This is a genomic window from Stenotrophomonas nitritireducens, assembly GCF_050984405.1.
Classification (GTDB): Bacteria; Pseudomonadota; Gammaproteobacteria; order Xanthomonadales; family Xanthomonadaceae; genus Stenotrophomonas; species Stenotrophomonas nitritireducens_B.
Genome location: NZ_CP158790.1, coordinates 393845 through 509187, shown reverse-complemented (window position 1 = coordinate 509187; position 115343 = coordinate 393845). Strand labels below are relative to the sequence as shown.

The 115343-nt window shown below is 70.6% G+C and carries 73 protein-coding genes (2 of these 73 running past the window's edge); 48 read left to right on the top strand and 25 right to left on the bottom strand.

The annotated features are described in order from the left end of the window. A protein-coding gene (locus ABTV91_RS02140) for a TonB-dependent receptor (RefSeq protein ID WP_433853002.1) crosses the window boundary here: on the bottom strand, positions 1 to 1596 show its 5' portion. Its footprint begins 1179 nt before the window's first position; the window shows 1596 of its 2775 coding nt (coding positions 1–1596); its start codon is at positions 1594 to 1596; its stop codon lies beyond the left edge, outside the window. A gap of 203 nt (positions 1597 to 1799) precedes the next feature. On the opposite strand from ABTV91_RS02140, the gene ABTV91_RS02135 reads away from it, so the two are divergent. The 8 genes from ABTV91_RS02135 to ABTV91_RS02100 all read left to right on the top strand — a co-directional run bounded on the left by ABTV91_RS02135 (position 1800) and on the right by ABTV91_RS02100 (position 25975). Beyond that, positions 1800 to 3584, top strand: a complete 1785-nt coding sequence (locus tag ABTV91_RS02135) for an autotransporter assembly complex protein TamA (RefSeq protein WP_433853001.1) — start codon at positions 1800 to 1802, stop codon at positions 3582 to 3584. A 92-nt stretch (positions 3585 to 3676) separates the two neighbouring features. Further along, on the top strand, positions 3677 to 7456 hold the full coding sequence (locus ABTV91_RS02130) for a translocation/assembly module TamB domain-containing protein (protein ID WP_433854097.1): 3780 nt from the start codon (positions 3677 to 3679) through the stop codon (positions 7454 to 7456). 1593 nt (positions 7457 to 9049) lie between these two features. Next, complete coding sequence (locus ABTV91_RS02125) at positions 9050 to 11194, top strand: S46 family peptidase (RefSeq protein WP_433853000.1); 2145 nt, start codon at positions 9050 to 9052, stop codon at positions 11192 to 11194. A 222-nt stretch (positions 11195 to 11416) separates the two neighbouring features. Then, positions 11417 to 12115 carry a response regulator transcription factor gene (locus ABTV91_RS02120; protein WP_433852999.1) on the top strand — a complete coding sequence of 233 codons (699 nt, stop codon included), beginning with the start codon at positions 11417 to 11419 and terminating at the stop codon, positions 12113 to 12115. 257 nt (positions 12116 to 12372) lie between these two features. Further along, a complete protein-coding gene (locus ABTV91_RS02115) occupies positions 12373 to 13146 on the top strand; it encodes a response regulator transcription factor (RefSeq protein WP_433852998.1) in 774 nt (257 codons plus the stop codon). A gap of 316 nt (positions 13147 to 13462) precedes the next feature. Further along, positions 13463 to 21568 (top strand): SdrD B-like domain-containing protein, encoded by an 8106-nt coding sequence (locus tag ABTV91_RS02110; RefSeq protein WP_433852997.1) that lies wholly within the window; start codon positions 13463 to 13465, stop codon positions 21566 to 21568. Further along, the gene (locus ABTV91_RS02105; protein WP_433852996.1) at positions 21565 to 24948 is read left to right on the top strand and encodes a hypothetical protein; all 3384 of its coding nucleotides are present in this window, start codon (positions 21565 to 21567) and stop codon (positions 24946 to 24948) included. The genes ABTV91_RS02110 and ABTV91_RS02105 overlap by 4 nt, the downstream gene beginning before the upstream one ends. Before the next feature lie 10 nt (positions 24949 to 24958). Continuing rightward, entirely contained in the window at positions 24959 to 25975 is a 1017-nt protein-coding gene (locus ABTV91_RS02100) for an OmpA family protein (protein WP_433852995.1), read from the top strand. 67 nt (positions 25976 to 26042) lie between these two features. Here the strand turns inward: ABTV91_RS02100 and ABTV91_RS02095 are convergent, their stop codons facing one another. Together ABTV91_RS02095 and ABTV91_RS02090 are read right to left on the bottom strand one after the other, a co-directional pair. Next, positions 26043 to 27992, bottom strand: coding sequence for a diguanylate cyclase domain-containing protein (locus tag ABTV91_RS02095; RefSeq protein ID WP_433852994.1), 1950 nt, complete (start codon positions 27990 to 27992; stop codon positions 26043 to 26045). Then, a complete protein-coding gene (locus tag ABTV91_RS02090; protein WP_433852993.1) occupies positions 27878 to 28747 on the bottom strand; it encodes a hypothetical protein in 870 nt (289 codons plus the stop codon). Before ABTV91_RS02090 ends, ABTV91_RS02095 begins: the two co-directional genes overlap by 115 nt. A gap of 126 nt (positions 28748 to 28873) precedes the next feature. Here ABTV91_RS02090 and ABTV91_RS02085 point away from each other — a divergent pair, with 126 nt between their 5' ends. Together ABTV91_RS02085 and ABTV91_RS02080 are read left to right on the top strand one after the other, a co-directional pair. Continuing rightward, positions 28874 to 30295, top strand: a complete 1422-nt coding sequence (locus ABTV91_RS02085) for a sensor histidine kinase (protein WP_433852992.1) — start codon at positions 28874 to 28876, stop codon at positions 30293 to 30295. An 84-nt stretch (positions 30296 to 30379) separates the two neighbouring features. After that, positions 30380 to 33799 (top strand): hybrid sensor histidine kinase/response regulator, encoded by a 3420-nt coding sequence (locus ABTV91_RS02080; protein ID WP_433852991.1) that lies wholly within the window; start codon positions 30380 to 30382, stop codon positions 33797 to 33799. A gap of 451 nt (positions 33800 to 34250) precedes the next feature. On the opposite strand, the gene mntP is transcribed toward ABTV91_RS02080, so the two are convergent. Then, positions 34251 to 34832, bottom strand: coding sequence for a manganese efflux pump MntP (mntP, locus tag ABTV91_RS02075; RefSeq protein ID WP_433852990.1), 582 nt, complete (start codon positions 34830 to 34832; stop codon positions 34251 to 34253). Between the two features lie 352 nt (positions 34833 to 35184). Between mntP and ABTV91_RS02070 the strand changes: the two genes are divergently transcribed. Beyond that, a complete protein-coding gene (locus ABTV91_RS02070) occupies positions 35185 to 37650 on the top strand; it encodes a methyl-accepting chemotaxis protein (RefSeq protein ID WP_433852989.1) in 2466 nt (821 codons plus the stop codon). A 54-nt stretch (positions 37651 to 37704) separates the two neighbouring features. Here the strand turns inward: ABTV91_RS02070 and ABTV91_RS02065 are convergent, their stop codons facing one another. Both ABTV91_RS02065 and acs read right to left on the bottom strand, forming a co-directional pair. Next, positions 37705 to 38370 (bottom strand): response regulator transcription factor, encoded by a 666-nt coding sequence (locus ABTV91_RS02065; protein WP_433852988.1) that lies wholly within the window; start codon positions 38368 to 38370, stop codon positions 37705 to 37707. Positions 38371 to 38562: 192 nt separating this feature from the next. After that, entirely contained in the window at positions 38563 to 40506 is a 1944-nt protein-coding gene (acs, locus tag ABTV91_RS02060; RefSeq protein WP_433852987.1) for an acetate--CoA ligase, read from the bottom strand. A gap of 295 nt (positions 40507 to 40801) precedes the next feature. Here acs and ABTV91_RS02055 point away from each other — a divergent pair, with 295 nt between their 5' ends. From ABTV91_RS02055 to bla, 4 genes are all read left to right on the top strand, one after another. Next, the gene (locus tag ABTV91_RS02055) at positions 40802 to 42169 is read left to right on the top strand and encodes a DcaP family trimeric outer membrane transporter (RefSeq protein ID WP_433854096.1); all 1368 of its coding nucleotides are present in this window, start codon (positions 40802 to 40804) and stop codon (positions 42167 to 42169) included. A gap of 147 nt (positions 42170 to 42316) precedes the next feature. Continuing rightward, the gene (locus ABTV91_RS02050) at positions 42317 to 42634 is read left to right on the top strand and encodes a DUF485 domain-containing protein (RefSeq protein WP_433852986.1); all 318 of its coding nucleotides are present in this window, start codon (positions 42317 to 42319) and stop codon (positions 42632 to 42634) included. After that, the gene (locus tag ABTV91_RS02045; protein WP_433852985.1) at positions 42631 to 44352 is read left to right on the top strand and encodes a cation acetate symporter; all 1722 of its coding nucleotides are present in this window, start codon (positions 42631 to 42633) and stop codon (positions 44350 to 44352) included. Before ABTV91_RS02050 ends, ABTV91_RS02045 begins: the two co-directional genes overlap by 4 nt. Before the next feature lie 137 nt (positions 44353 to 44489). Beyond that, positions 44490 to 45536, top strand: coding sequence for a class A beta-lactamase (gene bla, locus ABTV91_RS02040; protein ID WP_433852984.1), 1047 nt, complete (start codon positions 44490 to 44492; stop codon positions 45534 to 45536). A gap of 82 nt (positions 45537 to 45618) precedes the next feature. Here bla and ABTV91_RS02035 read toward each other — a convergent pair whose 3' ends face one another. Further along, on the bottom strand, positions 45619 to 46374 hold the full coding sequence (locus tag ABTV91_RS02035; protein WP_433852983.1) for a helix-turn-helix domain-containing protein: 756 nt from the start codon (positions 46372 to 46374) through the stop codon (positions 45619 to 45621). Positions 46375 to 46536: 162 nt separating this feature from the next. Between ABTV91_RS02035 and ABTV91_RS02030 the strand changes: the two genes are divergently transcribed. The 9 genes from ABTV91_RS02030 (at position 46537) to ABTV91_RS01990 (ending at position 62838) form a co-directional block, all read left to right on the top strand. Next, positions 46537 to 47481, top strand: a complete 945-nt coding sequence (locus ABTV91_RS02030; protein ID WP_433852982.1) for a proline racemase family protein — start codon at positions 46537 to 46539, stop codon at positions 47479 to 47481. Beyond that, positions 47478 to 48593 carry an NAD(P)/FAD-dependent oxidoreductase gene (locus ABTV91_RS02025; RefSeq protein ID WP_433852981.1) on the top strand — a complete coding sequence of 372 codons (1116 nt, stop codon included), beginning with the start codon at positions 47478 to 47480 and terminating at the stop codon, positions 48591 to 48593. The genes ABTV91_RS02030 and ABTV91_RS02025 overlap by 4 nt, the downstream gene beginning before the upstream one ends. Continuing rightward, positions 48590 to 48832 carry a (2Fe-2S)-binding protein gene (locus ABTV91_RS02020; protein WP_433852980.1) on the top strand — a complete coding sequence of 81 codons (243 nt, stop codon included), beginning with the start codon at positions 48590 to 48592 and terminating at the stop codon, positions 48830 to 48832. Before ABTV91_RS02025 ends, ABTV91_RS02020 begins: the two co-directional genes overlap by 4 nt. After that, on the top strand, positions 48829 to 50133 hold the full coding sequence (locus tag ABTV91_RS02015; RefSeq protein WP_433852979.1) for an FAD-dependent oxidoreductase: 1305 nt from the start codon (positions 48829 to 48831) through the stop codon (positions 50131 to 50133). The genes ABTV91_RS02020 and ABTV91_RS02015 overlap by 4 nt, the downstream gene beginning before the upstream one ends. Further along, a complete protein-coding gene (locus ABTV91_RS02010) occupies positions 50130 to 51032 on the top strand; it encodes a dihydrodipicolinate synthase family protein (RefSeq protein ID WP_433852978.1) in 903 nt (300 codons plus the stop codon). Before ABTV91_RS02015 ends, ABTV91_RS02010 begins: the two co-directional genes overlap by 4 nt. A 7-nt stretch (positions 51033 to 51039) precedes the next feature. Beyond that, a complete protein-coding gene (locus ABTV91_RS02005; protein ID WP_433852977.1) occupies positions 51040 to 52626 on the top strand; it encodes an aldehyde dehydrogenase family protein in 1587 nt (528 codons plus the stop codon). Continuing rightward, complete coding sequence (locus tag ABTV91_RS02000) at positions 52623 to 53828, top strand: M24 family metallopeptidase (protein ID WP_433852976.1); 1206 nt, start codon at positions 52623 to 52625, stop codon at positions 53826 to 53828. Before ABTV91_RS02005 ends, ABTV91_RS02000 begins: the two co-directional genes overlap by 4 nt. Before the next feature lie 173 nt (positions 53829 to 54001). Continuing rightward, positions 54002 to 56344 carry a DPP IV N-terminal domain-containing protein gene (locus tag ABTV91_RS01995; RefSeq protein WP_433852975.1) on the top strand — a complete coding sequence of 781 codons (2343 nt, stop codon included), beginning with the start codon at positions 54002 to 54004 and terminating at the stop codon, positions 56342 to 56344. A gap of 479 nt (positions 56345 to 56823) precedes the next feature. Beyond that, entirely contained in the window at positions 56824 to 62838 is a 6015-nt protein-coding gene (locus tag ABTV91_RS01990; protein ID WP_433852974.1) for a fibronectin type III domain-containing protein, read from the top strand. Between the two features lie 221 nt (positions 62839 to 63059). Here ABTV91_RS01990 and ABTV91_RS01985 read toward each other — a convergent pair whose 3' ends face one another. The 13 genes from ABTV91_RS01985 to ABTV91_RS01925 form a co-directional block, all read right to left on the bottom strand. Continuing rightward, complete coding sequence (locus ABTV91_RS01985) at positions 63060 to 65846, bottom strand: TonB-dependent receptor domain-containing protein (RefSeq protein ID WP_433852973.1); 2787 nt, start codon at positions 65844 to 65846, stop codon at positions 63060 to 63062. Positions 65847 to 66179: 333 nt separating this feature from the next. After that, a complete protein-coding gene (locus ABTV91_RS01980) occupies positions 66180 to 67016 on the bottom strand; it encodes an acid phosphatase (protein WP_433852972.1) in 837 nt (278 codons plus the stop codon). 8 nt (positions 67017 to 67024) lie between these two features. Continuing rightward, positions 67025 to 67981 (bottom strand): transaldolase, encoded by a 957-nt coding sequence (locus ABTV91_RS01975; RefSeq protein ID WP_433852971.1) that lies wholly within the window; start codon positions 67979 to 67981, stop codon positions 67025 to 67027. 13 nt (positions 67982 to 67994) lie between these two features. Continuing rightward, positions 67995 to 69188 carry a CaiB/BaiF CoA transferase family protein gene (locus ABTV91_RS01970; RefSeq protein WP_433852970.1) on the bottom strand — a complete coding sequence of 398 codons (1194 nt, stop codon included), beginning with the start codon at positions 69186 to 69188 and terminating at the stop codon, positions 67995 to 67997. A gap of 114 nt (positions 69189 to 69302) precedes the next feature. Continuing rightward, entirely contained in the window at positions 69303 to 71162 is a 1860-nt protein-coding gene (locus ABTV91_RS01965; protein ID WP_433852969.1) for a glycoside hydrolase family 127 protein, read from the bottom strand. Then, on the bottom strand, positions 71159 to 73348 hold the full coding sequence (locus tag ABTV91_RS01960) for a formylglycine-generating enzyme family protein (protein WP_433852968.1): 2190 nt from the start codon (positions 73346 to 73348) through the stop codon (positions 71159 to 71161). Before ABTV91_RS01960 ends, ABTV91_RS01965 begins: the two co-directional genes overlap by 4 nt. 27 nt (positions 73349 to 73375) lie before the next feature. Continuing rightward, a complete protein-coding gene (locus ABTV91_RS01955; RefSeq protein WP_433852967.1) occupies positions 73376 to 74317 on the bottom strand; it encodes a ribokinase in 942 nt (313 codons plus the stop codon). Next, positions 74314 to 75570 carry a serine hydrolase domain-containing protein gene (locus tag ABTV91_RS01950; protein WP_433852966.1) on the bottom strand — a complete coding sequence of 419 codons (1257 nt, stop codon included), beginning with the start codon at positions 75568 to 75570 and terminating at the stop codon, positions 74314 to 74316. The genes ABTV91_RS01955 and ABTV91_RS01950 overlap by 4 nt, the downstream gene beginning before the upstream one ends. A 20-nt stretch (positions 75571 to 75590) precedes the next feature. Next, complete coding sequence (locus ABTV91_RS01945) at positions 75591 to 77816, bottom strand: TonB-dependent receptor (protein WP_433852965.1); 2226 nt, start codon at positions 77814 to 77816, stop codon at positions 75591 to 75593. 382 nt (positions 77817 to 78198) lie between these two features. After that, positions 78199 to 80373 carry a TonB-dependent receptor gene (locus tag ABTV91_RS01940; RefSeq protein WP_433852964.1) on the bottom strand — a complete coding sequence of 725 codons (2175 nt, stop codon included), beginning with the start codon at positions 80371 to 80373 and terminating at the stop codon, positions 78199 to 78201. 247 nt (positions 80374 to 80620) lie between these two features. Then, entirely contained in the window at positions 80621 to 81502 is an 882-nt protein-coding gene (locus tag ABTV91_RS01935) for a LysR substrate-binding domain-containing protein (RefSeq protein WP_433852963.1), read from the bottom strand. 94 nt (positions 81503 to 81596) lie between these two features. Then, positions 81597 to 84014: a sodium:solute symporter gene (locus ABTV91_RS01930; protein ID WP_433852962.1), complete on the bottom strand. Its 2418-nt coding sequence runs from the start codon at positions 84012 to 84014 to the stop codon at positions 81597 to 81599. Between the two features lie 23 nt (positions 84015 to 84037). Next, positions 84038 to 84901 (bottom strand): HpcH/HpaI aldolase/citrate lyase family protein, encoded by an 864-nt coding sequence (locus ABTV91_RS01925; RefSeq protein ID WP_433852961.1) that lies wholly within the window; start codon positions 84899 to 84901, stop codon positions 84038 to 84040. A 143-nt stretch (positions 84902 to 85044) separates the two neighbouring features. Here ABTV91_RS01925 and xth point away from each other — a divergent pair, with 143 nt between their 5' ends. Next, a complete protein-coding gene (gene xth, locus ABTV91_RS01920; RefSeq protein ID WP_433852960.1) occupies positions 85045 to 85815 on the top strand; it encodes an exodeoxyribonuclease III in 771 nt (256 codons plus the stop codon). A gap of 87 nt (positions 85816 to 85902) precedes the next feature. On the opposite strand, the gene ABTV91_RS01915 is transcribed toward xth, so the two are convergent. Further along, the gene (locus ABTV91_RS01915) at positions 85903 to 86157 is read right to left on the bottom strand and encodes a GlsB/YeaQ/YmgE family stress response membrane protein (RefSeq protein ID WP_433852959.1); all 255 of its coding nucleotides are present in this window, start codon (positions 86155 to 86157) and stop codon (positions 85903 to 85905) included. 96 nt (positions 86158 to 86253) lie between these two features. Between ABTV91_RS01915 and ABTV91_RS01910 the strand changes: the two genes are divergently transcribed. The 15 genes from ABTV91_RS01910 to ABTV91_RS01840 all read left to right on the top strand — a co-directional run bounded on the left by ABTV91_RS01910 (position 86254) and on the right by ABTV91_RS01840 (position 101883). Continuing rightward, complete coding sequence (locus ABTV91_RS01910) at positions 86254 to 86841, top strand: 4'-phosphopantetheinyl transferase family protein (RefSeq protein ID WP_433854095.1); 588 nt, start codon at positions 86254 to 86256, stop codon at positions 86839 to 86841. 128 nt (positions 86842 to 86969) lie between these two features. Continuing rightward, positions 86970 to 87611 carry a 16S rRNA (guanine(527)-N(7))-methyltransferase RsmG gene (rsmG, locus tag ABTV91_RS01905; RefSeq protein WP_433852958.1) on the top strand — a complete coding sequence of 214 codons (642 nt, stop codon included), beginning with the start codon at positions 86970 to 86972 and terminating at the stop codon, positions 87609 to 87611. Positions 87612 to 87923: 312 nt separating this feature from the next. Further along, positions 87924 to 88721, top strand: coding sequence for a ParA family protein (locus tag ABTV91_RS01900; protein WP_433852957.1), 798 nt, complete (start codon positions 87924 to 87926; stop codon positions 88719 to 88721). Then, the gene (locus ABTV91_RS01895) at positions 88721 to 89635 is read left to right on the top strand and encodes a ParB/RepB/Spo0J family partition protein (protein ID WP_433852956.1); all 915 of its coding nucleotides are present in this window, start codon (positions 88721 to 88723) and stop codon (positions 89633 to 89635) included. Before ABTV91_RS01900 ends, ABTV91_RS01895 begins: the two co-directional genes overlap by 1 nt. A gap of 33 nt (positions 89636 to 89668) precedes the next feature. Further along, entirely contained in the window at positions 89669 to 89971 is a 303-nt protein-coding gene (locus ABTV91_RS01890; RefSeq protein ID WP_433852955.1) for a helix-hairpin-helix domain-containing protein, read from the top strand. A 232-nt stretch (positions 89972 to 90203) separates the two neighbouring features. Beyond that, positions 90204 to 91169 carry an SDR family NAD(P)-dependent oxidoreductase gene (locus ABTV91_RS01885; protein WP_433852954.1) on the top strand — a complete coding sequence of 322 codons (966 nt, stop codon included), beginning with the start codon at positions 90204 to 90206 and terminating at the stop codon, positions 91167 to 91169. A gap of 70 nt (positions 91170 to 91239) precedes the next feature. Next, positions 91240 to 91962: a glycosyltransferase family 2 protein gene (locus ABTV91_RS01880; RefSeq protein WP_433852953.1), complete on the top strand. Its 723-nt coding sequence runs from the start codon at positions 91240 to 91242 to the stop codon at positions 91960 to 91962. A gap of 2 nt (positions 91963 to 91964) precedes the next feature. Further along, on the top strand, positions 91965 to 92297 hold the full coding sequence (locus ABTV91_RS01875; RefSeq protein WP_433852952.1) for a lipid-A-disaccharide synthase N-terminal domain-containing protein: 333 nt from the start codon (positions 91965 to 91967) through the stop codon (positions 92295 to 92297). A gap of 106 nt (positions 92298 to 92403) precedes the next feature. Then, positions 92404 to 94191, top strand: coding sequence for a DUF885 domain-containing protein (locus tag ABTV91_RS01870; RefSeq protein WP_433852951.1), 1788 nt, complete (start codon positions 92404 to 92406; stop codon positions 94189 to 94191). Positions 94192 to 94432: 241 nt separating this feature from the next. Further along, positions 94433 to 94816, top strand: coding sequence for a hypothetical protein (locus ABTV91_RS01865; RefSeq protein ID WP_433852950.1), 384 nt, complete (start codon positions 94433 to 94435; stop codon positions 94814 to 94816). A gap of 53 nt (positions 94817 to 94869) precedes the next feature. Then, positions 94870 to 96141, top strand: coding sequence for a TolC family protein (locus ABTV91_RS01860; RefSeq protein WP_433852949.1), 1272 nt, complete (start codon positions 94870 to 94872; stop codon positions 96139 to 96141). Next, positions 96138 to 97124, top strand: a complete 987-nt coding sequence (locus ABTV91_RS01855) for an efflux RND transporter periplasmic adaptor subunit (protein ID WP_433852948.1) — start codon at positions 96138 to 96140, stop codon at positions 97122 to 97124. The genes ABTV91_RS01860 and ABTV91_RS01855 overlap by 4 nt, the downstream gene beginning before the upstream one ends. After that, positions 97114 to 100317, top strand: a complete 3204-nt coding sequence (locus tag ABTV91_RS01850; protein WP_433852947.1) for an efflux RND transporter permease subunit — start codon at positions 97114 to 97116, stop codon at positions 100315 to 100317. Before ABTV91_RS01855 ends, ABTV91_RS01850 begins: the two co-directional genes overlap by 11 nt. 186 nt (positions 100318 to 100503) lie before the next feature. Continuing rightward, positions 100504 to 101133 (top strand): cation transporter, encoded by a 630-nt coding sequence (locus tag ABTV91_RS01845; protein ID WP_433852946.1) that lies wholly within the window; start codon positions 100504 to 100506, stop codon positions 101131 to 101133. A 57-nt stretch (positions 101134 to 101190) separates the two neighbouring features. Beyond that, positions 101191 to 101883, top strand: coding sequence for a hypothetical protein (locus ABTV91_RS01840; protein WP_433852945.1), 693 nt, complete (start codon positions 101191 to 101193; stop codon positions 101881 to 101883). A gap of 37 nt (positions 101884 to 101920) precedes the next feature. Here the strand turns inward: ABTV91_RS01840 and ABTV91_RS01835 are convergent, their stop codons facing one another. Then, entirely contained in the window at positions 101921 to 103138 is a 1218-nt protein-coding gene (locus ABTV91_RS01835) for a glycosyltransferase (protein WP_433852944.1), read from the bottom strand. A 222-nt stretch (positions 103139 to 103360) separates the two neighbouring features. On the opposite strand from ABTV91_RS01835, the gene rpmB reads away from it, so the two are divergent. The 6 genes from rpmB to ABTV91_RS01805 all read left to right on the top strand — a co-directional run bounded on the left by rpmB (position 103361) and on the right by ABTV91_RS01805 (position 109503). Continuing rightward, complete coding sequence (rpmB, locus tag ABTV91_RS01830; protein WP_054668347.1) at positions 103361 to 103597, top strand: 50S ribosomal protein L28; 237 nt, start codon at positions 103361 to 103363, stop codon at positions 103595 to 103597. A gap of 10 nt (positions 103598 to 103607) precedes the next feature. Beyond that, positions 103608 to 103775, top strand: a complete 168-nt coding sequence (gene rpmG, locus ABTV91_RS01825; RefSeq protein ID WP_169411268.1) for a 50S ribosomal protein L33 — start codon at positions 103608 to 103610, stop codon at positions 103773 to 103775. 153 nt (positions 103776 to 103928) lie between these two features. After that, a complete protein-coding gene (locus ABTV91_RS01820) occupies positions 103929 to 105320 on the top strand; it encodes an FAD/NAD(P)-binding protein (RefSeq protein WP_433852943.1) in 1392 nt (463 codons plus the stop codon). A gap of 36 nt (positions 105321 to 105356) precedes the next feature. Beyond that, the gene (uvrD, locus tag ABTV91_RS01815) at positions 105357 to 107546 is read left to right on the top strand and encodes a DNA helicase II (protein ID WP_433852942.1); all 2190 of its coding nucleotides are present in this window, start codon (positions 105357 to 105359) and stop codon (positions 107544 to 107546) included. Between the two features lie 215 nt (positions 107547 to 107761). After that, a complete protein-coding gene (gene cml, locus ABTV91_RS01810; protein ID WP_433852941.1) occupies positions 107762 to 108949 on the top strand; it encodes a CmlA/FloR family chloramphenicol efflux MFS transporter in 1188 nt (395 codons plus the stop codon). A gap of 104 nt (positions 108950 to 109053) precedes the next feature. Then, the gene (locus ABTV91_RS01805; RefSeq protein WP_433852940.1) at positions 109054 to 109503 is read left to right on the top strand and encodes a universal stress protein; all 450 of its coding nucleotides are present in this window, start codon (positions 109054 to 109056) and stop codon (positions 109501 to 109503) included. A gap of 336 nt (positions 109504 to 109839) precedes the next feature. Here ABTV91_RS01805 and ABTV91_RS01800 read toward each other — a convergent pair whose 3' ends face one another. Next, positions 109840 to 110127, bottom strand: coding sequence for a DUF2782 domain-containing protein (locus ABTV91_RS01800; protein WP_433852939.1), 288 nt, complete (start codon positions 110125 to 110127; stop codon positions 109840 to 109842). Positions 110128 to 110219: 92 nt separating this feature from the next. Here ABTV91_RS01800 and polA point away from each other — a divergent pair, with 92 nt between their 5' ends. After that, complete coding sequence (gene polA, locus ABTV91_RS01795; RefSeq protein ID WP_433852938.1) at positions 110220 to 112988, top strand: DNA polymerase I; 2769 nt, start codon at positions 110220 to 110222, stop codon at positions 112986 to 112988. 619 nt (positions 112989 to 113607) lie between these two features. Continuing rightward, on the top strand, positions 113608 to 114093 hold the full coding sequence (locus ABTV91_RS01790) for a DUF421 domain-containing protein (protein WP_433852937.1): 486 nt from the start codon (positions 113608 to 113610) through the stop codon (positions 114091 to 114093). A gap of 101 nt (positions 114094 to 114194) precedes the next feature. Here ABTV91_RS01790 and hemF read toward each other — a convergent pair whose 3' ends face one another. Both hemF and ABTV91_RS01780 read right to left on the bottom strand, forming a co-directional pair. After that, positions 114195 to 115142, bottom strand: a complete 948-nt coding sequence (gene hemF, locus ABTV91_RS01785) for an oxygen-dependent coproporphyrinogen oxidase (protein ID WP_433852936.1) — start codon at positions 115140 to 115142, stop codon at positions 114195 to 114197. 22 nt (positions 115143 to 115164) lie between these two features. Next, positions 115165 to 115343, bottom strand: partial view of a hypothetical protein gene (locus ABTV91_RS01780; protein WP_433852935.1) — the 3' end only. Its footprint extends 400 nt past the window's final position; the window shows 179 of its 579 coding nt (coding positions 401–579); its start codon lies beyond the right edge, outside the window; the stop codon is at positions 115165 to 115167.

Here is a 115343-nt window from a genome sequence, read left to right as displayed (position 1 = left end):
CAGGCCCCAGAACTCGTCGTTGACCACGCGCGGGTCGGTGGGGTTGCTCCAGGACTGCTGGCCGGCCTGCAGCACGCCGGCGAAGCCGACGTCGCCGGCGGGCAGCGAGAACAGCGCCGTGTTGGTGAACTGCAGGTTGACGTTCTGCGTCCAGGTCTTGGACTTGGTGCGGATCTCGCCCTGGAAGCTGCGGTACTGCTCGGGCGTCAGCGGCTGGTAGAAGCCGGCGTCGTTGGGTTCGTAGATCGGGTAGCCGTAATAGTCGCCCAGCTGCGGCCCCAGGAAGTGCTCGCGGAAGAAGTCCTCCATCTTGTCCTTCAGCGGCCACCACTGGCGGCTGTCGATGTGGTACTCCGAGCGTGCGTAGTAGGCGTTGTAGTCCCAGTTGGACTGGCCCACCGTGCCCTTGATGCCCAGGGCGACATTGTAGGAATCGGCGGTCTGGCGTTCGTTGTTGAAGTCGCGGTCGCCGGTTTCCTCCGGCGAGAAAATGCGCTGGTAGCTCTCCAGGTCGCCGGTGAGGTTGTTGAAGATGTAGCCGCTGGTATCGATCGAGGGCTGCCAGAAGCGCGACCCGGAGTTGCTCTCGTTCTTGGTGCGGTTGAGCAGCACGGTGGCGTAGACGTCGGTGCTGTCGTTGAGCGCGTAGTTCAGGTTGGCGTAGCCCGACGCGCTGCGTTCCTTGTTGAGGATGGTCGAATAGCCCGGCTCGTAGCGGCTGCCGCAGTAGTTGCCGCGGCCGGGGCGGGTGTCGTAGACGGTGGTGCCGCCGAACAGCCCGGACAGCGGTGCGCAGGCGGCCTCGCCGGGGTCGATGTAGGCGCCGCTGCTGGCGTTGTGCACGAAGGTGCGGCTGCCGTAGCGGGCGGCGACGTCGGGGTTGTCGTTGGTGGAATCGAAGTCCTTGCGGTTGAAGCCGTAGATCGGGTCCTGGTTGCTCAGCTGCAGGCCGGCGGTCAGGTCCAGCTGGTCCCAGCTGCGGCCGCTGGTCAGCTGGAAGCGCTGGTTGCCGCCGCCGCCGCCATCGTAGGCGCCCATGCGGAAGCTCATCTGGGTGCCGTCCAGCTTCTTCTTCAGGATGATGTTGACTACGCCGGCGATGGCGCTGGAGCCGTAGATCGACGACTGGTTGCCGGGCGCGATGTCGATGCGCTCGACCATCGCGGTGGGGATGCTGGCCAGGTCGACGAAGTTGCTCTGGCCGTTGTAGAGCAGCGGGTAGTCGGCCATGGGGCGGCCGTCGATCAGCACCAGGGTGAAGCCCGGGTCCAGGCCCAGCAGGCTGATCGGCTTGGCGCCGGGGGTGAAGCCGCCTGAGAACTGGCTGTCCTGCACGGCGCCGGTGGCCAGCGGCTGCGAGCGCAGCACCTCGTAGACGTCCTTGAAGCCCTGCTTCTGGATGTCCTGCGCGGTGATCGAGGTGATCGGCGTGGCCGTTTCCACCTGGACCTGCGGGATCAGCGAGCCGGTGACGGTGATGCGGTCGAGCGTCTCTACGTTCTTCCCGCTGCCGGTGTCCTGGGACTGGGCGGAGGACAGCGGGGAATAGGCGGTGATGGCCGCGCAGATGGCGGCGCTCAGCAACTGGCGTTTCATGGATTGGATTCCTGGCTCGCGGCGGGTGGACGGCGGGACCCAGTCGGACCGGACGCTCTTCCAGGAGCGGATTCGTTCGCGGCCGTGCCGCAACGACGCATGCATGAACCGGAGGGGGCTGGATGCGTTCACGATAATTTAACCGTCGAAGTGAAACCGCCGTGATGATTCCGGCCTTCACGAGCGCCCGGTATGCTGTCGCGATGCTGCCCAAGAACCTCGCATTTGCCCTTTTTCTGGCCACATTCGCCGCCGTTCCCTTCGCCCATGCCCGCGGCACGATCGAGAAGGTCCAGATCAAGGGACTGGACAAGGGCGACGACGCGGCCATCATCGAAAACATCGAGGTTTCGCTGTCGCTGTACGACACCATCGGCAAGGTGCAGGGCGAATCGCGCCTGGAATACCTGCTGTCGCAGGCCGAGCGCCAGACCCGGCAGGCGCTGGAGCCGTTCGGCTACTACAACCCGACCATCACCGTGGAGGCGCCGCGCGAGGGTGACACCGTGCGGGTGGTGATCCAGGTGGAGAAGGGCGAGCCGGTGCGGGTGCGCCAGTCGGAAGTGGTCATCACCGGCCCGGCCGCGCGCGACCGCTACCTGCAGCAGGACCTGGAGGACTTCCAGCCGCGCGAGGGCGCGCCGTTCGACCACAGCACCTACGAGGCCAGCAAGGTCGTCATCACCCGGCGCCTGTCCGAGCGCGGCTACTTCGATGCGGATTTCACCCAGCGCAAGGTCGAAGTGACCCGCGCGGAGAACGCGGCCGACATCTTCCTGAGCTGGGACAGCGGCCGCCGCTACAACATGGGCCGCATCACCTTCAACCAGGATTATTTCCGCCCGGGGCTGTTCGACCCGCTGGTGTACTGGGAGGAAGGCAGCTACTGGCACGAGGGCAAGCTCGACCGCCTGCGCGAATCGCTGACCAAGCTGGACTACTTCAGCACCATCGACATCCAGCCGCACCCGGAGGACGCCTATGGCGACGGCGAGGTGCCGGTGGACGTCAGCCTCACCCTGGCCAAGCGCACCATCTACACCGCCGGCCTGAGCTACGGCAGCGAGAGCGGCGCGGGTGTGCGCGGCGGCGTGGAGCGGCGCTACGTCAACAGCCGCGGCCACAAGCTCAACACGCAGCTGGACTACGCGCAGAAGCGCAAGAGCCTGATCACCAGCTACCGCATTCCGGCGTTCCGCTGGCTCGACGGCTGGTACACCTTCGCCGCCAGCGCCTACGACGAGCAGACGCGCTACATCGACATGCGCAACTTCAAGCTGATCGGCAGCCGCAGCGGCGAGATCAACCAGCACTGGACCGCCATCGCCTCGGTCAACGCGCTGCGCGAGCGCTGGCGCTACAGCTCCGGCGACCAGTTCACCGACGCGGTCTACCAGTACTCCACGCTGGTGTACCCGCAGTTGACCGCCGATTACCTGGACGTGGACGACCGGGCGTTCCCGCGCCGCGGCTTCAGCGGCAACGCCACGCTGCGCGGCGGCATCGAGGGCGCCGGTTCGGACACCAGCTTCATCCAGGCCGATGCCACGCTGCGCTGGTACATGCCGCTGGGCGACACCGACCGGCTGATCCTGCGCGGCCAGGCCGGCACCACCTGGACCAGCGACCTGGTGGCGATGCCGCCGAGCCTGCGCTACTTCGCCGGCGGCGACCGCTCGATCCGCGGCTACGCCTGGCGCGAGGTCGGGCCGCGCACGCCGGCGCCGGACAAGTACGCGCTCGGCGCCAAGCACCTGGTGGTCGGTTCGGCCGAGTACGAGCACTACTTCGGCGGCGGCCCGTGGGGCGCGGCGGTGTTCGTGGACACCGGCAGCGCGTTCGACAACACCATCGACCTGCATACCGGCGTGGGCTTCGGCGTGCGCTGGAAATCGCCGGTCGGGCCGGTGCGCATCGACATCGCGCACGGCCTGAACCACCCCGACTCGCAGTTCCAGCTGTACCTGAACATCGGAGCCGACCTGTGAGCCGCCGCCCCGATCCCGCCGCATCCGGCGACATCACCCCCGAGGAACGCGAGGCGCGCATCGCCGAGCTGCGCGCGCGGCGCCGGGCGCGCATGCGCACGCTGGCGATCCGCAGCGGCATCGGCATCGGCGTGGTCTCGGTGCTGGCCGTGCTGGCGCTGTACTGGCTGCTGCAGACCGTGGCCGGGCGCGACGTGCTGCTGGCGCAGGTGGTGGCGCGGCTGCCGGCCAACTCGTCCCTGACCTGGAGCCGGGTCGAAGGCCCGCTGGCCGGGCCGCTGGTGCTGCACGACCTGGATTTCCGCTACGAGGACATCCACTTCAGCGCCGCGCAGGCCTACCTGGACCCGGACATCCGCCCGCTGCTGGGGCGCAAGCTGCGCCTGGACCTGCTGCGGATCAGCAACGCCCAGCTGGAGCTGGGGCCGCCGGAGGACAAGCCGTTCGAGCTGCCGCGCTGGCCCGACGTGCTGCCGGCCATCGAGCTGCCGCTGGCGCTGCAGGCCGACACCATCGAGATCGACGGCCTGCGCATCGTCCAGCCGGACGCGCCGCCGATCGACATCACCCGCATCCGCGGCGGCATCGAGGCGGCAGACGGCGAATTCCGCGCCACCCAGCTCAAGGTCGCCGGCAACCTGGGCGATTTCCGCATCGACGGCCATTACCTGCCGCGCGAGGACTACCGCACCGATCTCACCGTGAGCGCGCTGATGCCGGCGCGCCCGGGCCAGCCGCGGGCGCGCCTGGGGCTGGTCGCGCGCGGCGACCTGGCGCACATGGAGGTCGCGCTGGCCGGTTACGCGCCCAGGCCGCTGCAGGCCAGCCTGGTGCTCGACGGCCGCACCGACCCGGTGTGGAACGTGGCCGCGCGCAGCGAGGAACTGGACCTGGGCCAGCTGGTGCCGGCGCAGTACCTGGCGCAGGCGCCCGCGCCGCTGGCGCTGGACTTCACCGCGCGCGGCCGCGGCGGCAACGCGCGGTTGCAGGGCCGCGTGCGCCAGGGCGACCAGGAACTGGTGCTGGCGCCATCCAACATCGCCATCGACAACCAGGTGCTGACCGTCTCGCCGCTGGTGGCCGAGGCCTTCGGCGGCAGTGTGCGCCTGCAGGGCAGCGCCGATTTCAGCGACACGCAGAATCCCGGCTTCCGTTTCGCGGTGGTGGCCAGCCAGCTGACCTGGACGCCCGCGCCCGACCCGACGGCGGCGGACACCACGCCGGTGCCGATGCACCTGAAGGAAGCGCGGCTGGGCGTGGCCGGCACCCTGAAGAACTGGGCGGCGGTCGGCAAGGCCGAGGTGGCGCGCGACGCGCAGGACGCCGCGCTCGATTTCGACGTGCGCGGAAGCGACCAGCAGGCGCGCATCGAGAAGCTCAAGGCGACCACGCCAGGCGGTTCGCTCGACCTCAGCGGTTCGGCGGCGTGGGCGCCGGCGCTGTCGTGGGACGTGGACGCGCGCCTGGCCGGCTTCGATCCCGGCTATTTCCTGCCGGGCTGGGAAGGCAACCTGTCCGGCACGCTGGCCTCCACCGGCACGCAGCTGCCGTCGCCGGCCGGCGCCGACGACCTGCGCCTGGACGCCACGCTCGACGTGCCGCAGCTGCGCGGCCGCCTGCGCGGGCGCAGCGTGGACGCGCGCGCCAAGGTGGCCCTGCATGGCACCCAGGGCGAGGGCGACGTGCGCCTGGCGGTGGGCGACAGTCGCGTCGAGGCCAAGGGCAAGGTCGGCGACCGCCTGGACGTGGACGCGACGCTGCAGCCGCTGCACCTGTCCGACCTGCTGCCCGGCGCCAGCGGCAGCGTGGCCGGCAGCGTGCAGGTGCGCGGCACGCCGTCGCAGCCGGACGTCAGCGCCGACCTGCGCGGCGACGGCCTGCAGTGGGACGACTGGAAGGCGGCGCACATCAGCCTTGCCGGCCGCCTGCCGTGGCGCGGCGACAACGGCGCCCTGCAGCTGCAGGCCAGCGGCGTGCAGGCGGGCATGCTGCTCGACCGCCTGCGCATCGACGCACGCGGCAGCCTGCAGGACCTGCGCCTGGACGCCGAGGCGGGCAACGACCTGGGCGCGCTGGCGCTGGCCGGCGGCGTACGCCACGCCGGGCAGGCGTGGCGCGGCGAACTGGCCGCGCTGCGGGTGACGCCGGTCAAGGGCGCGCCGTGGCAGCTGCGGCAGCCGGCGGCGTTCGCCGTGCAGGGCGCGCGGTTCACCCTGGGCGATACCTGCCTGGGCTCGGAAACCGGCGGCGCGCTGTGCGTGGATGCCGACTGGCCGCGCGAAGGCGTGCGCCTGCGCGGCGACGCGCTGCCGCTGGCGCTGGTGCAGCCGTGGCTGCCGCCCAATGCCGGCCGGCGCATCCACCTGCGCGGCGAACTCACCGTCGACGGCCAGCTGCGCCCGCGCGGCAAGGCCTGGGAAGGCAGCTTCAAGGTCGCGTCGCTGGAAGGCGGCATCCGCCTGGGCGACAACGCCCGCGGCGAACTGGTGCGCTACGACCACTTCTCCGTCAACGTGGACATGCAGCCCGGCGGCATCAACGGCTACCTCGGCGTCGGTTTCCAGGGCGACGGCTTCGTCGACGCCAAGGTACGCACCGGCTGGGAGCCGAATGCCGCGCTCGACGGCGAGCTGTACCTGAACATGTCGCGGCTGTACTGGATGGAACTGTTCTCGCCCGACCTGGTGCGGCCCAAGGGGCTGGTCGAGGGCCACGTCAGCCTGCGCGGCACGCGCGCGCAGCCTTCGCTCGGCGGCGAGGCGACGCTCAGCGACTTCACCGGCGAGTTCCCGGCGCTGGGCCTGACCCTGAGCGAGGGCAAGGGCAGTTTCACCGCCCAGCCCGACGGTTCGGCGCGCATCGCCGCGGAGGTGAAGACCGGCGGCGAAGGCGCGTTGAAGGTGCAGGGCGGGCTGTCCTGGTTCGGCGACGCGCAGCCGCTGCAGCTGCACATCGGCGGCGACAACGTGCTGGTCTCCAACACCAGCGAACTGCGCGTGGTCGCCAACCCCGACCTCGATTTCACCCTGGCCGGCACCGCCATGGAACTGCGCGGCAGCGTGCACGTGCCCGAAGCGGCGATCGACCTGGAGCGCCTGGACCGCGGCACCTCGGTGTCCGAGGACGTGGTGGTGCTCGACCCGGTCGATCCGGAGGAATCGCGCTCCTCGCCGCTGGACATGGACCTGGCGGTCAGCCTCGGCGACAAGGTGAAGATGAGCGGCTTCGGCCTGAAGGGCGCGCTGACCGGCAAGATGCAGGTGCGCGCGCGCCCCGGCCGCGAGATGACCGCCAACGGCGGGCTGGAAGTCAGCGGCCGCTACAAGGCCTACGGCCAGGACCTGACCATCACCCAGGGCCAGCTGCTGTGGAACCACGGCGTGGTTTCAGACCCGCGCATCAACATCCGCGCCCAGCGCGGCATCGGCGAGGTCACCGCCGGCATCGTCGTCACCGGCCGCGCGCAGCAGCCGCGCGTGGACGTATGGTCCGACCCGGCGATGTCGCAGTCCGAAGCGCTGTCCTACCTGGTGCTCGGCCGCAGCCTGAGCATGGCCAGCAGCGACCAGGCGCAACAGGTCAACGCCGCCTCGGCGGCGCTGTCGGCCGGCAGCGGCCTGCTCGCCGCGCAGGTCGGCGCCAAGCTCGGTCTGGACGACGCCGGCGTCAGCCAGTCGCGCGCGCTGGGCGGCGCCGTGCTCGGCGTGGGCAAGTTCATCACGCCCAAGCTCTACGTCGGCTACGGCGTATCGCTGATCGGCAGCGGCTCGGTGCTCACGCTGAAATACCTGCTGCGCCGCGGCTTCGACATCGAAGTCGAATCCAGCACGGTGGAAAACCGGGGTTCGGTGAACTGGCGCAAGGAGAAATAGCAGGCGCCGGCGGCGGAGGATCGACCCGGCGATCGGCGCGCTTTCACGCTTCGCCGGGAGCGATGGTCTGCGGCCCGTGGCGGGTTCTGCAGGAGCGCACTCGTAGGAGCGCACTTCAGTGCGCGATGGGGCTTCATCGGTAAAGCTTCATCGCGCACTGAAGTGCGCTCCTGCAAGGGCACTCCCGTGGTGCTGGCACCGTACGTGGCCGCAGGATCGTGAGTACGTTCGCGCGACCAGTCGTCAAGGCGTGCGTCGGCCGGCAGCGCCGAGACAACCGCGCCACGCAGCAGCGGTTTGCCGTCGGCCACATCGGTCCACACCAGGCGTGCGCCGCCGTGGTCGGCGAGCAGCCGCGGAAAGCCGGTGCCGCGCCCGCGTCCCTGCAGGGTCGCCACCTGCAGGCGGCCGAGTTCGCGATCCAGCGTGAGGCTGTAGCGCGCAAGCCACAGCGACTGCGCATGCGCGTCCTCACGCAGCCAGGCCAGCCAGACGCCATCGGCATCGGCGGCCAGCCGCACCCGGCCCTGCACCTCGACGCCGCGGTCCGGCTCCCGTGGCGCGCCGAAGGTGGCGCCGCCATCGCCGCTGTGGGCGATGCGCAGCAGCGGCTCGCCCTGCGGCGCGGTGTACCACGCCACCCACGCATCGTTGCCGCGCGCGCTCACCGCGGGGCCGTTCACCGGGCAGGCCGGCATGGTCCAGTTGTCGGCATGCACGCGCAGCGCCGGCTGCCAGCCGCCGGTGGTGCGGCGACGCAGGTGGATGTCGCGGATCTCGCTGGCGTCGCGGCCGCGATACACCAGCAACGTGCCGTTGCCTGCAACGCTGGCGCCGGTCTGGCAGCAGTCGCAGGTCATCGCGTCCAGTTCCTGCTCGTCGTGCCTGCGCAGCCCGGCATCGAAGCGCGCGCTGCGCAGGGTCATCGCGCCGCCGCCATGGTGGTCGCTGCCGGCGGTATGGCGCCCGTCCAGCCAGGCCACGCCCATGCCGTCGCTCCCTTCCGGCCACAGCGAGACGAAGCCGTGCTCGGTGGCGGTGCCGTCGTCGTGCACGGTGACCGGCGCCGACCACTGCCGGCCGTCGACCGAGCGCGACAGCTGCACGTCGTAGGCATATGGGGTGTCGGCCGAGCGACGCAGCCATTGCGCCCACAGGGCGCCGTCGGCGCTGGCGGCCAGGTGCGGCGTGTCGGCCCAGTTCACGAACCAGTCGTCGCCGCGCGCGATCGACAGTGCCGGCTGCCACCGGCCGGCGGAAAAGCGCGCGTAGCGCAGCTGGTGGCCCGTGGCGTCGGGCGACAGCCACGACAGCAGCAGGCTGCCGTCGGGCGCGGCCACCAGGTCCGGCTGCGCCGCGACCGCATCGGCGGGCAGGCGCCACGGCTCGGCCCGCAACCGCAGGGCGGGGCGAGCGACCGGGTCGGCGGCGCGTTGCTCGCCGGAGCAGGCACCGAGCAGCGCGCACGCCAGCACGAGGAAACCAGGGAAGACGCGCATCCGCGCAGGATAGCGGCATCGTGACCGTTGGCGGTTGCCCGCCCACCGGGGCGCGGCTACTGTCGGCAGCTGTTCTGTATCCGCTGGAGTTCCAATGAAGCGCACACCGCTTGCCGCCGCCATGGCGCTGGGCATGAGCCTGGCCGCCGCCGCCAACGCCAACGAGGGCATGTGGATGCCCACGCAGCTGCCTGAACTGGCGAAGACGCTGAAGGAGGCCGGCTTCAAGGGCGACCCCGGGGAACTGGCCGACGTCACCGCGCGGCCGTTGAGCGCGGTGGTGCGGGTGGGCGGCGGCACCGGTTCGTTCGTTTCCGGCGACGGCCTGCTGTTGACCAACCACCACGTCGCCTATGGGGTGATCCAGTACAACTCCAGCAAGGAGCACAACTACATCGACGACGGCTTCATCGCCCAGGGTCGCGACGACGAGCGCGCCTCCAACCCGGATTACCGGGTGCTGGTGACGGTCGGTTTCGACAAGGTCACCGACGACGTGCTGAAGGAGGCGCGCGGCAAGACCGGCCGCGCCTACTACGATGCGGTGGAGAACGCGCGCAAGCGCATCGTCGCCGACTGCGAGGCTGAGGGCGGCGTGCGCTGCTCGGTGGCCAACATGTACTACGGCAGCGATTTCTACCGCATCCGCCAGCTGGAGCTGACCGACATCCGCCTGGTCTATGCGCCGCCGCGCGCGATCGGCAATTACGGCGACGAGATCGACAACTTCATGTGGCCGCGCCACACCGGCGACTTCACCCTGCTGCGCGCCTACGTCGGCAAGGACGGCAAGCCGGCGCCGTACAGCAGGGACAACGTGCCCTACCACCCGCCGGCGCACCTGAAGATGTCGCTGGACGGCCCGAAGGAGGGCGATTACGCGATGCTCGCCGGCTATCCGGGCATCACCTACCGCCTGCGCACCGCGGCCGAGTTCGCCAACCAGATCGACACGGTGCTGCCGCGCCGCGTGGAAGTGTTCCAGCAGCTGATCGACATCATCGAGGCGCAGGGCAAGGGCAATGCCGATGCGCGCACGCGCTACGCCTCGCAGCTGCAGTCGCTGAAGAACAACCGCAAGCGCGCCGCCGGCGAGCTGGAAGGCCTGCTGCGCAGCGACGCCAAGGCCCAGCGCGCGCAGGACGAGCAGGCGATGCTCGCCGCCACCGACCGCAGATACGGTGCCGACATCGATGCGCTGTCCGCGTCGTTGGCGGCCGGAGAGCAGGCCGGCGCCAGCGAATTCCTGGTGACGCTGATGTCCAGCCAGACCCAGCTGCTGCGTTCGGCGCTGCTGCTGGAGCGCCTGCGCATCGAATCGGCCAAGCCCGACGCCGAGCGCGAGAGCGGCTACCAGCAGCGCGACCACGCGCTGATCGAAGGCGTGCTCCGGCAGGTGCAGCGCCGTTACGACCCGGCGGTGGAAAAGGCGATCCTCACCGCGCTGCTCACCCGCTACCAGCAGTTGCCGGACGCACGGCGCGATGCGCATTACGACAATGTGTTCGGCCGCACGCCGGAGCAGCTGCGCGAGGCGCTGGACGCGCTGTATGCCGGGACGAAGCTCGGAGACGAGGCGCAGCGCCTGTCGCGCTTCGAAGCCGCCCGCAAGGGCGCTTTCATCGAGGCCGATCCGCTGGTCTCGGTTGCCGCCGCGCTGGTGACGGCACAGCTCTCCGCCGAGCGCGAAAGCAAGGAACGCGAAGGCGAGCAGCTGCGCCTGCGCCCTTCCTACATGCAGGCGCTGTTCGCCTGGCGCGCCAGGCAGGGCCGCGCGGTGTACCCGGATGCCAACGGCACGCTGCGCATCAGCTACGGCAAGGTCGAAGCGCTGCATCCGCGCGACGCGGTCAGCTACTCGCCGGTGACCACCGTGGCCGGCATCGTCGAGAAGAACACCAACATGGTGCCGTTCGATGCGCCCAGACCGCTGCTGGCCGCGATCGCCAAGGGTGATTTCGGCAGCACCGCCGATCCGGTGCTGAAGACGCAGACGGTCAATTTCCTGACCAACCTGGACACCACTGGTGGCAACTCCGGCTCGCCGGTGCTCAACGCCAAGGGCGAACTGATCGGCCTGAACTTCGATTCCAACTGGGAATCGGTGAGCGCCAGCTGGTGGTTCGACCCGCGCTACAAGCGCGCCGTGCACGTGGACATGCGTTACCTGCGCTGGCTGCTGGCCAAGGTCTACCCGGCGCCGGCGCTGCTGGCCGAGATGGGCCTGCCGCAGGAGTAACGTTCGGGCGCGGTGGCGGGCTGTCGCGGGCCGTGGCGGATGCGCCACGGCCCGCCTCGTTCCGGCCGATCGCATCCGCCGTCGCGCGGCGGACGGCGCCACTGGCTAGAATGCCCATGCGAACAGGGCGGGACCGGTCTTGGGGAAGCATTGATGGAGATGGATCGTGGACGGCCGGCGGCCGAGGTCGGGTGCCGGTTGGATGGCATAAGGATATGGGTCGTGGAAGACGATCCCGAGTGGCGCGGCATGGTGGTCGACGAACTCGAATACCACGGTGCCGCCGTGCGTGGCATCGACAGCGTGGAAGCGCTCTACCGCGAACTGGCGGTGGACCGTTGCGACATCCTGGTGCTCGACGTCGGCCTGCCCGGCGAGGACGGGCTGAGCGCCACCGGGCACCTGCGGCGGACGGAGGGCATGGGCATCGTGCTGGTCACCGGCCGCAGCGGCACCGCCGACATGGCGCACGGGCTTTCGCTCGGCGCCGACATCTACCTGCCCAAGCCGCTGGAGCTGCCGGTGCTGGTCGCCGCGCTGCACAGCCTGCATCGGCGCATGTCGCAGTCGGTTCCGGCTGCCGCGCCCGCACCCGCCGCGGCCGTGGAGGCCAGTGCGGGCTGGAGCCTGCGTTCCGACGGCTGGGACCTGCTCGCTCCGAACGGCAGGGCGCTGACCCTGACCGTGGCCGAGCGCGGTTTCCTGCGTGAACTGTTCGCCGTCCCCGGCGAGGCGGTCGACCGCGAGCGGCTGATCGCCGCGGTCACCGACCAGCCATGGGACTTCGATCCGCACCGGCTGGAAGTGCTGGTGCACCGCCTGCGTACCCGCGTGCGCAACGCCACCGACGCGATGCTGCCGGTACGCGCGTTGCGCGGCATGGGCTACATGCTGGTATCCGACCAGGTCGTGACGGCCTGAGGAGCGGCGGCCGGAAGCCCGGGGCGGAGCGGGCTTGCTTCCGGCCCGGGAGCAAGACGGATGGGTGCACAAGACTCGATCCCGGCGCCCGCTTCCGGTCTGCGCGCTACCTCCCCTGGCACGGTAGTGGGGCGTAAAATGTGAAACTCTGAGATCGAGAGAGATTTTTCGATACTGTCGGCACGCCGGCTCCTGCCGAAAATCCCCGGGACGTAGAGGCCGCGCATCGCGCGGCCGGCACGGCATGGGGACCGGCATTGGAAACGAAACGCGATCTGCCGCTGGCCGATATGGGGCGCCAGCTGCAGGGGGTGCGCACCTGGGTCGTCGAGGACGACCCGGAATGGCGCGACCTGGTGGTCGATGAACTCGAGCGGCACGGCGCGGTCGTGCGCGGCATCGACAGCGTGGAAGCGCTCTACCGCGAACTGGCGGTGGACCGCTGCGACATCGTGGTGCTCGACGTCGTGCTGCCCGGCGAGGATGGATTGAGCGCGGCCCGCCACCTGCGCCGCATCGACGACATGGGCATCGTGCTGGTCACCGGCCGCAGCAGCGCGGCCGACATGGCGCACGGCCTTTCCGCGGGCGCCGACGTCTACCTGGCCAAGCCGCTGGAACTGCCGGTGCTGGTGGCGGCCCTGCACAGCCTGCACCGGCGCATGGCGTCGCGACGCGGGAGCACGCACGCGGTGGCGCGCGAACCCGCGCCCGTTGCGGCGCGCGGTACCGGCGACGGCTGGAGCCTGCGTGCCGGCGGCTGGGAGCTGTGGGCGCCAAACGGCCGCTCGCTGCTGCTGACGGTGGCCGAACGCACGCTGCTGCAGGAACTGTTCTCCGCTCCGGGCACGCCGCTCGGCCGCGCGCGGCTGATCGCCGCGTTGTCGCCCACGCCCCGCGATTTCGATCCGCACCGGCTGGAAGTGCTGGTGCACCGCCTGCGCACGCGCGTGCGCACCGCCACCGACCTCGCGCTGCCGGTCCGCACCCTGCGCGGCGCGGGTTACCTGCTGGTATCGACGCAGTCCTGATCGTCCCCCGCCGCGTCGCCGCTTTGCACGCGCGCCGATTTCCGCCTTGCCTGTGAGGAAGTGAGAGGAAATGGCAGGAGCTGCTACTGCCATCGCCGCCACGCCTGTCGAGAATGCGGCCCGAATGCCCGGAAGGGGCAATTCGCGCGTGCCGTGAGCGGCGCGCGCCGATACCACCGCAGGGCCCGGCCTTCCCAGGAAGCCGGGTGGGGCGCAACAGCTGCAAGGCAGGGGAAAACCCGTGTACCAATCACACGATCAGGCCGGTCGCGCGACGTCGTCGCGCACGCATGCAAATGGATTTGCCACCCGCGCGATGACGATCGCAGGCCTGTTGGCCCTGGTCGGCGTCATGGCGCCGGCCGCGGAGGCCGCCGTGACCGCGACGCAGGTGACCACGGCGCCGGACATCGGCATCGGCCAGGACGTGAACGTCACCGTCGACTGGACGCGCACCAGCGCCGGTGGCGACACCGTCACCGTGGTGATCCCCGCCCAGCTGCAGGCCGATCCGCCCGCGCCCCCGGCCGGTTGCACCTATACCGCGCCGAACATGGTGTGTGCGACGACCGCCGGCAGCAGCGGCACGGTGACCTTCCCGGTCCGCGGCGTCACCGCTGGCGGCTTCAACCTGACCGCCACCGGCACCTCCGGCCCGTCCGCCGCCTTCTCGGGCAACGTGCGCAACGCCGGCGACCTGACCGTCGGCAAGACCCTGACCGTGCCCGCCGCCGGCAACCCGCTGACGGGAGGCAACAGCACCTTCCGCCTGACCCCGAGCATCGCCGTCGGGGGCAACAACGTGCCGGTGGGCGGCAGCATCGTCATCACCGACAACTTGCCGGGTAGCGCCACCACGGGCTTCGTGGTGACGGGAGTTACTTTCGGCGGTCCGCTGACGCCGGCGTGCACCGCGGTGGCCACGGCCAACAGCAGTCGCGTGCTGTCCTGTACCTACACCGCGGGCGGCTCCCCTATCTCCGCCGCGCAGTTGAACAGCAGTTGGATCGACGTGAGCGGTACCACCCGGAGCTTCGGCAGCTTCGTCAACACGGCAACCATCACCTCCGCCAACCCGCTCTACATCGATCTGGTGGCCGGCAACAACAGCGCCAGCCTCAACTACAACACCGAGCCGGCCACGGATCTGGTGGCGACCATCACCAGCTCGCTCAGCAACAGCTCGGCGTCGCCTTCGCCTGGCCTGAGCAGCCAGACCATCACCATCGGCGTGACCAACAACGGGCCCATGGCGTCGGCGGCAGGAGCGGTGGTGGAGACCATCGTTCCGGCGGGCTTCACCCTCGGCACGCTGCCAGCGGGCTGCACGTCCACCCCTGCCAGCAGCCTGACCATTTCGCCCCCGGTGAGCGGCGGTACCGTGACCGGGACCTGGACCGGCACCAAGGTCAGCTGCACCGCGGGCGCGTTGAACGTGGGGCAGTCCGCTCCGTTCGTCATCCCCGTGACCCTGGACAACCTCCGCCGCACGGGCGAGTACCTGCCCGCCGTGCTGACCCTGCCCGCCGGCCAGGACGATGGCCAGCTGAACAACAACAGCGCCACCCGCCGCTACTGGATGGCGCCGTCGGCGGCCGACCTGGGGCTGAGCAAGAGCAAACCCAGCAAGGTGGCGCCGGGACAGACGATCAACACCACCCTGACCGTCACCAACCGGGGGCCAGAAGTGGTCAGCTGGACTCCGGCGCAACCGCTGCGCGTGGTGGACTGGCTCGATCCGCGCGAGATCACCAACGCCACGGTCGCGCCGACGGGAGGCTGGACGTGTACGGTCACCCCCGGATCGGCACGGCCCGATGGCCAGTACCCGAATCAGACGACGCAGGTTTCCTGCGAGCTTCCCGGCACCGGCACGATGAATGTCGGCCAGTCCCGAACCTTCAGCTTCGCCCATACCGTGGCCGACGCCGCGACCTTGGGACCCAACCCCGTAACGCTGACCAACGTCGCCTGCACCGGCAGCGAGGTGCTGCGCCTGCTGGGATTGGCCGAGAGCGACGGCCCGCAGCCGGCCGATCCCGAGGACGCCGGTGCAACCGGCGGTATCGCCGAGAACGGCACCAATGGCCAGGACTGCCAAACCGCCAACGGCATTGGTACCACCATCGAGGATGTCCGCGTGGGCATCCGCAAGGAATCGTCGGTGGACGGCAACATCTGGCATGACGACGTCGCCGACGCGCCGACGCTGGCCGCCGCCGACAACGACATGCACTGGCGGATGACCATCACCACGGCGCCGGCGCAGACGACCATTCCGAACCTGCAGGTGAAGGACGTTTATCGCGGCCTGATGCGGGCCATCGGCGCGGCACCGACCTATGTCACGCCGAACATCGCTTTCGTCTACGACACCTCGCTGGCGCCGGGGGTGACGCACAGCTGCCCGGCCACCATTTCCGGCAACCCGAGCTCGTATGGCAATACGGGAAACACCACCGAGTCCGGCAATACCTACGAGCAGGTCTGCAGCTTCAACAACGTGCCGGCCGGCGCCACCATCGTGGTCACGGCCACGCTGTCGCGTCCGCTCGGCGTACCCACGGGCCAGCTGAACAACACCGCCACGCTGGATTCGACCAACGCGTTTCTGAAGGACCTGTCCGGCGGCAACGTGCTGAGCGACGACGCGCGGGTGCTGGTCCTGCCGCGTGCCGACGTGGCGATGACCAGCAAGACGGTGACCACCAGCATTCCTGCCAGCGGCGGCAACAATCCGATGGCGTCGGTGGGCGAAACGGTGCTGTTCACCCTTGTTGCCCGCAACCAGGGCCAGGACCATATCGCCGCCGGCAATTTCCGCATCACCGACAGCCTGTTCACCGGCGCGGCGACGCTGGCGACGCCGGCCTTCGATGTGCTGGAAGTGAAGCCGGCCGACGCGGCGAAGATGAGCTGCGCGGCCAGCAACCTTGCCAGCGGCGCCATTTCCTGCGTCAACGTCGCGACCATCTCCCGCCATGAGGTACAGACGGTCACCGTGCGCGCGCGCGTAAAGAAGCCGCCGAGCTACACCGGCGCGCTGGGTGACAAGCTGTACGAGAACGTCACCAATACCGCCCATGTCCACCTGGACAACATGTGCGAGTACCGCCTCGACGGCGTGGCCAACTCGAGTGCCTGCGGCGACGCCAACGCGCTGGCGAACAACACCGCTTCGGCCGTGTTCGACGTGACCGTGCCGTCGTTCGACCTGCAGCAGGGCAAGGTGCCGGTGTTCCCGGCCGGGCAGAGCGAGTTCCGCGCCGGCGACGACCTGCGCTACCGCTTCAGCATCCGCAACGCCGGCCCGTCGATCGCCGAAAACATCGAGATGACCGATGCGCTGACCGTGCCGGCCGGTTTCACCCTGGCGCTGCAGGGCACGCCGCAGAACATGAACGCCGGCGCGGCGAGCGCCGGCTACACCCTGGTCGGCAAGACGGTCGCCTGCACCCAGGCGTCGGCGAACGCCGATACGGTGTGTACGTTCGACACGCTGGACGTGAACGAGGAAGTCAACTTCGAACTGGTGTTCCAGCCGACCGGCGCGTCCGCCGTGCCGGTGATCTTCGGCAACGCCGTGCACGTCTGCGCCGACGAGACCAACAGCTACGAATCCTCCGGCAAGTGCACGGCCGATCCGCTCCAGGCCGGCAACAACCTGGCCGCGATCAACAACGTGCTGTTCCCGAGCACCGATCTGGAAGTGGTGAGCAAGACCGCGATGGTCTCGCCGGTCGATGTCGGCCAGGCCGTGCCGTGGCAGATCGTGCTGCGCAACAACGGCATCTCCACCTCCACCCAGATGCGCGTGGTGGATACGCTGCCCGCCGGCTTCGAGTGGATCGCCACCACTGCGCCGAGCGTCGGCACCGCCACCGGCGGCGCCACGCTGGCCGCGGCGGGCGGCAACCTCGCCGTGCAGCCCGGCCCGCCGGCGCCGGACGCGGCCGACGTCTGCTACGTCTCCAACGGCGTGCCCAGCGTCACCACCGCGACCCCGGTCCAGCACGTCACCTGCCACGTCAACGGCAACTTCCCGGCGGGCAGCGGTTACACCCTGACCCTGCATGCGCGGCCCAAGACCGGTGTGTTCGCCGGGCCGTGGCTCACCGACGTGGACAACCACGTGGCCGTGCAGCCGGGCAAGGACGCGGCCAACGAAGACCTGGCCAAGGACAGCAACCCGAACAACAACGAGCAGGACGGCCCGGTGCAGGTGCGCAACGCCAGCATCGCCGGCCGCGTGTTCCTGGACCAGAACAACAACGGCGACACCGACGCGGGCGACACCGGCCTGGCGAACGTGAGCGTGCGCCTGACCGGCACCGACGTGTACGGCAACGCCATCGACGTGACCGTCACCACCGACGCCAACGGCGATTACGCGTTCAACGGCCTGGCCCCGTCCGATGCGGCCGGCTACACCGTCAGCCAGGACCAGAGCACCGTGTCCGGCGGCTACAACAACGGCATGCCGCAGCCGAACAGCGCACGCACCGTGCGCAACGGCACCAGCACCGGCGTGACCGACAAGGGCAGCGCCAGCATCGCGGCCGGCGGCGGCGTCATCAGCGGCATCGTGCTCGGCAGCGGCGGCGCGGGCGTGCAGTTCGACTTCCCGGAAGTCACGCTGTACACACTGTCCGGCCACGTGTTCCTGGACAAGAACGTCAACGACGTGCGCGATCCGGCCACGGACGATCCCATCCCCGGCGCCACGCTGGAGCTGCTGGAGCTGGTCGGCGGCGACTACGTGCCGGTCGGCGGCCCGACCGGAACCGCGGTTACCGATGCCGCCGGTTTCTACAAGTTCGTCGGCCTGGACCCGGCCAAGACCTACGCCGTGCGCGAAGTGCTGCCGGCCGGCCACCTGAACCGTCCCAGCGCGGTGAAGCCGGGCACCTGCGGCGGCGGCGCCTGCAGCGCCGGTACCGCGCAGACCGGCGTGGCCGGCGACGCGCCCACCACCGACCGCATCAGCGGCATCCGCCTGACCGGCAACGGCGAGAACTACGACTTCGGCGAACAGGAAGGCGCCGAGATCCATGGCCGCGTGTTCATGGACTACGACAACGATGGCGCGCAGAACGGCAGCGACGCCGGCATCGGCGGACAGACCATCGAGCTGCGCGACGCCGGCGGCACGGTGGTCGCGACCACGACCACGGCCAACGACGGCACGTTCTCGTTCACCCAGCTGCTGCCGGGGACCTACACCCTGCACCAGCCGAACCAGCCGGCGGGCACCGCCAACGGCATCACCACCGAAGGAACCGTCGGTGGCGCCGCCATGGGCACCGCGACCGGCGTGACCACCACCCCGTCGCAGATCGCCGGCATCATCCTGACCCCGGGCCAGAAGTCGCTGGAGAACCTGTTCGCCGAGATCCCGACCCGCAGCACCATCGCCGGCCGGGTGTGGCTGGATGGCAACGACAACGGCGTGATCGATGCCGGCGAGCAGGGCATCGCCGGCGTCACGGTCGAGCTGACCGGCACCGACGTCAACGGCAACCCGATCACCCGCAGCACGACCACCGGCAGCGACGGCAGCTACCTGTTCGCCGACCTGCCGGCGGGTACCTACACCGTTACTGAACCGGACCAGCCGCCGGCGACGCTGAACGGCCAGACGGTGCCGGGCACCATCGGCGGCGTGCCGATGGCGGGCGCCACCGCGACCAACAAGGCCACCACGCCGTCGGCGATCGGCAACATCGTGCTCGGCGAGAACCAGCACTCGGTGCAGAACAATTTCGGCGAGATCGCGATGAGTGGTTCCATCGCCGGTACCGTGTGGCTGGATCGCAACAACGACGGCATCATCAACGTCGGTGAGGACGGCATTGCCGGCGTCATCGTACGTCTGACCGGTACCGACAGCATGGGCAACCCGGTGGTGGCCGAAGTGCAGACCGATGCGCACGGCCACTATGTCTTCGAGGATCTGGCACCGGGCACCTACACGGTGACCGAACCGGAACAGCCCGCCGGCACCATGAATGGCAAGACCCGTGTCGGCAGCCACGGTGGCGAAGCCACCGACGTGGCGACCACGCCGTCGGCGGTCAGCAACATCGTGCTGGGTCCGAACCAGCACTCGATCGCCAACAACTTCGGCGAGATTCCGCCCGCCTCCATCGCCGGCCGCGTCTACAACGACGACAACGACAACGGCCAGATCGATTCCGGCGAGACCGGCATCCCCGATCAGGAGATCGTGCTGGAAGGCGTGGACGATCTCGGCAACCCGGTGCGTCTGACCACCACCACCGATGCTGATGGCAGCTACCACTTCCAGAACCTGCGTCCTGGCCGCTACAGGGTGATCCAGCCGAACCAGCCGCCGCAGACCGAGAACGGGCAGACCACGGCTGGCTCCACCGGTGGCACCGCGACTCCGAAGGAGACCCCGACGTCGTCGATCAGCGACATCGAGCTGTCGCCGGGCGAGCATTCGGTATCCAACAACTTCGGCGAGATCAGCACCGACGTGCCCGACCTGCGGGTCAGCAAGTCGGTGGATCCGGCGACCCTGGTCACCGGCAGCGCCGCGACCTACCGCGTGGTGGTGCGCAATGCCGGCCAGGCCGCGACCAGCGGCGAGTATGAGGTCGTTGATCGCCTGCCGCAGGGCGTGACCCTGGCGGATGTTCCGGCCGGCGATGGCTGGACCTGCACCGGCGCGGCCGGCGAGTCCCGCTTCACCTGCCGCAGCGCCACGGTGCTGGCGGCGGGACAGACGTCGGCGGCCGCCATCAGCGCAGCGGTGCACGTGGGCACCGATGCCGTGGCCGGTACCGTCAACAACGCCGTGCTGGTCACCGGCGGCGGCGAACCCGAATCGCGTCGTCCGACGCCGGAAGAGAAGCAGGCGCTGGAAGGCGGCGACGTCGGCATCCTGCCGGTGTGCGAGGCCGACGTGGTGCACAACGCCTGCCGCCTGCCGAGCGAACTGGTGAAGGCGTGGCCGGACGTGGTGGTCAGCAAGGCCGCCGACGCGGCCGTGTTCACCGTCGGCCAGCAGGCCAGCTACGCGATCCGCGTGCGCAACATCGGCGAGCGCGCCACCGACGCCGAATACGTGGTGAGCGAGCACCTGCCGGCCGGCATCGTGCTGTCGGGCCTGCCCGCCGGTGATGGCTGGACCTGTACGGGTACGGTGGGCGAGCGCCGCTTCCAGTGCGCCAGTTCGCGTGAACTGGCCGCGGGTGCGACCCATCCGGGTGCGATCAAGGTGCCGGTGGATGTGCTGCCGGAAGCCGTGCAGCAGGGCACCGTGAACAACGCGGTGGTCGTGTCCGGCGGCGGCGAGGATCCGGAACGCAAGCCCACCGACGAGCAGTGGAAGCAGTTCGAGGAAACCCCCGGCCAGCTGGACCTGTGCGATCCGCAGATCAGCCAGAACCTGTGCCGCGTGCCGAATGAAGTGCAGGAGGCGCCGGAAGACACGCTGCTGGTGATCAGCAAGCGCGGCGACCGCGCCATGGCCGAGGTCGGCGACACCGTGCAGTACACCATCGAGGTGCGTCATGTGTCCGGCAGCGCCGCGCGCACGGTGAACATCGTCGACGTGCTGCCGCGCGGCTTCACCTACCTGGACGGCAGTGCCCGCGCCGACGGCCGTGCGCTGGCCGAGCCGCTGGGCAGGCCGGGTCCGCGCCTGGGCTTCGACCTGGGCCCGATCGCCGCCGGCGGCCAGCTCGTGCTGACCTACCGCGTGCGCATCGGCGTGGGTGCCCTGCAGGGCGACGGCATCAACCGCGCGCAGGCGCACGGTTGTTCGATCGCCGGTGGCTGCATCGATCCGGTGGGCCTGAACCCGCTGCCGGGCTCGACCCCCTCCAACCACGCCGAGTACCGCGTGCGCGTCACCGGCGGCGTGTTCACCGACGAGGCCTGCGTGCTGGGCAAGGTGTTCGTGGACTGCAACAACAACCACGTGCAGGACCACGAAGAGCTGGGCATCCCCGGGGTACGCCTGTACTTCTCCGACGGCACCTGGATGGTTTCCGACTCGGAAGGCAAGTACAGCTATTGCGGCCTGCCGCCGAACAGCCACACGCTGAAGGTCGATGCATCGACCCTGCCGGTCGGCGCGCGCCTGACCACCAGCAGCAACCGCAACCTGGGCGATGCCGACAGCCTGTTCCTGGACCTGAAGAACGGCGAGCTGCACCGCGCCGACTTCGTCGAGGGCAGCTGCGCCAACCCGGTGCTGGAGCAGGTCAAGGCCCGTCGTACCCAGGGCGAGGTGCGCGCGCCGGAGAGCGAGTCCGGCCAGTCGCAGCTGCGTTTCGAAAGCAAGCCGGTCCGTGCGCCGCAGCAGGCCACGGACTCGGCCAACCAGAGACCGATCGTGGAACCCAGACCCAACCCGCCCGCCGCATCGGCTTCGCAGGAGGTGCAGCCATGAGCCGCCGCCACTCCCTGCGCGCGACGCCGCGCCTGAGCCTGCTGGCCTGCGCGCTGGCGACCGCGGCGATGCCGGCGATGGCCCAGAGCGTGGGCACCGGCAACCGTTTCACCCCGGTGCTGGGCGACGCCAGCACCCTGTACCCGCGCTCGCCGGCGAGCGCCGACGCCGCGCCTGAAGCGGTGGCGGCGCGGTCCGGCCAGGTCGACTACGCGCTCAACCGCGGCGTGGACCTGGTGCGCGTCGAGGTCGACCGCGACGGCGTGCCGGCCGATGGCCAGACGCCGGTGCACGTGCGCGTGCAGTTGCTCGACGGGCAGGGCAAGCCGCTGTCCGGCCGTTCTTACGCGACCATCGAGAACAGCGGCGGCCGCATCCGCCTGCCCGGTTCGCGCACCGACGAGTTCGGTCCCGGCGCCACCGACGCCGACAAGGTCACGCCCGGCGTGCAGCTGGTCGTGGAGGACGGCGTGGCCGAGTTCGACCTGCTGGCGCCGCACGAGCCGCAGGACGTGGTGCTGCGCATCACCGCCGGCGGCCGCGCCGCCGAGGGTGTGATCGGCTTCCTGCCGGAGATGCGCGAGCTGCTGGCCACCGGCCTGATCGAGGGCGTGGTCAACTTCCGCAACAAGTCCAATGCCGGGCTGATCTCGCCGGTGCAGCACAACGATGCCTTCGACCGCGACATCCGCCGCTGGGAGAAGCAGTTCAACAACGGCAAGGCCAATGCCGCCGCGCGCACCGCGTTCTTCGTCAAGGGCCGGATCAAGGGCGAGTACCTGCTCACCGCCGCCTACGACTCGGACAAGGACGTGCGCGGCCGCCTGCTGCGCGACATCCAGCCGGAGGAGTTCTACCCGGTGTACGGCGATTCGTCGCTGCGCGGCTTCGATGCGCGCTCGGCCGAGCGCCTGTACGTGCGCATCGACAACAAGCGCAGCTACCTGCTGTACGGCGATTTCCAGACAGGCGACACGCTGGCCACGGCCACCGGCATCGGTGGCAGCGGGCCGATCCCGCAGCGCAGCCTGAGCACCTACAACCGCACCGCCACCGGCCTGGGCTGGCACTTCGAGAGCGAGCGCGCACGCGGCAACGTCTTCGCCATCGAGGATTCGCTGCGCCAGGTCATCGAGGAGTTCCGCAGCCAGGGCAGCGGCCCGTACGCGCTGCGCAACAACGCGGTGCTGGAAGGCAGCGAGCGGGTGGAAGTGATCGTGCGCGACCGCAACCAGCCCACGCGCATCGTCTCGGTGCGTCCGCTGGCGCGGCTGGTGGACTACAGCTTCGAGCCGTTCTCCGGGCGCATCCTGCTCAACCAGTTCATGCCGTCCTTCGACAGCGACCTCAACCCGGTGTCGCTGCGCATCACCTACGAGCTGGACCAGCAGACCGAGAAGTTCTGGGTGTTCGGCGCCGACGGCCAGTTCAAGCTGACCGACCGCCTGGAGGTGGGCGCCTCGGCGGTGGAAGACCGCAACCCCTATGCCGAATTCCGCATGGGCAGCGCCAACGCCGGTTACCGCTTCGGCGAGAACACGATGCTGGTGGCCGAGTTCGCGCGCACCCGCAGCGAGGTCAACACCAGCTCGCTCAACCAGATCACCTCGCAGGGCCTGAAGGACGTGGTGGGCGAGGTCGAGGGCGATGCCTGGCGCGTGGAGTTCGCCCACGACGGCGACAAGTTCGATGCGCGCCTGTTCGCCGCGCGCACCGACCCGGCATTCAACAACCCGGCCTCGCCGCTGTACGGCGGTCGTGGCGAGTACAACGCGCGGCTGAGCTACGCGGTGGGCCCGCGCCTGGAGCTGTACGTCGAGGGCCTGCGCAGCGAGGACCGCAACCCCGATGGCGGCGAGCGCGAGGCCGGCGGCGCCGGCGTGCGCGTGGGCGCCACCGAGCGGCTGACCCTGGATTTCGGCCTGCGCAGCGTGCGCGAGACCATCGGCGCGACCTCGCCGTGGTCGATGGGCTCGCCGTTCGGGCAGACCGGCGGCCTGACCGGCGGCTTCGCCACCGGTGCCGGCGGCGGCGCGCTGGGCTACGGCCAGCAGGCGCTGGACCCGGCTACCGGCCTGATGGTCATCAACGGCCCGTCGTCCGGCAGCCCCATCACCAGCGACCTGCCGATCGGCACCAGGCTGGAATCGGACAGCGCCCGCATCGGCCTGGGCTACCGCTTCAGCGAGAAGTTCAGCGGCGGCGCCGAGGTCGAGCAGAGCGTCAACGGCGAGGACCGCCACCGCGTCGCCGCCGGCGTGGACTACCAGGTGTTCGAGCGCAGCCGCCTGTACGGCCGTTACGAGAAGCAGACCGGCCTGACCAGCGCCTACGGCATCACCACCACCGACCGCGAGGCCGATGCGCTGGTGTTCGGCGTGGACAGCACCTACCTGCGCGACACCCAGGCGTTCAGCGAATACCGGCTGCGCGATGCGATCAGCGGCCGCGACGTGCAGGCCGCCTCGGGCATCCGCAACAACTGGGACATCCGCGAAGGCCTGCGCCTGAGCAGCTCGGCCGAGCGCGTCAACGTGATCGCCGGCGATACCGGCGACAGCACCGGCCTGGCGCTGGCGCTGGACTACAGCGCCAACCCGCTGTGGCGCGGCGCCGTGCGCGTGGAGCACCGCATCTCCGAGGACGTGGCGCATACCGAGGCCAACGAGGCGTTCGACACCACGCTGCTGCAGTTCATGGTGGCGCGCAAGCTCAGCCGCGACTGGACCCTGCTGGGCCGCAACTACCTGCTGGCGACCAACTACAAGGAACGCGGCGACGTCCTGCAGGACCGCTTCCAGCTCGGCCTGGCCTACCGCGACACCGACCGCAACCGGGTCAACGCGCTGATGCGCTACGAGTACAAGCTCGAACGCGACGAAAGCGGGCTGACCCTGCTCGACGGCCAGGCGGTCAACGGCCTCAGCCAGGACGTGCGCACCCGCGCCCACATCGTCTCCTCGCATGCCGACTGGCATCCGTCGCGGCCGTGGTGGCTGACCGGGCGCGTGGCCGGCAAGTGGCAGCGCGACCAGTTCGCGTACGGCGACGGCGGCCGCGTCAACAGCAGCTTCCGCGCGGTGCTGTTCTCCGGCCGCATCGTCTACGACATCACCGAGAACTGGGACGTCGGCGTGCTCGGCTCCACCTTCCGCGGCCAGTCCGGCGGCAACCAGTACGCCTACGGCGTGGAAGTGGGCCGCCTGCTGCGGCAGAACCTGTGGCTGTCGGCCGGCTACAACTGGACCGGCTTCGAGGGCGACCGCGACCTCAACGGCTACGAGTACACCCAGCAGGGGTTGTTCCTGCGCCTGCGCTTCAAGTTCGACGAAGACCTTTTCCGCCGTGACCCGGTGCGCTACCGCGACCCGGCCCGCTGAGGACGACCCGATGAAATCCACGCACAACCGCTCCACCCTGTCCCGCGCGCTGCTGGCGACCGCCCTCCTGTCCGCCCTGGCCGGCACCGCCGGCGCGCAGCAGACCCGGCTCAACCCGCAGGAAAAGCGCATCACCGACGAGGCCATCCATGCCGACCTGCAGGGCTACGAGGCCACGCAGGGCCGCATCCAGGCGCTCAACGACGCCGGCCGCCCGGTGCGCGACTACCACCTGTCCAAGGCGCAGTGCTGGCTGGACGTGTCCTTCCACGAATACACCCGCAACGACCGCAGCGCGTTCCCGCAGGAAGCGCTGACCGAGTCGGAGAAGCTGATCGTGGACATGGAGAACGGCGTTGCGCCGATTCCCACCGACACGCCGCTGGTCAACAACGCCAAGTACCTGCGCGACGACCTGTGGCAGCGCCTGAAGGCGATCCACGGCACCCCGGGCTTCAGCTGCGCGCAGCAGGCCGTGGCCTGCGGCGAGGTCGAGCTGGTCCATGCCGGCAACGAGTTCAACCAGCAGCAGTGGCGTCACTCCAAGCCGTACATCCAGATCGCCGAGGACCTGGTCAACGACGCCGAGGCGCTGGCGCGCCAGTGCGGCGTGGCGCCCGACGCCGCGCCGGCGGCCGCGCCGGGCCCGCTGGTCGCCAACGTGCTGTTCGAGTTCGACCGCGACGGCCGCAAGGACATCCGCACCTACTCGCTGGAGAGCATCGACCGCGCGCTGGCCACCATCGCCAGCGAGAAGCGCGAGCTCGCCGGCGTGGTCCTGGTCGGCCACGCCGACCGCATGCAGGGCAAGGGCTTCGACTACAACCAGGGCCTGTCGCAGCGGCGCGCGCAGACGGTGCGCGAACTGCTGATCGGCCGCGGCATCGACCCGGACGCGATCCGCTACGAGTACCGCGGCGACACCCAGCAGGTGCAGCAGTGCGAGGGCGTCAAGCCGCGCGCGGCGCTGCTGGAATGCCTGCTGCCGAACCGCCGTGTCGAAGTGCGCTTCGAACTGGCCAGGTGAGTCCCGCCCGGCGGGGGGAGACCGGCGCCGTCGGGTTTCCCTTCCGCCATGGCGGCGGGCGCAGGGGTCAGGGGAGCTGCGAAATCCGGCCCGGGCCGCGGTTTTCCTCGCGCGACGGTGGCGCCGCGGCGCCATCGCGCGGGGGCGCCCAGGACATCGGGCGACCGCCGCCGATCGCGATCCAGCCCTGCGCCAGCGCCTGCTCGGGATCGCGCAGGATGCTGTAGACATCCACGTTGCGGCCCTCGGCCAGGCCCCACAGCCCGGCCCAGGTGCCCGCGCCGCTGCGGCGCGCCACCTGCAGCGCGCGGCTGGCGGCGCGCAGGGTATCGGCATGCGGCGCCGCCATGCCGGGGAACAACGGATGCGGCGCCACGCCGGCGGACATGCCGGGCGTCAGGCACTGGCCCGGCGCGACGTCCACCTGCAGCCGCTCGATGCAGCGGCACAGGTGCGCGGCCAGCGCGAACGCCGCGGCCTGCGAGGTGTTGGCGCGGATCACCACGAACGTGGCGCCGCCCCAGCGCGCCACGTGGTCGTGCTGGTCGCTGTTGCGCACCAGTTCCTCGGCCACGGCGCGCAGCAGCTCGTCGCCGGCCGCGTGCCCGTGCAGGTCGTTGAGCGACTTGAAACCATCGATTTCCAGCAGCAGCACCGCGCTGCGTTCGTCGCCGGAGGACACTGACATGGCCGCATCCAGCAGGCGCTCGGCCTCGCGCCGGTTGGGCAGCCCGGTGACCGGATCGGTGGTGCCGAGCTGGCGCAGCCGGCGTTGCTGGCGACGCATGCGCAGGTACAGGCCGCCGCCGGCCAGCAGCAGGACCGCCGCCGCGGCCAGCGCGGCATTGCGCAGCAGGCGGTCGCGGCTGGCCTCCTGGGTGGCGTTGAAGCGGATCGGCTCCAGCGCCTGTTCGGCCCTGGCCTGCAGCCTGGCCAGGCGGTTGAGGTTGTCGCCCTTCATCCGCGCCTGGTCGATCTGCCGGGCCTGGCGCAGGTAATCGCGCGCCTGCGTGGGGTTGCCCAGCGCCATGCTGATTTCCGCCAGCAGGTCCAGGCTGTCGCGGATGCCTTCCGGGAACCGGCCGGGCTCGGCCACCGCCAGCGCCTGCTCGCCGAGGCGGCGCGCTTCTTCGGGCTGGTCCTGCTCCAGCGCGATCCTCGCCAGCCGCTGCAGGGTGACGACCTGCCCCAGCGGATCGTTGTGCTGCTGCCAGGGCAGGAGTTCGAGGAACTGCGCCTTGGCCACCTCGAGCCGGCCGGCCGCATGCTGCACCTCGGCGCGATGGCTGCGGATGCGGTGCAGCATCACGTCCTGGTTGGACAGGCGGTTGGCGATAGATTCGGTGCGGACGAAGGCGCGTTCGGCTTCGTCGTAACGCTTGAGCTGCAGCAGCGTGTAGCCGTAGTTGTAATGGAGCATCACGTCCTGCGGCAGCGGCGGCCGGCGCAGGTGGTCGGACAGCGTGATCGCCTGCGCCTGGTAGTGCAGCGCGCCTTCGGGATCGTCCATCTGCTCGGCGCGGATCAGGGCGATGCCGGTCAGGGCGGTGATCTGCGCGCTCACGTCGCCCTCGGCGATGCCGCGTTCGAGCATCGACTCGAGCAGCTGCAGGCCTTCCCGGGTCTGGCCGTTGCGCTGCAGCAGGGTCGCGGCCATCTGCAGCGCCCGGTTGCGTTCCAGCGGCGGCAGGCCGGGCGTCTTCAACAGCGCCTGCAGCCGCGCCGCCGATTCGAGGCTGCCGTCGCCACGGCCCAGCAGCTGCTGGGCGAAGCCGCGGCAACCCACCGCGCCGATCTCGACCACCGGCGCCAGCGACGGCATGGCCAGCAGTTTTTCCGCCATCGCCAGCGCATCGCGCGGCGCGCCGTGCACCGTCGTGTGGCAGCGCATCACCTGCTCCATCAGGCGGGCGTCGGTATCGGCGACCTGGGCATGGGCGGGGCCTGCCAGCGCGGCAGCCAGCGCCAGGCAGGGCAGCAGGCGGCGGCAGCGGACGGCGCGGAGCGGAAAGGGCATGGCGTCAGGCGGTTCCTGGCGTAGGGAGGTCCGTGCGGATGACGGTGCGCGGGAGGCAGGCCGGCGGCGGACGGTCCGTAATATAGCCGCGTTGCCCGCCCCCGGCACGGATCGCGGCGCGTCCGTGTTCCGCTTTCCTTCGTTGCGACCGCGCGAATGCGGCGGTTGCGCGCGTCACGGCCGGCGGTTTCATCCGCCACGGTGGCGGACGATGGGCCCGCCGCCCGTGGCGAGCCGGCGCAGGCGCCGTCCAACTGTTCGGCGTGGACCAGCGCGATATGGCCCAGCGCGAGGATCTGGCCGCCGATGTTGCCGTCGGCGATGGCGCGCTCCTGCACGGCTTCCAGGATCTGCAGCCCTTCGTCGTCGCGACCGTCGCGCAGCAGCAGGAACGCGGCGCGGCGCCGCACCTGGTCGTAGTCCTCCAGCGGCAGGCCCGGCGTGCGCAACAGCGACTGCAGCTGCGCGATGGCGCGCCTGCTGTCCTCGTTGCGGCCGAGCTGGTGCAGGGCGGCGCTGCGGCAGCTGACCGTGTCGATCCTCGACGCCAGCGGCAGCGCCGGCAGGGCCAGCAGGCGGTCGGCCTGGGCCAGCGCGTCGTGGGGCGCGTCGTAGACCAACGGCAGGCAGCGCGCCACTTCCTCCTTCAGGCGCGCACCGCCATCGTCCGCGCGCACCGGCCCGGCCAGTGCCGGTACCAGCAGCAGGCACGGTGGCAGGCAGCGGAGAAAGTGGAACAGGTGGAGCAGGTGCATGGTTTTCCAGCGGCGGGAACTGCTGCCGTGCACGGGACCGCAGGGACGCCTGGACAACGGATGGTCCGTAATATAGCCGCGTCCTTCCATGTAACGCGGCGCCGCGCCGCGCTGGGAACCCGCACGATGCTTTCCCGATCCTCCCGGCCGGCCGATCCGGCCGAGCCACCACCGGGCGCGCCCGGGTTCACGCGTCGGTGGATGCCGCCGGCGGTCGACGCCACCGAAGCGCGCGCCGCGGCGATGCTGCTGCGCCTGTGGCTGCTGGTGGCCGGCTACCAGCTGCTGCTGCTGTTGTGGGGCGCGCCATCGACCGGGCTGCTGGCGCAGGCGCTGACCGTCGCCGGCATGCTCGCCTGCCTGGTCTGCCTGGAACTGCTGCGGCGGCGCCGGCTGCACCTGTCCGTGGTGGTCTTCGTGGTGCTCAACCTGGTGCTGACCTCGGTGGCGTACGGCTACTGGGGCCTGCGCGCGCAGATGCACGGGCAGCTGCTGCAGCTGCTGCCGGTGCTGCTGGCCGGCGCGCTGCTCGGGCGCCGCGCGCTGTGGCTGGCGACCGGCTGGCTGGGCGCGCTGCTGGCGCTGGGCGCGTGGCTGGACGCGGCCGCCGGGTTCTACCTGCCGGTGCGCGTGGAGATGGCGTTGCGCGACCTGTCGCTGGCCGCCTTCGGCATGACCCTGGCGGCCTTCGTGCTGGACCAGTCGCTGTCCTCGCTGCGCGACAACCTGCGCATCGCGCAGCGGCGCGGCGCCGACCTGGCGCGCAAGCGCGACGAGCTGCAACTGGAGATGCACGAGAAGGAACGCTCGCGCGAGCAGCTGGTGCACGCGCTGAAGATCGAGAACGTCGGCCGCCTGGCCAGCGGCGTGGCGCACGATTTCAACCACCTGCTGGCGCTGATCATGGGCTACGCCGGCAAGTGCCGCCGCAGCGACGATCCGGTCGAGCTGAAGGCGGCGTTGCAGGGCGTGGAATCGGCGGCGCGGCGCGCGGGTGCGGTCACCCGCCGCCTGCTGGATTTCAGCCGCCAGGACGTGGCGCGGCCGCAGCTGCTGGATGCGGCGCCGACCATCGCGGCGATGGAGCCGATGCTGCGCCAGCTGTTCGACGCGCGCGTGGCGTTCGAACTGGACACCGGCCACGCGCAGTGCCAGATCCACTTCGATCCGGCGCAGCTGGAACTGGTGCTGCTGAGCCTGGCCGCCAACGCGCAGCAGGCCATGCCCGACGGCGGCGCGTTCCGCCTCGCGCTGTCCTGCCCGGAACCGGGCAACGAGCTGCGCATCGAGGTCAGCGACAGCGGCCACGGCATGAGCGAGGACGTGCGGCGGCGCTGCCTGGAGCCGTTCTTCACCACCAAGCCCAGCGGCCAGGGCACCGGGCTGGGTCTGGCGGTGGCGGCCAACCTGGTGGCCGCGGCCGACGGCCGGATCGAGGTGGAGAGCGCGCCGGGCGAGGGCACCCGTTTCCACCTGCACCTGCCGGCGCGGCCGCTGTCCGCCGAGCCGGCGCACCGGCCCGGCGGCGGCGAGGCGATCCCGTACTGACCGGCGCCACGCCGCCGTCCGCGCCGTCACGGCGGCCGCGCGGCTGCGGCTACACTGCCACGCGGCCCGTCCGGAAACTCGTCCTTGGTCTCTAGCTGGATCCTGCTGCTGGTCTCGCTCGGCTACGCCGCGCTGCTGTTCGGCGTGGCGTGGTGGGGCGACCGCCGGCCGATGTATCCGGACCGCCCCTGGCTGCGCCCGGTGGTCTACAGCCTGGCGCTGGCGGTGTACTGCTCGTCGTGGACCTTCTACGGGGCGGTCGGCACCGCGGTGCGCTACGGCATCGGCTACCTGCCGATCTACCTGGGGCCGCTGCTGCTGCTGCTGTTCGGCTGGCGCATCATCGAGCGGCTGGCGCTGATCGCGCGCAGCGAGAACGTCGTTTCCATCGCCGATTTCATTTCCTCGCGCTACGGGCGCTCGCGGCGGCTGGCGGCGCTGGTGGCGCTGATCGCGCTGATCGGCGTGGTGCCGTACCTGGCGCTGCAGTACAAGGCGGTGGCGATGAGCCTGCAGGTGCTCACCGGCGATGCCGGCGGCGGCGGGGTGCTCACCGATCCGGCGCTGTACGTGGCGCTGCTGATGGCGCTGTTCGCCACCCTGTTCGGCACCCGCCAGGTGGACGCCACCGAGCACCACCACGGCATGATGCTGGCCATCGCGCTGGAATCGATGATCAAGCTGCTGGCGATGGTGGCGGTGGGCGTGTTCGCCTACGTGTGGCTGTCCGAGCGCGGCACCGCGGTGGTGCAGTCGGCGCGCACCCTGTTCGAAGCGACGCCGCCGGTGGGTTTCGTCTCGCAGACCCTGCTCAGCTTCCTGGCGCTGATCTGCCTGCCGCGCCAGTTCCACGTGGCGGTGGTGGAATGCGGCGACGTCGGCGACGTGCGCCGCGCGCGCTGGATGTTCGGCGGCTACCTGGTGCTGATCTCGTTGATGATCGTGCCCATCGCGGTGGCCGGCAGCGCGCTGCTGGGCAGCGGCGGCGTGGCCGACGACGCGCTGGTGCTGGCGCTGCCGATGAGCGGCGGCAACACCGCGCTGGCGCTGGTCGCCTACGTCGGCGGCTTCTCCGCGGCCACCGGCATGGTGATCGTGTCCTCGATCGCGCTGGCGACGATGATCAGCAACGACCTGGTCATGCCGCTGCTGCTGCGCCGCAGTGGCGACCACCGCGAAGCGGCCGACGTCGCCTCGCGCGTGCTGTGGATCCGCCGCCTGGCGATCCTGCTGCTGGCGCTGGTGGCCTACGGCTATTACCGCGGCAGCAACAACGACACCATGCTCGCCACCTACGGGCTGATGGCCTTCGCCGCGGTGGCGCAGTTCGCGCCCGGCCTGATCGGCGGGCTGTACTGGCGCGGCGCCAGCCGCCGCGGCGTCGGCGCCGGCATGGCGGTGGGCTTCGGCCTCTGGGTGTACACCCTGCTGCTGCCGGCGCTCAGCCACGGCGGCTGGCTGGACGTGGCGCTGGTCGAGCACGGCCCGTTCGGCATCGACTGGCTGCGGCCCGAGCAGCTGTTCGGCCTGCGCGGCTGGGACCCGCTCACCCACGGCACGTTCTGGTCGCTGCTGCTCAACGCCGCGACCATGCTGCTGGTGTCGATGCGCTGGCGCCCGGGCGTGGCCGAGCGGCTGCGCGTGGCGCCGTTCCTGGAGCCGTACGCGCGGCGTCCGGCGGTGGCCGGCGACTGGCCGGCGCACGTCAAGGTGCGCGACCTGCTGGCGCTGGCCACGCGCGTGGTCGGCGACGTGCGCGCGCGGCGCGCCTTCGCCGAGCAGGCGCAGGCGCTGCAGCGCGAATTCCAGCCGGCCGCCGCCGCCGACCGCGCCTGGGTGCAGTTCACCGAACGCCTGCTGGCCGCGTCCATCGGCGCCGCTTCTGCGCGCCTGCTGCTGACCAGCCTGCTGCGCGGCTCGGGCATGGACCTGGGCGAAGTGGTGGCGGTGCTGGACGAAGCGGGACAGGAGCTGCGCTTCAACCGCGAGATCCTGTCCACCACGCTGGAGAACATCAGCGCCGGGGTCAGCGTGGTCGATCCGGACATGCGCCTGACCGCATGGAACCGCCGCTACCAGCAGATGTTCGGCTATCCCGACGGCATGCTCTACGTCGGCCGCCCGGTCGCCGACCTGATCCGCTACAACGCCGAACGCGGCGAGCTGGGCGAAGGCGACATCGAGGTGCAGATCAATCGCCGCATCGGCCACATGCGCGCCGGCACGCCGCACGTGTTCGAGCGCACCGGCGCCGACGGCAAGGTGATCGAGCTGCGCGGCCAGGCGCTGCCCGGCGGCGGCTACGTCACCAGCTACAACGACATCACCGACTTCAAGCGCGCCGAGCAGGCGCTGCTGGAAGCCAACGAAACCCTGGAGCAGCGCGTGGCCGAGCGCTCGCAGGCGGCCGAGGCGGCGCAGCAGTCCAAGACCCGTTTCCTGGCCGCGATCAGCCACGACGTGCTGCAGCCGCTCAACGCCGCGCGGCTGTTCGCCTCGGCGCTGCGCGACGGCCTGCAGGAGAACGACGAACAGCGCCACCTGGCCGAACGCGTGGACGCCTCGCTGCGCGCGGCGGAGGAACTGCTCGACGGCCTGCTCGACGTGTCGCGGCTGGACGCCGGCGGCCTGCGCCCGACCGTCACCGATTTCGACGCCGCGGTGCTGGTGCGCGAACTGGCCGCGCAGTACACGCCGGTGGCCGCCGGCCGCGGCCTGCGCCTGCACGTGTTCGCGCGCCCGGCGTGGGTGCGCAGCGACCGCCGCCTGCTGCGCCGCGTGCTGCAGAACTTCATGGCCAACGCGCTGCGCTACACCCGCAGCGGACGCATCGTGCTGGCGCTGCGCGTGCGCGGCGGCCAGGTCGAACTGCAGGTGTGGGATACCGGCCCCGGCATCCCCGAGCACCACATGCAGCAGATCTTCAACGAGTTCCACCGCTACCAGCAGCCGTTCGACTGGGGCGAGCAGGGCCTGGGCCTGGGCCTGTCGATCTGCCAGCGCATCTCGCGCCTGCTCGGCCACGGCCTGGACGCGCGCAGCCAGCCCGGCCGCGGCAGCATGTTCTCCATCACCCTGCCGCGCGTGCCGACGCCGGCCGTGGCGCCGCCGCGCGCCACGCCCGCGTTCGGCGGCGACGAAGCGCTGGCCGGGATGCGCGTGCTGTGCGTGGACAACGACCAGGAAATCCTCGACGGCATGCGCGCGCTGCTCGGCCGCTGGAAGGTGGAGGTGATCGCCGCCAGCACCGTGGACATGGCGCTGGAGAAGATCGCCGAACGGCCGGACGTGATGCTGGTGGACTACCACCTGCACGACCGCATGGACGGCCTCGACGCGCTGGTCGCGCTGCGCGGGGCCGCCGGCCGTCCGCTGCCCGGCGCGCTGCTCACCGCCGATGGCCGCGACGAACTGAAACGGCTGGCGCGCGAACGCGGCTACCGGGTGCTGACCAAGCCGGTGAAACCGGCCTCGCTGCGCGCCTTCCTCACCGCCTGGCGGTAACTCGTGGACGCCGACCACGCCGACGATCTCCGTCCACACCGCTTCGCGTAGATGCGGGGCTTGCCCCGCATGGGGCTTCATCGAGAAAAGCCAGTGCGGGGCGAGCCCCGCACCTACGTGGAACTTCCTCGCCGCCTGGCGGTAAAAGCCCGTGGGCACCGGCCGCGCCGACGATTTCCGTCCACGCCGCTTCGCGTAGATGCGGGGCTTGCCCCGCATGGGGCTTCATCGAGAAAAGCCAGTGCGGGGCGAGCCCCGCACCTACGTGGAATTTCCTCACCGCCCGGGGGTAGAACTTCGTGGGCGCCGGCCACGCTGACGATTTCCGTCCGCGCCGCTTCGCGTAGATGCGGGGCTTGCCCCGCATGGGGCTTCATCGATAAAAGCTAGTGCGGGGCGAGCCCCGTACCTGCGTGGAACGAGATTGCCTGTCGCGGTGGCCCGCGCTTCTTCAGGCCGCGCCGTGCAGGTGTTCGTACAGGATGCTGGCGCCGATGACGATCAGGATCACGCCGCCGACGATCTCCGCGCGCTTGCCGACCAGGGCGCCGAGCACGCGGCCGAGCATGATGCCCAAGGTGACCATGACCAGCGTGCACAGGCCGATGACCAGCGCGACCACGCCGATGTGCACGTCCAGGAAGGCCAGGCTCACGCCGATCGCGGCCGCGTCGATGCTGGTGGCCAGGCCGGTGGCGGCCAGGGTCCAGAACCGGTGGTGGCGGTTGTCGTCGGTGTCCTGCGCCGCTTCTTCCGCGTCCGGGCGCAGGCCCGCCACGATCATGTGTACGCCCAGCGCGCCGAGCAGCACGAATGCGATCCAGTGGTCGAAGGCTTCCACGTACTGCGACGCGGCACGGCCCAGCAGCCAGCCCAGCAGCGGGGTGATGGCCTCGATCGCGCCGAAGATCAGGCCGGCGCGCAGCGCGTCGGGCAGGCGCGGACGGCGCATCGCCGCGCCCTTGCCGATCGCGGCGGCGAAGGCGTCGGTGGACATGGCGAAGCCGACGAGGAGGATGGAGAGAGGGGACATCGGGTTTTCCTGGTCGGGCGGAGACGGACGGCACGCGGCGCGCCCAACCTGACGTTGCGCACGCATGCCGCTGGTCTCGCCAACCGTGGAACCGGTCGCGCGCGCCACGACGCAATGGTCGAGTGTGTTGACGCGTGCGCTTCCAGACGCTGGAAGCAGGCTACTCCCCAAGGGAGCGCGGATTCTAGCACGGCGCCGCGGGCACGCAGGCGCCGTGCTGACATGTCCCTGTCATCGACGGCTGGCCTCATGGCGCCGCGCACAGCGGCCATCGCGCGCCGGTTTGCGGAAAGTCCTAAAGAACGCGCGGTCGCGGCCGATCCAGAGGCGTCCCCACGCCCGGAGTCCCGCCATGAAGTTCCCGCTTGGAATCGCCCAGAAGCTGCGGCTGAGCCTGTTGGCCCTGGTCGTCGGCCTGGCCGTCATCGGCTCGGCCTACGCCTGGCTCAGCGCCGGCATGCGTGCCGCCGACCAGCGCCTGCAACGCTACCAGCAGGAGGCGGCGCGGCTGGAGAACCTGGCCCGCGCCTTCGCCGAGACGCGGCGCGCGCAGGCCGAGTATGCCATGTCGTTCTCGACCGCCGCCGGCCAGGCGTTCGGCAAGGCGCGCGCGCAGCTGGACGAGGCGCTGGCGCCGGCGCGGGATGGCGGACCGTGGCCGGTGGAACTGGCCAAGCCGCTGCAGTCCTACCTCGAATCGGCGCAGCTGCTGGACGAGCGCATCGGCGAACTCGGCCACGATGCCGACAGCGGCATGCAGGGCGAGCTGCGCGCGGCGGTGCACACGGTGGAGAACCTTATCGGCGATTACCGCGAGCCGGAGCTGCAGGTGTCGATGCTGAGCATGCGCCGCCACGAGAAGGACTTCATCCTGCGCCGCGAGCAGAAGTACGCCGACGAACTGGGCGCGCAGGCGATGCCGTTCGAACTGCTGCTGCAGCGCGCGCGCATGCCGGAGGAGGTGCGCGCGCAGGTGCGCGAGGCGATGCAGCGGTACCAGGGCGCGTTCCTGTCCTACGCGGCGGCGCGCTTCGGCGTGGACAGCGAGACCCAGGCGCTGGACGACTACGCCGCGCAGGTGGACCCGGTGATCCTCCGCCTGCAGCAGGGGCAGCGCAACGCGCTGCAGGAACAGCGCGCCGGGCAGGCGTCCGCGCGCAGCTGGATGAACGCCGCCTTCGCCGGCACCGTGCTGCTCGTCGGCCTGCTGCTGGTGAGCCTGCTGGTACTGCTGCTGCGCGCCATCGACCGGCCGCTGGCCGATGCCGCCGCGTTCGCACGCGCCATCGCCGACGACCATCTCGACGGCACCCTGGTGGTGCGCAACCGCGACGACGAGATCGGCCGCCTCGCCGCCGCGTTGATGCAGATGCAGGCCAGCCTGCGCGAGCGCATCGCCGCCGAACGCGACGCCGCGCTCGCCAACCAGCGCGTGCGCCAGGCGCTGGACGTGGCGCGCGCCGCGGTGCTGGTGACCGACGGCGACGGGCGCGTGGTCTACGCCAACGACGCCCTGCGCCAGACCTTCGCTCAGGCCGGCGTCGAAACGCCCATCGCGACCGGCGCGGACGCGGCCACGCTCGGCGCCGAGGTGGCGGCGGTGCTGGCCGAGGCGGAGGGCGGCAGCACCGTCGACGCCGAGGTGGAACTGGGCAATACCGGTTTCCTGCTGCGCGCCAGCCCGGTGCTGGAGCAGGGCCGGGTGCTGGGCCTGGTGATGGAATGGCAGGACCGCCGACTGGAGCGGGTGATCGCCCACGAGGTCGCGGCGGTGGTGGCCGCGGCGGCCGCCGGCGACCTGGACGGGCGCATCGAGCTGGCCGACAAGCAGGGCTTCGTGCGCGAACTGGCCGGGCGCATCAACGCGCTGCTGGACAGCGTGCAGTCGCAGGTCGGCGACGCCACCCGCGTCATCGGCCACTTCGCGCGCGGCGACCTGAGCGCGCGCATGCGCGGGGACGGCCACGGCATCTACGCGCGGTTGCGGCAGGGGCTGGAAGTGGCGATGCGCCAGGTCGGCGCCATCGTCTCCAGCATCCAGCAGTCGGCCGGCAGCGTGCAGGCGGCGGTGGACGACATGGCCAGCGGCACCCGCGAACTGTCCAGCCAGGTCCGGCAGCAGGTGGATGACGTGCACGACGCGCTGGAGCGCGTCCGCTCGGTGGCCGGCGAGGCCCGCGAGAATGCCGGCAGCGCGCGAGAGAGCGCGGAAATCTCCGAGGCCGCCAGCGTCGCCGCCGACCGCGGGCGCGAGGCCACCACGGCCGCAGTGACCGGCATGGAGCGGCTGCGCGCGTCCTCGCGCCACATCCGCGAGATCGTCGCCACGGTGGACAGCCTGTCGTTCCAGACCAACCTGCTGGCGCTCAACGCCGCGGTGGAAGCGGCGCGCGCCGGCAGCCATGGCCGCGGCTTCGCCGTGGTCGCCGGCGAGGTGCGCCAGCTGGCGCAGCGCTCGGCCGAGGCCTCGCAGCAGATCCGTGCGTTGGTGGACGCTTCGCTGCAGCAGGTCGAGGCCGGCGCGCGCCTGGTCGACAGCAGCGGCGAGGCGATGCAGGACATCGGCGGCCGCGTGCAGCAGGTGGTGACGGCGATGGCGCGCATCGACGCGGCATCGGCGCGCCAGGTCAGCGCGGTGGACGACGTCGAACGGCTGCTGCGGCGCATCGGCGAGGGCACGCGCCAGAGCGGCAACGTCGCCCACGCGTCCTCGCAGGCGGCATCGGCGATGCGCGCGCAGGCGCAGGAACTGGCCGCGGCGGCGGAAACCTTCGTGCTCGACGATGACGGCGCGCCGCGCGCTTCGCGCGCGGCCTGAACCGTGGTGGCCGGTGGGAGCGGCAGCGCGCCGCTCCCGCGGTCCAGCGCCGGCTCAGTCCTCTTCCGGCGGCAGCACGATGCTGTCGTCGTCGATGGCCAGCTTGCCGGCCATCAGCACCGCCTGGGTGCGGTTGGTGACGCCGAGCTTGCGCAGGATCGCGGTGACGTGCGCCTTGATGGTGGCCTCGGACACGCTCAGGTCGTAGGCGATCTGCTTGTTGAGGCGGCCGGCGCCGAGCATCTGCAGCACGCGGAACTGCTGCGGCGTCAGCTCGCGCAGGCGCTGGCCGACCTCGCGTTCCTCGTGGTCGGTGGGCGGCACGTTGTGCGCCTCGGCCGGCGCCCAGCGCTCGCCGTCGAGGATGGTGCCCAGCGCGTGGCCGATGGTGTCCGAATCGGCCGACTTGGGAATGAAGCCGAACGCGCCATGGTCGAGCGCGCGCCGCATCACCGTCGGTTCCTCGCGCGCGGACACCACCACGATCGGCAGCTGCGGGTGCAGCGAGCGCAGGTGCACCAGCGCGTTGAAGCCTTGCGCGCCGGGCATGTTCAGGTCCATCAGCACCAGGTCGGCGTCCGGATGCTGCTCGGCCAGCGCGTACAGCGCCTCGACGCTGTCGGCCTCCAGCAGCTGCACGCCGGGAATCACCCGCTGCACCGCGCCGCGCAGCGCTTCGCGGAACAGCGGGTGGTCGTCGGCGATCAGGAGAGTAGGCATGGGGTTGGCGAACTGGAGTGGCGAAGTATTCAAAGCCCCTCTCCCTCCGGGAGAGGGGTTGGGGTGAGGGTAAGGGGCGAAGCCCTTGCCGTGTTTGGATGCACGAGGCTTCGCCCGTACCCTCATCCGCCCCTTCGGGGCACCTTCTCCCGAAGGGAGAAGGAAAAGCAGCGTGGCATCATCGCGGCGGCTTCAGCGCACCTTGCGCTCTTCCACCAGCGACGCCACCACCGACGGATCGGCCAGGGTCGAGGTGTCGCCTAGCTGGTCCGGCGCGTTCTCGGCGATCTTGCGCAGGATGCGGCGCATGATCTTGCCCGAGCGGGTCTTGGGCAGGCCCGGCGCCCACTGCAGGTGGTCCGGCGCGGCGATCGGGCCGATCTCCTTGCGCACCCAGGCCACCAGCTCCCTGAGCAGCTCGTCGGTCTGCGCTTCGCCGGCCACCAGGGTGACATAGGCGTAGATGCCCTGGCCCTTGATGTCGTGCGGGAAGCCCACCACCGCGGCCTCGGCCACCTTCGGGTGACTGACCAGCGCGCTTTCCACCTCGGCGGTGCCGATGCGGTGGCCGGAGACGTTGATCACGTCGTCGACGCGGCCGGTGATCCAGTAATAGCCGTCCTCGTCGCGGCGGCAGCCGTCGCCGGTGAAGTAGCTGCCCGGGTAGGTGCGGAAATAGGTGTCGATGAAGCGCTGGTGGTCGCCGTAGACGGTGCGCATCTGGCCCGGCCACGAGTCGCGGATGATCAGGTTGCCCTCGGTGGCGCCTTCCTGGATCTCGCCGTCGGCGTTGACCAGCGCCGGCTGCACGCCGAAGAAGGGCAGGGTGGCCGAACCGGGCTTGAGGTCCATCGCGCCGGGCAACGGCGAGATCAGGATGCCGCCGGTCTCGGTCTGCCACCAGGTGTCCACGATCGGGCAGCGCGCGTCGCCGACCACCTCGTAGTACCAGCGCCAGGCTTCCGGGTTGATCGGCTCGCCGACGCTGCCGAGCAGGCGCAGGCTGCTGCGCGAGGTGCGCTTGACCGGCTCCTCGCCCTCGCGCATCAGCGCGCGGATCGCGGTGGGCGCGGTGTAGAAGATGGTGACCTGGTGCTTGTCGATCACCTCCCAGAAACGCGAGGTGTTCGGGTAGTTCGGCACGCCCTCGAACATCACCGAGGTGGCGCCGTTGGCCAGCGGGCCGTAGACGATGTAGCTGTGGCCGGTGACCCAGCCCACGTCGGCGGTGCACCAGTAGATGTCGTCCTCGCGCAGGTCGAACACCGCCTCGTGCGTATAGGCGGCGAACAGCAGGTAGCCGGCGCTGGTGTGCAGCACGCCCTTGGGCTTGCCGGTGGAACCGGAGGTGTAGAGGATGAACAGCGGGTCCTCGGCGTTCATGCGCTCCGGTTCGCACTGCGTCGGCTGCGGGTCGACCACGTCGTGGAACCAGCGGTCGCGCGGCGCCTGCATGTCCACCGCCGCGCCGGTATGGCGCACCACCAGCACGGTTTCCACGGTGTTGGTGCCGGGCAGCTTCAGCGCGGCGTCGACGTTGGCCTTCAGCGGCACCTTCTTGCCGCCGCGCAGGCCCTCGTCGGCGGTGATGATCAGCTTGCTGCCGCAGTCGCCGACGCGGTCGGCGATGGAGTTGGCGGCGAAACCGCCGAACACCACCGAGTGGATCGCGCCGATGCGCGCGCAGGCCAGCATCGCCACCGCGGCGTCGACGATCATCGGCAGGTAGATGGTGACGCGGTCGCCCTTCTTCACGCCGAGGTTGCGCAGCGCGTTGCCGAGCTTGCACACGCGCTCGTGCAGCTGCCGGTAGGTGACCTTCTGCGCCGGCGCGTCGGGGCTGTCGGGCTCGAACAGCAGCGCGGTCTTGTCGCCGCGCGTGGCCAGCTGGCGGTCTAGGCAGTTCACGCTGACGTTGAGTTCGCCGTCCTCGAACCACTTGATGCGGAAATCGTCCAGCTGGTAGCTGACGTTCTTGATCCGGGTCGGCTTGGTGAACCAGTCCAGGCGCTCGGCGGCCTTGCCCCAGAACGCGTCGGGGTTGTCCACCGACTCGCGGTACTGCTGCTGGTACGTGGTCTTGTCGATCCGCGCCCGGGCGGCGAACGCGGGATCGACGGGATAGAGATCAGCCATGGCAACACCCTCACCTTTGCACTTGTAACCAATGGGGGAGCCGCATCCTGCGACGCGGCCGGGACTTCCCAAGTGTGCCGCATCGCCCCTGCCGCGCGCTGCCCCCCGGCTTAGACGATGGTCGAATACCCGCCCGCTTTCGACTAATGGCGAATAGCCGCCCGCCGCGAAGGCCGCGCACCCTGCCGCTGACCGTGCGACCGATGCGGCCGCCAATGCCAGCCGGAGAGAGGCAGACCCGATGAACAGACACGTGTTGAAACGAACGGGCAATGCGTTCCCCGCGACGGGGACGATGGTGCGCCGGCCTCTTGCCGCGGCGCTGTTCGTGGCGCTGCTGGCGCCGGGCATGGCGTGGGCCGGCACCGCGAAGGAAAAGGCGCTGGAAGCCCGCGTCGCCGAACTGGAGCGCCAGGTGCAGCTGTTGCTGTCCACCCAGCAGCAACAGCAGGGCGCCATCGCGCAGGCCCAGGGCGAGGTGCAGCAGGTGCGCGCCGTACAGGCGGCCGCCGCCGCCGCGCCGGCGGTGCCGGCCGGCAAGCAGCCGATCCAGGTGACCAGCATCACCCCGGGCGCCACGCCGGGCACCACCTTCAAGTTCGGCGGCTTCATCAAGGCCGACTTCCTCGCCACCCGCACCGGCGACGGCCAGCTGGCCGACGACGCCACCGGCCGCGCGCTGTACCTGCCGGGCCAGACCCCGGTGCACGGCGCCGGCGGTTCGGGCAAGGCCTCGGACGTGGACTACAACGCCCACGCCAAGTTCTCGCGCTTCAACCTCGGCGTGGACCACGTGGCCGAAAACGGCGACAAGGCCGGCGCCATGGTCGAGATGGACTTCTTCGGCAACGCGCTGGGCAACCAGACCGCGACCAACACCTACGGCGTCACCCTGCGCCACGCCTACATGTACTGGAACAACTGGCTGGCCGGCCAGACCTGGTCCAACTTCATGGACGTGGCCTCCATCCCCGAGGCGGTGGATTTCGTCGGCCCGACCGACGGCGTGATCTTCGTGCGCCAGGCGCAGGTGCGCTACACCCAGGGCGGTTTCAGCGCCTCGCTGGAAAACCCGGAAACCACGCTGATCGGCGCCGCCAACTCCGACCGCGGCTCGCTGCCCGACCTGACCGTGCGCTACGGCTGGAAGGGCGACTGGGGCACCTTCGGCGTGGCCGGCCTGCTGCGCCAGCTGAAGGTGGACAACCAGGCCACCGGCGCGCACGGCACCGCCACCGGCGGCGGCGTCACCCTGGGCGGCAAGTGGGCGATGGGCGGCAGCGACTCGCTGCACTACCAGCTCACCGGCGGCCAGGGCATTTCCCGCTACATCGGCCTTGGCATCACCGGCGACAGCGCCTGGGACGCGGTGCGCGACGAGCTCGACCCGACCGGCGTGATCGCCGGCTACGTCGGCTGGCGCCACGCCTTCACCCCGAAACTGCGCACCAACCTGATCTACGCGCGCAGCGACTACGACAACGACGCCGTCGCCGGCCCGCTGGTGACCAGGAGCGTGCAGTCGATCCGCGGCAACGTGTTCTACACGCCGATGCCCAAGGTCGATGTCGGCGCCGAGCTGATGTACGGCGTGCGCGAGATCGAGGACGGCCGCAAGGGCGACATCAGCCGCGTGCAGTTCACCACCAAGTACAGCTTCTGAGGTCCCCGGCACCGGCGCCACGACGGCGCCGGCGCCATCGCGGCAAAGGCAGTACGCAGCATCTCCCTGCCCCCACGGGGAGCACTCATGCCCGCGCCGGCGCGCACCGCACGCCTGCGTCCGTATTCCCGAATCTGGAGAATCCCGATGAATGCTTCCGTCGATCCCCGTGTTGAGCGGATCGCCTCCCACCCGGCGTACCAGCGGCTGCGGCGCATGCGCAACCGCCTGGGCTGGTTCCTGACCGTGCTGATGCTGCTGGGCTACTACGGTTACATCGGCCTGATCGCCTTCGACAAGGCGTTCCTGGCCCAGCCCGTCGCCGAAGGCCGCATCACCACCATCGGCATCCCGATCGCGCTGGGCCTGATGGTGTTCACCATCGCCATCACCGGCATCTACGTGCGCCGCGCCAACAAGGAATTCGACCAGCTCACCCACCAGATCGTGGAGGACGCGCAATGACCCGACCGTTCCTGCGCCCGGCCGCGCTCCTCGCCCTGCTGGCCGCCAGCGGCGCGGCCCTGGCCGCCGGCGGCGACATCGGCCAGACCGTGCGCCAGCCCACCAACTGGACGGCGATCGTGATGTTCGCCGCGTTCGTGCTCGCCACCCTGGGCATCACCAAGTGGGCCGCCGCGCGCACCCGCTCGGCGTCGGACTTCTACACCGCCGGCGGCGGCATCACCGGCTTCCAGAACGGCCTGGCGATCGCCGGCGACTACATGTCGGCGGCCTCGTTCCTGGGCATCACCGCGGCGGTGATGGCCAACGGCTACGACGGCCTGATCTACGCCATCGGCTTCCTGGTCGGCTGGCCGATCCTGACCTTCCTGATGGCCGAGCGCCTGCGCAACCTCGGCCGCTTCACCTTCGCCGACGTGGCCGGCTACCGCTTCGCGCAGAAGCCGATCCGCCTGTTCGCCGCCTCCGGCACGCTGGTGGTGGTGCTGTTCTACCTGATCGCGCAGATGGTCGGTGCCGGCGCGCTGATCAAGCTGCTGTTCGGCCTGGACTACTGGATCGCGGTGGTGCTGGTCGGCGTGCTGATGATGGTCTACGTGCTGTTCGGCGGCATGACCGCCACCACCTGGGTGCAGATCATCAAGGCCTGCCTGTTGCTGTTCGGCGTGACCTTCATGGCGCTGATGGTGATGTGGAAGTTCGGCTTCAGCTTCGAGAAGCTGTTCTCCACCGCGGTGCAGGTCAAGACGCAGATCGCGGCCAACGGCGGCAAGAGCGCCGGCGAGGCGGCGGCCGCGGGCCTGTCGATCATGGGACCGGGCGGCTTCGTCAAGGACCCGATCTCGGCGATCTCCTTCGGCATGGCGCTGATGTTCGGCACCGCCGGCCTGCCGCACATCCTGATGCGCTTCTTCACCGTTCCCGACGCCAAGCAGGCGCGCAAGTCGGTGTTCTGGGCCACCACCTGGATCGGCTACTTCTACATCCTGATCTTCATCATCGGCTTCGGCGCCATCGCCCTGGTGCTGACCAACCCCGAGTACGCGGACCCGGTCACCGGCACCATCCAGGGCGGGCCGAACATGGCCGCGGTGCTGGTCGGCAAGGCGGTGGGCGGCAACATCTTCATGGGCTTCATCTCGGCGGTGGCCTTCGCCACGATCCTGGCGGTGGTCGCCGGCCTCACCCTGTCCGGTGCCTCGGCGGTGTCGCACGACCTGTACGCCACGGTGATCAAGAAGGGCAATCCGCCGGCGGGCTCGGAACTGCGCGTGTCGCGCGCCACCACCCTGGTGCTGGGCGTGGTCGCGGTGCTGCTGGGCATCGCCTTCGAGAAGCAGAACGTGGCCTTCATGGTGTCGCTGGCCTTCGCCATCGCCGCCTCGGCCAACTTCCCGGTGCTGATCCTGTCGCTGCTGTGGAAGGACTGCACCACCCGCGGCGCGGTGATCGGCGGCTTCCTCGGCCTGGCCTCGTCGCTTGTGCTGACCCTGCTGTCGCCGTCGGTGTGGGTGGACACGCTGGGTAACCCGGCCGGCAGCGCGCCGTTCCCGTACACCAGCCCGGCGCTGTTCTCGATGACCATCGCCTTCGCCGGCATCTGGCTGTTCTCGGTGCTGGACAACAGCGTGCGCGCCAGGGCCGAGCGTGCGGCCTACCCGGCGCAGCAGGTGCGCGCCGAGACCGGCATCGGCGCGAGCAGGGCCGCCGAGCACTGAGCGCGGCGTGAGCGGAAAGGAGCGGAGGCCGCCCGGCGACGGGCGGCCTCCGTCGTTTGCGGATCGCCGCGCGGTCCGGCCATGCCGTTACCATGCCGGTCGCACCTTCGCATCGTTCCGCCGCAAGAGGATCTTCCATGACCGTCCGTGCCCGCCGTTCCCCGCATCACCGCCCGCGTGCCGCCCTGCTGGCCTCCGTCCTGCTGCTGGGCGGCCTGTGCGCCACGCCGTCGCCGGCCCTGGCGCGGCAGGCACAGGCGCCAGCGCCCGCGGTCGCGCTGCAGGCCGAGGCCGAGCGCCTGGCGGCGCTGCTGCCGGGCGAAGTGGGCGCGGCGCTGGTGCACCTGGAAAGCGGCCGCGCGGTCTACGTCAACGGCGACCGCGCGTTCCCGATGGCCAGCACCATGAAGGTGCCGGTAGCGGTGCACATCCTCAAGCTGGTGGACGAGGGCAAGCTGGGCCTGCAGCAGCAGGTGCTGCTGGGGCCGGACGACATCTACCCGGACATGGGCGGCCCGATGGACACCCACCTGAGCGCCGGTTCGGCCATCACCCTCCGCGACCTGCTGCACATGATGGTCACGGTCAGCGACAACAACGCCACCGACATCCTGATCCGCACCGGCGGCGGCACCGCGGCGGTGCAGCAGCGCATGCGCGCGCTGGGCGTGGATGGCCTGCGCGTGGACCGCTACATCTGGGAACTGCTGGCCAACTACTACGGCGACGCCGCCTCGCAGGCGCGGCCGCTCGGACCGGCCGCGTACGGCGAACTGTCGCGCAGCGAACGCAGCGAGACGCAGCGGCGCACCAACATGGACGCCTGGAACGTCGACCCGCGCGACACCAGCAGCGCCCGCGCCATGGCGCAGCTGCTGCAGCGCACCTGGAAGGGCGAGATCCTGTCGCCGGAATCGACCCGCGTGCTGCAGCAGATCATGCTCGACACCCGCACCGGCGGCGCGCGGCTGCGCGGCATGCTGCCCAGCGGCACGCCGGTGGCGCACAAGACCGGCACGGTGGGCGATGTGATCAACGACGTCGGCGTGATCGAACTGCCGAACGGGCGCGGCCACGTCGTGGCCGCGGTGTTCATCCGCTCGCGCGCCTCCACCGAAGCGCGCGATGCCGCCATCGCCCAGCTGGCGCGCGCCGCGCACGACTACTACCTGTTCGTGCCCTGAGGGCTGAGACGGCGGCAGGGCCGGGCTCCCGTCGGCCGACGCGGTACGCAGGCAGGAAGGTGACCCTGGCCCCGGCTTTCCGCTAGCCGGGCCGGCGCGCCGGCTCGGCCGCGTCGGCCGGCTCGCCGCCGTCGAACACGTCTTCCAGGTTGCGGTACTCGCTGGGCGTCATGCCGACGGTGGCCTTGAACTGGCGCGCGAACGCGCTCTGGTCGCTGAAGCCGCAGCGCTGGCCGATGCCGGCGATGCTGCCGGCTTCGCGCAGCAGGCGCATGGCCATCTCGATGCGCAGCTTGATCAGGTACTGCTGCGGGGTGAGCTGGAACACGTGGCGGAAATGCCGTTCCAGCTGCGCCAGCGACATGCCGGCCAGTTCGGCCAGCTGCGGCGCGCGCAGGTTGGATTCGAAATGTTCCTGCATGTGCGCCACCACCCGGTCGAGCTGGGCGAAGGCCGAGTGGCGGCTGTTGGGCCGGCCCAGATCGCGCGAAACGCCCATCAGTCCGCTGATTTCGCCGTCGCGGAACAGCGGGCGCTTCAGGGTCAGGCACCAGCCGGGGCGGCGGTTCGGATACAGGTGCACTTCCAGGCGGTCGGCGATGGGATCGCCGGCCAGCACCTGCCGGTCCTGCAGCAGGTAGCGGTTGCCCAGCGGCGGCGGGAACACCTCCAGCGGCGAACGGCCGATGACGTCGCCGCGCTTCCTGCGGCCCAGCCGCTGCACCAGGGTGAGGTTGCAGTGCGTGTAGCGTCCTTCGCGGTCCTTCACGAAGAACACGGTGTCCGGCAGCGCATCGAACAGCTGCTGCACTTCGCTTGAGGAATGCTGTGCGTCCATGGGCGTCGTCTTCCCGTTGGCGGTCGTCGGCGTGGCGTGCGGCCGATGCTAGCGCATGCTTCCGCGCCGTGGCGCGGCGTTTGCGGGGTTGTGCCGAATTCCGCACGAGGGTGCCGAAAGCACTGCTATTCGGCCCTGTGGCGGCGGTGGGAGCATGTCCGCATGCACCGCATAGACATCATCGATTCGCATACCGCCGGCGAACCCACCCGGGTCGTGCTCGGCGGCTTTCCCGACCTTGGCGGCGGCAGCCTGCAGCAGCGGCGCGAGCGCCTGGTGCGCGATTTCGACCACTGGCGCGCGGCGCTGGCCTGCGAACCGCGCGGTTCGGACACGATGGTGGGCGCGCTGCTGCTGCCGCCGGAAGATCCATCGGCGTGCACCGGGGTGATCTTCTTCAACAACGTCGGCTGCCTGGGCATGTGCGGCCACGGCACCATCGGCGTGGTGCGCACGCTGGCCGAGCTGGGCCGCCTCCAGCCGGGCCGGCACCGCATCGAGACGCCGGTGGGCATGGTCGGCGTGGAGCTGTTCGACGACGGCCGCGTGGCGGTGGACAACGTCGAAAGCTGGCGCCACCTGCACGATGTGGCGGTGGACGTGCCCGGCCACGGCGTGGTGCGCGGCGACGTGGCCTGGGGCGGCAACTGGTTCTTCATCACCGCGCAGGCGCCGTGCGCGCTGACCCTGGCCAACCAGCGCGAGCTGACCGCCTACACCGAGGCGATCCGCCTGGCACTGGAACGCGACGGCATCGCCGGCGCCGATGGCGCCATCGATCATATCGAGGTCAATGCGAGCGCACCGGACGGCAGCGGCACCGCGCGCAACTTCGTGCTGTGCCCGGGCCTGGCCTACGACCGTTCGCCCTGCGGCACCGGCACCAGTGCCAAGCTGGCCTGCCTGGCCGCCGACGGCAAGCTGGCCGAAGGCGCGAACTGGGTGCAGCAGGGCATCCTCGGCAGCGCGTTCGAGGCCTCGTACCGGCGGGGCGCGCGCGGCATCCTGCCGCGCATCGTCGGCCAGGCCTGGATCACCGCGCGCGCGACCCTGCTGATCGATGAAGCCGATCCGTTCGCCTGGGGCATCGGCAGCCAGGCGTCGTGAGCGGAGTCAGCCGCCACGATCTGATCGTCATCGGCGCCGGCATCGTCGGTGCCGCCTGCGCCGAAGCCGCGGTCGCCGCGGGGCTGCGCGTGGCGGTGGTCGAAAGCGGCGCCATCGGCGGCGGCGCCAGCGCCGCGGCGATGGGCCACCTGGTGGCGATGGATGGCGACCCGCACGAACTGGCGCTGTGCGTGTATTCGCTGCGGCTGTGGCGGCGCTGGGCATCGTGGCCGGAGAGCGAGCACCAGCGCTGCGGCACGCTGTGGGTGGCACGCGAGGATGCGGAAATGGAAGGCGTCGCCGCGCGCGTCGAAACACTGGCGGCGATGGGCGTGCGCGCCGAGGCGCTCGACGCGCGCGGCGTGCAGGCGCTGGAACCCGCGCTCGCCGCCGGCATGAAGGGCGGCATGCGCGTGGCCGACGACGCGGTGGTGTATCCGCCGCGCGTGGCCTGGCGCCTGATCGAAGCGGCCCGCGGCGCCGGTGCGCAGCTGTTCGCCGGGCGCGCCGAATGCCTGGTCGACGGTGGCGTGCGCCTGGCCGACGGCCGCGAGCTGCGGGGGCCGGTGCTGGTGGCCACCGGCGTGGCCGTGCCGGAACTGCTGCCGGAACTGCCGATGCGCGCGCGCAAGGGCCAGCTGGTGATCACCGAACGCCATCCGCCGCTGCTGCGCCACCAGCTGATCGAAATGGGTTACGCCGCCGCCGCGCATGGCGCGGACGCGGCCAGCGTGTCGTTCAACGTGCAGCCGCGGCCCAACGGCCAGCTGCTGATCGGTTCCTCGCGCGAGTACGACGCCACCGGCACGGACATCTCGCTGCCGCTGCTGCGGCGCATGCTGCAGCGGGCCATCGCCTTCGTGCCGGCGCTGCGCGAGGCGCGCGCGCTGCGCAGCTGGTGCGGTTTCCGCCCGGCCACCGCCGATGGCCTGCCGTACCTCGGCCCGGTGCCGGGCCGCCGCGACGTATGGGTGGCCGCCGGCCACGAGGGCCTGGGCATCACCGCGGCGCCGGGCAGCGCGCGGCTGGTGATCGACGCCCTGCTCGGGCGCGCGCCGGCCCTGCCGCTGGCGCCCTACCTGCCGGAACGCGCGATGCGGGGCAACGCATGAACACCATCGTGCTGAGCGTGGATGGCATGCCGGTGGAAGTGCCCGACGGCGCCAGCGTGGCGGCCGCGGTCGCGCACCGCGGGCCGGTGTTCCGGCGTTCGGCCAGCGGCCAACCGCGCGCGCCGCTGTGCGGCATGGGCGTGTGTTTCGAGTGCCGGGTGCGCGTCGACGGCGTGGCGGGCCTGCGCGCCTGCATGCTGCTGGCGCGCGCGGGCATGCGCGTGGAGACGCAGCCATGAAGCGGCGGCGTTTCGACCTGCTGGTGGTGGGCGCGGGGCCGGCCGGCCTGGCCGCCGCGCATGCCGCTGCCCGGCGCGGGGCCAAGGTCGGGCTGGTGGACGCGCAACCGCGCGCCGGCGGCCAGGTCTGGCGTCACGACCTGCGCTTCGGTGCGCCGGCGGCGGCGCGCGCGCAGATCGACGCGCTCGGCGCGGCCGGCATCGAATGGCTGGCCGGTCATGACGTGGTCCTGGCCGACGACCACGCCGTGGTCGCCGCCCATGCCGACGGTGCGGTGGCGCTGCACTGGCGCAAGCTGGTGATCGCCACCGGCGCGCGCGAACTGATGCTGCCGTTTCCCGGCTGGACCCTGCCCGGCGTGACCGGCGCCGGCGGGCTGCAGGCGCTGGCCAAGCAGGGCTGGCCGCTGGCCGGCAAACGCGTGGTCGTGGCCGGCACTGGTCCACTGCTGCTGGCGGCGGCCGCGACGCTGCGCCGCCACGGCGCGCGCGTACTTGGCATCCACGAGCAGGTGGGCAGGGACGTGCTGCACGCCTTCGCGCGCCGGCTGTGGCGCTGGCCGGCGCGGCTGGCGCAGGCGGTGGAACTGCGCGCGCGCCTGGCCGGCGTGCCGTGGCATGCCGGCAGCGTGGTGCTGGCCGCGCAGGGCGACGACACGCTGCGCGCGGTCGAAGTGGATCGCGGCAACGGCCGCGAATGGATCGAATGCGACCAGCTGGCGGTCGGCTGGGGACTGGTGCCGAACGTCGAGCTGGCGCGCCTGCTGGGCTGCGAGCTGTACACCGCGTCCGCGCATCCGGTGGTGCGCGCGGACGCGCGCCTGCGCAGCAGCCATGCCGACATCCACGCCGCCGGCGAGGCGCTCGGTATCGGCGGACGCGACTGCGCGCGCATCGAAGGCGCGATGGCGGCCTGCTTCGCGCTCGGCGACGAACGCGGCGGCGAAGCGCTGCGCGCGCGCCGCGACCGCGAGCGCGCCTACGCGGCCCTGCTGCACGCGCACTTCGCACCCGCTGCCGATGCCCATGCGCTGGCGACCGCCGACACCCTGGTATGCCGCTGCGAGGACGTGCCGATGTCCGCCGTGCGCGCGCACGCCGACCTGCGCCAGCTGCGGCTGGTCACGCGCTGCGGCATGGGCGCCTGCCAGGGCCGCATCTGCGGCGCCGCGCTGCGCGAACTGCGGCTGGCCTCGCCGTCCCTTTCCCCCACCGCCGTGCGGCCGCCGCTGACCCCGGTCGCGCTGGCCGCACTGGCCGATGTTCCTTCCGACGAACCCGAACAAGGTAAAGACCCATGAGCAATGCAGGTTTCTGGCGCGGCGTGCTGCCGGCCATCACCACGCCCTTCACCGCCAGCGGCGAGGTCGACCACGCCTTCCTGGCCGAACATGCCAGGCGCATGCTCGCCGCCGGCTGCAGCGGCATCGTGCCGCTGGGCTCGCTGGGCGAGAGCGCCACGCTCACCTTCGAGGAGAAGATCGCCATCGTGCGCACCCTGGTCGCGGCCGTGGAAGGGCGCGTGCCGGTGGTGGCGGGCATCGCCGCGCTGTCCACCGCCGAGGGCGTGGCGCTGGCGCAGGCGGTGAAGGCCGCCGGCGCCGGCGGGGTGATGGTGCTGCCGCCGTACGTGTATTCCAGCGACGCGCGCGAAATGGGCGCCTACATCCGCGCCATCCTCGCCGCCACCGACCTGCCGGCGCTGCTCTACAACAACCCCATCGCCTACCGCACCGACTTCAGCCCGGCGCAGATCGCGCAGTTCGCGGCGGAATTCCCGCACGTGCAGGCGGTCAAGGAATCTTCCGGCGACGTACGCCGCCTGGCCGCGATCCGCGAGCTGATCGGCGACCGCCTGGTGCTGCTGGTCGGCGTGGACGACCTGATCGTGGAAGGCATCGCGATGGGCGCCGAAGGCTGGATCGCCGGCACCGTCAACGCCTTCCCGGAAGAAGCGGTGCAGCTGTTCGAGCAGGCGCGCAGCGGCGGCTACGCGGCCGCGCGCGAACTGTACGAATGGTCGCTGCCGCTGCTGCGCATGGACACGGTTCCCAAGTTCGTGCAGCTGATCAAGCTGATGCAGGAGCGCGTCGGCCTGGGCAGCGAGCGCGTGCGCGGGCCGCGGCTGGTGGTGGAAGGCGCCGAGCGCGAACAGGCGCTGGCGCTGATCGACCACGCCATCGCCACCCGGAAGCGCTGAGGTGGACATGCTCGCGCCCGTGCTCATCGCCGGCCGCTGGCAGAACGCGCGGGACTGCACCGGCAGCTTCCGCGCGTTCGATCCGGCCAGCGGCCAGGCCATCGGGCCGGCGTTCCCGCGCAGCGGCGCGGCCGACGTGGAACAGGCGCTGGCCGCGGCCAGCGCCGCCGCGCCGCTGCTGGCCGCCACCGACCCGGAACGCATCGCCGCCTTCCTCGACGCCTACGCCGACGCGCTGGAAGCCGACGCCGAAACGCTGGTGCAGCTGGCGCAGGCGGAAACCGCGCTGCCGGCCTCGCCGCGGCTGCGCGGCAATGAACTGCCGCGCACCTGCAGCCAGCTGCGCCAGGCCGCCGCCGCTGCGCGCGGGCGCAGCTGGACGCGGCCGGTGATCGACACTGCCGCCGGCCTGCGCTCGCAGCACGCGCCGCTGGGCAGGCCGGTGCTGGTGTTCGGGCCGAACAACTTCCCGTTCGCCTTCAATGCCGTGTCCGGCGGCGACTTCGCCGCGGCCATCGCCGCGCGCAATCCGGTGATCGCCAAGGCCCATCCCGCGCACCCGGCCACCAGCCAGCGCCTGGCCGGCCATGCGCAGCGCGCCGCCGACGCCGTCGGCCTGCCGCCGGCCACGGTGCAGCTGCTGTACGACGTCGAACCGGCGCTGGGCCTGGCCCTGGCCGGCGATGCGCGGCTGGGCGCGGTCGCCTTCACCGGCAGCCGCGCCGCCGGGCTGGCCCTGAAGCAGGCCGCCGATGGCGCCGGCATTCCCTTCTTCGGCGAGCTGTCCAGCCTCAACCCGGTATTCCTGCTGCCCGGCGCGCTGGCCGAACGCGGGCCGGCCCTGGCCGAGGAGTTCAGCGGCTCGTGCCTGCTCGGCAGCGGCCAGTTCTGCACCAACCCGGGGCTGGTGATCGTGCCGGACGGCGAGGCCGGCGATGCCTTCGTCGCCGCGGCGCAGGCGCGTTTCGCCGCCACCGCGCCGCTGCTGCTGCTGTCGCGCGGCGTGCTGGCCTCGCTGCGGCATGCGATCGCGGGGCTGCGCGAAGCGGGTGCGCAGCTGCTGTGCGGCGGTGAGGCGGGCGAGGTGGGCTTCCGCCATGCGCCAACGTTGCTGACGGTACGCGCGGAGCAGTTCCTCGCCGATCCGAGGCGTTTCCAGTCCGAGGCCTTCGGCCCCTGCAGCCTGCTGGTGCGCGCGGCTGAAACCGCGCAGATGCAGGCCATCGCCGCGACCCTGGAAGGCCAGCTCACCGCCACGCTGTACCGCGCCGCCGATGGCCGCGACGATGCCGTGTGGGCGCCGCTGGCCGCCGCGCTGCGGCCGCGCGTGGGCCGGTTGATCGCCGACCGCATGCCCACCGGCGTGCTGGTCAGCCCGGCGCAGCAGCACGGCGGCCCGTTCCCGGCATCGACCCAGCCCGGGTTCACCGCGGTCGGCCTGCCGGCGGCGATCCTGCGTTTCACCGCGCTGCAGGCATACGACAATGTGCCCGATGCGCTGCTGCCGCCGGAACTGCGCGACCGCAATCCGGGCGGCCTGCCGCGCTGGATCGACCAGCACTGCACCACCGCGGATATCGGAGCCACCCCATGAATGCACAGATCGGACACCTCACCCTGGAACAGGCGCGCGCGCAGCTGGCGCCGTGGCCGCACCATGCCGCGCCCATCAGCGATGCCGAACACGCGCAGCGGCTGGAACGCGCGCGCGGGCTGATGCGCGCGCAGGGCGTGGACGCACTGCTGGTCACCGCCGGCACTTCGCTGCGCTGGTTCGCCGGCGTGCCGTGGGGCGGCAGCGAGCGGCTGGTGGCAATGCTGCTCACGCTGGAAGGCGAGCCGCTGCTGGTCTGCCCGGTGTTCGAGGAAGGCTCGCTGGATGCGGTGCTGCGCATCCCCGCCGGCAAGCGCCTGTGGGAAGAACACGAGGACCCGCATGCATTGGTGGCCCAGGCCATGGCCGAACGCGGCGCGCGCACGCTGGCGCTGGACCCGGAAGCGCCGTACCGCGTGCAGGTGGGCCTGGCCACGCACCTGGGTGCCACGGCGATCACCTCGGCCGCGGCGATCATCGACGGTTGCCGCATGTGCAAGTCGCCGGCCGAACTGGCGCTGATGCAGCAGGCCTGCGACATGACCCTGCAGGTGCAGCGGCTGGCCGCCGGCATCGCCCGCGAGGGCATCGGCACCGACGAACTGGTGCGCTTCATCGACGAGGCGCACCGCGCGCTCGGCGCCGATGGCGGCTCGACCTTCTGCATCGTGCAGTTCGGCCACGCCACCGCGTTCCCGCACGGCATTCCCGGCGTGCAGCACCTGCGCCGCGGCGAACTGGTGCTGATCGACACCGGCTGCAGCGTGCAGGGCTACAACTCCGACGTCACCCGCACCTGGATCTTCGGCGAGGCCGATGCCGAACAGCGGCGCATCTGGGAGCTGGAACGCGCCGCGCAGCAGGCCGCGTTCGACGCGGTCCGCCCCGGCGTGAGCTGCGAGGCGGTGGACCAGGCCGCGCGCGACGTGCTGGAAGCGGCCGGGCTCGGGCCGGACTACCGCCTGCCCGGCCTGCCGCACCGCACCGGCCACGGCTGCGGGCTGGCGATCCACGAGGCGCCGTACCTGGTGCGCGGCAACCGCCTGCCGCTGGCGCCGGGCATGTGCTGCAGCAACGAGCCGATGATCGTGGTGCCGGGCCGGTTCGGCGTGCGCCTGGAGGACCACTTCCATGTCACCGCCGATGGCGCGCAGTGGTTCACGCCGCCGTCGGTGGCCATCGACCAGCCGTTCGCCGATTGACGCCAGGGAAAAGCCCCGCTCCTCCGGGTGTGCGGTTGCGCGCACACGGCGCTGGCGTGGGCAGGGCGAAGCGCCTGCATGACACCGCAGCGCCTTGCCGCACCCTCATCCGCCCTTCGGGCACCTTCTCCCGAAGGGAGAGGGACAAAGCGGGACACCAGAGGAAACGACGCATGCTCCATTCCGCAGACCTTTGCCGCCACGCCTTCGCCTGCCTGCTGGCGCTGTCCTGCGCCGCCATGCCGGCATTGGCCCGGTCCTCCACCGTCGTTGCGCCTGATGCGCCCGACGAGGCCGCCTGGCGCCGCTCGCTGCAGCTGCGCGAGCAGTGGATGTACCTGACCACCGGCCTGGCCGGTCCGGCCACCTGGATCGACGGCGAGCGCTACCGCTACCGGCGCACCGCGCCGGGCGGTTTCGAGTTCGTGGTGCGCAGGGTGGGGCAGGCGCAGGCCGAGGCCGCGTTCGACCCCGCGCGGCTGGCCACCGCGCTGTCGCCGCTGCTCGGCCGCGCGCTGGACGGCCGGCGCCTGCCGTTCGCCGACTACGAGATGGACAAGGACGGCGCGGCGCTGCGCGCCTGGGTGGACAGCGGCTGGGTGCGCTGCGAACTGGGCGGCGAATACCGCTGCGCGCGCTGGAACGAACCCGGGCCGTCGCCGCGGCCGCGAGGCTGGGGCGTGGTGCGCGATCTTTCGGTGGCGGCCGACGACACGCCACGGCGTTCGCCGGACGGCCGCATGGAGGCCTTCGTTCGCGATGGCAGCGTGCTGCTGCGCACGCTGGCCGATGGCAGCAGCAAGGTGCTGGCGCGTGACGGCGCCGACAACGATTTCTACGACCCGGAAAGCATCGCCTGGTCGCCCGATTCCAGCCGCTTCATGGTGCTGCGGGTAAAGCCCGGCGACGCGCGCCGGGTGACGCGGGTGGAGACTTCGCCGCGCGACCAGGTGCAGCCGCGCGTGCGCACCCAGCTGTATCCCAAGCCCGGCGACGCGGTCGACATCGACCGTCCGGTGATCTTCGAGGTCGCCAGCGGCCGCCGCATCGACGTGCCGACCACGCTGTTCCCCAACCCCTACGAAATCAGCGCGCCGCAGTTCCGCGCCGATGGCCGCACCCTGGCGTTCCGCTACACCGAACGCGGTTTCCAGCGCGTGCGCCTGATCGAGGTGGATGCGCACACCGGCGCCGCGCGCAGCGTGGTGGAGGAACGCAGCGATACCTTCGTCAACAGCTGGTGGCACCGCGCCGACTTCCACGATGTGGGCGGGCGCGGCGAGCGCATCGTGTGGATGTCCGAGCGCGACGGCTGGAACCACCTGTACATGGTCGACGGCCGCAGCGGCCGCCTGCGCCAGCTCACCCACGGGCCGTGGGTGGTGCGGCAGATCGTCAAGGTGGACGAGCAGCGCGGCCAGATCTGGTTCGCCGCCAACGGCCGCGAGCCGGGCGATCCGTACCTGCAGCACTTCTACCGCGTCGATTTCGACGGCGGCAACCTGCGCCACATGACCCCGGGCGATGGCTGGCACGAATTGAGCCTGTCGCCGGACATGAACCACTACGTCGATACGTATTCGCGGCTGGACCGGCCCAACGTCACCGAACTGCGCGACGCGCGCGACGGCCGCTTGCTGGACACGCTCGAGCGTGGCGATGCCAGCGCGCTGTTCGCCGCCGGCTACAGACCGCCGGAAACCTTCACCGCGCCGGGCCGCGACGGCAGCACGCCGATCTGGGGCCTGGTCGTGCGGCCCACGCACTACGATCCGTCGCGCCGCTACCCGGTGATCGAGAGCATCTACGCCGGCCCGCACGATTCGCACGTGCAGAAGAAGTTCTGGCCGTTCGACAACCAGTCCAGCAACGAGCGCCTGATCGGCGCGCAGGCGCTGGCCGACCTGGGCTTCATCGTCGTGCAGATCGACGGCATGGGCACGATGAACCGCTCCAAGGCCTTCCACGACGTGGCCTGGAAGAACCTGGGCGACGCTGGTTTCCCCGACCGCATCGCCTGGCACCGGGCGATGGCCGCGCGCGATCCCTCCTACGACATCAGCGGCGGCGTGGGCATCTACGGCGCCTCGGCCGGCGGCCAGAACGCGCTCAACGCGCTGCAGTTCCACCCGGACTTCTACACCGTGGCGGTGGCCTACAACGGCTGCTACGACAACCGCATGGACAAGCTCAGCTGGAACGAGCAGTGGATGGGCTGGCCGGTGGACGACAGCTACGCGCGCGCCTCCGGCGTGGACAACGCGCACCGGCTGCGCGGCCAGCTGCTGCTGATCGTCGGCGAGCAGGACGAGAACGTGGACCCGGCCTCGACCTACCAGGTGGCCGACGCGCTGATCCGCGCCGGCAAGGACTTCGACCTGCTCACCGTGCCCGGCACCGGCCACGGCGTGGGCCGCTCGCAGGAGCCGGTCGACTACATCCAGCGCCGCAAGTTCGACTTCTTCGTGCGCCACCTGCTGAAACAGTCGACGCCGGACTGGAACGCCCGCGACTGAGCGGGGCCGTTCCCGCCCGGCGGGAGTCACCACGACTCGGCAGGGCCTGAGGCCCCTGCCCCGGGGAGCGCAGGACAGCTCCAAGCCCCTCTCCCTCCGGGAGAGGGGTTGGGGTGAGGGCCTCCCCGGAAGAAGCAGGTCCCTCGGACCCGGCCGCCGTCCCCTCCAGCCGCCCGCGCGGGGCCTGGGCGGCGAACTAACCGCCCTCCCGGAACCCCCGAGGCTCCCTGCCCAAGATTCCGCTTCCGGGAACCCACCACGGACTGTTAGATTCGTCGCGCCTGCGAGAGCGGGCGTGAGCATTGCCGAAGATCCGCCAGACCGGGAGAGACGGGGGCGTGATTGGATCCGGCTGCTTTCTGCGGTAGGGGATTTGAAGGATTCATTCCGTGGGCGGGCCGCCGTTGGGCGGGCCGCCCCTTTGCGTACCACAGGGGACTGTCATGCCGGCCACTTTCATTCGTTTTCTGCTCGGGAAGATGCCCCGCGCGCTGCGCCTGGCGCCTTGGGCGCTGATGGCCGCGCTGGCATGGGCGACCGGTGCGGCGGCCGCCCCGATCCCCTCCGCCATGATGATCAACTTCGACTCTGCCGGCTTTGTCGAAAGCGCCGACCATGGTTCGAATGTCTACACCCAGGGTGACGTGAAGATCACCTACAGCGCGGCCAACTGGTTCCAGGATGTCGATGACGGCCAGTCCAGCAGTGCAGGCCTGTTCGCCGGGGCGTTCACCGGCGAGGAGACGGTCACCCTCGAGACCGCGTCCGGTAATGAGTTCCAGTTTACGAGCTTCTTCATCAATGCGTTCGGAGGCGGCTTTTCCCGGGTCGAAGGCTTTCGCGACGGGTCAAGCGTCGGCATCCAGACGACGGGGGCCGGCTTTGGGCAGGCCAATGGCGCCTTCATGGTGTCCTTGGACGCCAATTTCAACAACGTCGACAAGGTCGTCATAACTTCGAATTCGGGTGGTTTCTACGACGTTTTCGACAGCTTCGTCCTCAATCCACCGCCCGACACCACGCCGCCGACGGTGACCAACGTAACCTCGGGCACCGCCAACGGCACGTACAAGGTGGGCGATGTCATCAGTGTCCAAGTCGGTTTCAGCGAGACCGTGTGGGTCGCCGGCACGCCGCAGCTGACCCTGGAAACCGGCACGACCGACCGCGTCATCAACTACACCAGCGGTTCCAACAGCAGCACCCTGACCTTCAACTACACCGTGCAGGCCGGCGATACCAGCGCCGACCTGGACTACGTGGCCACCAGTGCCCTGGCCCTCAACAGTGGCACCATCAAGGACATGGCGGGCAACAACGCGGTCCTGACGCTGCCGTCGCCCGGTGCGGCCGGTTCGCTGGGCGCCAACAAGAACCTCGTCATTGACGGCGTGGTGCCCGCGGTCAGCTCGGTCACGTCCAGTACCGCCAACGGCCTCTACAGGGCCGGCGACGTCATTTCGGTCCAGGTCAATTTCAGCGAGGCGGTGACAGTCACCGGCACCCCGCAGTTGACCCTGGAAACCGGCGCGACCGACCGCACCATCAACTACGCCAGTGGCAGCGGCACCAGTGCACTGACCTTCAATTACACGGTGCAGTCCGGCGAGACCAGCGCCGACCTGGATTACGTTTCCAGCGCCGCGCTGGCCCTCAACGGCGGCACCATCAAGGACGCGGCCGGCAACACTGCCACCCTGACCCTGCCCGCGCCGGGCGCGGCCAACTCGCTTGGCGCGAATAAGGCCTTGGTCATCGATGGCGCTGCGCCGGTGGTGAGCGCTATCGCGCCTGCCGGCGGCGCGGTCTCGACGGATACCTCGGTGAGCTTCACCGTCACCTTCAGCGAGCCGGTGAGCGGCGTGTCCACCGACGATTTCGCCTTGGGCACCACCGGTACCGCCGCAGGCACCATCACCAGCGTGTCCGGCAGCGGCAGCAGCTACACCATTGTCGTCGACGGCATCTCCGGCAATGGCACGCTGAAGGTCAACCTCAACGGTTCCACCAACATCGCCGACGGCGCCGGCAATGGCCCGCCGGCTTCGTTCACCGCCGGTACGACCCATACCGTGGCCATCCCCACCGCGCCGGGTGCGCCGACCATCGGCACGGTCACGGCCGGCAACGGGCAGGTAACGGTGTCCTTCACCGCACCGGTCAACAACGGCGGTTCGGCCATCACCGGGTATACGGTCACCTCCAATCCCGGCGGGATCACCGCCGGCGGCAACGGTTTCACCACCTCGCCGATCACGGTGATCGGCCTGACCAATGGCACGCCGTATACCTTCACGGTGACGGCGAGCAACGCGATCGGGACCAGCAGCGCATCGAGCGCCAGCGGCAGCGCCACGCCCAAGGCCGACCAGACCATCACCTTCGCCCAGCCCCCTTCGCAGAACTTCGGTACGTCGCCGACGTTGCCGGCCACTTCCACCTCCGGGCTGACGGTGACGTTCTCCTCGTCGACCACCGGGGTGTGCACCATCACCTCCGGCGGCGCGCTGACCTTCGTCACCGCCGGTTCCTGCACCATCGACGCCGACCAGGCCGGCGATGGTTCCACCAATGCGGCGACGACGGTGTCGCGGACCTTCACCGTCAACGCCATCGCCCCGGATGCGCCGACCATCGGCACGGCCACGGCCGGCAATGCCGACGCGACCGTGACCTTCACCGCGCCGGCCAGCAACGGCGGTGCGGCGATCAGCGGGTACACGGTGACCTCCAACCCGGGGGGGCTCACCGGCACCGGTGCCGGCTCGCCGATCACGGTGACCGGCCTGACCAACGGGGTGAGCTACACCTTCACCGTGACCGCGACCAACACGGCCTCGCTCACCGGCGCGGCCTCGGCCGCCTCCAATGCAATCACGCCTGCCTCGCCGCAGACCATCACCTTCGCCAATCCCGGGACGCAGGCCTTCGGCACCACGCCGAACCTGTCGATCCTGGGCGGCGGCGCCTCGGCCACGTCCGGATTGCCGGTGACGTTCACCTCGTCCACCACCGGCGTGTGCACCGTCACCACCGGCGGCCTGCTGACGTTCATCAGCGCCGGTACCTGCACCATCAATGCCGACCAGGCCGGCGACAGCAGCTTCCTGCCGGCATCCCAGGTCTCCCGTTCGTTCACGGTGAATCCGGTCGCGCCCGATGCGCCCACCACGGTGGTCGCCACGGCGGGCGACACCCAGGCCAGCGTGGCGTTCGTGGCGCCGGTCAACGCCGGCGGCTCGACCATCACCGGCTACACGGTGATCACCACTCCCGCCGACGTCGGGCCGGTCAACGGCGCGTCCTCGCCGATCGTGGTCACGGGCCTGACCAACGGACAGCCCTATACCTTCACGGTGACGGCCGAGAACGTTGCCGGCAGCGGCCCCTTGTCGGTGGCGTCCAACAGCGTCACCCCGGCGGCGACCCAGACGATCACCTTCAACAACCCCGGTCCGCAGGACTTCGGTACCGCCCCGGTCGTGACCGCGACCTCCGATTCCGGGTTGATGCCGACCTTCACCTCGTCCACGGTCGGAGTCTGCACGGTCACCCCGGGCGGCGCGTTGACCTTCGTCACCGCCGGCATCTGCACCATCAACGCCGACCAGGCCGGCAATGGCAGCTATCTGGCCGCGACCCAGGTCAGCCGCAGCTTTGCCGTCAACGCGGTGGTTCCGGGCGCGCCGGCCATCGGCACCGCCACGGTGACCGGCGCCGGTACGGTGGCGGTGGCTTTCACCGCCCCGGCCTCCAGCGGCGGCGCGGCCATCACCGGCTACACGGTGACGCCCAGCCCGGCAGTGGCCGGCGGTCCGTTCACCGGCCCCGGCTCGCCGATCACGGTCGGCGGACTGGACACCGGCACCAGCTACACCTTCACCGTGACCGCCACCAACAGCGTGGGCCCCGGCCCGTCGTCGGCCGCCTCCAACGCGATCACCACGGCGGTGACGCAGGTGATCACCTTCCCCGATCCCGGCGCGCAGGCGTTCGGCACCACGCCGACGCTGATGGCGTCGGTGGATTCGGGCCTGCCGCTGCGCTTCGAGGCGTCCACGCCGGCGGTGTGCGCGGTCACGGCCGATGGCGTGCTCAGTTTCGCCAGCGCCGGCACCTGCACGGTGACGGCGCACCAGGACGGCGACGCCAGTCACCAGGCCGCGTCGCTGACGCGCTCGTTCAGCGTCATCGCGACCGCGCCGACGACGCCGGTGCCGGGCGAGGTGACCGTGGTCGGTTCGGGCGAGGTGGAGGTGCACTTCACCCCGTCCGCCGCTACCGGCGAGACCATCACCTACACGGTCACCGCGCAGCCGGGCGCCATCACCGCCAGCGGCACGGGCTCGCCGATCACGGTGCGCGGACTGACCGACGGGGTGAGCTATACCTTCACCGTTGCCGCCTCCGGCCAGGCCGGCGGCAGCAGCGCGCCGTCGGCGCCGTCGGCGCCGGTGGTGCCGCAGGTACTGCAGACGGTGATCTTCGACGAGATCGGCACGCAGCGCTTCGACCAGGTACCGGTGCTGTCCGCGCGTGCCGATTCGGGCCTGCCGGTGACCTTCGCCTCGCAGACGCAGGACGTATGTACGGTCACGACCGAAGGCCAGCTGGCCTTCGTGCAGGCCGGCAGCTGCACCCTGGTGGTGGCGCAGGCCGGCGATGCCACCCATCGCCCGGCCTCGGCCACGCGCACGTTCCGGATCGAGCCGGTGCCGCCGGGCGTGCCGGCGATCCAGACGCTGACGCCGGTGGGTACCGGGCAGGTCAGCGTGGCGTTCACGCCGCCGGCGTTCACCGGCGGCGCCCGCATCGATGGTTACCGGGTCACCGCCACGCCGGAAGGCGCGGCGGCGCCGGCACTGCGTGCGATGAGCCTGCGCGCGGCCGGCACGCCGGGCGTGGTCACCGCCACCGGCAGCGGCTCGCCGATCGTTGTGCAGGGGCTGGTCGAGGGCGTGAGCTACGTGTTCACCGTGGCGGCCTACAACCTCGCCGGCGAAGGCGAGCCGGACAGCGCCACCGAACTGGTGGCCGCCCCGAACCTGGCCTGGATCGGCGACCTGCAGAAGATGTACGGCGAAGCCGATTTCGAGCTGCCGCTGCCGCAGAGCAACAGCCCCGGCGCGTTCACCTTCGCCAGCTCCAACCCGGCGGTGGCCACGGTCAACGGCCGCACCGTCACCCTGGTGGGCGAAGGCAGCACCACGCTGACCGCCACCCAGGCCGCCACCCCCAACTACCTCGCCGGCACGGTGACGCTGACGCTGGTGGTCAGCCCGCGTCCGGACCCGACCCTGGACGCCCAGGTCAGCGGCGGCCTGCAGGCCCAGGTCGATGCCAGCGTGCGCTTTGCCCAGGTGCAGGGCGACAACATCCGCGACCGCCTGCGGCAGGTGCGTTCGGGCCGCAATGCCAGCAACGTCAACCTCGCGCTGGCCTATGCCGGCAGCCAGGGCGTTCCGGGGCTGACGATGCCGGTGGGCCGCGTGGCCGAGGCGGCGCTGCCGTCGCTGCCGGAAGGCTGGGGCCTGTGGCTGGCCGGCACGGCAGCCTTCGGCAAGACCGGGCGCAACGGCCTGGCCGGCGGCGGCTTCGACTTCAACACCGGCGGCCTCACCCTGGGCGCGGACCGCGCCGTGGGCGAGCACGTGCTGCTGGGCGTGGCCGGCAGCTGGGGCCGGCAGGGCACCGACTTCGACGACACCCCGTCCAAGGTCGATGCCGACCAGCGCTCGCTGGCGGTGTACGGCCTGTGGCGCCTAGGCGAGCACCTGTTCGTGGACGGCCTGCTGGCCAGCGGCCGGCTGGATTTCGACCTGGTCCGCTGGAACGAACTGGCCAATGCCAGCGCCCACGCTACGCGCGCGGGCGACCAGTGGTTCGGCGCGCTGACCTTCGGCTACGAGCACCGCAGCACGTCGGGGCTGAGCCTGACCGGCTACGGCCGCTACGACGGCCACCGCGCCACGCTGGACGGCTACCGCGAGCGCGGGCTGGACGCCTATGACCTGGTCTATGGCCGGCAGCGGGTGGACAACAGCGCGCTGGCGGTGGGGCTGGAAGGCAGCCTGACCTTCCAGCGCGAGCGGCTGAGCTGGCGCCCGCACTGGCGCGTCGAGTACCGCGGCGCGCTGGAGAACCGCGGCGACGTGGCGGTGAACTACGTGCAGCGCCCGCGCGAGGCCGACTACGTGCTGGCCATGCGCAGCTACAACGACGACATGCTGTCCCTCGGCGCGGGCATGGACCTGCAGCTGGACAACGGCTGGCTGTTCTCGCTGCTGCTGGGCCGCGAGCAGGGCCGCAACGCGACGCGCAGCACCAGCATCGGGCTGCAGGTGCGTTACGGGCAGCAGGGCGGGCAGGGAGCGATGTACGGGGAGAACGGCGATGCATTCAACGCGGACATGACCGGCGATGCGCGCCGTCGCTGCCGCGGGCCGGCGCCGCGCTGCGCGGCGGGCAATGCACCGGGCGGCACCCGGCCCTGAGCCGCATCACCGCGCCGGCGATGGCCGGCGCGGTCCCAGGCGCGCGCGCGGCATGCGCCAACGCAGCGGGAGCCGCGTTGCCGCACCATGCCCTGCCGACCGGCACCGCGGCGGGGACACGATCCGACCCCCGCGTCCCGGCGCGGGGTCTCCCTGAAAGAAAACAGCCACCGTGACCGCGTCACGGTGGCTGTCGTGCCGGGCGATGCCCGGGTTGATGCTCAGAGCCGGTATTCGACCGTCACGAAGTACTCGGCGCCGGCGGGGTTGTACTTGCTGATGTCCGCGTACGGCCACCACTTCTCCGAGGCATGGCGCCAGGGCTTTTTGTCCAGCACGTTGACCACGGCCAGGTTGAAGGAGAGCGCGTCGGTGGCGCGGTAGCCCAGCGACAGGTTCACCGTGGTCCACGGCTTGAAGCGCTCGTACCCGTCGGCCCAGCGCACCGGCGAGGAGCCGAGCCGGTTGACGTGCACGTAGCTGGACACGCGCTTGTAGTCCCAGCCCAGGGTCATGTTGGAGCGGGTGCGGAACTCGTTGTTCCACTGCCGGTCGCGGATGTTCTCCACCTCGTCCTCGGGCAGGTAGCGGCTGAGCGTCTTGAGGATGTGGGTGTAGCCCACGCGCGCCGAGAAGCGGCCCCAGCGCTCGGTCGGCAGGCTCGAGTTCCAGGTCATGTCCACGCCGTCCTGGCGGTACATGCCGGTGTTGAACGGGCTGGTGATGACCGACAGCACGCTGTCGTTGCGGCCGCCGCGCTCCACGCGCGCCAGCATGGCCTGGCACTTGGGCGAGCCGGGGTCCACGTCCAGGCCCTGGGTGTCGTAGCCCAGCGCGCATTCGGCGGCGTAGCGCAGCACCGCGTCGGCGCCGATGACGCCGACCTGGTCGTTCAGTTCGACGCTGTACCAGTCCAGGCTGAAGGAGTGGTTGGCGCCGAGCTGCGCGACCAGGCCGATGGTGTCGCTGGAGCCCTTCTCCTCGCGCAGCGCCGGGTCGCCTTCGGAGTACTGGCGGATCGAACCGGTGCCGTATTCCTCGCCGCAGCCCTGCCAGCTCGCGCCGCGCGCCAGGCCTTCGCCTTCCACGCAGGCCAGGTAGTCCACGCCGCTGGTATAGGACGAACTGCGCTCGGCGAACATCACATGCATGTCCGGGGCGCGGAACGAGGTGGCGCGGGAGGCGCGCACCAGCAGCCAGTCCGACGGCCGCCAGCTCAGGCCGGCCTGCCAGGTGAAGGCGCCGCCGACATCGGACGCATCGTCGTAGTAGTCGTAGCGCGCGGCCAGCTTGGCGTCCCACTGGCCGAAGCCGGAGCCGGCGGCCAGCAGCGGCACCGAGAACTCCGTGCCCAGCGCGTAGTGGTTGCGCTTGCCCTGGCCGCGGATGCCGCTCCAGCCGTAGATCTCGCCGTCCACGGTGGGCTGGTCGGTGATGAAGCGGTAGCTGTCGCGGTTGGCCTCGGCCACGGCGGCGAAGGCCAGCGGCCCGGCCGGCAGCTCGAACAGCGCGCCGGACAGGTCGGCGGTGAAGGCCTGCGAGGTGGAGCGGCCGTCGCCGACCGAGGTGTACATCGCCTCGCGGAACTGCTCGGGCGTGAGCGCGCCGAAGAAGTCCAGCTCGCCGTTGGGCAGCAGGTTGCCGTCGAGCCGGTCCTTGCCGACCCGCACCCAGCGGCTGCCGGCCCACGGGAACGACCAGTCGCGGCCCTGCTGCCCGAACAGCAGCGAGAGCATGGCCTGGTCGTTGAAGCGGTCCACGCTGTCGCGGTAGCGGTAGCGGCCGTAGTTGTAGTTCAGGCTGTAGTCCAGCGAACCCACGGTGCCGCGGATGCCGGCGATCACCACGTCGTTGTCTTCCTTGAACGACTGGTTGCTGCCGGTGAACTCGGAATTGCGGAAGGTACGGTAGATGTGCCGCCACGCCGTGGCATCGGGCACCGGCGCCTGCATGTCCTCGACCACTTCGTAGTCCACCGCGAAGCCGTAGCGGTACAGGCCGGCGTCGGCGCGCGAGCGGGTGGACAACGCGGTGGCGTACAGCTCGTGCTCGCCGAGGCGGTGGCTGAGGTTGAGGAAGCCGAACAGGCGCTTGCGGCCGTTGCGCACCGTGTAGCTGTCGAAATCGTTGTCGCCGCAGTACTTCTCGCTGCCGTCGCCGGCCCAGCCGGGGCGCACCGCCTCGTAGCCCAGCGTGCCGCAGCGGTTGCCGATGTCGAGCAGGTCCCAGCCGGTCGTGCGGTCCCAGAACGACATCACCTGGGTCGGCTCGCGGTACTCCGGATCGGGCGAGCGGTCGGGCGAGGCGAACCAGCTGCGCTGGTCGCCGCGGATCGGCCAGCGCTTGTCCCATTCCAGCCCCGCGCTGATGCGGGTGTCGCCGAACTCGAAACCGGTGGTGAGCGTGGCGCGCTCGGAGCGGCCGCCGCCATGCACGGTATCGCCGTGGCGCCAGGCTACCGTGGTGCCCTCGATCCGGTCCTTGAGGATGACGTTGACCACGCCGGCCACCGCGTCCGAACCGTAGATGGCCGACGCGCCGCTGGTCAGGATCTCGACCCGGTCCACCGCCGAGGTCGGGATCATCGCCAGGTTGGTGACGTTGCCGCTGACCCCGCCCGACGGCTTGGGCAGCACCGGGATGCGGCGGCCGTTGAGCAGCACCAGCGTGTAGCCGGGGCCGAAACCGCGCAGGTTCAGCGCCTGCGCGTTGGCGTTGAAGTTGTTGGTGCTTTCCTCGCCGACGAAGATGCCGGTGTTCACCGACAGGTTCGACAGCGCGTCGTAGACGTTGGCGAAGCCCTGGTGCTCCAGGTCCTGCGCGGTGACCACCAGCACCGGGTCGATGCCTTCGATCTCGGTGCGCTTGATGCGCGAGCCGGTGACTTCCACCTTGTCCAGCGACGTGGTGCCGTCGGCGTCCTTCGCCTCCTGCGCCATCGTCCAGGATGGAAGCAGCGCCAGGGCGATGGCACTGGCGATGATGCTGTGTCTGCGTGAAACCCTCATATCCCCTCCCCGAAGTGTGTCGGCCGCGCACGCGCTGCGCGCGCCGCGGCAGCAAAGGACGCAATGGCGCCTCTGCCATGGTCTTGAGAGCGGGGTGCCTGCCGATAGCACGAAACGCGGGCGACCGATGCGGAACTCCGCATAACGGCCGAGGGGGATGGGAAGCCGGCGCTGCGTTGCCGATGGCCGCATCGACCGCCGGCGCAGGTGCGGGCGGCAATGCCGTCGCGGCATTGGGCGGGCAAAAAAAACGACCGGGCCATGACCGCCCGGCCGCGGCGATACCGGAGGAGGGGAGAGAGCGACCGGTAACGTAACGGGGGGATTGGTGGATCAGTACGCCGCGGCCGGCAGCGGCTGCGCCAGCGCCGCGTCGGCGGCGTCGCAGCCGGCCGGCGCCGCATCGGTGCGCGTACGCGCCGCGGCCAGTTCGGCGCGGGCGGCGTCCATGTCGATGCGGAACTGCGGGTCGGCATGCAGGCGCGCAACCACCGCCGAACCCATGAAACGCCCGGACAGCACGTCGCTGTGCCAGTGCACGTTGCACACCAGCCGGCTTTCGCCGTAGCTGCGGCCGCGGGCGAGGATGGCGTCGCTGCGGTCCGGCGCCAGCTCGGCCAGGATCAGCGCCCAGGCCCAGCCGATGGAGGTATGGCCGGACGGATACGAACCGTTCTCCGCCAGTCCGGCTTCCTTGTCCGGCGTGCAGGTGGGTTCACCGTTGGCGACGAACGGCCGCGTGCGGTTGTAACGGTGCTTGGCGGCATCGCTGACCACCGCCGCGTCGGTGCGGGTGCGGCGCAGCAGTCCATACAGGCGTGGCGTGCCGGCTTCGTCGATGCGGGTGCCGATGGCGCAGGCGAAGATCGACGCGGCTTCGGGGAACTGCAGGTTGGCGTCGGCGGTGGCTTGCCGCCAGCGCGGCGTGCCGCGCAGGGCGCGGGCCTGGTTGACCTGCTCGTCCAGCGCGAACGCGGCCGAGCCCGGCGCGGGCGGCGGTGGCAGCAGGGCGATGCTGTCCGGCAGCTGCTCCGTCTGCAGATAGCCGCGGGCGACGCCCGGGCGGATTTCGGGAACTTCATGGCGCGCTGCCGGGGTGGCGCAGGCGCTGGCCAGCAGGCACAGGCCGGCGGCGAACAGGAGCGGAAGCGGGGGGCGCGTCGGGGTCATGGCGGGCCTCAGGCGAGTCGGGCGGCGATGTTCTGCCGCAGGGTGAGCAGGTCACTGGCGAAGGCGTCGATGCCGGTGGCCAGCTTCTCGGTCGCCATCGGGTCGGCGGCCATGTCGGCGTCGAACGTCGCTTCATCGATCGCCGCGACGTTGACTGCCTCGGCCGGCTGCGGCGAGAGCTTGCGCGGCAGCTCGCCCATATCGGTGTCGAGCTTTTCCAGCAGGTCCGGCGAGATGGTCAGGCGGTCGCAGCCGGCCAGCGCCTCGATCTGCGCGGTCGAGCGGAACGAAGCGCCCATCACCACCGTCGGCGAACCGCGGCGCTTGAACTCGGCGTATACGCCGCGCACGAACTTCACGCCCGGGTCTTCGTCGATGCTGGCCGGCGCCTGGCCGTTGGCTACGTACCAGTCCAGGATGCGGCCGACGAACGGCGAGATCAGGAACGCGCCGGCTTCCGAGCAGGCCAGCGCCTGGGTCGGGTTGAAGATCAGGGTCAGGTTGCAGTCGATGCCCTCGGCCTGCAGCACGCGCGTGGCTTCCACGCCGGCCCAGGTGGCGGCGATCTTGATCAGCACCTTGTCGCGCGGCACGCCGGCCGCTTCGTACATGGCGATGAACTGGCGCGCCTTGGCAATGGTGGCGGCGGTGTCGTGGGCCTGGTCGGCATCGACCTCGGTGGAGACGCGGCCCGGCACCAGTTCGGCCAGCATCGTGCCCACGCCGATGGTCAGGCGGTCGACCACGGCCTTGGCGACCTCGGCGCGGTCGCCGGGTTGGGCGCGGCCCCATGCCAGCTCGCGCTCGATCAGCCCGGCGTAGACCGGCAGGTCGAGGGCCTTCTTCACCAGCGTCGGGTTGGTAGTGCAGTCGACGGGGCGCAGGCGCTTGATGGCGTCGTAATCGCCGGTGTCGGCGACGACGACGGACAGGTCACGCAGCTGGGCAAGCCTGGATCGGGTCATTGCGCGCTCCGGATCAGGGCGTGGCGCCGTCGTCGGCGACGCGGGCCAGGACCGTGGCGGTGTCCTGGTCGAACACCGGCGCGGCGAACGGCTGCGGGCCGGGCGTGCGGCCGAACACGATGGGGCGGGTGATGCCGCGGTAGCTGCCCAGCACCGGATGCGGCAGCGAGGCGATCATGTCGCCAGCCTGCACCTGCGGGTGCTCGAACATGTCCTCGACCTTGCGCGCGGCCGCGCACGGCACGTCCTCGCCGAACAGCGCTTCCCACTCCAGCGCGCCGCGCGCGGCCAGCGCGGCGTGCAGCCGCGCCAGCAGTTCGTCCGAATGCGCGGCGCGCTTGCGCACGGTGTCGTAGCGCGGGTCGGTGGCCAGTTCCGGCAGCCCGGTCTTCTCGCACAACGCCTGCCAGAAATGCGGCGTGTTGGCCGAGATGTAGAGCCAGCCGTCGGCGGTGGGGTGGATGCCGGTCACGCCGCCCGAGCGCATGTCGCGGCCCACCGCTTCCGGTTCGCCCTCGGCCCAGACCATGCGCGCCGACTGCATGGTCAGCGCGCTGCGCAGCAGCGACACGCCCACGTACTGGCCCTCGCCGCTGCGCTCGCGCTCGTACAGCGCCGAGGACACGCCCGCGGCCACCAGCGCGGCGGCGTAATAGTCCACCACCGAGCCATACAGGATTTCCGGCGCGCCGCCCGGCTTGCCCTGCATCGCGCACATGCCGGTCATGGTCTGCAGCACCTGGTCGTAGCCGGCCTTGTCGCGCAGCGGGCCGGTCTCGCCGTAGCCGGTGACCGCGCAGTACACCAGCCGCGGATTGAGCCGCTGCAGGCTGTCGAAGTCGATGCCCAGCCGCGCCGGCACGCCGGGGCGGAAGTTGTGCACCAGCACGTCGGCCTCGCGCACCAGCCGCATCAGCACCGCGCGCTGGTCCGGCTGCTTCAGGTCCAGCACCACGCCGCGCTTGGAGCGGTTGACGCCGAGGAAGGCGCGGCTTTCCGCTTCCAGCGTGGACGGGTACTTGCGCAGGTTGTCGCCGGCCGGCGGCTCCACCTTGATCACTTCCGCGCCCTGGTCGGCCAGCAGCGTGCAGCCGTAGGGACCGGCGATGTAGGCGCTCAGGTCGAGCACGCGCACGCCGCTGAGCGGGCCGGTGGCGCCGTCGCGGCGGGCGATGTCGAAGGGGGAGGGGCTGTGGCTTCCTGACATGGGGGGCACTCGATTCCTTGATTGCAGTTTCCTTCGCGTCGCCGGGAAGAAACATACCGTGCGGGTATTTTCAGCGAGGACCTAAAGCGGCGAATGGAGCGTGGGCTGGCGCCTTCACTCCACCGGCGCCAGCGACAGCCAGGTCAGCCGCCACGCGCCGTGCGCGCGCCCGCCGCAGCGGTAGTAGGGCTCGAACACCAGCGGCGCGCGGCATTCCAGCCGCATCGTCACCGGCGCGCCTTCGCCCTGGTCCTCGCCGACCTGCAGCCAGTTCGACGGATCGCCGGCCGGCAGCTTCACCGTCTCGTCGGTCCTGTAGCCGTCGATCAGCCCGGTGGCGTAGACCAGCGGGCCGTGGGTGAGGCCGACGTACTCCCAGCGCAATACTTCCTGCGCCACCGGCGAACCGTCCGGCGCGCGCGATTCCTGCACGTTGATGTTGGCCGCGCGCTGCAGCTGCGGCCGCATCGGCAGCGCCACGTTGACGATGTCGCCGGCCTGCCACAGCCGCAGCAGCTGCACGAAGCCGTCCGCGCCCGCCCGCACGGGCACGTCGACGCCGTTGACCTGGATGCGCGCGTCCTCGGCCCAGGCCGGGATGCGCAGGCCGATGCCGAAGGCGGCGGCGCGCTCCGGTGTCACCCGCAGCGTGACCTGGCCGTCGAACGGATAGCGCGTCTGCTGGCGCAGCGTCACCGCGCCGGCCTCGGCGTGCCGCAGGGTCGCCTGGCCGGGCCCGTACAGGTTCACCCGCAGGCTGCCGTCGGCGGCGGTGCCGTAGGCGATCTGCGGCAGTTCCTCCACCGCCATCGCGCCGGAGGATTTGCAGCAGCGCCAGTAGGTGGTGTGCACGCGCCGGCCGTTGGGGAAGGTGTAGTAGCACCAGTCCTCGCCGTCGGGCGCCATCGCCGCCAGCAGGTCGTTGTAGGCGCTGCGTTCCAGCTCGTCTGCGTAACGCGCATGGCCGGTGATCGCCAGCAGCTCGCGGTTGAGCTGCATCCACGCCAGCACCGAGCAGGTTTCCACGTAGGCCTGCGGGAAGAAGGTGCGCGGCGCGTTGAACACCTCGCGCGAGCGGTGCGCCACGCCGCCCCAGGGGCCGCCGCCGAGGGTGAGGTGCTGCTCGCGGATGTTGTGCCACAGGTTGTCGACGGCGACGCGGTAGTCGTCCTTGCCGGTGGCCTTGTACAGCTTGGCCAGGCCGACCAGGTTCCAGCACAGCTGGTAGGCCTTGCCGGTGGCGATGAAGGCCGCGTCCTCGCCGGCCAGCGCCTTGTCGAGCAGGGCCAGGCGCGGGTTGGCGTTGGCCTGCTGCAGGATCTTCTCGGCCAGGGCGAGGTAGCGCGGCTCGCCGGTGGCCAGGTACAGGTCGGCGGCCGGGTCCAGCAGCACCGTGGCCGACATGCCGTGGTGGTTGCCGAGCGTGGTGATGTCGATGCCCGACTCCAGCGCCTGCCAGCACAGGTCGGCGATGCGGCGCGCGGCCTGCAGGTAGCTGTCATCACCCAGCGCACGCCAGGTCTCCAGGAAGCCCAGGACCAGGTAGCTGTGCGTCCAGATGTCCCAGGTACGCAGCGCCGGCTCGCCGTTCCAGCTCTCCGGCCTGGGCGGCTGCGGCACGGTGAAGCGGCGGTCGGCGGCGTAGGTGCCCAGGTAGCCGTCGTCGTCCTGCTGGCCGACCAGCCAGTCGGCGACGCGGCGCAGGTTGGCTTCCAGCTGCGGCTGCCCGCCCTGCGCGACCGCGCGCGCGGTGGCCGACAGCCACTTGCCGGCGTGCTCGCCGTACCAGTCGCCTTCCTGGTTCTGCTGCTTGTGCGCCTGGCCGAAGATGCGGATCGACGGGCTGTCCTCGTCCACGATGAAGTGGCTCAGCCGGCCGCCGCGGTTGGCGGCGAGCATCTGCCCGAACAGGCCGTCGAGCCGCACCGCCGCCGGCGCGGCCAGCTGCTGGCCGCCGTGCAGGGCCGCGCTCATGCCGCGTCCACCACGCAGCGGAAGCCGAGCATGCCGCTGCGGTCCTTGGCCGGCGCCATCAGCAGGTACTTGCCGTGCTGGTCCAGGCGCCAGGCCTGCGGGAAATACCAGTGCGAGGTCTGCGGCAGGTAGCTGGAGCCACCGCGCAGGATCGCTGCGCGGGTGTGCTCGTCGACGAACTCGTCGGTCCACTGCCACACGTTGCCGACCAGGTCTTCCACGCCGAACGGGCTGGCGCCGCGCGGGTGCGCGTCCACATCGTCCGGCGGCAGGATGCGGCGGCCGCGGTTCACGCGCGGCACGCGGCTCGCGTCCCAGTCGTTGCCCCACGGGTACAGCCGGCCGTCGCCGCCCTGCGCGGCATACTGCCATTCCCATTCGTGCGGCAGGCGCTTGCCGGCCCAGGCGGCATAGGCGCGCGCGTCTTCCAGCGACACCCAGGTCACCGGCTTGTTGTCCCAGCCGGCACGCGGCGCGCCGTCCACCCAGTGGGCGAGGAAATTGATGTCGTCGGCCGGGCGGTAGCCGCTGGCGTCGATGAAGGCCTTGAACTGCGCGTTGGTGACCGGGTGGCGGTCGATGTGGAAGGCGGCCATCTGCATGCGCCGGCGATGGTGGCGGCGCGGGCAATCCTCCCACGGGTACTGCACGTCCTGGCCGGCCCAGTTGAAGCCTTCGATTTCCACGCCGCCGACGGCGAACACGAACTCGCCCGCGGGAACGGTGACCATGCCTTCCGGCGCGGTGGCCTGCGCGGGCGTGGCCGCGATCGCGCGCAACTGCTGCGGGGCCGCCTTCCAGGCGCCGGAATGGCTGTTGAGCGGCCGTTCGGCGCGGCGCGCAGCTTCGGCCATGAACGCGTCGAAGCCGTCCAGCGCCACGCCCGGCCGCGCGCTCAGCACCGCGCCGAAGCCGCGCGCTTCCATCGGCAGCTCGATCACCGCCACGCCGTCGCGCACCGCCGGCGCGAGCTCGGCGCCATGCCACACGTCGTAGTAGCGCGTGCCGTCCACGTGCGGCAGGCCGATCTGCTCGCCGTCCACCGCGTACTCGTTGCGGTTGATGAAGGTGTGCAGGCACAGGCCATCGACCGGGAATTTGCTGGCGAAGATGCCGCCCTGGTAGCAGACCTGGTAGGGCTCCCAGTCCATCGACACCACCAGCTGCGGGAACTGGCGGTAGATGGCGGCGATGCGGCGCAGGGTTTCGCCGTCGCGCGGCGTGAACGCGTTCCAGATGCCCCAGATGTTCTCCCACGCGTTGTAGCCGATGCCGTTGAAGAAGCAGTACTGCAGGTCGTGGTTGCGGTTGCGGCCCCAGCGGTTCTCGTAGTTGACCATGTGGCGCGGCTCCAGCCACTTCCACTTGGACACCGGCGGCACCGGGCCGTCCGGCGCCTTCTTGCCCCAGCTCTGCACGTTCCAGATCAGCTGTTCTTCCGAGCTGATGGTGGACTCGGGCTGCACCACCACCGGGTTGCCGCGGGCGTCGCAGGCGTCGAAGAACGCGCGCGGCACGCCGTTGAAGGTGTCGCCGTTGATGCCGTCGGCACCGGTGGCCTGGATGATCTCCGCCATGCCGTCCCAGTGCGTCACGCCCGGGTCGCGGGTGCCGTGGTCCCACGGTTTGGCCGGCAGGAATACGCGCACGCCGCGCTTCTGGAACGCCTGCACCGCGGCCTTCAGGCCGTCGATGCCGCCGGGCAGGGTGTGCGCCAGGTCGAACTGGTTGCGGTCGTCGATGCCGATGTTCGGATAGACGTACCAGATCAGCACCGAATCGATCCCGCCGAAGCGCGCGATCAGATCATCGAGATAGCGGTCCACCGTGTACCGCGCGCTGTCCACGTCGAAGAAGTAACGGTCCTCGACCATCATCTGCGCATGCACGAAGTTGCGCTGCGCCCATTGCAGTTCCGGGCGCCGGTAGTTGGCGTCGGTGTAGCCGATGCGCACCAGGTGCTCGCGGCGCCAGTCCTTCAGCTCGGTGAGCCAGTCGGCCGCGCTGGCGTTGGCATCGATCATCCAGCTGCCGATGTCGGCGAACGGCCAGGCCGGCGCCTTGCCCGGGGTGGGCAGGTAGCGGCCGGTGGTGACGTGCGAGAACTTGTATTCGGTGGTGATCGCCTCACGCCCGTGGTCGGCGGCTTCGTTGTCGTAATCGGGCGTGGTGTACGGCGTGGTCATGGCATTCATCCAACGGAACTGAAAGGGTCAGAGCGCGCACCACGCCGCCAGCGCGGCATGGGCGTCGGCACCGGGTACGCGCGCGGCGTCGGCCAGCAGGGCGGCGACCTCGGTATGGCTGGGGATGCTGGACTGCGCGCCCAGCCGGGTACAGGCCAGCGCGGAGGCGGCGCTGGCGGCGAGCAGCGCCTGCGGCAGCGCATGCCCGCGCGCCAGCGACGCCACCAGGGTGCCGCAGAACGTATCGCCGGCGGCGGTGGTATCGACCGGCGCGATGGCGAACGCCGGCTGCAGCAGGATGCGGCCTTCGCTGCGCGCCAGGCAGCCGCGCGCGCCGAGGGTGACGATCACGCACGGCACGTCCAGCCGCGCCAGGCCGCTGGCCAGGTCCGGTGGGTGGCCAGCCACCACGTCCAGCTCGCCTTCGTTGACGATCAGCAGGTCCAGCGCGGCCAGCAGTTCGGCCGGCAGCGGCTGCGCCGGCGCGGCATTGAGCGCCACCCGGACCCCGGCCGCACGCGCGGCCTGCGCATGGGCGAGCACGGTGGGCAGCGGCGTTTCCAACTGCAGCAGCAGCCACTGCACGCCGTCCAGCGGCGGCAGGTGCGCGGGCCGCAACGCCATGTTGGCGCCGGGGGCGACGGTGATGGCGTTCTCCGCGTCGTCGGACAGGCAGATGAAGGCGGTGCCGGTTGGCAGCTGCGCGTCGCGCACGATGTGCAGCCGCACGCCGGCATCCGCCAGCGAGGCTTCTATGGGCCTGGCGAAATCGTCCGCGCCCAGCGCCAGCAGCATGCGTGTATCGGCACCGCCGGCGCGCGTGCAGGCCACCGCCTGGTTGGCGCCCTTGCCGCCGGGGAAGGTCTGGAAGCCGCGGCCGAGCACGGTCTCGCCCGGCGCCGGCACATGCGCCGCGCGCACCACGAAATCGAGATTGGCCGAGCCGGCGACGAGGACGGTGGAGCTCATGGAAGGGCCTGGTAGACGAGGTTGTAGAAGCGGGTCGACGGCGACGCCAGCGGCCGCTCGCTGCCGGGCAGGTACTGCAGCATCAGGATCGCGACCAGCCGTTCGCGGCGGTCGATGGTGAAGTAGGTCGAAGCGGCGCCGGACCAGCCGAACTGGCCCACGCTGCCCAGCCGGCCGCGCGCGACCGGATCGGTGACGACATAACCGCCCAGCCCGAAGCCTTCGCCCGGCCCCTGGCTGGGCACCGCCGGCGCGAAACCGCCGAGCTGGTCGGCCATCATCAGCTCGACGGTCTTGCGCGACAGCAGCTGCCGCCCGTTGCCGCGGCCCTCGTCGAGCAGCATGCGCGCGAATTTCAGGTAATCGGCGGCGGTGGAATACAGGCCGCCGGCGCCGCTGTCATAGCCCTTCAGGCGTACGCCGGGGCTACGCGCGCTGGCGGTGTCGGCCACGCGCAGGCGGCCGTCGTCGTCGCTCGTCGGCAGTTCGACCACGCGCCCGCGCTGCGCGGCCGGTACTTCGAAACCGGTGTCGCGCATCGCCAGCGGATCGAAGATGCGCTGCTGCAGGAACTGCGCGAACGGCTGGCCGCTGACCACTTCCACCACCCGCGCCAGCAGCTCGGTATTGCTGCCTTCGTAATGGAAATGGGTGCCGGGCGCGTCGGCCAGCGGCACGGCGGCCAGGCGCGCGGCGGCGTCCTCCAGCGACGTGGCGCTGTCCACGTCGGCGGCGGTCAGCAGCCGGGTCGCGACCGGGTGCGTGTCCGAGGCCGCGGCCAGGCCGCTGGTATGGGTCAGCAGGTGGCGCAGGGTGATCGCCCTGGGCGACGGCGCCAGCTGCGGATGCGCGAGATCGCCGCCGATCACCACCTGACGGTCGGCGAAAGCGGGCAGGTAGCGCGACAGCGGGTCGTCCAGCGAGAGCCTGCCTTCCTCCACCAACATCATCACCGCCGCCGAAGTCACCGGCTTGGTCATCGAGTAGATGCGGAAGATGGCGTCCTCGCGCAGCGGCCGCGTGCCGGCGCTGTCGGCATGACCCCAGCTGCCATGGAAGGCGACGCGGCCCTGGTGCTCGACCACGGCCACCGCGCCGGGGAAACGGCCGGGCCCGGTACTGGCCTGCAGGAAATCGTCCAGCCGCTGCCAGCGGTCGTCGGCGTGGGCCAGCGCCGATCCCAGCAGGAGCAGGAGCGCCGCGCCGTACCGCCACGCATGCGCGGTACGCGGGGGCATCGGGAGTCTGCGCATGGCGGGCGCTCCTGCGTTCATCAACGGAAGGTGTACGAATAGCTCAGCGACACCACGCGGCCGCGACCGGCCCAGTAGTTCTGCCAGCCATCGCCCTGCGAGCCGCTGAGGATGTAGTACTTGTTGAACAGATTGTCCACGCCCAGCGAGAACGTGCCGAAGCGGCCGGAATCATAATTCACGCCCAGATCCCACAGCGTGTAGCCATTGATCTTCTCGTCGTACTCGTACTTCTCGCCGTCGTACTCGCGCACCGCCGAGCCGGTCAGGTGGCGATCGCGCAGCATGCTGGCGCCGAGGGTGGCATCGAGGTTGGGCAGCGCCTTCCACACCAGTGCGACGTTGATCTTGTCCGGTGTCGCATCGAAGATGCCCAGCGGCTTCTTCAACGGGCCCGCGTCATAGCGGCCCTGCGGGTCCGGGCCCCAGAACGAGGTATAGCCGCGCAGGTGGGTGTAAAGGCCGGTGATCTTGAAGCTGTCGGTGAAGCGGAACTCACCGGTGAGCTCGATGCCTTTGATGTCGGTGGGCGCGCGCGTCATGATGAAATCGCTGGTCAGCGGATCCACTTCCAGCGAGGCGCCGAAGTCCGACGTGGAGTGATACCAGCTGCCGCTGAGCGCGCCGCGCGGACCGCGCCAGTTGAAGCCCACGTCGATGTTGTCGACGATGATCGCCTGCAGGTCGAGGATGCCCTTCACCGACTGGCCGGTGTAGTTCACATTGCGCAGCGGGATGCCGATGTCCGGCAGGGTGAAGCCCTTGCTGTAGGCGCTGAACAGCGAGAACTGGTCGGTCACGCGCCAGATCGCGCCGAAGTTGGGCAGGTTGGCGGTGTAGTCCAGGGTGCCGCCCTCGACGAACACGCTGTTGCGGTAGGCCACGGTGGTGTAGCTGTCCACGTCCAGCTCGCCGTTCTCGCGGCGCAGGCCGCCGCTGAAGGTCACCGGGCCGACGTCCCAGGACAGCTGCGCGTAGGGCGCGACGCTGCGGTAGTCCATCGGCGGCACCCACACGCGATCGGTCATCACCAGGCGTTGTTCGGCCACGTCCTGCACGAAGTCCACGCCCGTATGCAGCTCCAGCCCCTCCGCGCCGAAGATGCCGGGCCGCGTCCACGAGGTGCGCAGCCCCTTCTTGCGCGACTGGATCTCGGACTGGTCGAAGATGCGCTCGGCATCGTCCGGCGCCGGCTTGACCAGCTGCCGGTCGGCGCCGTTCTCGGGCAGGAAGCGCATGCCCTGCCGGGCCTGGTAGCCGACCAGGTCCAGCGTGCCGCCGTAGAAGTCGCCATGCGTGTACTGCAGGCTGTACTGGATGAACTTGTTGAGCGCGTCGCGCTGGCCGTCGATATGGCCCTTGACCGAGGTATTGGGCACCGGCGTGTCGCAGGGCGGCCAGTCGTGCGGTCCCTTGCAGCCGACCAACTGGATGTAATCGCCGTTGCCGCCGATGTGGAAGTTGCTGTACGTCGCCTGCAGGCGCTGCTCGCCGTCCTGCCCGAAGTTGTAGCCGCCCTTGAGATAGAGGTTGCGCGACTTCGAGTCGGCCAGCGAGCCGCTGGAATTCATGCCGATGCTGCGGCCCTTCGCGTCGTAGGCCATGCCGCGCTCCAGCTGCGAGGCGCTGGCCAGGAAGTCGTAGTCGTCCTGCTTGATCGCATGGCTCAGGCCCAGCTTCCAGCCCATGCTGTCGTCGCGGAACTGGGTCTGGTAGCGGGCATTGACCGTGGTCTCGCTGCCGCTCTGCTCGGGAACCTTGGAGATGTAGTTGATCACGCCGCCGGTGGCGCCGATGCCTTCGGCGGCGGACGGGCCGTTGATGACCTCGATGCGGCCGATCACGCCCATGTCGGTGAAGGTGCCATTGCGGGTGCCTTCGCGCAGCGGCGAACCCTGCGGAATGCTGTCGAACAGGCGCAGCGGAATGCGCCCGCGCAGCGACTCGCCGGAGTTGGTCATCGCCTGCGACGATTCCGCGTAGCCGGGAATGGTCCTTGCCAGCACCGCGGTGTTGTCCTCGGTGATGACCAGCGACTGCCTGATCTCCTCCGGTGTGATGATCGAGATCGCGCCGGGGATCTTGTCCACCGCCTTCGGCGCGCGCACGCCGGTGACGATGACCCGGTCCAGCTCGGTCGCCTTGTTTTCCTGCCCGTCTGCCGCCTGCACCTGCTGGGCCTGCACGCTGCTGCTGACAGCCGCTGCCAGGACCCATACCCCCAAACCCGCCGGTACCTTCTTCATGTTCTTTATCTCGTTGTTGTTCTGGAAAAGAAGCGCATGGACTGCAGCCGCGCGACGCGGCGTTCGGATATTTCGGTTGGCCCGCCGCATCCCTCCCATGCGGCCCCCTGGCGAAGCCAGCCTAGGAGTGGCGGGGCAGGCATTGAAGGCGGGCGACCTAGCTTCAGGCATGAGGTTTTGTTGCTTGAAGCAAGAAGGGCTTCCCTCCCGCAGCGCAACAAGCAACTTTCCTTTCCTTTGGCGTCGCTTGCCGGCGTCGTTGGGCATCGGACAGAAGAAAGCGGCGCCACAGTTGCCCGTGGCGCCGCTTCCGGTGGGTCGGAGGCCGGAACTGGCGCTCGCCAGGGCGGCTCCCCGCCGCCGGGGTACCGCCGTGGAGCGATCAGAACGCGATGGTGTGCGAGAGCGAGATCACGCGGCCGCGCCCGGCCATCCAGTCGTCGTTGGCGTTGCTGGCCTCGGAGGTGGTCAGGATGTACTGCTTGTCCAGCAGGTTCTCCAGGCCGAGGGTCAGCTTGCCGAAGCGGCCGGTGTCGTAGTTCACGCTCAGGTCCAGCAGGGTGCGGCCGGAGGTGTGCTCGGCGCCGCTGCGGCCCTGGTTGATGGTGCGCGAGAGCAGGGTGGTCGCGCCCAGGTTGAGGTCGGCCTGCGGGGCGAAGCGCCAGAACAGGTTCATGCCGATCTTGTCCGGGCTGACGTCATTGGCGCCCATGCGCTTGTCCAGCGGCCCGTTTTTGGTGAACCAGGTCTTGCCGACGATGTGCGAGTACATCGCGCTCAGCTTGAGGTCGCTGCCGAAGTCGTAGCTGCCGGTCAGTTCGATGCCGTTGATGCGCACCGGGCCGCGGTTCATGACGAAGTCGCCGGTGACCGGATCGGTGCTCAGCGAGACGCCGAGCTCGGAATAGCTGCGGTAGTACGACGCGCTCGCCGACGCGTTGCCGGCGCGCCAGTTGAAGCCGATCTCCTTGTTCTCCACGATGATCGGCTGCAGGTCGAGGATGCCGTCGACCTTGTAGCCCGGCTTGTTGATGTTGCGCAACGGGATGCCGACGTTGGGCAGGCTGAAGCCTTCCGAGTACGAGGCGTAGGCCGACAGGGTATCGGTGAAGCGGTAGACCAGGCCGGCGTTGGGCAGCGTCTCGCGGTACTTCAGGGTGCCGCCTTCGACGAACACGCGCTTGTTGTAGTACGTGGTGGTGTAGCTGTCCACGTGCAGTTCGCCGCTCTCGCGGCGCACGCCGCCACTCAGCGTGAGGTCGCCGATGTCCCAGCTCAGCTGCGTGTACGGCGCGGTGGAGGTGTACTCCATCGGCGGCACCCACACGCGGTTGGTCAGCGCCAGGCGCTGGTCGGTGGTGTCCTTCACCCGGTCCACGCCCAGGCGCAGTTCCAGGCCGTCCACGTTGAACAGGCCGCCGCGGGTCCAGGAGGTGCGGAAGCCCTTCTTGTCGGAGTTGACCTCGGACTGGTCGATCAGCGTGCCGATCGGCGCGATCAGCGGGTCCTGGCGGTCGGCGCCGTCCTCGGCCGGGTAGCGCATGTGCTGGTCGGCGCGGTAGGCGTCGGCCAGCAGGGTGCCGCCGAAGAAATCGGAGTGGCTGTAGGACAGCGCGATCTGGTTGAAGTCGTTGAACTCGGTCTTGGCGCCGAGCGGCGTGCCGGGCACCGACGTGGAGGTGATGTTGTTGGCGCGGTCGCCGATCACGCCGGTGTAGTTGCCCTTGCCGGTCAGGTTGAAGCGGCTGACCGACACCTGCAGGCGCTGCATGTCGGCTTCGCCGAAGTTGGTGCCCAGCTTGAGGAACAGGTTCTTGGCTTCGGAATCGTTGATCGTGCCCGAGCCGCGCATGCCGATCTTGCGGCCCTTGGCGTCGTAGGCCATGCCGCGGTCGACGAAGGAAGTGGCCAGCAGCAGGTCGTAGGCGTCTTCCTTGTGGCCGAAGGTCAGGCCGACCTTCCAGCCGTCGCTGTCGTCGCGGCCCTGGGTGCTCCAGCGGGTGTTGACGGTGGTGTGGCTGCCTTCGTCCGGGGTCCGGGAAATGTAGTTGATGATGCCGCCGGCGGCGCCGACGCCTTCGGCCGCGGACGGGCCGTTGACCACCTCGATGCGGCCGATCACGCCCAGGTCGGTGAAGCTGCCGGCGCGGTTGGTCTCGCGCAGCGGCGAGGTCTGCGGGATGCCGTCGAACAGGCGCAGCGCGATGCGCCCGCGCAGGGTCTCGCCGGAGTTGGTCAGCGCCTGGGTCGATTCGGAATAACCCGGGATGGTGCGGGTGAGCACCGCGGTGGCGTCCTCGGTCAGGCTCAGCGAGTTCTGCACTTCCTGCAGGCTGACGATGCTGACCGCGCCGGGGATGCGGTCCACGGCCTTGGGCGCGCGCGTGCCGGTGACGATCACGTTGTCCAGGTTGATCGCGTCCTGGTTGGCCGCCTGGGCGGTGCCCGCGTCCTGCGCGGCGGCGGACAGGCTGGCGGTGGCCAGCACCAGGCCGACGGCCATCGACAGGTGCGTCCTGGCCGCCGCGCCGCTGCGTGCGCTGATTGCATTGGTCATGGTTCTCTCTCCCCCCGAAGTGGATTGCGGCATCGACGACCGGGGAGCCGCGCGCGCCGGGAAACACGTCCGGGCTCGCGCCCGCCGTACCGGCGTGGTGGCGGCTCTCTGCGGAGCCTGGCCACGCGTTGGCCGGTCATGGGCGAAGACTAGGTGCGGCTTCATGACGATAGAAGCGCGGATTCGTATGTTCATTGCCTAGCGTTTGTTGCCGATCGCGGGCAAGGCGATCGGCCGCGGGCGCCGCTCAGGCGCGGCCGGGCAGCAAGGCCGCGCGGCTTTCTTCCAGCAGCGCGTTGACCTGGCGGATGCGCACCGACGACCGCGACCAGACCATTCCGATGCGGCGCGGCTCGCAGGGCGCGGGCAGCGGCAGCCGCGCCACCGCCAGGCCCTCGGGCCACGGCCGCGCCCAGTCCGGCACCAGCGATACGCCCAGGCCGCGGTCCACCATCACCGCGATGGCGTTGAGCGCGTTGAGCTCGAAACGCTCGCGCGGCACGATGCCGACGCGGCGCAGGTATTCGTCGGCCTGGCGCCCGCCCCACTCGTGGCGGTCGTAGCGGATCAGCGGTTCGTCGCGCAGCAGATCGTGCGGGTCGCGCCCGGCCAGCCGCGCCGGCGCCAGCACCACCATCGGTTCCTCGCGCAGCAGCTGCCAGTCGCAGGTCTTGGGCAGCGAGAACGGCGCCTGCAGCACCATCGCCGCGTCCAGGTCGCCGGCCTCCACCGCGCCATACAGGTCGGCCGAATAGCCGGGGCGGATGAACACGTTGATCTCGGGGAACTTGGCCACCATGCGCGCCAGGATGTCCGGCACCAGCCCGGCCAGCGCGGTCGGGCAGGCGCCCAGCCGCAGCTCGCCGGCCATGCCGCTTTCGTTGGCCACGCTGCGCAGGTCGGACACGTCGCGCAGCAGGTCGCGCGCGCGCTGCAGGATGCGCGCGCCCTCGGCGGTGACGCTGACCGTGCGTCCGGCGCGCGCGATCAGCGGCGCGCCGAGCTCGCGTTCCAGGGTGCGGATCTGCTGCGCGACCGCGGCCGGGGTGATGTGCAGCGAGCGCGCCGCCGCGGCCATCGAACCGCGGTCGACCACGGTGACGAAGGTGTTGAGGAACTGGGTTTCCACGGCTATGCCCTCTGGGTCCGGGGCAACGCTACAGGAGGGCATGGCGCGCGGCATCCGACCAACGTCATGGTCGCGGACGCGGCGCGCGCGCCGTTCATGTCGCGTCCTGGCGGTAGATCGTCAGGCCCTTGAGCGAACGCGCCGGCGCCGGGAAGCACAGGCTCGCCAGGTAGCCGATCACGATGCACAGCAGGATCGAGATGCCCAGGTAGAAGTACGGGTGCACCAGGTCGAACGACCACGCCAGCAGGGTCAGTGCGATGCTGCCGGCGATGCCGATGGCCACGCCCGGCGAGTTGGCGCGGCGGGTGAACATGCCCAGCGTGTAGGCGCCGGCGAAGCCGCCGCCGAGCAGGCCGGCCAGCTCGATGGAGACGTCGAACAGCGAGTGGATGTCGTAGCGCGAGAGCACCAGCGCCAGGCCCATGCCGGCCAGGCCGACGACCACGGTCATGATCTCGGCGAAGCGCACGCTGCCGCGTTCGGTCGGGTTCTTCGCCAGCTTGTCGTAGAAGTCCACCGACAGCAGGGTCGCCACGCTGTTGATGATGCTCGACAGCGTGGACATGGCCGCGGCGAAGATGCCGGCGATGATCAGCCCGGTCACGCCCGGCGGCAGCTCGGCGGCGATGAACAGCGGGAAGGTGGCGTCGATCGGCAGCAGCGGGTCCAGCCGGCCCGGGTTGTGCTTGTAGTACATCCACAGCGCGGTGCCGATGCTGTAGAAGATGAAGCCGCCGGGGATCATGATCGCGGCGAAGATCCAGATAGAGCGCCCGGCCTCCTTGTCCGACTTGGTCGCCAGCGTGCGCTGCATCAGCACCTGGTCCTTGGGGAAGGTCAGCACCACGTCGAACACGACCAGGAAGATGAAGCCCCACACCGTGGCCTTGGTCAGGTCGAAGCTGAAGTCCAGCAGTCTGGTCTTGTGCTCGGCCATCGCCGCTTCGCGGATGCCGTCGAAGTCGGCGCCCAGCGTCCACACGATGAAGCCGATGGCGAAGATCGCGCCGCCCATCTTCACGAACACCTGCACGAAGTCGGTCCACACCACCGCGCGCATGCCGCCCATCACCGTGTAGATGATGGTGAACACGCCCATGATCAGGATGCTCCAGACCACGTCGATGCCGGTGATGGTGGCGATCGCCAGCGCCGGCAGGAACAGGATCACGCTCAGCCGGCTGCCGACCTGCATGGCGATGGCCAGCGCGCTGGCGAGCATGCGGATGGCCGGGTGGAAGCGCGTCTCCAGGTACGAGAACACGCTCATCAGGTCCAGCCGCCGCAGCAGCGGCACGATCCACACCGCCACGAACATCAGCCCCAGCACCGCGACCAGGTTGTTGGTCAGGTACTGCCAGTTGGTTTCGTAGGCCTTGGCCGGGATGGCGATGAAACTGATCGAACTGGTGTTGGTCGCGTACAGGCTGATGCCCGCCGCCCAGAACGGGATGCTGCGGCCGCCGACGAAGAACTCCGATTCCGAGGACGTCTGGTCCTTCAGGTAGAAGTACACGCCGATGCCGATCATGCCGGCCAGGTAGAGGACGATCACGCCCCAGTCCAGCCAGCCGAGCAGGTGCTTGCCGCCCTGCACCTCGGCGTAGTGGACGGCGCCGTCGGCGCCGGCCCAGACCAGGCCGTTGCCGCGCGCGGCGATGCCCTGCGGCGCCTGCACCGCCGGCGTACCGAGCGTGGCCCAGGCGCTGGTGATGGTGTGGAAGGTGCGCAGGCCGGTGCCCTGCGCGTCGCGCACCAGCATCAGCAGGTGCGCCTGGCCGAGCGCGCGCAGCGAGCCGGGCAGGATGTGCCCTTCCGGCGCCGGTGCCTGCTGCCAGCCGTTGTCCGCGGTCCAGCGCCACAGCGCGTCGCCCGTCGCATCGCCGATGGCGGCGTACAGCCCGCCCTTCTGGCCCTGCAGCGCCACCAGCCGGCCGCTGGCCGGCCACACCGGCTGTGGCTGCCAGCCGCCGGCCCCGGCCGCCAGCGCGTGCCGGTAGAGATGCATCGAGCCGTCGGCGCCGGTGCCGGCCACGTACAGCACGTCGCCGAGCGCGGCCGCCTGCGCCTGGCCGAGCGCCACCGGCAGCGCCAGCGTCTGCTCCAGCACCAGGGTGTCGCCCTGCAGCCGCGCGCCCTGCAGGCGGTCGCTGCTGTCGGCGGAGGTGCCGCGCAGCAGCCAGGTCCGGCCGCCGGCGTTGACCGCCATGCGCATGTCCGTCGTGGCGCCGGCCGGCGCCAGCGTGAGCGGCCGCCACGTCCTGCCGTCGCTGGCCAGCGTCCAGGCACCACCGGCGGACAGGGCGACATCGCGGCCATCGACCGCCAGCAGCTGCGGCTGGACCGCCTCGGCCGGCAGCGGCGCCAGCGTTTCCGACGCCACCGTGCTCAGGTTCTCCGCCGCGGCGGTGCCGCCCAGCGCCAGCAGCGCCGCCGCCGCGAACAGGCGCAGGCCGCGCAGCAGGCGTCGGGGCAGGGGAGAGGCGGGCACGGCGGCGGGGATCGGCATCGGCATGGCTCGGAAAGGCGGGGTCAGGAAACGTCGCGCGTGCGGCTGGCAGCGGCCAGCAGCGCTTCGGCGCGGCGCAGGAAAGGCAGGTCGATCATGCGGCCCTCGAACAGGAACGCGCCGCGGCCCTGCGCGGCCGCCGCCGTGGCGGCGGCGACGATGCGGCGGGCTTCGGCGACGGCATCGCCGGAGACGTCGAAGGCCGCGTTGGCCAGGCCGACCTGGCGCGGGTGGATGCAGCTCTTGCCGATGAAGCCCAGCTCCCGCGCCATCCGTGCCTCGGCGCGGAAGCCCTCGTCGTCGCCGACGTCGGGAAAGGCGCCATCGCAGGCGAACACGCCGGCCTCGGCCGCCGCCATGCGCAGCGCGAACAGCGTGGCGTGCACGTTGGCCGCGGTGCGGGCGATGCCGTTGGGCGCGAACAGGTCGCCCAGGCCGAGCTGCAGGCCGGCCACGCGCGGATGCGCGGCGGCCAGTTCCGCGGCCAGGCGCAGGCCGCGCGGCGTCTCGATGTTGAGCAGCAGGCCGATCGGCCGCGCGACGCCGTTGCCGGCCTCGGCGCGTTCCAGCGCGGCGGCCGCCTCGCGCACCTGCGCCACGGATTCGACCTTGGGCAGGTTGAGCAGCCAGACCGAGGGCAGCGCCACCGCCGCCAGGTCGGCGGCGAAGTGGTCGCTGCCGGTGCCGTTGCTGCGCACGATCAGCAGGCGGCCGCTGGCGGCCACGTCGTCGCGGCGGAGGAACGCGCCGACCTGCACGCGCGCGGCGGCCTTGCCGGCCTCGGGCACGGAGTCTTCCAGGTCCAGGGACAGGGCATCGGCCGCGCCGGCCATCGCCTTGTCGAACAGTTCCGGGCGGGCGCCGGGCACGAACAGCTTGCTACGCATGGTTTCCCCTCATCCTGCGGGGCAGTCTGCGCGATTCGGAACGCTGAAAAAGTGCGTTCCCGGACATTCATGCGATAGCGTTTGTTTGCAGTGACCTGGCCGCCGCCGGCCCGGCGCGCGCCGGCAGGCCGTAGAATCGCGCCATGAAAATCGCCTCGTGGAACGTCAATTCGCTCAATGTCCGCCTGCCGCACCTGGAACAGTGGCTGGCCGCTTTCGCCCCGGACGTGGTCGGCATCCAGGAAACCAAGCTGGAGGACCACAAGTTCCCGGACACGCGCCTGCTCGAGCTGGGCTACCGCAACGTGTTCGCCGGGCAGAAGACCTACAACGGCGTGGCGCTGCTGGCGCGCGACCCGATCGAGGACGTGCAGGTCGGCATCCCCGGTTTCGACGACGAGCAGAAGCGGGCGATCGCCGGCACCGTCAACGGCGTGCGCGTGCTCAACCTCTACGTGGTCAACGGCCAGGACGTGGGCACCGAGAAGTACGCCTACAAGCTGCGCTGGCTGGAGGCGGTGCACGGCTGGATCGCCGCCGAACTGCTGAAATACCCGAAGCTGGTGGTGCTGGGCGACTTCAACATCGCCCCGGACGACCGCGACGTGCACGACCCGGCGGTGTGGAACGGCGACCACATCCTCACTTCCACCGCCGAGCGCGGCGCGCTGAACAAGCTGCTGCAGCTGGGCCTGCACGACGGCTTCCGCCTGCACAACGACGCGGCCGGCGTGTTCAGCTGGTGGGATTACCGCGCGGCAGGCTTCCGCCGCGACCTGGGCCTGCGCATCGACCTGACCCTGGTGTCCGATGCGCTACGGCCGCAGGCGGTGGCCGCCGGCATCGACCGCGAGCCGCGCACCTGGGACCGCCCCAGCGACCATGCGCCGGCGTGGGTGGTGGTTGAGAAGTGAGAGAAAAGAAGGAGTGAGAAGTGAGAGAAAGGCAGGGGCGCGCCCGCTTTTTCTCGCTCCTCACTCCTCTTCACTCACTCCTTGGTTCTACCGGATGCTCTTCCGGGTAAACAGATTGACGATGGCCAGCAGGATCACCGCGCCGACCAGCGAGAGCAGGAACGAACGCAGGGTGATGGCGCCGTTGATGCTGCCGCCGCTGAACAGGAAGCCGGCGATCATCGCGCCGATGATGCCCACCACGATGTTGAGGATGATGCCCTGCTGCGCATCGCGGCGCATGATGAGGCTGGCCAGCCAGCCGACGACGCCGCCCACGATCAACCAGACGATGATGCCCATGCCGATGTCTCCTTTCGTCGATGCACCCGGAGCGGTGCGACCCGTGCAGTCAAGACGATCGGGCGTGAAGCGGTTGTGGACCGGGGCCGCGCGCTGATGGAAGCGGTACGGGCCTGGCGGTTCGGGCAGGTGACGGTGTGGCAGCTGCCGCACGTGCCCGGCACCCGCGGCGAACCGCAGGCGCGCGAACTGCTGGCGGCCGAACTCGGCAGCACCCCGCAGGCGCTGCCGCTGACCCGCGACGAGCGCGGCCGGCCCTGGCTGATCGGCGAGCTCTCGCACTACGGCACCGGCTGGAGCCACAGCGGCGGCCACCTGCTGGTGGCGCTGGGCGAACGCGCCCGGCTGGGCGTGGACCTGGAGCAGCAGCGCCCGCGCCGGCAGATGCGGCAGGTGATCGCCCGCTTCTTCCATCCCGACGAGATCGCCTGGCTGGACGGGCTGGACGATGCCGCCTGCGAACACTGGTTCTTCCGCGTCTGGTGCGCCAAGGAAGCCCTGCTCAAGGCGCACGGCCACGGCATTTCCTTCGGCCTGCACCGGCTGCGCTTCGCGCCCGGCGAGGACGGCGCGCTGTATCTGGCCTGGTGCGATCCGGGGCTGGGCGAGGCCGCGCGCTGGCACCTGCACGAATGGCAGGCCGCGGCGGACTTCCGTGCCGCACTGGCGTGGTACCCCGCGTAGGAGCGCACTTCAGTGCGCGATCGGGGCTTGCATGCAGAGCCTTCTGCAACGGCGCGCACATCCATGCGCGCGGGTTCAAACGGGAAAGCCCCATCGCGCACCACGGTGCGCTCCTACATAATTCCGCCATGAACGACACCTCCCTCCCGCCCGGCGTGGCCGACGAACTGCAGCGCGGCCTGCAGGCCATGGGCCTGGACGTTGCGCTGGCGCCGCCGCTGCTGGCCTACCTGGCGCTGCTGGTGCGCTGGAACAAGACCTACAACCTCACCGCCATCCGCGATCCGCACGAGATGGTCACCCGCCACCTGCTCGATTCGCTGGCGATGGTGCCGCACATCGAGTCCGGCACCCTGGCCGACCTCGGCACCGGCCCCGGGCTGCCCGGCATCCCGCTGGCCATCGCCCGCCCGCAGCTGCGGGTGACGCTGGTGGAGAGCAACGGCAAGAAGGCGCGCTTCCTGCGCGAGGCCGTGCGCCAGCTCGGCCTGGACAACGCCCGCGTGGCCGAATCCCGCGCCGAAGCGCTGGACGAGCCGGCCGCCTACGACAACCTGACCGCCCGCGCCATGGACACCCTGGCCGGCATCGTCGCGGTCGGTGGCCACCTGCTGCGCCCGGGCGGTCACCTGCTGGCGATGAAGGGCGTGCACCCGCACGAGGAGATCGCCGCGCTGCCCGCCGACTGGCGCGTGCTGGAGGTCCGCCCGCTGCAGGTGCCCGGCCTGGTCGGCGAACGCCACCTGGTGGTGTGCAGCCGGTCCTCGTAGATGCGGGGCTCGCCCCGCATGAAGCCTTCCCGGTGAAGCCCGTGCCGGGCAAGCCCGGCACCTACGGGCACGCTGCCGCAATCCTCGAATTCGCGATGTCTGGTCGGCGAACGCCATCGGGTGGTCTGCAGCCGGTCCCTGTAGATGCAGGGCTCGCCCCGCATGAAGCCTTCCCGGCGAAGCCCCATGCGGGGCAAGCCCCGCATCCATGGTTGTGGCACAACAGGGAAAGGCCGGCCTGGATTTCCCCGATCCGGCCCCCAGCCCGCATAATGCCCAGTCCCAACCTTCCAGCCCATGAGGCCCACCCGCATGGCTCGCATCATCGCCATCGCCAACCAGAAAGGCGGCGTCGGCAAGACCACCACCGCCGTGAACCTGGCCGCCGCCCTCGCCACGGCGCCCCGGCGCGTGCTGCTGGTCGACCTGGATTCGCAGGGCAACGCGACCATGGGCAGCGGCGTGGACAAGCGCGAGGTCGCGGCCTCCACCTGCGACCTGCTGCTGGGCGAGAGCAGTGCGGCCGACATCCGGGTGAAGGCGCCGGAAGGCTACGACCTGCTGCCGGGCAACATCGACCTGACCGCGGCCGAGATCCAGCTGATGGAGCAGGAAGGCCGCGAGCAGCGGCTCAAGCGCGCGCTGGCGCCGATCCGCGGCGAATACGACTTCATCCTGATCGACTGCCCGCCGGCGCTGTCGCTGCTGACGCTCAACGCGCTGGCCGCCGCCGACTCGGTGCTGGTGCCGATGCAGTGCGAGTACTACGCGCTGGAAGGCCTGAGCGCGCTGGTGGAGACCATCGAGGCGCTGCGCGCCAGCCTCAACCCGGGGCTGGAGATCGAAGGCGTGCTGCGCACCATGTTCGACGTGCGCAACAACCTGGCCAACGCCGTGTCGGCCGAGCTCACCGAGCATTTCGGCGACCGCGTGTTCCGCACCATCGTGCCGCGCAACGTGCGCCTGGCCGAGGCGCCGAGCCATGGCCAGAGCATCGTCGGCTACGACCGCACCTCGCGCGGCGGCGTGGCCTACCTCGGTCTGGCGGGGGAGCTCATCCGCCGCACCGATGAACGCAACAGGGCCGTCAGGGCCGTGGAGGCTGTCTGATGAGCGCTGCAAAGAAACGTGGCCTGGGCCGTGGCCTGGACGCGCTGCTGGGTCCCAAGGGCGCGGTGACGCCGGTATCGGTGGCGGCCGTGGCCGAGCCGCAGCCGGGCGAGGTGCTGCGCAAGCTGCAGATCGACCTGCTGCAGCCGGGCAAGTACCAGCCGCGCCGCGAAATGGACGAGGCCAAGCTGTCCGAGCTGTCCGAGTCGATCAAGGCGCAGGGCGTGATCCAGCCGATCCTGGTGCGCCAGGTCGAGGGCGGCAGGTACGAGATCGTCGCCGGCGAGCGCCGCTGGCGCGCCTCGCGCCTGGCCGGGCTGGACGAAGTGCCGGTGGTGGTGCGCGAGCTGGAAGACCGCACCGTCATCGCGATGGCGCTGATCGAGAACATCCAGCGCGAGGACCTCAACCCGCTGGAGGAAGCCGAGGCGCTGCAGCGGCTGATCTCCGAGTTCTCGCTGACCCATGCCGAAGCCGCGCAGGCCGTGGGCCGCTCGCGCGCGTCGGTGTCCAACCTGCTGCGCCTGATCGACCTGCCCATCGGCGTGCGCGTGCTGCTGGAAAGCCGCCGCCTGGAAATGGGCCACGCCCGCGCGCTGCTGACGCTGGCGCCGGAGCTGGCGACCAAGCTGGCGCAGGATGCCGCCGACGAGGGCTGGTCGGTGCGCGAGGTCGAACACCGCGCCCAGCAGTTCGCCGCCGGCAAGGTGCCGGGCGCGCGCAAGGCCAGGCCGGCGCCGAGCGCGCCCCAGGCCGACATCGCCTCGCTGGAAACCGAGCTGTCCGAGTCGCTGGGCACGAAGGTCGCGATCAACCACGGCCGCGGCGGCAAGGGCAGGCTGGTCATCCACTACACCGACCTGGACACGCTCGACGGCGTGCTGGAAAGGCTGCGTACCCGTCAGCACGGCTGACGTTCCATCCACCCCCGAGGTGCATGCAAGGCAATGAACCCCACCAAGGTCGACCGCAATCACCTGTTGCGTCTGACCGACCTGCCGAATGTCGGGCCGGCCTGTGAAAAGGATCTCCGTCTGATCGGGATCCGGGTTCCCGCGCACCTGCGCGGGCGCGATCCCTATGACATGTACGCGCAGCTGTGCCTGAAGACGGGGGTGGTGCACGATCCCTGCGTGATCGACGTGTTCCTGTCGATCGTGCGCTTCATGGCCGGGGAGGCGCCGCAGCCGTGGTGGGCGTTCAGCAAGGAACGCAAGCAGACTCTCGCAAAGGATCCAATGACGCTGTAGCCGTTGTGTCCCTCCTCCTTCCGGGAGACAGAACGGCAGGACTGCCGTTTGGCACGGCGAAGCCGCCCGCAGGGAGAGGCACATGATGTGCCGAACGCAGGTGGCGCGTAGCGCCGGATGAGGATATGGGCAGACTCGTGTATACGGACGTCGATGGGGCTCCGCGCAACCCTCACCCCAACCCCTCTCCCGGAGGGAGAGGGGCTTCAATCAAGCAAATCCGGACAACCAGATGACCCTCCTCGTCACCGGCGCCGCCGGCTTCATCGGCGCCTACACCTGCCAGGCCCTGGCCGCGCGCGGCGAGCGCGTGGTCGGGCTGGACAACTACAACGACTACTACGACCCGCGGCTCAAGCGCGACCGCGTCGCCGCGCTGTGCCCGCAGGTCGACATCCGCGCGCTGGACCTGACCGACCGCGACGGCCTGGCCGCGCTGTTCGACGAGGTGCAGCCGACCCGGGTGATCCACCTGGCCGCGCAGGCCGGCGTGCGCTACTCGCTGCAGAACCCGCATGCCTATGTCGACAGCAACCTGGTCGGCTTCGTCAACATGCTGGAGCTGTGCCGCCACCGCGGCGTGCAGCACCTGGTCTATGCGTCGAGCAGTTCGGTCTACGGCGATTCGGCCACGCCGCCGTTCTCCGAGGACCAGCGCGTGGACCAGCCGCGCTCGCTGTACGCGGCGACCAAGGCCGCCAACGAACTGATGGCCCATACCTACGCGCAGCTTTACGGTCTGCGCGCCACCGGCCTGCGCTTCTTCACCGTGTACGGCCCGTGGGGCCGGCCGGACATGGCGCCGCTGCTGTTCTCGCGCGCGGTGCTGGCCGGGCGGCCGATCGAGGTATTCAACGAAGGCCGCATGCGCCGCGACTTCACGCATGTTTCCGACATCGTCGCCGGTATCCTCGGCGCCCTCGACCACCCTTCGGAGGACACCGTGCCGCACCGGGTATTCAACCTCGGCAACCACACGCCGGTGGAGCTGGAGCGCTTCATCGAGGTGATCGCCACGGCCGCCGGCCGCCCCGCGCTGAAGATCTACAGGCCGATGCAGCCGGGCGACATGGTGGAAACCATGGCCGATACCGCGCGCGCGCGCGCCGCCTTCGGCTTCGACCCGGCCACGCCGATCGAGGCCGGCCTGCCGCCGGTGGTGGCCTGGTGCCGCGACTACTTCGGCGCCGCGGCCTGACTCATCCTCCATCAAGCCGCGCGCTGGAAAATGCGCGGTCTTTTTCCCACTGCACGAACGGATCCCCGCGATGAACCAACCCGCACTTTCGGTGGTCGTCCCCGTCTTCAACGAACGCGACAACGTCGCGCCCCTGGTCGCCGAGATCACCGCCGCGCTGCGCGGGCGCGTGGACTTCGAGATCGTCTACGTCGATGACGACTCCAGGGACGACACCCTGCAGGTGCTGCGCTCGCTCAAGGCCGCCCACCCGGAACTGCGCGTGCTGCACCACGTCGGCCAGAGCGGGCAGAGCACCGCCGTGCGCACCGGGGTGAAGGCCGCGCGCGCGCCGTGGATCGCCACCCTCGACGGCGACGGCCAGAACGACCCGGCCGATATCCCCAAGCTTTTGGCCGCGCGCGACGCCGCCGCGCCGGAGGTGAAGCTGTTCGCCGGCTGGCGCGTCAACCGCCAGGACTCCGGCTCCAAGCGCTGGGCCAGCCGCTGGGCCAACCGCATCCGCGCGCGCATGCTGCGCGACGATACCCCCGACACCGGCTGCGGCATCAAGCTGTTCGAGCGCGCCGCCTTCCTCGACCTGCCGTACTTCGACCACATGCACCGCTACCTGCCGGCGCTGATGCAGCGCGCCGGCTGGAAGACCGTGAGCGTGCCGGTCAACCACCGCCACCGCACCGCCGGCGTGTCCAAGTACAACAACCTCGGCCGCGCCCTGGTCGGCATCCGCGACCTGCGCGGCGTGGCCTGGCTGATCGTGCGCAGCAAACGCACGGCGGTGGAGGAGGTCTGAGCATGGACTTCATGAGCCAGCCGCTGCCGTGGCTGGAGTGGACCGGCGTGCACATGTCGCCGTGGAAGCTGATCGGCCTGACCGGCACCCTGATGTTCGGCGGCCGCTGGCTGGTGCAGTTCGTCGCCAGCAAGCGCCAGGGCAAGCCGGTGATCCCGCGCCTGTTCTGGTACATGAGCATCTTCGGCAGCCTGATGACGCTGAGCTACTTCATCTTCGGCAAGAACGACGCGGTGGGCATCCTGGGCAACCTGTTCCCCACCTTCACCGCGCTGTACAGCCTGTACCTGGACATCCGCCACCGCGGCTGGAAGCGGGACAAGGCCGGGCACTGATCGGGTGGGGCACGCTTTGGCGCTCCAGGGGCAGGACTTTCGATCCATGCATCGCCGGACCGCCGGTGACATGATCGGGGTCTGTTTCCCGAAGAGTCCGCCGTTCGTGAAAACCACCTTGTCCGTCGCCCTGCTGCTCGCCCTTGCCCTGCCGGGCGCCGTCGTCCATGCCGCGCCCGCGAAGCCATCGGCGCCCGCCGCGCTGGCCGCGCAGGACGCCGATGCGCGGTTCAAGGCGATCTACGAGAAGGAATGGGCCTGGCGCCAGGCCGGTGGCGGCGAAGCCAGCGAGGACGGCGATGCCCCGGCGAGCGCCACCCGCCTGCCGGACGTCGGCGCCGAGGCGCAGCAGGCGCGGCTGAAGGTGTGGGACGAGGTGCTCGAACAGCTCAAGACCGTCGACCCGGCCACGCTCTCGGCCGAGAACCAGGTCAACTACGCCATCTACCGCTACCAGGTGGAGAACCTGGCCGACGAGGTGCGCCTGCGCGCCTACGAGATGCCGTTCAATTCGGATTCCTCGTTCTGGTCCAACCTGGGCTTCATGGCCCGGCGCGAGATGAAGACCGCGCAGGACTTCCGCAACTACATCGCGCGCCTGAACGATGTGCCGCGCTACTTCGACCAGCAGACGGCCAACATGCGTGCCGGTTTGGAGCGCGGTTTCAGCGTGCCGCGCGCGGTGCTGGAAGGCCGCGACGTATCGATCTCGACCGTGGCCGAGCTCAAGGACCCCACCGAATCGCCGCTGTACGCGCCGTTCAGGAAACTGCCGGCCAGCATTCCCGCCGACGAGCAGCAGAAGCTGCGCGAGGAAGCGCAACAGGCGATCGGCGGCAGCGTGATTCCCGCCTTCGGCAAACTGCTGGCGTTCTTCCGCGAGGAATACGTGCCGCAGGCGCGCACCACCCTGGCCGCGGAGAAGATGCCGGGCGGCAAGGCGTTCTACCGCCAGCAGATCCGCGAATACACCACGCTGGACATGAGCCCGCAGCAGATCCACGCGCTGGGCCTGAGCGAGGTCAACCGCATCCAGCAGGAAATGAACGCGATCATCGACAAAGTGGGTTTCAAGGGAAAGAGCGAGCAGACCCGCTTCGCCGATTTCCTCGAATTCCTGCGCACCGATCCGCAGTTCTACGCCAAGAGCCCGGAAGAGCTGCTGTGGCGCGCGGCGTGGATCTCCAAGCGCGTGGACGGAGTGATCGGCAAGTACATGACCCTGCCGCGCGCGCGCTTCACCATCGTGCCGGTGCCGCCGGACATCGCCCCGTTCTGGACCGCCGGCCGCGGCGGCATGGGCACCTACTGGGTCAACACCTACAACCTGCCCGCGCGCCCGCTGTACAACCTGCCGGCGCTGACCCTGCACGAATCCGACCCGGGCCACGCGCTGCAGGGCGCGCTCGCCGCCGAGCAGGGCGAGCAGCCGGACTTCCGCCGCGGCGCCTACATCTCCGCCTATGGCGAGGGCTGGGGCCTGTACAGCGAGAAGCTCGGCATCGAGATGGGCATCTACGAAACCCCGTACGAGGATTTCGGGCGCCTGACCTACGAGATGTGGCGCGCCTGCCGCCTGGTCATCGACACCGGCGTGCACCACTACGGCTGGAGCCGCGAGCGCGCCATCGCCTACCTGCGCGACCACACCGCGCTGAGCGAGCATGAGGTGACCACCGAGGTGGACCGCTACATCTCCTGGCCGGCGCAGGCGCTGAGCTACAAGCTGGGCGAGATCACCATCGTCAAGCTGCGCGCGCAGGCCGAGAAGGAGCTGGGCGACAAGTTCGACGTCAAGTCCTTCCACGATGCCGTTCTGCGCCAGGGCTCGGTGCCGCTGCCGGTGCTGGAACGCCAGATCAAGGCCTACATCGAGGAACGCAAGAAGGCCTGATGCGGTCGATTGCGGCGGCCGTTCCGGGAGGCGCCCGCACGCAGATGGCGTGCTGGCGCCCAGCGGCCGGCACCCCCGTGAACCCGTAGGAGCGACTTCAGTCGCGACCGGCGCTTTCCCGGCGAAGCGCGTCGTGGCTGAAGCCGCTCCTACGATTCGAATGCGGCGAGCGCAGCGGGTCCGCGCGCTCCCGCACTCCTGCGATTGTGTAACGCGACATGCCGCGGCTACCCTGCCGCGCATGATCGCGTTCCTGCGCCGCCGTCCGCCGTCGCTGCTGCTCCGCCTGCTGGTGCTGGCGGTGGTCGCGCTCGGCACCGCCGGCGGCGCGCTGGCCTCGGCGCTGGGCGAGCTGCATGCGATGAGCCACGCCGATCATCCGGCCACCGTGCACGATCCGGTGCTGGAAGCCGATACCGGTCACGACGAAACCGACGGCAGCGCCCGCCTGCTGCACGCGCTCGTGCATTGCGGCCACTGCCACGGCCACGGCGGCGTGCTGCCGTTCGCCGCGGTGGCCTGGGACGTGGCGATGCCGCCAGCCGCCACCGGCGCCACCGCGCACGACACCCACTGGCGCCCGGCGCCCACCGAAAGCCTGCTGCGCCCTCCGATTCCGGGCTGATCCCGCGTCCGCGGCGCGGACCTTGATCCCTTCCCGAAAACCGGAGATTCCCCATGTGGAAACGCCTGGCCGCGCTCGCGGCCCTGGCGATCGCACCGTGCGCCATCGCGCAGGTGCCGTCGTCGCCCGCCCCCCTGACCCTGGACGAGGCGGTCAGCCGCGTCGCCCGCACCCATCCCGACCTGCGCCTGCCCGAACTGCGTCGCGCCGCCGCCCAGGCCCGCCATGACGGTGCCGGCCTGAAGCCGCCGCTGGTATTCGGCGTGGACATCGAAAACGCCTTGGGCAGCGGCGCCAGCCGCGGCTTCGACGCCGCCGAGGTCACCGTCTCGCTGGCCGGCGTGCTCGAACGCGGCGGCAAGCTCGATGCGCGCCGCGCGCTGGCGCAGGCCAACATCGACGCGCTGGCCCCCCAGCGCGAAATCACCCGCCTGGACCTGATGGCCGAAGTGGCGCGCCGCTACCTGGCCATCACCGCCGCGCGCGGCCAGCGCCGGATCGCGCTGGACGACATCGAGCAGCGCCGCCGTGCGGTCGCCGCCGCGCGCCTGCGCCTGCAGGCCGGCGCCTCGCCCGCGTCCACGTTGATGACCGCGCAGGCGGCGCTGGCCCAGGCCGAACTGGACCGCGACCGCGCCGGGGAGGCCGAACGCGCCGCGCGGATGGCGCTTGCGGCATTGTGGAACGCGCGCGAAGCGGACTTCGCCGCGGTCAGCGGCGACCCGCTGCGGCTGCCGGCGCTGCAGGATTTCCAGCAGCTGGCGACGTTGTTGAGCGATACGCCGGAACTGGCAGTCATCGCCGGCGAGGCGCGCGTGCGGCAGGCGCAGCTGCAGCTGGCGCGCAGTCAGCTGCGCGGCGATCTTTCCTGGCAGCTGGGCGTACGCAACGACCGCGCCAGCCATGACACCGCGCTGGTCGGCGGCTTCAGCCTGCCGCTGGGCAGCGCACGCCGTGCCGGGCCGGAGATCCGTGCCGCCGAAGCCGAACTGGCGATGAGCGCGGTGGAACGCCAATCGCGTGCGCTGCAGCTGTACGCGACGCTGGCCGAGGCCCATGGCCGCTACGGCACCGCGCGGCTGGAAGTGGCGCGCATGGACAGCGATGTGCTGCCGCAGCTGCAGCGCGCAGAAAAGGCCGCCGAGACCGCCTGGCGCGCCGGCGCCATCAGCTACCTGGAATGGGCGCAGCTGCAGGCCATGCGCATCGAGGCGCGGCAACGCCAGCTCGATGCCGCGCTCGCCGCGCAGACCGCCCTGATCGAAATCCAGCGCCTGACCGGGCAGCCCCTGGTCGCCACCGCTTCCGAAGGAAACACGCCATGAAGGCTTCCCTGCATTTTTCCCCGATGTTCCGCCTGGCCGCGCTGGCCGTGCTGCTGGCCGCGCTCACCGCCTGCGGCGGCGATCCCGCCGCTACTGCCAAGAACGCTGTCCAGGACAGCCACGGCCATGCCGATGGCGAGGACCACGCCGACGCGGACAACGCGCCCGAACAGACCACCATCCCCGCCGCGCGCGCCAGGGCCGCCGGCATCGTCAGCGCCGCCGCCGGCCCGGGCACCATCGCCGACGAGCACGACGTGCAGGGCCTGCTGGCGCCGATCGACGGGCGCATGGCGCAGGTCACCGCGCGGTTCCCCGGCCCGATCCGCGCGCTGCGGGCCAACGTCGGCGACCGCGTGCGCGCCGGTCAGCCGCTGGCCAGCATCGACAGCAACCTGAGCCTGACCACCTACGCCATCAGCGCGCCGATCTCCGGCGTGGTGCTGTCGCGCCAGGCGCAGGTGGGCGGCGTCGCCGGCGAAGGCCAGCTGCTGTTCGAGATCGGCGACCTGTCGCAGCTGTGGGTGGACCTGCACATCTTCGGTGCCGATACCCAGCACATCACCGCCGGCGTGCCGGTCACCGTCACCCGCATGACCGACGGCGTCAGCCAGGCCACCACGCTCGAGCGCGTGCTGCCGGGCACCGCCACCGCCAGCCAGAGCACGGTGGCGCGCGCCACCGTGGACAACCTCGATGGCCTGTGGCGGCCGGGCGCGGCGGTGCGTGCGCGCATCGTCGTGGCCAGCACGCCGGCCGACGTCGTGGTGCCGCTGACGGCGCTGCAGAGCATGGACGGCCGCGACGTGGTGTTCGTGCGCACCGGCGAGACCTACCAGGCGCGTCCGGTCACGCTCGGCGCGCGCGATGCGCGGCAGGTGGCGGTCAGCGCCGGCCTGCAGGCCGGCGAAGAAGTGGTCGTCGAACAGAGCTATACGGTGAAGGCCGACATCGGCAAGGCGGGGGCGGGCCATGAGCACTGACCTCGCGCCGCGCGCCGGCCCGCTCGAACGCATCATCGGCGCGGCCATCGCCCATCGCTGGCTGATGCTGCTGCTCACCGCCGCGCTGGTGCTGCTCGGCGCGTGGAGCTTCACCCGCCTGCCGATCGACGCCACGCCCGACATCACCAACGTGCAGGTGCAGATCAACACCGCCGCGCCGGGCTATTCGCCGCTGGAAACCGAACAGCGCATCACCTTCCCGGTGGAGACAGCGCTGGCCGGGCTGCCGAAGATGGAGAGCGTGCGCTCGCTGTCGCGCTACGGGCTGTCGCAGGTGACGGTGGTGTTCGAAGACGGCACCGACCTCTACTTCGCCCGCCAGCAGGTGGCCGAACGCCTGCAGCAGGCGCGCTCGCAGATCCCGGATGGCCTGGACCCGCAGCTCGGGCCGATCGCCACCGGCCTGGGCGAGATCTTCATGTACACCATCGACGCCGACCCTACGGCACGCAAGGCCGATGGCAGCGCCTACACCGCCACCGACCTGCGCACCCTGCAGGACTGGGTGATCCGCCCGCAGCTGCGCAACGTGCCCGGCGTCACCGAGGTCAACACCATCGGCGGTTTCCAGCGCCAGGTGCACATCACCCCGGACCCGGCAAAGCTGCGCGCGCTGGGCTTCACCCTGGAAGACGTCGCCGCCGCGGTCGAGGCCAACAACCAGAACGTCGGCGCCGGCTACATCGAGCGCAACGGCCAGCAGTTCCTGGTGCGCGTCCCCGGCCAGGTCGCCGACCTGGAGCAGATCGGCAACATCGTGCTCGACCGCCGCGAAGGCGTGCCGATCCACGTGCACGACGTCGCCACGGTGGCCGATGGCCCGGAGCTGCGCAGCGGCGCGGCCACCCAGAACGGCCATGAAGTGGTGATGGGCACGGTGGTGATGCTGGTCGGCGCCAACAGCCGCGCGGTGGCGCAGGCCGCGGCGGCGAAACTGGAGCAGGCGCAGCGCAGCCTGCCCGAGGGCGTGACCGTTACCGCCAGCTACGACCGCACCGCGCTGGTGGACCGCACCATCCAGACCGTGGCCAAGAACCTGCTGGAAGGCGCGCTGCTGGTCATCGTGGTGCTGTTCCTGCTGCTGGGCAATTTCCGCGCGGCGCTGATCACCGCCGCGGTGATCCCGCTGGCGATGCTGTTCACCCTCACCGGCATGGCGCGCGGCGGCGTGTCGGCCAACCTGATGAGCCTCGGCGCGCTGGATTTCGGCCTGATCGTGGACGGCGCGGTGATCATCATCGAGAACTGCCTGCGCCGCTTCGGCGACCGCACGCATGCGCTGGGCCGGGCGATGACGCGCGCCGAGCGCTTCGCCGAGACCGCCGCCGCCACCGCCGAGGTGATCCGCCCCAGCCTGTTCGGCCTGGGCATCATCACCGCCGTGTACCTGCCGATCTTCGCCCTCACCGGCGTGGAAGGGAAAATGTTCCACCCGATGGCGATCACCGTGGTGCTGGCGCTGAGCGGGGCGATGCTGCTGTGCCTGACTTTCGTGCCGGCGGCGATCGCGCTGTTCCTCGGCGGCCGCGTGCAGGAGCAGGAGAACCGGCTGATGGGCTGGCTGCGCCGGCGCTACCAGCCGCTGCTGGACCTGGCCCTGCGCCGTGGGCGCTGGATGGTGGCCGGCGCGCTGGCGCTGGTGGTCGGCTGCGGCCTGCTGGCAACAAGGCTGGGCAGCGAATTCGTGCCCAATCTCGACGAGGGCGACGTGGCGATGCACGCCATGCGCATACCCGGCACCAGCCTGACCCAGTCGGTGCGGATGCAGCAGCAGATCGAGCTGCGCCTGCTGCAGTTCCCGGAGGTGGCCAAGGTGTTCTCCAAGATCGGCACGCCGGAAGTGGCTTCCGACCCGATGCCGCCGTCGGTGGCCGACACCTTCATCATGATGAAACCGCGCGGGCAGTGGCCGGACCCGCGTAAGCCGCGCGCAAGCCTGCTGGCCGAGCTGGAAGAAGCGGTGGAGGAGCTGCCGGGCAACAACTACGAGTTCACCCAGCCCATCCAGATGCGCATGAACGAGCTGATTTCCGGGGTGCGCGCGGACGTGGCGGTGATGCTGTACGGCGACGACCTGGACACGCTGATGGATGTCGGCCGCCGCATCGAGAAGGTGGCCGCGGCCGTGCCCGGCGCCGCCGACGTGCGGCTGGAGCAGACCAGCGGCCTGCCGCTGCTTACCGTCACCCCGGACCGGCAGAAACTCGCCGGCTATGGCCTCAATCCGGGCCAGGTGCAGTCCACCGTGGCCACCGCGGTGGGCGGGCAGGTGGCGGGGCAGCTGTTCGAGGGCGACCGCCGCTTCGACATCGTGGTGCGCCTGCCCGAGGAACTGCGCCAGGATCCGGCGGCGCTGGCGGACCTGCCGGTGTCGCTGGAAACCGCGCTGGCCAGCGGCAACGCCGACGAACTGAGTCGCGGTGGCGCCGCCGGCGCGCTCACCGGCAACCCGCGCACGGTACCGCTGCGCGAACTGGCGCGCATCGAAACCAGCGAAGGCCCCAACCAGATCAACCGCGACAACGGCAAGCGCCGCATCGTGGTCACCGCCAACGTGCGCGACCGCGACCTGGGCAGCTTCGTCGCCGACCTGCAGCAGGCCATCGATGCCCGCGTGCCGCTGCCGGCCGGTTACTGGATCGACTACGGCGGCAGCTTCGAGCAGCTGATCTCGGCCAGCCAGCGCCTGGCGGTGGTGGTGCCGGCGACGCTGGCGCTGATCTTCGCCATGCTGTTCTGGGCGTTCGGCTCGGCCAGGGATGCGGCCATCGTGTTCAGCGGCGTGCCGCTGGCGCTGACCGGCGGCGTGCTGGCGCTGGCGCTGCGCGGCATCCCGTTGTCGATCTCGGCCGGCGTCGGCTTCATCGCGCTGTCCGGCGTGGCGGTGCTCAACGGCCTGGTGATGATCAGCTTCGTGCGCAGCCTGCGCGGGCAGGGGCGGCCGCTGCCCGAAGCGGTGCGCGAAGGCGCGCTGGGCCGCCTGCGGCCGGTGCTGATGACCGCGCTGGTGGCCTCGCTCGGCTTCGTGCCGATGGCCTTCAACGTCGGCGCCGGCTCGGAAGTGCAGCGCCCGCTGGCCACGGTGGTGATCGGCGGCATCGTGTCCTCCACGCTGCTGACCCTGCTGGTGCTGCCGGTGCTGTACCGCTGGCTGCATCGCGCGGAGCGGTAGCCATGGCCTCCCCGCCGGCCGCGCAGCGTCGCGCCGGCGGGGCAGGGCCAAGCAGGGAGCTGCGCCGATGAACTGTCGGTCGTCGGCCGTTGCCGGCATCCCGTTGCCGGGGCAGGCCGGCCGCGCGCGCTGCAACTTCTCCGCATCGGTGCGAACATCCGCTGCACCCCCTTGCCTGGAACCGGAATGAGCGACTGTTGCGGCTGCGGCAAAACCCTGGACGTCGGGCGCATGCAGGCGCGCCAGCGGCGGGCGCTGCTGTGGGTGCTGGCGATCAACCTGCTGACCTTCGCGATGATGATGGCGGCCGCCTGGCACAGCGGCTCGGCCTCGCTGCTGTCCGGCAGCCTGGACAACCTGGGCGACGCGCTGACCTATGCGCTGAGCCTGGCGGTGGTCGGCGCCAGCCTCGCCGCCAAGGCGCGGGTCGCCCTGCTCAAGGCGGCCTTCATCCTGTGCGCGGCCATCGCGGTGGCGGTGGGCATCGGCTGGAAGCTGGCGCATCCGCACGTGCCGCTGTTCGAGAGCATGGGCATCGCCGCGCTGCTCAACCTCGCCGCCAACCTGCTGTGCCTGCGCCTGTTGTGGCCGTACCGGCAGGGCGACATCAACCTGGCGTCGGCCTGGATGTGTTCGCTGAACGATGTTTACGAGGGCGGTGCGGTGATCCTGGCCGCGCTGGCGGTGTGGGCGTTCGGCGCCGGCTGGCCGGATTTGCTGATCGCCGTGGTGCTGCTGGTGCTGTTCCTGCGTTCGGCATGGACGGTGGCGCGCGCGGCCTGGCGCGAACTGCGCGCGTCGCGCCCGCCGTCCTGACTTGCTGCCCGGCGCCGCCGCTGGCTAGAGTCGGGCGCTACGTCCAGGGAGCGGGTCATGCGACTGCGCCGTATTGCGGTGGTGGGACTGTTGTCGTTGTGCGCCGGGAACGCCGCAGCAGCGGACGACAGCGACATCTACATCGAATTCCTGTGGTCGAAACCGCCGGCCGATGCGATCGCGCGCCAGCAGGCCCGCCAGTTCGTCATGCAGGACGACCACGACCACCAGATCTGCGTCGCCGCCACCGCCACACCCACGGACGTGGGCGGCCTGCAGCTGGAGCTGCTCGATGCCGATGGCGAACGCGTGTCGCTGCACCGGTACGACGACTACCGCGGCACCAAACAGTGCCATCGCGCCGACCTCGGCGAAGGTGGCGCGGCGGGCGGGTGGACGGCGCGCGCCACGCTTGGCGACGGCCGCAGTCACACGGCCAACATCCGCGTCGATCCGCGCCTGGAGGATTCACCCCATTACCTCGAGCGCGACGTTCCCTACGTGGCCGGCCGCCCGAACTACGACGCCGCGATTCCGGCGGCGGAATGGCGCGGCCGGCTGGTCTGGGCGATGGAGGTCGATCCGCAGGGCCGCGTGACCCATGTCGAAGTCGAGGTCGCAGAAGGCGTCGGCGAGCGCATCCGCGACCGGGCCATCGCCGCCGGCTACATGAGCCTGTTCCCGCCGGACCCGGCGCGCGCGACCGCGCCGCTGCGCTGGCGGCGCACGCTTTCCTTCGCGCCCGAGTGAGCCGCCCGGGCCTCCACCCTGCGGATGCCTCGCCGGACTAGCGCCGCGCCAGCAGCGCTTCGATCGCCGTCACCGCGGTCGCCACGCCGTCCTCGGCGGCCATCGACCGCCCCAAGGCGGCGGCACTGGCGCGGGCCTGCGCCGACTCGGCGAATGCGATGGCCTGCGCCAGCGTCGGGCGGTCCAGCCGGTTGGGCGACAGCGCGGGCGGCGCCACGCCCAGGCGCCGCAGGCGGTCGGCCCAGAAGAACTGGTCGCCGGCGAACGGCATCACCAGCGACGGCACCCCGGCGCGGCAGGCCGAATGCGAGGTGCCGCTGCCGCCGTGGTGGATCGCCAGCGCGCAGCGCGGGAACAGCGCCTCGTGCGGCGCCGGCCCGATCACGAAGACGTTGTCCGGCAGCGGCGCATCCGGCAGCCCGGCCCAGCCGGGAAACAGCAGCACGCGGCGCGGCGCCAGCGCGGCCAGCAGCGCGGGCAGCACCGTTTCGCGGTCGAACCCGGCCATGCTGCCGAAACCGAGGTAGACCGGCGGCGGGCCGGCATCGAGGAAGGCCCGCAGGTCGGCGGGCGGCGCCCAGTCCGCTTCCGGCACGCGCCACTGGCCGCAGACGCGGTGGTCGGCCGGCCAGTCGTCCGGGCGCGGCAGCAGGCTGGGCGAGATGCCGTACAGCATCGGCAGGCCGGTCCACAGCGAACGGCGCGGCGGCAGCCCCAGCACCTGCTGGCGGGCGCGGTTGATCGGGCCACGGAACTGCCGCCAGATCAGCCCGTTGACCAGGCCGTAGCTGGCGCGGCCGAGCCAGCCGGCGATCCGCCCCGGCGGCAGGAACGGCGAGGGGAAGGCGCGGGTCGGGGTCAGCGGGATCATGCCGGTGCCGATCAGCGGCAGGCCGTGGCGTTCGGCCACGCTCATGCCGACGAAGGCGGCCAGCCCGCCGGCCAGGATCGCGTCGCACCCCTGCGCGGCGGCGTCGGCCTGGCGCATCCACGGGGTGATGTGCCGCCGGGCCAGGCCTGCCAGGCCGCGGGCGGCGGCGCCGGCACCGTTGCCGCCGGCGACCAGGGCGCCGATGTCCTGGCGGATGTCGCCCTCCAGCGCGGCATGCGGCACGCCGAGCGCCCGCGCGCTGTCCAGGGTGCCGCCGTCGGCCAGCAGGGTGGCCGCATGGCCGGCGGCGATCAGGCCATGGCACAGCGCGGCCAAGGGCCGGGTGTCGCCTTCGGTGCCGTAGGTCAGTGCCAGCAATCGCATCGGGCCTCCCGGGGCCGGGGTCTGTGGACAACTTGCCATCGCCGCGGGCATCGCGCATAATGCGCGGCTCGCTGTGCCCGGAATCCCGGGCCGGCGGCCGGAAGCACGTCGTCCGACCGCCCTGCAGCGTACCCCTGACCTCCCGTGACGTGTGGCGGACAACCGCCGGGGCCGCCATCTTCCTGGCCAAGGAAGATACAACCGACATTACCGAGGTGCGCAATGTCCCGAGTTTGCCAAGTTTCCGGCAAGAAGGTGCAGACGGGTAACAACGTCTCGCACGCCAACAACAAGACCCGTCGTCGCTTCCAGCCGAACCTGCACGAGCGCCGTTTCTGGGTCGCCAGCGAGAACCGCTGGGTCAAGCTTCGTGTTTCCGCGCATGCACTGCGCACCATCGACAAGAACGGCATCGATTCCGTTCTGGCTGAGCTGCGTGCCCGCGGCGAAAAGGTCTGAGGAGTAAAACATCATGGCAGGCAAGCGCGATAAGGTCCGTATGATTTCCTCGGCCGGTACCGGCCACTTCTACACCACGGACAAGAACAAGAAGAACACCCCCGGGAAGATGGAATTCCTGAAGTACGACCCGGTGGTGCGCAAGCACGTTCTGTACAAGGAAGGCAAGATCAAGTAATCCGCACGGATTGCTTCGACAGCCGTTCCACACCGGACCCGCCGCAAGGCGGGTTCCGTGTTTCCGGGACAGGGAGAACGCCATCAGCGTGTTCCATCAGCACATGCGGCGGCGGCATCAGGCGGCGCTGGCGGCATCGCCTACAATCGGCGCATGACAGTTTCCGACCAGACGCAGGCCTGCGACATCGCGATCATCGGCGGTGGCGCCGCCGGCGTGCTCACCGCGATCGGCGTGCTGCGTGGCGCCGCCGGCGCGCTGCGCGTGGCCCTCATCGAGCCGCAGCTGCCGCTCGGCCGCGGCGTGGCCTACGCCACGCGGTATCCCGAGCACCTGCTCAACGTACCGGCCGGCAAGATGAGCGGTTTCCCCGACCGGCCTGACGATTTCCTCGACTACCTGGTCGCGCGCGATGCCTTCCCCGGCCTCGGGCGCGACACGCTGGCGCACGCCTTCGTCGCGCGCCACCACTACGCCGGCTATCTGCGGCAGCGTCTGCAGGAGGCGGTGGACGCCAGCCCGGCGCTGCTGGACGTGCGCGCCGCGCGCGTCGTCTCGCTGGAGACGCAGGCCGATGGCATCGCACTGCAGCTGGACCCGGGCCAGCCGCTGCTGGCCGCGTCGGTGGCGCTGTGCACCGGCAATGCGCTGCGGCCGCTGCCCGCGCGCGGCGCCGGCGCGGTGCCGCCCGGCAAGCGCATCGAGGCCTGGGATTTCGACGCGGTGCAGGACATCGCCGCGACCGCCGACGTGGCCATCGTCGGCTCCGGGCTGAGCATGGCCGACAGCGTGGTCTCGCTCGCCGCCACCGGGCATCGCGGCCAGGTGCACGTGCTCTCGCGCCACGCGTTGCTGCCGCTGCCGCACGCCGCGGGCCCGGCCGCCGACTACGACCCCGAACCGCTGCTGGCGATGACCCTGCGCCAGCGCGTGCGCGCGCTGCGCCGCCACGCCGCCGAGGCCGCGCCGCGCGGCATTCCGTGGCAGAGCGTGATGGAACGCATCCGGCCGCTGGGCCAGGCGCTGTGGCAGTCGCTGTCCTTCGACGACCAGCGCCGTTTCCTGCGCCATGTGGTGCGCTACTGGGACGTGCACCGGCACCGCATCGCCGCGCCGGTGCATGCGCAGCTGATGGAACTGAGGCAACAGGGCCGCCTGCACCTGCATCGCGGCCGCCTGGAAACCGTGATCGCCGAGGGCGCCTGCGTGCACCTGGGCGCGCTCGACCCGCGCCGGCAGCCGTTCCAGCTCGATGCGCACTGCGTCGTCAACGCCACTGGGGTGGAGATGCGCGCGCAGGCCATGCGCAACCCGCTGCTGCAGCAGATGCTGGGCAGCGGCGTCGCGCGCCCGGGCCCGCACGGCATCGGCATCGACAGCGCGGCGGACGGCAGCCTGCTCGACGCCGACGGCGTCGCCGAACCGCGCGTGCAGGTCGTCGGCAGCCTGCGCATCGGCCGCCTGTGGGAAAGCCTGGCGATACCGGAACTGCGCGGTCAGGCCGCACAGGCCGCGACCGCCGTGCTGCGCCAGCGGCAGGGCTGAACGGCTGCGCAGGGGGCTTTCCCGTAGAATGCGCCGATGGATGTTTCCCACCTGCTCGACGGGCTGAACCCGGCCCAGCGCGAGGCCGTTTCCGCTGCTCCCGGCCACTACCTGATCCTTGCCGGCGCCGGCTCCGGCAAGACCCGCGTGCTGACCCATCGCATCGCCTGGCTCAACGAAGTGCATGGCGTGCCGACCCACGGCATTTTCGCGGTGACCTTCACCAACAAGGCCGCCGGCGAGATGCGCCACCGCATCGACCTGCAGCTGCGCAACGGCGCGCGCGGCATGTGGATCGGCACCTTCCATGGCCTGGCCCACCGCCTGCTGCGCCTGCACTGGGCCGATGCGAAGCTGCCCGAAGCCTTCCAGGTGATGGATTCGGACGACCAGCTGCGGCTGGTCAAGCGCGTGGTGCAGGCGCTGGAACTGGACGACGGCAAGTTCCCGCACAAGCAGATCGCGTGGTGGATCAACGCGCAGAAGGACGAGGGCCGGCGCCCGCAGCACATCCAGCCCGAGCCGCACGACGCCTGGCTGGAAACCATGCGCCAGGCCTACATCGAGTACCAGGCGCGCTGCGACCGCGCCGGGTTGGTGGATTTCGCCGAGCTGCTGCTGCGCGCGCATGAACTGCTGCGCGACAACCCGGCGCTGCTGGCCCACTACCGCGCGCGTTTCCGCGAGATCCTGGTCGACGAATTCCAGGACACCAACGCCATCCAGTACGCCTTCGTGCGTGTGCTGGCCGGCGACTCGGGCAACGTGTTCGTGGTCGGCGACGACGACCAGGCCATCTATGGCTGGCGCGGCGCCAAGGTGGAGAACGTGCAGCGCTTCCTCAAGGATTTCCCGGGCGCGCAGACCATCCGCCTGGAGCAGAACTACCGCTCCAGCGCCAACATCCTCAACGCCGCCAACGCGGTCATCGCGCACAACCCGGACCGCATCGGCAAGCAGCTGTGGACCGACAGCGGCGACGGCGAACCGATCGACCTGTACGCCGCCTACAACGAGATGGACGAGGCGCGTTACCTGGTGGAGCGCGCGCGGCAGTGGGTGCGCGACGGCGGCAGCTACGGCGACATCGCCGTGCTCTACCGCAGCAACGCGCAGTCGCGCGCCTTCGAAGAAGCGCTGCTGTCCGAGCAGGTGCCGTACCGCGTGTACGGCGGCATGCGCTTCTTCGAGCGCGCCGAGATCAAGGACGCGCTGGCCTACCTGCGGCTGCTGACCAACCGCAACGACGACGCCGCGTTCGAGCGCGCAGTGAACACGCCGACGCGCGGCATCGGCGAGCGCACGCTGGACGAGGTGCGGCGCATCGCCCGCGCGCAGTCGCTGTCGCTGTGGGAGGCGGCAATGCTCGCCACCCAGGGCAACGACCTCACCTCGCGCGCGAAGAACGCGCTGGCCGGCTTCCTCAACCTGGTCCAGCAGGTCGGCGGCGAAACCGCGCAGATGACCCTGGCCGAGCGCATCGACCACGTGCTGGTGCGCTCGGCGCTGCGCGAGCACTGGGGCAAGGAAAGCCGCAACGCGCTCGACTCGGAATCGCGCAGCGACAACCTCGACGAACTGGTGTCGGTGGCCTCGCGTTTCATCCAGCGCGACGAGGACGAGGAAGGCGCCGCCGACATGAGCGAGCTGGTCGCGTTCCTGTCCTATGCCTCGCTGGAGGCCGGCGAGGGCCAGGCCCAGGCCGGTGAGGACGGCGTGCAGCTGATGACCCTGCACTCGGCCAAGGGCCTGGAATTCCCGCTGGTGTTCCTGGCCGGCCTGGAGGAAGGGCTGTTCCCCGGCGCGCGTTCGCTGGAGGAAAGCGGCCGCCTGGAGGAGGAGCGCCGCCTGGCCTACGTCGGCATCACCCGCGCCCGGCAGAAGCTGGTGCTGGGCTACGCCGAATCGCGCCGCATCCACGGCCAGGACAACTACAGCCTGCCCTCGCGCTTCCTGCGCGAGATCCCGCGCGAACTGCTGCACGAAGTGCGGCCCAAGGTGCAGGTCTCGCGCCCGGCCTCGCTGGGCACCAGCCGGGTGATGGGCCACGCCGCCATCGAAGCGCCGCCGGTCAAGCTCGGCGCGCTGGTCACCCATCCCAAGTTCGGCGAGGGCATGGTCACCGACTACGAAGGCAGCGGCGCGCACGCGCGCGTGCAGGTCGAGTTCGCCGACGCCGGCAGCAAGTGGCTGGTGATGGCCTACGCCAACCTGACCGTGCTTTGACGGGCGCCGCCAGCGGCGGCCGAGGCCGCCGCCGGGGCGATGCGGGATACACTGCGGCGGCGAAACGCCGCACAAGGACAGGAAAGATGGGAGCGAACCCGCTCGCAGTCCGCTGAGCCGCAACAACGTTGTGCTGTTGTTGCGGCGATCCGGCTGTCTCCCTCCATCGTGAACCAGCAGGTCGCCGTCGATACCGATCGTACGGAGGCTTCGCCATGCCCGTTCAACCTGCCCGCGACTGGGCCTATCCGCTGCCGTCGGCCCTGCTGCTGATGGTTCCCTTCGACCTGCTGGCCTCGCTGGCGATGGACGTGTACCTGCCCGTCATTCCGCGGATGCCGGAGGCGTTGGACACATCGCCCGCGCTCGTCCAGCTCACCTTGAGCGCCTACATGCTGGTGGTCGGCCTGGGGCAGCTGCTCTTCGGCCCGTTGTCCGACCGCATCGGCCGACGACCGGTGGTACTCGGCGGCGCGCTTCTGTTCTCGCTGGCATCGCTCGCGCTCGCGGCCGTCCAAGGCGGCGGCCTGTTCCTTGCCCTGCGCGTCGCGCAGGCGCTGGGGGCATCGGCCGCGCTGGTCGCCACCTTCGCGACGGTGCGCGATGTCTACGCCGGTACGCCGCAGGGCAACACGATCTACGGCCTGTTCGGCGCGATCCTGGCCTTCGTGCCCGCGCTGGGTCCGATCGTCGGCGCGGCGGTCGCGCTGGGCCTGGGCTGGCGCGCGATCTTCGTCCTGCTCGGGCTGTCGGGTCTGGTGGCCTGCGCCCGCGCATGGCCACGCTGGCACGAAACCCGTCCCGGCCGATCGCACGGGCATGGAGCGGGATTGGCCCGCATCCTGCGCAATGCGCCTTTCAGGGTCTACACGCTGGGCTTCGGCGCGGCGATGGGAACGTTCTTCGTGTTCTTCTCCATCGCCCCGCGCGTGCTCATCGGGATGGCAGGGATGCCGCCGATGGCCTTCAGCGCCGCGTTCGCCACCGTCGCGCTGGTGATGATCCTGACCACGCGCGTCGTCGGACGCCTCGTCGCGCGCTGGGGCGTGGCCGGGTGCTGCGCGCGCGGCGCCCTGACGATGATGGCGGGAGCGGTGCTGCTGGGCATCGGCACCTCCGTCCTGCCACCGTCGTTCGTCGCCCTGGTGGTGCCGATGTGGGTGATCGCCGTCGGCATCGTGCTGGTGGTATCGGTCACCGCCAACGGCGCGCTCGCGGCGTTCGGGGACGACGCTGGTGCGGCCGTCGCGCTGTATTACTGCCTCCAGGGCGTGCTGGCGGTCGGCCCGGGCACGCTGATGGTCCTGCTGCTCGATGGCGATACGGCATGGCCGCTGGTCGCCTACGCGCTGTTCATGCCGGCGGTCAGCCTGGTCGGATTGTGGATGATCCGGCGCGCGTGACAGGACCGCGGCGGTGCACGCGAGTCCGTTTGATCCGGCTCAATGCACGGCGGCAACATCGGGTGTGCAATGGTGTCCTCCCACCCTTCCCAAGGAGAACCGCCATGTACAAGCGCATCCTGATCGCGACCGATGGTTCCGAACTCGCCGGCAAGGGCCTGCAGAAGGGCCTGGAACTGGCGGCCCAGCTCGGCGCGACGGTCGACATCGTCACCGTCTCCGAGCCCTGGGCCGTGGGCATGTACGACGCCATGGGCTGGAGCGCCGGCTACGAGGCCAGCGCGGAGTACAAGCAGGACCGCGAGGCCGCCGCGCAGAAGATCCTGCAGCCGTCGCTGGAAGCGGCGCGCGCGGCCGGCGTGGCCGGGGTGCAGGGCCACCACGTGCTCGACCGTTATGCCGCCGACGGCATCATCGAAACCGCCGCCGCCTGCGGCAGCGACCTGCTGGTGATGACTTCGCACGGCCGCCGCGGCGTCACCCGCGTCCTGCTCGGCAGCCAGACCGCCGAGGTGCTCGCGCGCAGTACGGTGCCGGTGCTGGTGATCCGCTGACATCGCGCATCGGGTGAAAGCTCCTGTCAGGAGCGCAGTGCGCGATAGGGCACCCCGGGAAAGCCTTCGCGCACTGAAGTGCGCTCCTACGGTGCGCTGCTGTGAAGTCGTGGATGCGGGGCTTGCCCCGCATGAGCCTTCCCGGCCAACGCGCATGCGGGGCAAGCCCCGCATCCACAAGTGACCGGTTCGCCGCAGGCGTCACCGGATACATCTGGAGGAAAGCCCCCTGAGTCAGGGGGCGCGCCGAAGGCGCGGGGTATGGCAAGCGTGAGCCGGGGCCCGCGGTTTGCTGCGCAAACCGCGGGGCGACAGCGCGCAGCGATGGCGCGGCCATCACCAGCTGTACAGCTTCCAGTACACCGGGGAAACACCGTCCTTGTCGTTGTCCAGGCGGCCGTCGCCGTTGCGGTCGTAGAGGTAGAACGGCGCGCCGCGCGCCGGCGTCACCTTGACCATGCGCAGTTGGGTACCGACGCGGTATTCCTCGATGGTGTCGCCGTTGTCCAGGGTACGGCGGGTCACGTCGGCGCCGGCCACGTCCACCGGCGGCGCATCGGCGTCCCGGCCCATGCTGGCGCAGCCGGCCAGGGCAAGCAGGGGAATCAGCAGCAGGTGTTTCATGACGGCGGCTCCTCGCATCGGTATCGGCCCGGATTATGCCTGCGTGCGGGTTGCTCGCGCGTCGCCGCGGCCCGGCCGCGTAGAATCGGCGCATGAGCAGATTAGTCCTGATCGACGGGTCCAGTTACCTGTACCGCGCGTTCCACGCGTTGCCGCCGCTGTCCAACGCCGCCGGCGAGCCCACCGGCGCGCTGTTCGGCGTGGTCAACATGCTGCGCGCCACGCTGAAGGAAAAGCCCGACTACGTGGCCTTCGTGGTCGACGCGCCGGGCAGGACCTTCCGCGACGACCTGTACGCCGAGTACAAGGCCAACCGCCCGCCGATGCCCGACGAACTGCGCGCGCAGGTGCAGCCGATGTGCGACATCGTGCACGCGCTGGGCATCGACATCCTGCGCGTGCCCGGCGTGGAGGCCGACGACGTGATCGGCACCCTGGCGCTGGCCGGCGCCGCCGACGGGCTCGAGGTGACGATCTCCACCGGCGACAAGGATTTCGCCCAGCTGGTGCGCCCGGGCGTGGTGCTGGTCAACACCATGACCGGCAGCCGCACCGATTCGGATGCGGCGGTGATGGACAAGTTCGGCGTGCGCGCCGAGCAGATCGTCGACTACCTGGCGCTGATGGGCGATGCCGTGGACAACGTGCCCGGCGTGGAGAAGTGCGGTCCCAAGACCGCCGCCAAGTGGCTGGCCGAATACAACGACCTGGACGGCGTGATGGCCGCGGCCGCCACCATGAAGGGCAAGATCGGCGAGAACCTGCGCGCCGCGCTGCCGCGGCTGCCGCTCAACCGCGAGCTGGTCACCATCCGCACCGACGTGGAACTGGAGCAGGGGCCGCGCGACCTGCGCCTGCGCGAGCAGCACGTGGACAGCCTGCGCGAGCTGTATGGCCGCTATGGCTTCACCCAGGCGCTGCGCGAGCTGGGCGGCGTCGCGGCGCCGGCCACGGCCGACGAGGCCAAGGTCAGCCTGCGCGGCACCGCCGCCGGCTTCGCCCGTTCCAGCGAGGGCGTGCCTGCCGTCGAGATCGATCCGGCGATGGCGGGCAAGGGCGAATACGAAACCGTGTTCACCGCCGAACAGCTGCGGGCCTGGGTCGAACGCCTGCAGGCCGCGCCCGAGTTCGCCTTCGATACCGAGACCGACGCGCTGGACGCGATGCGCGCGCGGCTGGTCGGCGTGAGCCTGGCGGTCGAGCCGGGCAAGGGTGCCTACATCCCGGTCGGCCACGATTACCCGGGCGCGCCGGCGCAGCTGCCGGCGGAGCAGGTACTGGACGCGCTGCGCCCGCTGCTCGAGGACGGCGCAAAGCGCAAGCTCGGCCAGCATGGCAAGTACGACATCCACGTGCTGCGCCGCCACGGCGTGGAGGTGGACGGTTACGCCGACGACACCATGCTGGAGAGCTTCGTGCTCAACTCCACCGCCACCCGCCACGACATGGATTCGCTGGCGCAGCGTTATCTCGGCTACACCACCACCAAGTTCGAGGATGTCGCCGGCAAGGGCGCCAAGCAGATTTCGTTCTCGCAGGTGGGCATCGACGAGGCCGGCCATTACGCCGCCGAGGACGCGGACATCACCCTGCGCCTGCACCGCGTGCTGGCGCCGCAGCTGGCGGCCATACCCGCGCTGGAAAAGGTCTACCGCGAAATCGAGATGCCGCTGGTGCCGGTGCTGGCGCGCATCGAGGCCAACGGCGTGTGCATCGACGGCGCCGAACTGCGGCGGCAGAGCGCGGACCTGTCCTCGCGCATGCTGGCCGCGCAGCAGAAGGCCACCGAACTGGCCGGGCGCAGCTTCAACCTGGATTCGCCCAAGCAGCTGTGCGCGGTGCTGTTCGAGGAACTGGGCCTGCCGGCGCTGGTGAAGACGCCCAAGGGCCAGCCCAGCACCAACGAGGAGGCGCTGGAGGCCATCGCCGACCAGCACGAACTGCCGCGCGTGATCCTGGAGTACCGCGGCCTGGCCAAGCTGCGCAGCACCTACACCGACAAGCTGCCGGAAATGGTCAACCCGGATACCGGCCGCGTGCACACCAGCTACCACCAGTCCGGCGCGGCCACCGGGCGCCTGTCCTCGTCCGACCCGAACCTGCAGAACATCCCGATCCGCACCGACGACGGCCGCCGCATCCGCAAGGCCTTCGTCGCGCCGCCGGGGCGCAGGCTGATGGCCTGCGACTACTCGCAGATCGAGCTGCGCATCATGGCGCACCTGTCCGAGGACCCGGGCCTGATCCGCGCCTTCGAACAGGGCGTGGACGTGCACCGCGCCACCGCCGCCGAGGTGTTCGGCCGCACCCTGGAAGAGGTCACCACCAACGAACGCCGCGCCGCCAAGGCGATCAACTTCGGCCTGATGTATGGCATGAGCGCCTTCGGCCTGGCCAAGAACCTGGGCATCGACCGCGGCCAGGCGCAGGACTACGTGGCGCTGTACTTCAGCCGCTACCCGGCGGTGCGTGATTTCATGGAACGCATGCGCGTGCAGGCGCGCGAGCAGGGCTACGTGGAAACCCTGTTCGGCCGCCGCCTGTACCTGAACGACATCCACGCCCGCAACCAGGGCCTGCGCGCCGGCGCCGAGCGCGCGGCGATCAACGCGCCGATGCAGGGCACCGCCGCGGACATCATCAAGCGCGCGATGGTCAGCGTCGACGGCTGGCTCGCCGCGCACCGCGAGCGCGCGCAGATGATCCTGCAGGTGCACGATGAACTGGTGTTCGAGGCCGACGTGGACTTCATCGACACCCTGCGCGCCGAGGTGGAGTCGCGCATGACCGCGGCGGCGGAACTGCGGGTGCCGCTGGTGGTGGATTCGGGAGTGGGCAGCAACTGGGACGAAGCGCACTGAGGCGATTCATTTCAGGTGGGCGCCGGGAGAAGGTGGCCTGCGCTCCCGCATAGCGACGATGCCCCTGCTTATCGTGCAGGCGGCTTGGGCGTCGCGGCCATGAAACAGCACGCCCCGCACTGCGGGGCGTTCTGTTTCCGGCGCAGCGCAGGATGGCCATTCATCCGCGGGTGCCGCGGCACCACCCCGGACCCCTACTGGTATTTACCTGGTGAATGGGCCTCAGTGCATTACGCGATGACAGGGTTCCATCTGTTACGGACGCCACGGATTTCCGAATATTTAACGCTGGTAATGCCATGGCTGGAACGTTGCGTAACGCCGTTTGCGGCCAATAATCCGTGCCTCGGCGTTGGAATGAATCCCTCCTTAATCGTCTGGAAATAAATGGCCGTTCTTCACGATCCATCAATGTCCGGGGTGGTGATATAGCCCTCGACAGGTGCAACGCCTGTCGCGGATCTCTCCCATCCCCTGGAGCAGATCTCGGAGCGGGGATTCCTCCCCAAATCGCCGCTCCTCCAGCCCCGTCGACCCCCCCCTGGTCGGCGGGGCTTTTTTTTAGGCGCCGGAAGGCCGTGCGAAGATCGCGCCGTCCTTTCCCGTGCGGGTGCCAGCCGTGTCCGATCTCTTCGTGTTGTCCGCCCCCTGGTGGCATTTCGTCCTGCGCGGGGTGGCGATGTACCTGCTGGTGACGGTGCTGATGCGGCTGTCGGGCAAACGCGCGGTGGGCCAGTTCACGCCGTTCGACATGATCCTGCTGATCCTGATCGGCAACACGGTGCAGAACGGCATCAACGGCGGCGACAACTCCATCACCGGCGCCTGCGTGATGGCCTGCACGCTGTGCGCGCTGAACTGGGCGGTGGCGTGGCTGTCCTCGCGCTCGCTGCGCTTCCGCTGGCTGGTCGAAGGCAGGCCGACGCTGCTGGCCGAGGACGGCCGGGTGTTCCGGCAGGTGCTGCGCCGGCAGCTGGTCAGCGACGCCGATTTCGAGGTGGCGATGCGGCTGGCCGGCTGCGCGCACGTCGGTGACATCAGGCGCGCCATCCTGCAGCCCAACGGCCACATCATGATCGAGACCCGCGACGGCAAGTGGAGCTGAGCCGGAGGCGCGTAGGAGCGGCTTCAGCCGCGATGCTTCTGGAGTCCGCCTCGCAGAAAGCGTTCGCGGCTGAAGCCGCTCCTACGGAATCCGGTTGGCCGCTACAGCCAGGCGCGCGGGACCAGGTACTCGGCCAGCCGCGCCTCGTCGCTGCCGGCGTCGGGCTGGTAGCCGTACTCCCAGCGCACGCGCGGCGGCAGGCTCATCAGGATGCTTTCGCTGCGCCCGCCGCTCTGCAGGCCGAACAGGGTGCCGCGGTCGTAGACCAGGTTGAACTCGACGTAGCGGCCGCGCCGGTACAGCTGGAACTCGCGTTCGCGTTCGCCGTACGGCGTGTCCTTGCGGCGCGCGACGATCGGCAGGTAGGCGTCGAGGAAGCCGTCGCCCACCGCACGCAGGTAGGTGAAGTCGCGTTCGAAATCGCCGTGCAGGTCGTCGAAGAACAGGCCGCCGACGCCGCGCGTCTCGTTGCGGTGCTTGAGGAAGAAATACTCGTCGCACCAGCGTTTGTGTTCGTTGTAGCGCTCCTCGCCGAACGGCGCGCACAGGTCGCGCGCGACCTGGTGCCAGTGGCGCACGTCCTCGTCGAACGGATAGAACGGGGTCAGATCGAAACCGCCCCCGAACCACGCCGCGACCGCCTTGCCGTCGCGTTCGGCCTGGAAATAGCGCACGTTGGCGTGGGTGGTCGGCAGGTAGGGATTGAGCGGGTGGAACACCAGCGACACGCCGCAGGCGCGCCACGAGGCGCCGGCCAGTTCCGGGCGGTGCGCCGACGCCGAGGGCGGCAGGCGGGTGCCGGCGACGTCGGAGAAACCGATGCCGGCCTGTTCGAACACCGCGCCATCGCGCAGCACGCGGGTGCGGCCACCGCCGCCTAGGGATGGGCCAGTGTCACGGGAGGCAGGAGGCCGGGAGTGACCGCCGCTTTCGGCGCGCTGCCAACGGTCTTCGACGAAGCGGGCCCGGCCGTCGGCCGATTCGATGGCCTGGCAGATGCGGTCCTGCAGGCCGGTGAGGTAATCGCGTACGCGTTCGAAATCGTCCATGCGCGTACTGTAGCGCAGGCGCTCAGCGGAACAGCGCGCGTACCTCGTCGTGGCACAGCCGGAGCACCAGCCAGCCGTGCAGGCCGGCGAAAGCCAGCGCGGTGACGCCGGCGCTGATCAGGGCGGTCCAGCGGCTGGCCTGCATCTGCGCCAGCGCTTCCCTGCCATCGGGCGAGTCCAGGAAGCCGGCAGGCAGGATGG

Coding starts and splice junctions, on each gene's coding strand:
- ABTV91_RS02135 (WP_433853001.1), top strand. CDS start 1,800: ATGCTGCCCAAGAACCTCGCATTTGCCCTTTTTCTGGCCACATTCGCC.
- ABTV91_RS02130 (WP_433854097.1), top strand. CDS start 3,677: ATGCGCACGCTGGCGATCCGCAGCGGCATCGGCATCGGCGTGGTCTCG.
- ABTV91_RS02125 (WP_433853000.1), top strand. CDS start 9,050: ATGAAGCGCACACCGCTTGCCGCCGCCATGGCGCTGGGCATGAGCCTG.
- ABTV91_RS02110 (WP_433852997.1), top strand. CDS start 13,463: ATGACGATCGCAGGCCTGTTGGCCCTGGTCGGCGTCATGGCGCCGGCC.
- ABTV91_RS02105 (WP_433852996.1), top strand. CDS start 21,565: ATGAGCCGCCGCCACTCCCTGCGCGCGACGCCGCGCCTGAGCCTGCTG.
- ABTV91_RS02100 (WP_433852995.1), top strand. CDS start 24,959: ATGAAATCCACGCACAACCGCTCCACCCTGTCCCGCGCGCTGCTGGCG.
- ABTV91_RS02095 (WP_433852994.1), bottom strand. CDS start 27,992: ATGCCCTTTCCGCTCCGCGCCGTCCGCTGCCGCCGCCTGCTGCCCTGC.
- ABTV91_RS02090 (WP_433852993.1), bottom strand. CDS start 28,747: ATGCACCTGCTCCACCTGTTCCACTTTCTCCGCTGCCTGCCACCGTGC.
- ABTV91_RS02085 (WP_433852992.1), top strand. CDS start 28,874: ATGCTTTCCCGATCCTCCCGGCCGGCCGATCCGGCCGAGCCACCACCG.
- mntP (WP_433852990.1), bottom strand. CDS start 34,832: ATGTCCCCTCTCTCCATCCTCCTCGTCGGCTTCGCCATGTCCACCGAC.
- ABTV91_RS02070 (WP_433852989.1), top strand. CDS start 35,185: ATGAAGTTCCCGCTTGGAATCGCCCAGAAGCTGCGGCTGAGCCTGTTG.
- ABTV91_RS02065 (WP_433852988.1), bottom strand. CDS start 38,370: ATGCCTACTCTCCTGATCGCCGACGACCACCCGCTGTTCCGCGAAGCG.
- acs (WP_433852987.1), bottom strand. CDS start 40,506: ATGGCTGATCTCTATCCCGTCGATCCCGCGTTCGCCGCCCGGGCGCGG.
- ABTV91_RS02055 (WP_433854096.1), top strand. CDS start 40,802: ATGGTGCGCCGGCCTCTTGCCGCGGCGCTGTTCGTGGCGCTGCTGGCG.
- ABTV91_RS02050 (WP_433852986.1), top strand. CDS start 42,317: ATGAATGCTTCCGTCGATCCCCGTGTTGAGCGGATCGCCTCCCACCCG.
- ABTV91_RS02045 (WP_433852985.1), top strand. CDS start 42,631: ATGACCCGACCGTTCCTGCGCCCGGCCGCGCTCCTCGCCCTGCTGGCC.
- bla (WP_433852984.1), top strand. CDS start 44,490: ATGACCGTCCGTGCCCGCCGTTCCCCGCATCACCGCCCGCGTGCCGCC.
- ABTV91_RS02035 (WP_433852983.1), bottom strand. CDS start 46,374: ATGGACGCACAGCATTCCTCAAGCGAAGTGCAGCAGCTGTTCGATGCG.
- ABTV91_RS02030 (WP_433852982.1), top strand. CDS start 46,537: ATGCACCGCATAGACATCATCGATTCGCATACCGCCGGCGAACCCACC.
- ABTV91_RS02020 (WP_433852980.1), top strand. CDS start 48,590: ATGAACACCATCGTGCTGAGCGTGGATGGCATGCCGGTGGAAGTGCCC.
- ABTV91_RS02015 (WP_433852979.1), top strand. CDS start 48,829: ATGAAGCGGCGGCGTTTCGACCTGCTGGTGGTGGGCGCGGGGCCGGCC.
- ABTV91_RS02010 (WP_433852978.1), top strand. CDS start 50,130: ATGAGCAATGCAGGTTTCTGGCGCGGCGTGCTGCCGGCCATCACCACG.
- ABTV91_RS02005 (WP_433852977.1), top strand. CDS start 51,040: ATGCTCGCGCCCGTGCTCATCGCCGGCCGCTGGCAGAACGCGCGGGAC.
- ABTV91_RS02000 (WP_433852976.1), top strand. CDS start 52,623: ATGAATGCACAGATCGGACACCTCACCCTGGAACAGGCGCGCGCGCAG.
- ABTV91_RS01995 (WP_433852975.1), top strand. CDS start 54,002: ATGCTCCATTCCGCAGACCTTTGCCGCCACGCCTTCGCCTGCCTGCTG.
- ABTV91_RS01990 (WP_433852974.1), top strand. CDS start 56,824: ATGCCCCGCGCGCTGCGCCTGGCGCCTTGGGCGCTGATGGCCGCGCTG.
- ABTV91_RS01985 (WP_433852973.1), bottom strand. CDS start 65,846: ATGAGGGTTTCACGCAGACACAGCATCATCGCCAGTGCCATCGCCCTG.
- ABTV91_RS01980 (WP_433852972.1), bottom strand. CDS start 67,016: ATGACCCCGACGCGCCCCCCGCTTCCGCTCCTGTTCGCCGCCGGCCTG.
- ABTV91_RS01975 (WP_433852971.1), bottom strand. CDS start 67,981: ATGACCCGATCCAGGCTTGCCCAGCTGCGTGACCTGTCCGTCGTCGTC.
- ABTV91_RS01970 (WP_433852970.1), bottom strand. CDS start 69,188: ATGTCAGGAAGCCACAGCCCCTCCCCCTTCGACATCGCCCGCCGCGAC.
- ABTV91_RS01965 (WP_433852969.1), bottom strand. CDS start 71,162: ATGAGCGCGGCCCTGCACGGCGGCCAGCAGCTGGCCGCGCCGGCGGCG.
- ABTV91_RS01960 (WP_433852968.1), bottom strand. CDS start 73,348: ATGACCACGCCGTACACCACGCCCGATTACGACAACGAAGCCGCCGAC.
- ABTV91_RS01955 (WP_433852967.1), bottom strand. CDS start 74,317: ATGAGCTCCACCGTCCTCGTCGCCGGCTCGGCCAATCTCGATTTCGTG.
- ABTV91_RS01950 (WP_433852966.1), bottom strand. CDS start 75,570: ATGCGCAGACTCCCGATGCCCCCGCGTACCGCGCATGCGTGGCGGTAC.
- ABTV91_RS01945 (WP_433852965.1), bottom strand. CDS start 77,816: ATGAAGAAGGTACCGGCGGGTTTGGGGGTATGGGTCCTGGCAGCGGCT.
- ABTV91_RS01940 (WP_433852964.1), bottom strand. CDS start 80,373: ATGACCAATGCAATCAGCGCACGCAGCGGCGCGGCGGCCAGGACGCAC.
- ABTV91_RS01930 (WP_433852962.1), bottom strand. CDS start 84,014: ATGCCGATCCCCGCCGCCGTGCCCGCCTCTCCCCTGCCCCGACGCCTG.
- ABTV91_RS01925 (WP_433852961.1), bottom strand. CDS start 84,901: ATGCGTAGCAAGCTGTTCGTGCCCGGCGCCCGCCCGGAACTGTTCGAC.
- xth (WP_433852960.1), top strand. CDS start 85,045: ATGAAAATCGCCTCGTGGAACGTCAATTCGCTCAATGTCCGCCTGCCG.
- ABTV91_RS01915 (WP_433852959.1), bottom strand. CDS start 86,157: ATGGGCATCATCGTCTGGTTGATCGTGGGCGGCGTCGTCGGCTGGCTG.
- ABTV91_RS01910 (WP_433854095.1), top strand. CDS start 86,254: ATGGAAGCGGTACGGGCCTGGCGGTTCGGGCAGGTGACGGTGTGGCAG.
- rsmG (WP_433852958.1), top strand. CDS start 86,970: ATGAACGACACCTCCCTCCCGCCCGGCGTGGCCGACGAACTGCAGCGC.
- ABTV91_RS01900 (WP_433852957.1), top strand. CDS start 87,924: ATGGCTCGCATCATCGCCATCGCCAACCAGAAAGGCGGCGTCGGCAAG.
- ABTV91_RS01895 (WP_433852956.1), top strand. CDS start 88,721: ATGAGCGCTGCAAAGAAACGTGGCCTGGGCCGTGGCCTGGACGCGCTG.
- ABTV91_RS01890 (WP_433852955.1), top strand. CDS start 89,669: ATGAACCCCACCAAGGTCGACCGCAATCACCTGTTGCGTCTGACCGAC.
- ABTV91_RS01885 (WP_433852954.1), top strand. CDS start 90,204: ATGACCCTCCTCGTCACCGGCGCCGCCGGCTTCATCGGCGCCTACACC.
- ABTV91_RS01880 (WP_433852953.1), top strand. CDS start 91,240: ATGAACCAACCCGCACTTTCGGTGGTCGTCCCCGTCTTCAACGAACGC.
- ABTV91_RS01875 (WP_433852952.1), top strand. CDS start 91,965: ATGGACTTCATGAGCCAGCCGCTGCCGTGGCTGGAGTGGACCGGCGTG.
- ABTV91_RS01865 (WP_433852950.1), top strand. CDS start 94,433: ATGATCGCGTTCCTGCGCCGCCGTCCGCCGTCGCTGCTGCTCCGCCTG.
- ABTV91_RS01860 (WP_433852949.1), top strand. CDS start 94,870: ATGTGGAAACGCCTGGCCGCGCTCGCGGCCCTGGCGATCGCACCGTGC.
- ABTV91_RS01855 (WP_433852948.1), top strand. CDS start 96,138: ATGAAGGCTTCCCTGCATTTTTCCCCGATGTTCCGCCTGGCCGCGCTG.
- ABTV91_RS01850 (WP_433852947.1), top strand. CDS start 97,114: ATGAGCACTGACCTCGCGCCGCGCGCCGGCCCGCTCGAACGCATCATC.
- ABTV91_RS01845 (WP_433852946.1), top strand. CDS start 100,504: ATGAGCGACTGTTGCGGCTGCGGCAAAACCCTGGACGTCGGGCGCATG.
- ABTV91_RS01840 (WP_433852945.1), top strand. CDS start 101,191: ATGCGACTGCGCCGTATTGCGGTGGTGGGACTGTTGTCGTTGTGCGCC.
- ABTV91_RS01835 (WP_433852944.1), bottom strand. CDS start 103,138: ATGCGATTGCTGGCACTGACCTACGGCACCGAAGGCGACACCCGGCCC.
- rpmB (WP_054668347.1), top strand. CDS start 103,361: ATGTCCCGAGTTTGCCAAGTTTCCGGCAAGAAGGTGCAGACGGGTAAC.
- ABTV91_RS01820 (WP_433852943.1), top strand. CDS start 103,929: ATGACAGTTTCCGACCAGACGCAGGCCTGCGACATCGCGATCATCGGC.
- uvrD (WP_433852942.1), top strand. CDS start 105,357: ATGGATGTTTCCCACCTGCTCGACGGGCTGAACCCGGCCCAGCGCGAG.
- cml (WP_433852941.1), top strand. CDS start 107,762: ATGCCCGTTCAACCTGCCCGCGACTGGGCCTATCCGCTGCCGTCGGCC.
- ABTV91_RS01805 (WP_433852940.1), top strand. CDS start 109,054: ATGTACAAGCGCATCCTGATCGCGACCGATGGTTCCGAACTCGCCGGC.
- ABTV91_RS01800 (WP_433852939.1), bottom strand. CDS start 110,127: ATGAAACACCTGCTGCTGATTCCCCTGCTTGCCCTGGCCGGCTGCGCC.
- polA (WP_433852938.1), top strand. CDS start 110,220: ATGAGCAGATTAGTCCTGATCGACGGGTCCAGTTACCTGTACCGCGCG.
- hemF (WP_433852936.1), bottom strand. CDS start 115,142: ATGGACGATTTCGAACGCGTACGCGATTACCTCACCGGCCTGCAGGAC.